Annotated in this window: 110 protein-coding genes, 1 pseudogene and 2 riboswitches (1 of these 113 only partly in view); of the genes and pseudogenes, 48 read left to right on the top strand and 63 right to left on the bottom strand. The window is 54.7% G+C overall.

The window, feature by feature from the left end; all coding sequences use genetic code 11:
• The 4 genes from tagH to ABLV78_RS12330 form a co-directional block, all read right to left on the bottom strand.
• Positions 1-781, bottom strand: partial view of a type VI secretion system-associated FHA domain protein TagH gene (tagH, locus tag ABLV78_RS12345; RefSeq protein ID WP_047048460.1) — the beginning only. 947 nt of this gene lie to the left of the window's left edge; 781 of the gene's 1,728 nt are visible here — the first part of the coding sequence; the start codon lies at positions 779-781; the stop codon falls past the left edge of the window.
• Between the two features lie 80 nt (positions 782-861).
• Positions 862-1,269, bottom strand: a complete 408-nt coding sequence (locus ABLV78_RS12340; protein WP_072058240.1) for a putative T6SS immunity periplasmic lipoprotein — start codon at positions 1,267-1,269, stop codon at positions 862-864.
• Positions 1,260-1,802 carry a hypothetical protein gene (locus tag ABLV78_RS12335; RefSeq protein WP_047048463.1) on the bottom strand — a complete coding sequence of 181 codons (543 nt, stop codon included), beginning with the start codon at positions 1,800-1,802 and terminating at the stop codon, positions 1,260-1,262. Before ABLV78_RS12335 ends, ABLV78_RS12340 begins: the two co-directional genes overlap by 10 nt.
• A gap of 55 nt (positions 1,803-1,857) precedes the next feature.
• A complete protein-coding gene (locus ABLV78_RS12330; RefSeq protein ID WP_015366565.1) occupies positions 1,858-2,340 on the bottom strand; it encodes an Hcp family type VI secretion system effector in 483 nt (160 codons plus the stop codon).
• Positions 2,341-2,613: 273 nt separating this feature from the next.
• Between ABLV78_RS12330 and ABLV78_RS12325 the strand changes: the two genes are divergently transcribed.
• Positions 2,614-2,829 (top strand): hypothetical protein, encoded by a 216-nt coding sequence (locus tag ABLV78_RS12325; protein ID WP_047079156.1) that lies wholly within the window; start codon positions 2,614-2,616, stop codon positions 2,827-2,829.
• A gap of 190 nt (positions 2,830-3,019) precedes the next feature.
• Here the strand turns inward: ABLV78_RS12325 and ABLV78_RS12320 are convergent, their stop codons facing one another.
• From ABLV78_RS12320 to ABLV78_RS12260, 13 genes and pseudogenes are all read right to left on the bottom strand, one after another.
• On the bottom strand, positions 3,020-3,682 hold the full coding sequence (locus tag ABLV78_RS12320) for an Ssp6 family T6SS pore-forming effector (RefSeq protein ID WP_047048468.1): 663 nt from the start codon (positions 3,680-3,682) through the stop codon (positions 3,020-3,022).
• An 86-nt stretch (positions 3,683-3,768) separates the two neighbouring features.
• Positions 3,769-4,185 (bottom strand): annotated as a pseudogene (locus ABLV78_RS12315) (T6SS amidase immunity protein Tai4 family protein).
• Between the two features lie 72 nt (positions 4,186-4,257).
• Positions 4,258-4,674: a Rap1a/Tai family immunity protein gene (locus ABLV78_RS12310; RefSeq protein WP_226473539.1), complete on the bottom strand. Its 417-nt coding sequence runs from the start codon at positions 4,672-4,674 to the stop codon at positions 4,258-4,260.
• Positions 4,675-4,715: 41 nt separating this feature from the next.
• Positions 4,716-6,215: a type VI secretion system contractile sheath large subunit gene (tssC, locus tag ABLV78_RS12305; protein WP_045382220.1), complete on the bottom strand. Its 1,500-nt coding sequence runs from the start codon at positions 6,213-6,215 to the stop codon at positions 4,716-4,718.
• Positions 6,216-6,218: 3 nt separating this feature from the next.
• Positions 6,219-6,743 (bottom strand): type VI secretion system contractile sheath small subunit, encoded by a 525-nt coding sequence (gene tssB, locus ABLV78_RS12300; RefSeq protein ID WP_015366559.1) that lies wholly within the window; start codon positions 6,741-6,743, stop codon positions 6,219-6,221.
• A gap of 75 nt (positions 6,744-6,818) precedes the next feature.
• Positions 6,819-7,829: a type VI secretion system protein TssA gene (gene tssA / locus ABLV78_RS12295; RefSeq protein ID WP_047048471.1), complete on the bottom strand. Its 1,011-nt coding sequence runs from the start codon at positions 7,827-7,829 to the stop codon at positions 6,819-6,821.
• An 11-nt stretch (positions 7,830-7,840) separates the two neighbouring features.
• A complete protein-coding gene (gene tagF, locus ABLV78_RS12290) occupies positions 7,841-8,548 on the bottom strand; it encodes a type VI secretion system-associated protein TagF (RefSeq protein ID WP_047048474.1) in 708 nt (235 codons plus the stop codon).
• Between the two features lie 16 nt (positions 8,549-8,564).
• A complete protein-coding gene (gene tssM, locus ABLV78_RS12285; RefSeq protein WP_348865375.1) occupies positions 8,565-12,176 on the bottom strand; it encodes a type VI secretion system membrane subunit TssM in 3,612 nt (1,203 codons plus the stop codon).
• Positions 12,177-12,178: 2 nt separating this feature from the next.
• Entirely contained in the window at positions 12,179-13,408 is a 1,230-nt protein-coding gene (locus tag ABLV78_RS12280; RefSeq protein WP_047048479.1) for a DotU family type VI secretion system protein, read from the bottom strand.
• 14 nt (positions 13,409-13,422) lie between these two features.
• On the bottom strand, positions 13,423-14,766 hold the full coding sequence (gene tssK, locus ABLV78_RS12275) for a type VI secretion system baseplate subunit TssK (RefSeq protein WP_047048483.1): 1,344 nt from the start codon (positions 14,764-14,766) through the stop codon (positions 13,423-13,425).
• Between the two features lie 24 nt (positions 14,767-14,790).
• Positions 14,791-15,297 carry a type VI secretion system lipoprotein TssJ gene (tssJ, locus tag ABLV78_RS12270; protein ID WP_047048486.1) on the bottom strand — a complete coding sequence of 169 codons (507 nt, stop codon included), beginning with the start codon at positions 15,295-15,297 and terminating at the stop codon, positions 14,791-14,793.
• Positions 15,298-15,321: 24 nt separating this feature from the next.
• Entirely contained in the window at positions 15,322-15,816 is a 495-nt protein-coding gene (locus ABLV78_RS12265) for a hypothetical protein (RefSeq protein WP_015366552.1), read from the bottom strand.
• Between the two features lie 608 nt (positions 15,817-16,424).
• Positions 16,425-16,742 (bottom strand): DUF2502 domain-containing protein, encoded by a 318-nt coding sequence (locus ABLV78_RS12260; protein ID WP_045394282.1) that lies wholly within the window; start codon positions 16,740-16,742, stop codon positions 16,425-16,427.
• A 281-nt stretch (positions 16,743-17,023) separates the two neighbouring features.
• Here ABLV78_RS12260 and ABLV78_RS12255 point away from each other — a divergent pair, with 281 nt between their 5' ends.
• Positions 17,024-18,307, top strand: a complete 1,284-nt coding sequence (locus ABLV78_RS12255; RefSeq protein ID WP_047049005.1) for a glycoside hydrolase family 10-like protein — start codon at positions 17,024-17,026, stop codon at positions 18,305-18,307.
• Between the two features lie 73 nt (positions 18,308-18,380).
• Here ABLV78_RS12255 and ABLV78_RS12250 read toward each other — a convergent pair whose 3' ends face one another.
• Complete coding sequence (locus ABLV78_RS12250) at positions 18,381-19,358, bottom strand: NAD(P)H-dependent flavin oxidoreductase (RefSeq protein ID WP_348865376.1); 978 nt, start codon at positions 19,356-19,358, stop codon at positions 18,381-18,383.
• A gap of 162 nt (positions 19,359-19,520) precedes the next feature.
• Here ABLV78_RS12250 and ABLV78_RS12245 point away from each other — a divergent pair, with 162 nt between their 5' ends.
• A complete protein-coding gene (locus tag ABLV78_RS12245) occupies positions 19,521-20,405 on the top strand; it encodes a LysR family transcriptional regulator (protein ID WP_045394277.1) in 885 nt (294 codons plus the stop codon).
• Between the two features lie 47 nt (positions 20,406-20,452).
• On the opposite strand, the gene ABLV78_RS12240 is transcribed toward ABLV78_RS12245, so the two are convergent.
• The 6 genes from ABLV78_RS12240 to ABLV78_RS12215 form a co-directional block, all read right to left on the bottom strand.
• Positions 20,453-21,001, bottom strand: coding sequence for an RNA polymerase sigma factor (locus ABLV78_RS12240; RefSeq protein WP_047049008.1), 549 nt, complete (start codon positions 20,999-21,001; stop codon positions 20,453-20,455).
• A gap of 17 nt (positions 21,002-21,018) precedes the next feature.
• Positions 21,019-21,441, bottom strand: coding sequence for a hypothetical protein (locus ABLV78_RS12235; protein ID WP_047048491.1), 423 nt, complete (start codon positions 21,439-21,441; stop codon positions 21,019-21,021).
• Between the two features lie 108 nt (positions 21,442-21,549).
• Positions 21,550-22,503 (bottom strand): hypothetical protein, encoded by a 954-nt coding sequence (locus ABLV78_RS12230; protein ID WP_045394271.1) that lies wholly within the window; start codon positions 22,501-22,503, stop codon positions 21,550-21,552.
• Between the two features lie 66 nt (positions 22,504-22,569).
• Positions 22,570-23,676 carry a DUF4056 domain-containing protein gene (locus ABLV78_RS12225; RefSeq protein WP_047048495.1) on the bottom strand — a complete coding sequence of 369 codons (1,107 nt, stop codon included), beginning with the start codon at positions 23,674-23,676 and terminating at the stop codon, positions 22,570-22,572.
• Between the two features lie 66 nt (positions 23,677-23,742).
• Positions 23,743-24,696: a hypothetical protein gene (locus ABLV78_RS12220; protein WP_045394266.1), complete on the bottom strand. Its 954-nt coding sequence runs from the start codon at positions 24,694-24,696 to the stop codon at positions 23,743-23,745.
• Between the two features lie 15 nt (positions 24,697-24,711).
• Entirely contained in the window at positions 24,712-25,836 is a 1,125-nt protein-coding gene (locus ABLV78_RS12215) for a BamA/TamA family outer membrane protein (protein WP_047048497.1), read from the bottom strand.
• Between the two features lie 257 nt (positions 25,837-26,093).
• Positions 26,094-26,197, top strand: a riboswitch (TPP riboswitch).
• Between the two features lie 67 nt (positions 26,198-26,264).
• On the opposite strand from ABLV78_RS12215, the gene tenA reads away from it, so the two are divergent.
• The 6 genes from tenA to ABLV78_RS12185 all read left to right on the top strand — a co-directional run bounded on the left by tenA (position 26,265) and on the right by ABLV78_RS12185 (position 32,560).
• Positions 26,265-26,960, top strand: a complete 696-nt coding sequence (gene tenA / locus ABLV78_RS12210) for a thiaminase II (protein WP_047048500.1) — start codon at positions 26,265-26,267, stop codon at positions 26,958-26,960.
• Positions 26,957-27,682, top strand: a complete 726-nt coding sequence (locus ABLV78_RS12205; protein WP_047048502.1) for an ABC transporter ATP-binding protein — start codon at positions 26,957-26,959, stop codon at positions 27,680-27,682. The genes tenA and ABLV78_RS12205 overlap by 4 nt, the downstream gene beginning before the upstream one ends.
• On the top strand, positions 27,679-28,419 hold the full coding sequence (locus tag ABLV78_RS12200) for an ABC transporter permease (RefSeq protein ID WP_047048505.1): 741 nt from the start codon (positions 27,679-27,681) through the stop codon (positions 28,417-28,419). The genes ABLV78_RS12205 and ABLV78_RS12200 overlap by 4 nt, the downstream gene beginning before the upstream one ends.
• Positions 28,420-28,446: 27 nt before the next feature.
• Complete coding sequence (locus ABLV78_RS12195) at positions 28,447-29,376, top strand: ABC transporter substrate-binding protein (protein WP_047048508.1); 930 nt, start codon at positions 28,447-28,449, stop codon at positions 29,374-29,376.
• Positions 29,377-29,683: 307 nt separating this feature from the next.
• Complete coding sequence (locus tag ABLV78_RS12190; RefSeq protein WP_047048511.1) at positions 29,684-31,069, top strand: diaminobutyrate--2-oxoglutarate transaminase; 1,386 nt, start codon at positions 29,684-29,686, stop codon at positions 31,067-31,069.
• Positions 31,070-31,078: 9 nt separating this feature from the next.
• Positions 31,079-32,560 carry a pyridoxal phosphate-dependent decarboxylase family protein gene (locus ABLV78_RS12185; protein ID WP_163350955.1) on the top strand — a complete coding sequence of 494 codons (1,482 nt, stop codon included), beginning with the start codon at positions 31,079-31,081 and terminating at the stop codon, positions 32,558-32,560.
• Between the two features lie 68 nt (positions 32,561-32,628).
• Here ABLV78_RS12185 and ABLV78_RS12180 read toward each other — a convergent pair whose 3' ends face one another.
• The 4 genes from ABLV78_RS12180 to ABLV78_RS12165 all read right to left on the bottom strand — a co-directional run bounded on the left by ABLV78_RS12180 (position 32,629) and on the right by ABLV78_RS12165 (position 37,076).
• Positions 32,629-33,819, bottom strand: coding sequence for a cytochrome c biogenesis protein/redoxin (locus ABLV78_RS12180; protein WP_047048515.1), 1,191 nt, complete (start codon positions 33,817-33,819; stop codon positions 32,629-32,631).
• Between the two features lie 88 nt (positions 33,820-33,907).
• A complete protein-coding gene (locus ABLV78_RS12175) occupies positions 33,908-35,260 on the bottom strand; it encodes an ATP-binding protein (RefSeq protein ID WP_047048518.1) in 1,353 nt (450 codons plus the stop codon).
• Positions 35,260-35,997 (bottom strand): response regulator, encoded by a 738-nt coding sequence (locus ABLV78_RS12170; protein WP_045394241.1) that lies wholly within the window; start codon positions 35,995-35,997, stop codon positions 35,260-35,262. Before ABLV78_RS12170 ends, ABLV78_RS12175 begins: the two co-directional genes overlap by 1 nt.
• Before the next feature lie 86 nt (positions 35,998-36,083).
• Positions 36,084-37,076 carry an alpha/beta fold hydrolase gene (locus ABLV78_RS12165; RefSeq protein WP_047048521.1) on the bottom strand — a complete coding sequence of 331 codons (993 nt, stop codon included), beginning with the start codon at positions 37,074-37,076 and terminating at the stop codon, positions 36,084-36,086.
• Between the two features lie 247 nt (positions 37,077-37,323).
• Here ABLV78_RS12165 and ABLV78_RS12160 point away from each other — a divergent pair, with 247 nt between their 5' ends.
• The 7 genes from ABLV78_RS12160 (at position 37,324) to pqqF (ending at position 43,990) form a co-directional block, all read left to right on the top strand.
• A complete protein-coding gene (locus tag ABLV78_RS12160) occupies positions 37,324-38,343 on the top strand; it encodes a dipeptidase (RefSeq protein ID WP_047048524.1) in 1,020 nt (339 codons plus the stop codon).
• Positions 38,344-38,481: 138 nt separating this feature from the next.
• Positions 38,482-38,553, top strand: a complete 72-nt coding sequence (gene pqqA / locus ABLV78_RS12155; RefSeq protein WP_002905689.1) for a pyrroloquinoline quinone precursor peptide PqqA — start codon at positions 38,482-38,484, stop codon at positions 38,551-38,553.
• A gap of 54 nt (positions 38,554-38,607) precedes the next feature.
• A complete protein-coding gene (gene pqqB / locus ABLV78_RS12150) occupies positions 38,608-39,525 on the top strand; it encodes a pyrroloquinoline quinone biosynthesis protein PqqB (protein WP_020078734.1) in 918 nt (305 codons plus the stop codon).
• 2 nt (positions 39,526-39,527) lie between these two features.
• Positions 39,528-40,283 carry a pyrroloquinoline-quinone synthase PqqC gene (pqqC, locus tag ABLV78_RS12145; RefSeq protein ID WP_045394234.1) on the top strand — a complete coding sequence of 252 codons (756 nt, stop codon included), beginning with the start codon at positions 39,528-39,530 and terminating at the stop codon, positions 40,281-40,283.
• Positions 40,284-40,285: 2 nt separating this feature from the next.
• Entirely contained in the window at positions 40,286-40,564 is a 279-nt protein-coding gene (gene pqqD, locus ABLV78_RS12140; protein WP_015366526.1) for a pyrroloquinoline quinone biosynthesis peptide chaperone PqqD, read from the top strand.
• Entirely contained in the window at positions 40,551-41,693 is a 1,143-nt protein-coding gene (pqqE, locus tag ABLV78_RS12135) for a pyrroloquinoline quinone biosynthesis protein PqqE (protein ID WP_047048527.1), read from the top strand. Before pqqD ends, pqqE begins: the two co-directional genes overlap by 14 nt.
• Positions 41,693-43,990, top strand: a complete 2,298-nt coding sequence (pqqF, locus tag ABLV78_RS12130; protein ID WP_047048529.1) for a pyrroloquinoline quinone biosynthesis protein PqqF — start codon at positions 41,693-41,695, stop codon at positions 43,988-43,990. The genes pqqE and pqqF overlap by 1 nt, the downstream gene beginning before the upstream one ends.
• A gap of 5 nt (positions 43,991-43,995) precedes the next feature.
• Here the strand turns inward: pqqF and mrdA2 are convergent, their stop codons facing one another.
• The 4 genes from mrdA2 to ABLV78_RS12110 form a co-directional block, all read right to left on the bottom strand.
• Positions 43,996-45,915: a peptidoglycan DD-transpeptidase MrdA2 gene (gene mrdA2 / locus ABLV78_RS12125; protein WP_045394227.1), complete on the bottom strand. Its 1,920-nt coding sequence runs from the start codon at positions 45,913-45,915 to the stop codon at positions 43,996-43,998.
• Positions 45,916-46,101: 186 nt separating this feature from the next.
• Positions 46,102-46,734, bottom strand: coding sequence for a LysE family translocator (locus ABLV78_RS12120; RefSeq protein ID WP_045394225.1), 633 nt, complete (start codon positions 46,732-46,734; stop codon positions 46,102-46,104).
• 17 nt (positions 46,735-46,751) lie between these two features.
• A riboswitch (ZMP/ZTP riboswitch) is annotated at positions 46,752-46,831 on the bottom strand.
• Positions 46,832-46,840: 9 nt separating this feature from the next.
• Positions 46,841-47,344, bottom strand: coding sequence for a DMT family transporter (locus tag ABLV78_RS12115; protein ID WP_047048532.1), 504 nt, complete (start codon positions 47,342-47,344; stop codon positions 46,841-46,843).
• Between the two features lie 9 nt (positions 47,345-47,353).
• The gene (locus tag ABLV78_RS12110; RefSeq protein ID WP_047048535.1) at positions 47,354-47,788 is read right to left on the bottom strand and encodes a DMT family transporter; all 435 of its coding nucleotides are present in this window, start codon (positions 47,786-47,788) and stop codon (positions 47,354-47,356) included.
• Positions 47,789-47,888: 100 nt separating this feature from the next.
• Between ABLV78_RS12110 and ABLV78_RS12105 the strand changes: the two genes are divergently transcribed.
• Positions 47,889-48,821: a LysR family transcriptional regulator gene (locus tag ABLV78_RS12105; RefSeq protein WP_047048537.1), complete on the top strand. Its 933-nt coding sequence runs from the start codon at positions 47,889-47,891 to the stop codon at positions 48,819-48,821.
• A gap of 264 nt (positions 48,822-49,085) precedes the next feature.
• Entirely contained in the window at positions 49,086-51,263 is a 2,178-nt protein-coding gene (gene katG / locus ABLV78_RS12100; RefSeq protein ID WP_047048540.1) for a catalase/peroxidase HPI, read from the top strand.
• Positions 51,264-51,339: 76 nt separating this feature from the next.
• Here the strand turns inward: katG and zapE are convergent, their stop codons facing one another.
• Both zapE and ABLV78_RS12090 read right to left on the bottom strand, forming a co-directional pair.
• On the bottom strand, positions 51,340-52,362 hold the full coding sequence (gene zapE / locus ABLV78_RS12095; RefSeq protein ID WP_047048544.1) for a cell division protein ZapE: 1,023 nt from the start codon (positions 52,360-52,362) through the stop codon (positions 51,340-51,342).
• Positions 52,346-52,954 (bottom strand): TetR/AcrR family transcriptional regulator, encoded by a 609-nt coding sequence (locus ABLV78_RS12090; RefSeq protein WP_045394217.1) that lies wholly within the window; start codon positions 52,952-52,954, stop codon positions 52,346-52,348. The genes zapE and ABLV78_RS12090 overlap by 17 nt, the downstream gene beginning before the upstream one ends.
• 132 nt (positions 52,955-53,086) lie before the next feature.
• Between ABLV78_RS12090 and ABLV78_RS12085 the strand changes: the two genes are divergently transcribed.
• Complete coding sequence (locus ABLV78_RS12085; protein ID WP_047048547.1) at positions 53,087-53,959, top strand: arginase family protein; 873 nt, start codon at positions 53,087-53,089, stop codon at positions 53,957-53,959.
• A gap of 99 nt (positions 53,960-54,058) precedes the next feature.
• Here ABLV78_RS12085 and mgtU read toward each other — a convergent pair whose 3' ends face one another.
• Genes mgtU through mgtA form a run of 3 tightly spaced genes read right to left on the bottom strand, consistent with a single transcriptional unit; the run spans position 54,059 to position 57,002 of the window.
• On the bottom strand, positions 54,059-54,145 hold the full coding sequence (mgtU, locus tag ABLV78_RS12080; RefSeq protein WP_257880777.1) for a magnesium transporter protection protein MgtU: 87 nt from the start codon (positions 54,143-54,145) through the stop codon (positions 54,059-54,061).
• Between the two features lie 10 nt (positions 54,146-54,155).
• A complete protein-coding gene (mgtR, locus tag ABLV78_RS12075) occupies positions 54,156-54,248 on the bottom strand; it encodes a protein MgtR (protein ID WP_020078726.1) in 93 nt (30 codons plus the stop codon).
• Between the two features lie 21 nt (positions 54,249-54,269).
• Entirely contained in the window at positions 54,270-57,002 is a 2,733-nt protein-coding gene (mgtA, locus tag ABLV78_RS12070) for a magnesium-translocating P-type ATPase (protein WP_047048549.1), read from the bottom strand.
• Positions 57,003-57,688: 686 nt separating this feature from the next.
• Between mgtA and ABLV78_RS12065 the strand changes: the two genes are divergently transcribed.
• The gene (locus ABLV78_RS12065; protein WP_047048552.1) at positions 57,689-58,810 is read left to right on the top strand and encodes a polysaccharide pyruvyl transferase family protein; all 1,122 of its coding nucleotides are present in this window, start codon (positions 57,689-57,691) and stop codon (positions 58,808-58,810) included.
• Positions 58,811-58,848: 38 nt separating this feature from the next.
• On the opposite strand, the gene ABLV78_RS12060 is transcribed toward ABLV78_RS12065, so the two are convergent.
• Entirely contained in the window at positions 58,849-59,379 is a 531-nt protein-coding gene (locus ABLV78_RS12060) for an anti-virulence regulator CigR family protein (RefSeq protein ID WP_047048555.1), read from the bottom strand.
• A 272-nt stretch (positions 59,380-59,651) separates the two neighbouring features.
• Between ABLV78_RS12060 and ABLV78_RS12055 the strand changes: the two genes are divergently transcribed.
• Positions 59,652-61,058: an MFS transporter gene (locus ABLV78_RS12055; protein WP_047048558.1), complete on the top strand. Its 1,407-nt coding sequence runs from the start codon at positions 59,652-59,654 to the stop codon at positions 61,056-61,058.
• On the opposite strand, the gene ABLV78_RS12050 is transcribed toward ABLV78_RS12055, so the two are convergent.
• Positions 61,055-62,245 carry an MFS transporter gene (locus ABLV78_RS12050; protein WP_047048559.1) on the bottom strand — a complete coding sequence of 397 codons (1,191 nt, stop codon included), beginning with the start codon at positions 62,243-62,245 and terminating at the stop codon, positions 61,055-61,057. The two genes, ABLV78_RS12055 and ABLV78_RS12050, sit on opposite strands and share 4 nt — an antisense overlap.
• A gap of 104 nt (positions 62,246-62,349) precedes the next feature.
• On the opposite strand from ABLV78_RS12050, the gene ABLV78_RS12045 reads away from it, so the two are divergent.
• Positions 62,350-63,252, top strand: a complete 903-nt coding sequence (locus ABLV78_RS12045; protein ID WP_047048560.1) for a LysR family transcriptional regulator — start codon at positions 62,350-62,352, stop codon at positions 63,250-63,252.
• Here ABLV78_RS12045 and ABLV78_RS12040 read toward each other — a convergent pair.
• Together ABLV78_RS12040 and ABLV78_RS12035 are read right to left on the bottom strand one after the other, a co-directional pair.
• Positions 63,249-64,145 carry a LysR family transcriptional regulator gene (locus ABLV78_RS12040; RefSeq protein WP_047048562.1) on the bottom strand — a complete coding sequence of 299 codons (897 nt, stop codon included), beginning with the start codon at positions 64,143-64,145 and terminating at the stop codon, positions 63,249-63,251. The two genes, ABLV78_RS12045 and ABLV78_RS12040, sit on opposite strands and share 4 nt — an antisense overlap.
• A gap of 161 nt (positions 64,146-64,306) precedes the next feature.
• Positions 64,307-66,607, bottom strand: a complete 2,301-nt coding sequence (locus ABLV78_RS12035) for an FdhF/YdeP family oxidoreductase (RefSeq protein WP_047048565.1) — start codon at positions 66,605-66,607, stop codon at positions 64,307-64,309.
• 453 nt (positions 66,608-67,060) lie between these two features.
• On the opposite strand from ABLV78_RS12035, the gene ABLV78_RS12030 reads away from it, so the two are divergent.
• From ABLV78_RS12030 to ABLV78_RS12020, 3 genes are read left to right on the top strand one after another with little or no spacing between them, the layout of a single operon-like run.
• Complete coding sequence (locus tag ABLV78_RS12030; protein ID WP_015366505.1) at positions 67,061-68,470, top strand: cytochrome ubiquinol oxidase subunit I; 1,410 nt, start codon at positions 67,061-67,063, stop codon at positions 68,468-68,470.
• Position 68,471: 1 nt separating this feature from the next.
• Positions 68,472-69,482, top strand: a complete 1,011-nt coding sequence (gene cydB / locus ABLV78_RS12025; RefSeq protein WP_015705494.1) for a cytochrome d ubiquinol oxidase subunit II — start codon at positions 68,472-68,474, stop codon at positions 69,480-69,482.
• Complete coding sequence (locus tag ABLV78_RS12020; RefSeq protein WP_064568862.1) at positions 69,482-69,643, top strand: DUF2474 domain-containing protein; 162 nt, start codon at positions 69,482-69,484, stop codon at positions 69,641-69,643. Before cydB ends, ABLV78_RS12020 begins: the two co-directional genes overlap by 1 nt.
• A 38-nt stretch (positions 69,644-69,681) precedes the next feature.
• Here ABLV78_RS12020 and ABLV78_RS12015 read toward each other — a convergent pair whose 3' ends face one another.
• The 6 genes from ABLV78_RS12015 to ABLV78_RS11990 form a co-directional block, all read right to left on the bottom strand.
• Complete coding sequence (locus tag ABLV78_RS12015; RefSeq protein WP_047048568.1) at positions 69,682-70,599, bottom strand: bestrophin family protein; 918 nt, start codon at positions 70,597-70,599, stop codon at positions 69,682-69,684.
• 458 nt (positions 70,600-71,057) lie between these two features.
• Positions 71,058-72,002, bottom strand: coding sequence for a Dyp-type peroxidase (locus tag ABLV78_RS12010; protein WP_045394192.1), 945 nt, complete (start codon positions 72,000-72,002; stop codon positions 71,058-71,060).
• 69 nt (positions 72,003-72,071) lie between these two features.
• Positions 72,072-72,998 carry a cation diffusion facilitator family transporter gene (locus ABLV78_RS12005; RefSeq protein ID WP_047048572.1) on the bottom strand — a complete coding sequence of 309 codons (927 nt, stop codon included), beginning with the start codon at positions 72,996-72,998 and terminating at the stop codon, positions 72,072-72,074.
• Between the two features lie 166 nt (positions 72,999-73,164).
• Positions 73,165-74,034: an oxygenase MpaB family protein gene (locus tag ABLV78_RS12000; RefSeq protein WP_047048575.1), complete on the bottom strand. Its 870-nt coding sequence runs from the start codon at positions 74,032-74,034 to the stop codon at positions 73,165-73,167.
• Between the two features lie 117 nt (positions 74,035-74,151).
• Positions 74,152-74,583 (bottom strand): OsmC family protein, encoded by a 432-nt coding sequence (locus ABLV78_RS11995; RefSeq protein WP_015366497.1) that lies wholly within the window; start codon positions 74,581-74,583, stop codon positions 74,152-74,154.
• A gap of 44 nt (positions 74,584-74,627) precedes the next feature.
• The gene (locus ABLV78_RS11990) at positions 74,628-75,512 is read right to left on the bottom strand and encodes a LysR family transcriptional regulator (RefSeq protein ID WP_047048576.1); all 885 of its coding nucleotides are present in this window, start codon (positions 75,510-75,512) and stop codon (positions 74,628-74,630) included.
• A 112-nt stretch (positions 75,513-75,624) separates the two neighbouring features.
• Between ABLV78_RS11990 and ABLV78_RS11985 the strand changes: the two genes are divergently transcribed.
• The 10 genes from ABLV78_RS11985 (at position 75,625) to ABLV78_RS11940 (ending at position 86,335) form a co-directional block, all read left to right on the top strand.
• Complete coding sequence (locus ABLV78_RS11985) at positions 75,625-76,476, top strand: Vmh family MBL fold metallo-hydrolase (RefSeq protein ID WP_047048579.1); 852 nt, start codon at positions 75,625-75,627, stop codon at positions 76,474-76,476.
• Positions 76,477-76,650: 174 nt separating this feature from the next.
• A complete protein-coding gene (gene sra, locus ABLV78_RS11980; protein WP_015366494.1) occupies positions 76,651-76,791 on the top strand; it encodes a stationary-phase-induced ribosome-associated protein in 141 nt (46 codons plus the stop codon).
• Positions 76,792-76,976: 185 nt separating this feature from the next.
• The gene (locus tag ABLV78_RS11975) at positions 76,977-78,674 is read left to right on the top strand and encodes an NAD-dependent malic enzyme (RefSeq protein WP_015366493.1); all 1,698 of its coding nucleotides are present in this window, start codon (positions 76,977-76,979) and stop codon (positions 78,672-78,674) included.
• A gap of 217 nt (positions 78,675-78,891) precedes the next feature.
• Complete coding sequence (locus tag ABLV78_RS11970) at positions 78,892-79,575, top strand: hypothetical protein (RefSeq protein ID WP_047049011.1); 684 nt, start codon at positions 78,892-78,894, stop codon at positions 79,573-79,575.
• Entirely contained in the window at positions 79,565-80,251 is a 687-nt protein-coding gene (locus ABLV78_RS11965; RefSeq protein ID WP_047048581.1) for a hypothetical protein, read from the top strand. Before ABLV78_RS11970 ends, ABLV78_RS11965 begins: the two co-directional genes overlap by 11 nt.
• Before the next feature lie 307 nt (positions 80,252-80,558).
• Entirely contained in the window at positions 80,559-81,605 is a 1,047-nt protein-coding gene (locus ABLV78_RS11960) for a LacI family DNA-binding transcriptional regulator (protein ID WP_045394180.1), read from the top strand.
• A 143-nt stretch (positions 81,606-81,748) separates the two neighbouring features.
• A complete protein-coding gene (locus tag ABLV78_RS11955; RefSeq protein WP_045394178.1) occupies positions 81,749-83,056 on the top strand; it encodes an MFS transporter in 1,308 nt (435 codons plus the stop codon).
• 17 nt (positions 83,057-83,073) lie between these two features.
• The gene (locus ABLV78_RS11950) at positions 83,074-83,838 is read left to right on the top strand and encodes an SDR family NAD(P)-dependent oxidoreductase (RefSeq protein ID WP_047048589.1); all 765 of its coding nucleotides are present in this window, start codon (positions 83,074-83,076) and stop codon (positions 83,836-83,838) included.
• A 45-nt stretch (positions 83,839-83,883) separates the two neighbouring features.
• Positions 83,884-84,297 carry an RbsD/FucU domain-containing protein gene (locus ABLV78_RS11945; protein WP_047048592.1) on the top strand — a complete coding sequence of 138 codons (414 nt, stop codon included), beginning with the start codon at positions 83,884-83,886 and terminating at the stop codon, positions 84,295-84,297.
• 322 nt (positions 84,298-84,619) lie between these two features.
• Positions 84,620-86,335, top strand: coding sequence for an ABC-F family ATP-binding cassette domain-containing protein (locus ABLV78_RS11940; protein WP_047048594.1), 1,716 nt, complete (start codon positions 84,620-84,622; stop codon positions 86,333-86,335).
• A gap of 46 nt (positions 86,336-86,381) precedes the next feature.
• Here the strand turns inward: ABLV78_RS11940 and ABLV78_RS11935 are convergent, their stop codons facing one another.
• Positions 86,382-87,323, bottom strand: coding sequence for a bifunctional helix-turn-helix transcriptional regulator/GNAT family N-acetyltransferase (locus ABLV78_RS11935; protein ID WP_047048599.1), 942 nt, complete (start codon positions 87,321-87,323; stop codon positions 86,382-86,384).
• A gap of 253 nt (positions 87,324-87,576) precedes the next feature.
• Here ABLV78_RS11935 and adhP point away from each other — a divergent pair, with 253 nt between their 5' ends.
• The 7 genes from adhP (at position 87,577) to ABLV78_RS11900 (ending at position 95,855) form a co-directional block, all read left to right on the top strand.
• Positions 87,577-88,587, top strand: coding sequence for an alcohol dehydrogenase AdhP (adhP, locus tag ABLV78_RS11930; RefSeq protein WP_015366486.1), 1,011 nt, complete (start codon positions 87,577-87,579; stop codon positions 88,585-88,587).
• A 158-nt stretch (positions 88,588-88,745) separates the two neighbouring features.
• Complete coding sequence (locus ABLV78_RS11925) at positions 88,746-90,368, top strand: TIGR04028 family ABC transporter substrate-binding protein (protein ID WP_047048604.1); 1,623 nt, start codon at positions 88,746-88,748, stop codon at positions 90,366-90,368.
• Positions 90,369-90,377: 9 nt separating this feature from the next.
• Entirely contained in the window at positions 90,378-91,322 is a 945-nt protein-coding gene (locus ABLV78_RS11920; protein ID WP_047048609.1) for an ABC transporter permease, read from the top strand.
• On the top strand, positions 91,319-92,170 hold the full coding sequence (locus ABLV78_RS11915; protein WP_047048610.1) for an ABC transporter permease: 852 nt from the start codon (positions 91,319-91,321) through the stop codon (positions 92,168-92,170). Before ABLV78_RS11920 ends, ABLV78_RS11915 begins: the two co-directional genes overlap by 4 nt.
• Positions 92,167-93,768, top strand: coding sequence for a dipeptide ABC transporter ATP-binding protein (locus ABLV78_RS11910; RefSeq protein WP_047048613.1), 1,602 nt, complete (start codon positions 92,167-92,169; stop codon positions 93,766-93,768). The genes ABLV78_RS11915 and ABLV78_RS11910 overlap by 4 nt, the downstream gene beginning before the upstream one ends.
• Positions 93,768-94,754, top strand: coding sequence for a putative FMN-dependent luciferase-like monooxygenase (locus ABLV78_RS11905; protein ID WP_165430697.1), 987 nt, complete (start codon positions 93,768-93,770; stop codon positions 94,752-94,754). The genes ABLV78_RS11910 and ABLV78_RS11905 overlap by 1 nt, the downstream gene beginning before the upstream one ends.
• Before the next feature lie 9 nt (positions 94,755-94,763).
• Positions 94,764-95,855, top strand: coding sequence for an alkylhydroperoxidase domain protein (locus tag ABLV78_RS11900; protein WP_047048620.1), 1,092 nt, complete (start codon positions 94,764-94,766; stop codon positions 95,853-95,855).
• Here the strand turns inward: ABLV78_RS11900 and araJ are convergent, their stop codons facing one another.
• The 7 genes from araJ to ABLV78_RS11865 form a co-directional block, all read right to left on the bottom strand.
• Positions 95,856-97,037: an MFS transporter AraJ gene (gene araJ, locus ABLV78_RS11895; protein ID WP_047048623.1), complete on the bottom strand. Its 1,182-nt coding sequence runs from the start codon at positions 97,035-97,037 to the stop codon at positions 95,856-95,858. It lies immediately after the preceding gene.
• A gap of 84 nt (positions 97,038-97,121) precedes the next feature.
• A complete protein-coding gene (locus tag ABLV78_RS11890) occupies positions 97,122-97,838 on the bottom strand; it encodes an ABC transporter ATP-binding protein (protein WP_047048625.1) in 717 nt (238 codons plus the stop codon).
• Positions 97,838-98,710, bottom strand: coding sequence for an ABC transporter ATP-binding protein (locus tag ABLV78_RS11885; protein ID WP_047048628.1), 873 nt, complete (start codon positions 98,708-98,710; stop codon positions 97,838-97,840). The genes ABLV78_RS11890 and ABLV78_RS11885 overlap by 1 nt, the downstream gene beginning before the upstream one ends.
• A complete protein-coding gene (livM, locus tag ABLV78_RS11880) occupies positions 98,707-99,993 on the bottom strand; it encodes a high-affinity branched-chain amino acid ABC transporter permease LivM (RefSeq protein ID WP_047048630.1) in 1,287 nt (428 codons plus the stop codon). The genes ABLV78_RS11885 and livM overlap by 4 nt, the downstream gene beginning before the upstream one ends.
• Before the next feature lie 9 nt (positions 99,994-100,002).
• A complete protein-coding gene (locus ABLV78_RS11875; protein ID WP_032711708.1) occupies positions 100,003-100,917 on the bottom strand; it encodes an ABC transporter permease subunit in 915 nt (304 codons plus the stop codon).
• Between the two features lie 111 nt (positions 100,918-101,028).
• Positions 101,029-102,144 (bottom strand): branched-chain amino acid ABC transporter substrate-binding protein, encoded by a 1,116-nt coding sequence (locus tag ABLV78_RS11870; RefSeq protein ID WP_047048634.1) that lies wholly within the window; start codon positions 102,142-102,144, stop codon positions 101,029-101,031.
• A gap of 153 nt (positions 102,145-102,297) precedes the next feature.
• Complete coding sequence (locus ABLV78_RS11865; protein WP_015366472.1) at positions 102,298-102,429, bottom strand: hypothetical protein; 132 nt, start codon at positions 102,427-102,429, stop codon at positions 102,298-102,300.
• Between the two features lie 276 nt (positions 102,430-102,705).
• Here ABLV78_RS11865 and ABLV78_RS11860 point away from each other — a divergent pair, with 276 nt between their 5' ends.
• Both ABLV78_RS11860 and ABLV78_RS11855 read left to right on the top strand, forming a co-directional pair.
• Positions 102,706-102,984, top strand: a complete 279-nt coding sequence (locus ABLV78_RS11860; RefSeq protein WP_047048636.1) for a hypothetical protein — start codon at positions 102,706-102,708, stop codon at positions 102,982-102,984.
• Positions 102,985-103,037: 53 nt separating this feature from the next.
• Entirely contained in the window at positions 103,038-103,223 is a 186-nt protein-coding gene (locus ABLV78_RS11855; RefSeq protein WP_045382390.1) for a hypothetical protein, read from the top strand.
• Between the two features lie 12 nt (positions 103,224-103,235).
• On the opposite strand, the gene ABLV78_RS11850 is transcribed toward ABLV78_RS11855, so the two are convergent.
• Positions 103,236-103,544 carry a monooxygenase gene (locus ABLV78_RS11850; RefSeq protein WP_047048641.1) on the bottom strand — a complete coding sequence of 103 codons (309 nt, stop codon included), beginning with the start codon at positions 103,542-103,544 and terminating at the stop codon, positions 103,236-103,238.
• A 194-nt stretch (positions 103,545-103,738) separates the two neighbouring features.
• On the opposite strand from ABLV78_RS11850, the gene ppk2 reads away from it, so the two are divergent.
• From ppk2 to ABLV78_RS11835, 3 genes are all read left to right on the top strand, one after another.
• Positions 103,739-104,557, top strand: coding sequence for a polyphosphate kinase 2 (ppk2, locus tag ABLV78_RS11845; RefSeq protein ID WP_047048644.1), 819 nt, complete (start codon positions 103,739-103,741; stop codon positions 104,555-104,557).
• 187 nt (positions 104,558-104,744) lie between these two features.
• Entirely contained in the window at positions 104,745-104,933 is a 189-nt protein-coding gene (locus ABLV78_RS11840; protein WP_047048646.1) for a hypothetical protein, read from the top strand.
• A gap of 5 nt (positions 104,934-104,938) precedes the next feature.
• Complete coding sequence (locus ABLV78_RS11835) at positions 104,939-105,256, top strand: CcdB family protein (RefSeq protein ID WP_072251387.1); 318 nt, start codon at positions 104,939-104,941, stop codon at positions 105,254-105,256.
• Between the two features lie 42 nt (positions 105,257-105,298).
• Here the strand turns inward: ABLV78_RS11835 and fdnI are convergent, their stop codons facing one another.
• The 3 genes from fdnI to fdnG are packed head-to-tail and all read right to left on the bottom strand — an operon-like array spanning position 105,299 to position 109,891.
• Positions 105,299-105,955 carry a formate dehydrogenase-N subunit gamma gene (fdnI, locus tag ABLV78_RS11830; RefSeq protein ID WP_047048649.1) on the bottom strand — a complete coding sequence of 219 codons (657 nt, stop codon included), beginning with the start codon at positions 105,953-105,955 and terminating at the stop codon, positions 105,299-105,301.
• Positions 105,948-106,832 (bottom strand): formate dehydrogenase subunit beta, encoded by an 885-nt coding sequence (gene fdxH, locus ABLV78_RS11825; RefSeq protein WP_047048652.1) that lies wholly within the window; start codon positions 106,830-106,832, stop codon positions 105,948-105,950. The genes fdnI and fdxH overlap by 8 nt, the downstream gene beginning before the upstream one ends.
• An 11-nt stretch (positions 106,833-106,843) precedes the next feature.
• Positions 106,844-109,891, bottom strand: coding sequence for a formate dehydrogenase-N subunit alpha (fdnG, locus tag ABLV78_RS11820; RefSeq protein WP_088389858.1), 3,048 nt, complete (start codon positions 109,889-109,891; stop codon positions 106,844-106,846).
• A 224-nt stretch (positions 109,892-110,115) separates the two neighbouring features.
• Here fdnG and yddG point away from each other — a divergent pair, with 224 nt between their 5' ends.
• Positions 110,116-110,994: an aromatic amino acid DMT transporter YddG gene (gene yddG, locus ABLV78_RS11815; RefSeq protein WP_047048656.1), complete on the top strand. Its 879-nt coding sequence runs from the start codon at positions 110,116-110,118 to the stop codon at positions 110,992-110,994.
• Here the strand turns inward: yddG and ABLV78_RS11810 are convergent.
• The 4 genes from ABLV78_RS11810 to ABLV78_RS11795 are packed head-to-tail and all read right to left on the bottom strand — an operon-like array spanning position 110,991 to position 114,667.
• Complete coding sequence (locus ABLV78_RS11810; protein ID WP_047048657.1) at positions 110,991-111,764, bottom strand: 1,6-dihydroxycyclohexa-2,4-diene-1-carboxylate dehydrogenase; 774 nt, start codon at positions 111,762-111,764, stop codon at positions 110,991-110,993. The genes yddG and ABLV78_RS11810 overlap by 4 nt on opposite strands.
• Before the next feature lie 9 nt (positions 111,765-111,773).
• Complete coding sequence (gene benC, locus ABLV78_RS11805) at positions 111,774-112,790, bottom strand: benzoate 1,2-dioxygenase electron transfer component BenC (RefSeq protein WP_047048660.1); 1,017 nt, start codon at positions 112,788-112,790, stop codon at positions 111,774-111,776.
• Positions 112,791-112,799: 9 nt separating this feature from the next.
• Positions 112,800-113,285: a benzoate 1,2-dioxygenase small subunit gene (gene benB, locus ABLV78_RS11800; RefSeq protein WP_015366457.1), complete on the bottom strand. Its 486-nt coding sequence runs from the start codon at positions 113,283-113,285 to the stop codon at positions 112,800-112,802.
• The gene (locus ABLV78_RS11795) at positions 113,285-114,667 is read right to left on the bottom strand and encodes a Rieske 2Fe-2S domain-containing protein (RefSeq protein ID WP_045394118.1); all 1,383 of its coding nucleotides are present in this window, start codon (positions 114,665-114,667) and stop codon (positions 113,285-113,287) included. Before ABLV78_RS11795 ends, benB begins: the two co-directional genes overlap by 1 nt.
• Positions 114,668-114,700: the final 33 nt, after the last annotated feature.

Raw genomic sequence — 114,700 nt, 5'->3', positions numbered from 1 at the left:
CGCCAAAGAGCGCCAGCGGATCCAATTCTGCCTGCGGCTCATCGGCGACAGGCTGAGCCGGTTTTTCAACTGGCGGCACCAGCGTCGTTGGCGTAACGTCGGCAAAGATACTGTCGCGGTCAAATGGGGTGTCATCGGCAAACAGGTCGTCCGTCGCCACCGGCGGGCGCTCAAACAGCGGTTCGCTATCAGCGAACATCGCCAGCGGATCTTCCGGATTACGTTCGGCAGGCTTCGGCTCGGCAAAGGGATTCGGCGCGTTATCGGCCTGCGGCTTGGCCCGGCTGCTGGAGATGCTGTCGGCAATCGAGAATTCCTGCATCAGGCTATCCCAGATTTCTGACGGCACCGCGGTTGGCGCGGCTTCCGCCACGGCGGGCGCTGCGGCTGAGTTTGGCGTTGTCGGTTTCGCAGTGACAGGCGGCTGACCGCTCGCCGCCATTCGGCTGATCGGTTGGCTATCCTGCAGCAGATCGCTGACTTCGATGCGATAGTCGTCAATGGCGAGGATATCGCCATCCTGGAGTTCAACCTGACGCCCCCGCTCCAGCGGGATCTCGTTGAGTACCACCCGCGTCACGTTGCCGCGATTGGTAATTTTGCACTCGCCGTCTGCCGCCACGTGGACGATGGCCTGCAGGCGAGAAATGGCGCGGTCGTCATCCGGCAGCACCAGGTTATTGTCCGTGCCGCGCCCAATGGTACCGCCCGGCGCGTAAAAGTCACAGCTCCCCTGCGGGGGCTGATGACCGGCTTTGGTCGAAATAATCGTGAATCGCATAGCCTATTCCTGCTGATATGATTGGCGCACAAACGCTGCCGCTCTCGAAATAAGAACGGCGGCGTTTGCGGGGGCACATTTTATTCAGTCTGTGTAAGCTTAAATTGCCCTGAAGCACTTTCTACTAAGGAGAATCGAGCACCATAACGAACGGAATCGTTTTTACCAGACACCTTTAGTGCAACATCATATTCTCCAGCTTGCCATGTAATACCACTCCATTGGTGACACTGCTGGCTATTTAACATCGCGGTAGGGCTGAACGTCGCTGGCGGTGATATTGGTTTCCATTCATTGGCCGTTTTTTTCATAATGGTGGGCGAAGAACTAGTGATAGGCGCTTCCAGCCCTGAGTTAGCGGGGAGAGCAAAACAAGGTTCATTGTTTTTTAGTGTTACTGAAAACGTCTGATATTGTGCCGGGTGAGGTACACAGGCGTTTATCATGATTGTGAACGCCAATATAATAAAAAATTTACTCATAACCATGTCCGCCGATCTTTAGGGTTTTTAATAAACAAAGATAACGCCTGTAAATATTTATCTCTTAGATTTGGCCCAATAATCCCCTCAAAACCTGTGATGTTTACAAAATCGCCCAAGCCGTAATTAATTAGATAATAATAATCTGAAATTATAGAGGCCTGCTGTTCCATACCAAAGTTCGACAATTTCTTGTTTGGAGGTAAAGAGTAATTATAACTCACTGCCCAACTGAATACCCCTCTGGTTCGAACATTCATTCCAATCTGATGCTGCAAAACATGAACCATCTCGTGTATGAACCAGTGCTTATATCGAGGAGGCTCTGTTGAAAAATCATCACGATAATGCGGCTCTCGGAAATACATTTCACCATTAGGTGTCATTGCAACATTATTTGATTGCATGTTAAATGGTAAGTAACTTTTATTATGTACTTTAATTTCAGAATATTTTATTGCGCCGCCAAAAACCAAACGTGCCAATGCTATCTCGCCGATAGTAAGAGAACGAAAACCCCCTTCCTGCAAATTTGCCATGTATCCTTCCTCCTTGATTGAGAATGGCCGGGGAAAATCCCCGGCACGTAGGCAATTATGCTTCTTTATTTTCTTTGATATTCCAGCCGGCGCTGCTTTCTGCCCCTTTACCGCCAGCGGAAGTCTGCTCCCAGTACTGCTGTTTCACTTTCGCCGCCTGGAAGGCATAGGTTACGCCAACGGTGTCGCCGTTATCGGCGCCGGTGTACTGCACGGAAGTCACCAGTACATCTTCGAGGGTGATTCGCGCATATTCAACCTGCTGACCACCGGCTTTGCAGACCGAAAGTTCAACTTTGGTCAGGTGCTTGCCGCTGGAGCAGTGCTTCAGAATCGCGGTGGTGGATTTGTCGATCAGCGCATTTACGTGCAGGTCGTTGAAATTCACTTTACCCGCACCGCCACCGCCGCCCACGCTCATATTACCCGGCTGGGATGCGCCCCAGGAAAAAGAGGTAATATCAGTCCAACCGGTGTGATTAGAATCTTTTGATTCACCGGTTACACCCTCGACCTTCAGAAACATATCAATAGCCATAATATCTACTCTTCGTTAATGAAAATTATTGCTTTCGAAAAAGCACTTATATGGCAAACAGGAAAGCATGGGGCTGAATAAAACCATCCATATTTTACTATTGCCTCAAGCCTGACGAGTTAAACCGTACAGACCACTTCAGAATAGCCGCATTATGACAGCAACTACTCTAAGTTCCCTTCTGTCGCTCAGTATTTCGGACAGGTGCTAGACAACTAATACCTGGTTAATCTAGAATAAATCCAACCAACTACAGCAAAAAAGGATTGATGAATGAAAAAAGCGCTATCGGTAGCATTGATAATTATACTTTCAATTATTGGCATATTTTCTCTTGTCAATATTTTTCAATCATTATGGTATATTATTTCGCTTGAATCATTCAATACAATAAATATTGGACTGCTTGTCGGAAAAATAATTTTCACCGCCCTTGTTTTTATGGGGGTTCGTATTTTAATAAAATTGTGTCGCGCATCACAACTTTGATTTTACCCTCTCTGCGAAATAGTATATGGCGAGAGATGCGATAATAAGCAACATCAAAAGAAACACATTTTTCGCCAGCGCTACAATATCACCACCCCAGTCACATACAAAAATATAATAACCTAGAGTTGTAAAAAATAGAATGAATGAAAAAATCAAAAGAATATAAACACATAAGTATTTAATGATTTTATTTAACACGACCAACCCCTGATAGGAAATGGTTGAATATTTCTTTATCTATAGCGCCATGAGCTTGTTGGTAGTTGATTGCAATGATAAATGGCTTAATATTATCCTCAACCAGAAAATATAATAAATCTAAATCACCAATTCCTCGCAATTGATTATAAATCTCTTTGTTTAAATTGCGTAGCTCATATGATGTATAAATGGACCTCGAAATAGACGCCCCCACACTTAATACTCCAGTCACACCTACGGACACTAAAAAACGAGGAATTATTTTAGAAATAAACAACGAAACCAACTCGTTCACAAATGCCATTTTGAAAGCAATGCCACCAACTTGCGAACCCCCAACTTTTATCAGAAGTTCTCTCGATTGTTCTTCGGAAAGACCACATAAATAACGTTTTATCACCACATTCACTAATCTGCGTACTTCTTCTGAAGTTACACCTTTTTTAATGAGGCTGATAAGCCTGATTTTATCGGTTTCATTGCGCCAGCGATGATCAGAGTCTAGAAAATCTTTAGACAACATCCAAAGATCTTCTGGAATAGACATGAAGCCACTAATCGTGCTGTTAGCAAAAATCTCAATACTGCTTTTTTTGCCAGAGTCAAAAATTTTCAACATACCATCGGCGATTTGTTTCGGCGTACTCATTCCCAAATTCGAATCTCCCTGTCGTTAATTATGTATCTCAACATAATTGTCCATTGAATAGCAGGAATGCAAAGTTGAAATTAATGCTAGTTATCCTGACTCCAGGTTTTATTAGGATCACCGATGATTATCTGCGAAGTTAATTTATCCAGTTCCGTACTATGATAAAGGCGCAAACAATTTAAGGTAACGCCCTGAGTTGCGGGTTGTCTCTCGGAATGAAAGCCATTGGTGGCACTTTTGTATTTAGTAATAATGGCGTTAATTTTGTCATTACCGTTTTCAATATCGAAAGGCACCCACTCCAGCAACGCATTGCTACTGCGCGCAGCATCCACAGAAAACTGACTTTTATCACCGGCTACCTGCGCCAGACAGCGGGATAAAACCACGTCTTTAACAACCTGCTTCTAGGGTAGCTGTTTAACAAACAATACCGGGTCGTCCCAGGCATAAGCCGACGCACTGCTAGCAAGCAGCAGACTGATAATGATTCTGTTCATGGCAACTCCCAAAAATTGGCTTTGGTTGCTACCTCAATTCCCAAAATTCATCATGTTGTCGCCAGGGAAGCCTCATGACGTCGCTCCCTTTTTGCAAGGCAACTCCTTCGCCAACGCTTCGGTAATCAGCATCGCCGCAGGCTGTTTAATTCGCTCGTCGGGCAGCTTTTTGAAATAGCTGTAGACGCTTTCTCGAAGCGATCCCGGCAGTGCCTGCTGATAACCGCACCAGGCTTTACCTTCTGTTGCATCCATCACGCCAAGCAGATACATATTGGCCTTTAACTGCTGCTGGGTATTGTCTTGTGCCAGCCAGGCCTTGAGAAACTTTTCGCCGCTCAACCGCACATCATTACGTGATAGTTGATTGGGATCGCGCAGTAAATTGGCGGAATCTTCAGCCGCCTGGACGACAGTAAATGGCATCAGTACTGTGAGCAGTCCCAGCGTGCAGAGTGGTAATAATTTCATTTCTTTACCTTCTTCCATGGCGTGGTAGCTGCCGGGAGTTCCCTCCCGGCGGCATCATATTACGCTTCCTTGGTTTTCAGCGACGGCAGCTTGGAAACCAGACGCAGCGACACGGTAAGCCCTTCCAGCTGGTAGTGCGGACGCAGGAAGAACTTCGCGGTGTAGTAACCCGGGTTGTCTTCGATCTCCGCTACCTGCACTTCAGCGGCCGCCAGCGGTTTGCGCGCTTTGGTCTCCTGCGACGAGTTAGCCGGATCGCCATCGACATAGTTCATCACCCAGTCGTTCAGCCAGCGTTCCATGTCATCGCGCTCGCGGAAGGAGCCGATTTTGTCGCGCACAATGCACTTCAGGTAGTGAGCAAAACGGCAGCAGGCGAACAAGTACGGCAGACGCGCAGCCAGACGTGCGTTAGCCGTGGCGTCGGCATCATGATATTCCGCCGGTTTCTGCAACGACTGCGCGCCGATAAAGGCGGCAAAGTCGGAGTTTTTGCGATGGATCAACGGCATAAAGCCGTTTTTCGCCAGCTCCGCCTCGCGGCGATCGCTGATGGCGATCTCGGTCGGGCATTTCATGTCCACGCCGCCATCGTCGCTTGGGAAGGTGTGGCAAGGCAGATTTTCCACCGCGCCGCCGGATTCCACGCCGCGAATGGAGGTGCACCAGCCAAACTCTTTGAACGAGCGGTTAATGTTCGCCGCCATCGCATACGCCGAGTTGGCCCACGCGTAATTGTTGTGATCCGCGCCGTCGGTCTGCTCTTCAAAATCAAAACTGTCCACCGGGTTGGTTCGAATCCCATAAGGCAGGCGCGACAGGAAGCGCGGCATCACCAGCCCCAGATAACGCGCGTCTTCCGACTCGCGCAGCGAACGCCAGGCGGCATATTCGGTATTCTGGAAGATTTTGGTGAGGTCGCGCGGGTTCGCCAGCTCCTGCCAGGACTCCATCTGCATCACTTCCGGTGCGGTACCGGTAATAAACGGACAGTGCGCAGCCGATCCGATACGCGCCATTTCGCCCAGTAATTCCACATCCTGCGGACTATGGTCGAAATAGTAATCGCCGACGATGCAGCCGAATGGCTCGCCGCCAAACTGGCCGTACTCCTGTTCATAAATTTTCTTAAAGATCGGGCTCTGGTCCCAGCCCACCCCTTTGTAACGCTTCAGAGTGCGCCCCAGCTCCTGCTTGGAGATGCTCATAAAGCGGATTTTCAGCATTTCGTCGGTTTCGCTGTTGTTGACCAGGTAGCTCAGGCCGCGCCATGCGCTTTCCAGTTTCTGGAACTCGTCATGATGCAGGATCTGGTTCACCTGCCGCGACAGCTGCTCATCGATACCGGCAATCAGGTTCTGGATGGTGCGATAGGTGTCGTTGGAAAACGTGACGGTGTTTTCCAGCGCCTGCTGCGCGAGGGTTTTTACCGCGTTTTCAACGGCGGAACGCGCCTGGTCGGTTTTCGGGCGAAACTCTTTGTTCAGCAGCGCGCTGAATTCATCCTGGCTAAAGGCCTGGCTGGACTGCTGCTCATGTTGTTGAGTCGGGTTGCTCATCGATTACTCCTCGCTACCTTTCGCACTGTCGTCTTGTTTCGGCATCTGGCTCAACGATTTGAGCAGCGTCGGATCCTGCAAAATTTTAGCAATTAGCTCTTCCGCGCCGTTTTTACCGTCCATATAGGTGAGCAGATTCGAAAGCTGGGTACGGGCTTCCAGCAGTTTGTTCAGCGGCTCCACTTTGCGGGCCACGGCATCCGGCAGGAAGTCGTCCATGCTGTCGAAGGTTAAATCGACGTTCAGTTTGCCTTCGTTGGTCAGCGTATTGTCGACCTGGAAAGCGACGCGCGGTTTCAGCGCTTTCATACGTTCGTCGAAGTTATCAATATCGATGTCGAGGAACTTACGTTCATCGACCGCCGGTTGATTGTCGACCGGTTTACCCACCAGATCCGCCATCACCCCCATTACAAACGGAAGCTGGATTTTGCGTTCCGCACCATAAATCTCTACGTCGTACTCGATCTGTACGCGGGGCGCACGGTTGCGTGCGATAAATTTCTGCCCACTTTTACTTATTGCCATGATGTTCTCCATCGAAGATGCGCGGTAAAGGTTGAGCGCCAGACCTTATGCCTGTCGCCATAATGTCCGGACGCGTCAGTCGCGACGTCCAAAAATGTTTTCCAGTTGATGAACGCCGTCCGGCGCTAAATCGCGGATGATGTCCATAAAATCCAGCTCAATCAGCCGCTGTACCCGTTCAATCATCAGCGGCGCGGGGTGACTCGGTTCGTGCTGGGCGAAGTACTGTTTTACTTTTTCCAGCATCTGCTGCGCCTCGGCGCGGCTGCTGATTTGCGCGCTGCGCCAGTCAACGGCAGACGGCGGCGGCGCGTTGGGAATCGCTTGATGTTCACTCACGGCACTCTCCTCGCGGGACGCGTGAAAGGACGAAATATCGGTTATCTGGCAGGCGCCGGCGACGATACCGACGGTCTTCTGCAGTTGTTCCATTTCCGGCACGCCGCTTTCACCCAGACAATCGCTTAATATTTCGCGGATGGTCTGCAAGCGCTGGTGAATGGCGAGGATGGCGTCAATCCCCGGCTGTCCGCCGCGGGCCAGTTCATCAATCAATCGCGAACGGCCGCCGGGATAATCCGCGCATTCGGTTTTACTGCCATCGAGCAGCGCCTGCGCATCGCGCAATAGCAGTTCATCGCCATTACTGCGTAACAACACGGCATTGCGTAACGCGCTGGTCAGCGCTGATTTGTCACTTAGCCCCGCGAGCGCATTGATACGGTAAAACGGATCAGTTTCGCCATACTCTTCCAGCAGCGGATAGATAGGCTGCCAGTAAAGCGACAGCGCCTGTTGCACCAGCAGCAGGCCATCCGCGTAACCACTCAGGCCGCGGCGTTTTGTCCACGCCTGAGTCAGCGCCAGCATGACGCGCAAATCTTTGGTGCGGCTAAGTAGCCCAGCCGCCAGCTTTTCTACCGTCGTCCAGTCAGCGGGTTCCGCCGGGATAATGGTGTCGCCGAACTGCTGCTCGGCTTTACCCTGCATCGCTTGTTCCATTGCCTGGAAATCGGCGTCATATTCGAGGTTTTCACCGCAGGGCTGCTCCGCGCTAACCGGAGCAAGGAATTCATCAATATTCATGGCCTACCTGCTTATTCAAACATCGGCGGATACAGACCGTGACGGCCCGGCCTCGCGCCCCCGGCGGGATCAAACAGCAGCGTGAACAGCTGGCCGGTCAAATTACCGCTATGGACGTGGGTATAGAGCGGATAACCATCGGCGCGGTTGGTCCACCAAAAACTGGTCTGACGCTGCGGATCAAAACAGTCCGCCGCCTGCTGCCAGCCCAGGGAGCTTTGCCCATCTTGCTGATAACCAATCACGTCGAGTATTTCCGAACGCTTTTCCGCCTCTACCAGCTTTGGCGCTGGAATAGCGAGTAGCGCCTGGTCAAGTTGTTCAGCGGAAAAACCATTACGTACCGCATGCAGCAGCGTTCTGCCCACCTGCTGATACCACTCTCCGGCCTGAGTGAGGATCGAAGGCGACCACTCCAGCGGGTTGAAGGCCATTTGCGCGCAGATAGGATACTGGCGACCTACCCGGTCGCGCCCTGGGATCAGACACCCCATCTGCACCATCTGCCCGCTCAACATCGGCGGAACGATAAAGTTCCATACCGGCGCGTTGCTGAACTGGCGTTCGCCGCTGCGCTGTTGCTCCTGTTGCCAGGCCATCAGCCCAACCTGAAACCATTGCGACCACTGGCGAACCAGCATGTCCGGAAATCGACGTTGCAAAAAATCGCCGGTACTGGGGAGTTTCCCGTACCAGCTCATCGCAGGGGCGTGAGTCATTCGGCTTTCCTTGCGGTTATGGACATGAGAAACGGGGAAGCTGGAACGGATTGCGGATACTGTTCGGCGCAAACTCCAGCGTGACCTGGTAACCATCGACACTAAACGTTGCCTGACGGCTCAAACTGCTGCTGCCGGGCGCGGTGCGCGCCTTATCAAAAAAGCGGTTCAGCGCCCATGAGCCGCTGGTCACCAGCGTCGAGGTGGTACCATCGGCCAGACCGAGTTGCATACGCACCTGGTTGGTGCCGCCCGGCCCCGGCCAGCTCATCATTTGCACCGCCTGCGGACCGTGGCTATAGCGCAACTGCTGGCCATCAACATCCAGCGTCAGGTTGAGGATCCGGTTGTCCATGCTGATGGTGCGCACCGTCACTTTAAATGACGGCGTGGTCGCGCCATTGGCAAAGAACGCGTCGCGGATCGATTGCGCCTGCTGGAAAGGCCTTAATAACCCTTCACTACCCGGCAATGTTTTGCCATCGATACCGGGCATAAAACGCCAGCTGGACTGCGTGGTATCGACTTTATTGGTCAGGTTGTCACGGAAGAAGGTATCCATCATGCCGGTGCCCGGCGCGAACATACGCGCCAGATCGTCCGGCGTGACTTCACTACTGGCGCTGCGAACCAGCGGATAGCGCCCGGCGATAGCCTGGCGGCAGAATCCGCCGACTTCAACGTTAATCCGTTTACGTACGTTATCGAGATCGCGGCGCTGGGTATCACTGCTGGCGCCGACCGCCATTTTGCTGAACATGGTTTGCAGTCCGCCAGGTAAGCGCCCGGCGCTGGCCTGTAGACGGCTAATCGCGTCGCCGCCCGGCGGTTGCATACCGCTGTTGGCGGCATCCTGTACCGCGGTCAAGTAGCGATAAAGTTCATCGATCTGTTTGAGGAAATCGTCGAACACAATCGTTTTGCCGCCCTTTTCCAACGGCTGCGCCAGTTCGATCAGCGGCGCGTAGTGTTCCGTTACCAGCTGTTCCGGCGTCTGGCTAAGCGCCGCGCCCTGGGTTGTGCCGCCCTCATCATGGCGGAAAAGCGCTTCCAGCGTTCGGGTAGCGCGGTTGCCCTGCTCGGCTGAGTTTTCGCTTTTAACCGTATCCGGCTCGGCGCGCGCCAGGTTCAGCACCTGACTCAGGTTGATAACCAGACGACGCAGCGGCGAGTTACTGGCGGAAAGCAGGCGCGCGGTGTTGATCCGCGATGACAGATCGGCGCTATTGTTGAGCTGAATATCGGCAAGGAAGCGATCCCAGTTGGCGATAAAATCACGCATATAGAGCTGGCGGACGGCGTTATCGGTTTGCTGTTTATCTTCCGACGCGCTGGCGGCGCCCAGCACCCAGATATCATCTTCATGCAGCGCGCTGGTCACGTTATCGATCTGTTTATTGAACACCTGCCAGTAGCCATCTGGCGTGTACAGGCCGGGAACGCCCTCAGCGATCGGCGTACCGCTTTTACGCGAGAACACCAGTTCGCTCTGCGGCCCGCCGAGCGTCGCCAGCGATACCGCTTTCAGATTGTCATCATGCTCAAGTAGACGTTTCAGACGACCGTACACTCTTGAGGAGAGCGGCTGCTGGTTAATCAACGCTCGCTCACGGGCGATCAGCGCATCATCCCTGGCATACGGCGAGGACTGGATTTGCGGTTCCAGTAGCTGGACAAGATGCCCTTCCAGCTGTCGTAGCTGCGTCTGCGTCACGTTTTGCGGCAGGTTACGCTGCAGGTTAAGCATCACCCAGGAGAGTAGAAACTTGCCGTCATACTGCTTGGGCTGATAGAGCATCTGATAGGCTTTCAACGCCTCATAGCTATATTCGGCGTCACTGCCATTGTCGTTGCGCAACCAGGTAGTGATACGCATGGCGACATCCGGTAGCAGCATTTGCTGCAGCGCTTTTTGATACAGCGTCTGCGAGGCATCGCTGACATCATTTCCGCGGTAGAGTCCCATCCGGCGACTAAGCGGCGGGTCGTTGACGTCAAAATCGGCACTCTTCGGCAATTCCAGCAGGCCGTTGAGTAGCGGCAGCATGGCGAACAGATCGCGCTGCTCGGGGTTTTGCAACGCTTTGCTCTGCTGCTCAACCTGCGGCACCTTCACCGAGACTTCTTCCAGGTAGGCCTTGTTTTTGCCGTAGCTGGTCAGCCACAGTACGCATGAAATGATTAACAGCGCCGCGAGCGCCGCATAGCCTGACCAGATCGCTGCGCGGTTACGCAGTTCCCACCAGCGGTTCTGCCCGGCGATGCCGGCTTCCTGGAAAATCACGTTTTGCAGCAGGTTTTTAATGAAATAACTCTGGCCTTTGGCGCCGGGGATCGGCGCTTCTTTACTCACTGAGTCCCAGTTGTCGTTTTCATTTCCCTGTGGCAAAGACAGCGCGCGATTGAGTTCGCCCATCACGCGGTCGAACGGTAGCCCTTCCTGGGTACCGCTGGCGAAATAAATGCCGCGCGGTGAAAACTCGGTTTCAAAGTTAGAACGGGCAAAGACGGTACTCAGGTAATCGGCTAACAGCGGCCGCAACGCCGCAAACTCTTGCGGGAACAGCCAGGCTTCGGCGCGGGTTTTGGCATCATGCTCTTGCAGCATTGTATCCGGCAGCCCGGCTTCAAGCCGCTGTTGCAGTAGCGCAAACTCCTGGGTAAAGCGGCCCATCAGGTCGAAGTCGGCAAGACTTGCCTGCTCCCACGGGAAAGTGAAGCCCCAGATTTGATCGCGTTTCGCCTTGTCGTAATCGGCAAACCAGGCACGGAAGCCTTTAAGCAGGTCAGCCTTCGTCACCAGTACGTACACCGGGAAACGAATACCCAATTGTTCATGTAGTTCAGAGAGACGCTGGCGCAGATTAACCGCCTGCTGCCGCGAGGCCTCCGTCGATTGCGTTAACAGGTCGGAGATACTTACCGTGACGATAACGCCGTTAATCGGCTGGCGGCGGCGGTATTTACGCAATAATCCCATGAACTTCAGCCACTCGCTGGCGTCCTGCGCCTGCTCGCTCTCCTGGGTGGTATAGCGCCCGGCGGTGTCCAGCAGCACGGCCTCGTTGGTAAACCACCAGTCACAGTTGCGCGTGCCGCCGATGCCGCGTAACGCCGTTTTTCCGAAGCGGTCGGCCAGCGGAAACTGCAGCCCGGAGTTCGCTAAGGCGGTGGTTTTACCGGAACCGGATGCGCCAATAATCACATACCATGGCAGTTGATACAGATAGTGGGTGCTAAACCGCTGGGTCCACTGGCCATTGCCGGTTTTGCTGAAGTGCGCTTTTTTCAACATTTGCGCGGCTTCATCAAAGCGTTCGGCGAGGATCTGGTCTTCACTATTGAGGCGCTGCTGCGGATCGTTACCCTTCGGCGTGTCTTCCTTCAGGTTATCCATCAGCTTGCGGTTGAGCCAGGCGTTGTACAGACGCGGCAGAATGTGGCTTTGCGCCCAGATGAGGTACACCAGCGCAATAGATATAACGCGGTTTTGTTCCGATTCCAGCGGCCGGGTATCGACAATCGACAATAGCGGGCCAATCATCCAGATGACGGCCGCCACCGCCGTAGCGCCGAGAAAACCCCACAGCAGCCGGTTGGTCAGTATGGAAAGCAGAAGTGTCAGCATCCTTAATTTCCTTGGGGTAATCCGTTCAGCTCAGCCCGGGTATTATCGGGCGACACCAGCAGAGTAATTTCCACACGGCGGTTACGGGCACGGTTCTCAGGAGTAGTATTCGGCGCGATGGGGTTCATTTCCCCTCGCCCTTCGGCTTTTACGCGTTCAGGCTGCGTCAGATGATTTTGCAGCTGCTTTTGTACCGATCGCGCGCGTTCCAGCGACAGTTCGTAGTTCGAGGCAAAGCGCGCGCTGCGTATAGGCACATTATCGCTATAGCCGACCACCAGAATGCGGCCGCTGACGTTGTTCATCGCTTGCGCAATGCGATCAATCACAGGATCGTAACGGTCGCGCACCACCGTCGAGGCCGAAGCAAAGAGCCCGTCGCCTTTGAGGATCACCACGCTGCGGTCCGCTTCGTCACGTACCGCAACCAGCCCTTCGGCAATTTCCGGGCGCAGAAAACCTCGCAGGTTAAGTACCGCCGGCAATTTTTCCGCCGGCTGAGCAATCGACGCTTCCGGCAGCGGGGTCTGGTAAATTTTCGCCAACACCGGGTTGGTGGCATCGCCAAGCCGCCAGTTAAGAATGATATAGAACAGGCAGGCGGCGAACCCCGCCAGCGCGACGCAGGCCCATAGCGGCACCACCGGACGCCACAGTTTACGCAGCACCGGGCGATCCTCGCCGTGAACCGATAACGGCGGCGCGTAGCCGCCGCGTACGCCGCAAATCATTTGCCACAGGCGCTGCTTGATGGTTTCCAATTGCGTACGGCCGTTATCCATTACCCGATAACGCCCTTCAAAACCAAGCAATAAGCAGTAGTTGATCAGTTCCAACAGATTGATGTGTTCGCGCGGATTCTGCGACAGGCGCGCAAGCAACTGGAAGAACTTCTCCCCGCCCCAGGTTTCATTGTGAAAGGTCACTAAAAGACCGCTGCCCGACCAGACGCCGCTACTCCCCCATGGCGTCAAGGCCGCAGCCTCGTCCAGCGCGGTACACAGGCAGTAACGAGCGCCGACTATCACTTCGTAGGGTAACCCCGCCTGCTGTGCGCGCACTTCAAAACGGCGGATTTCATCAATCAAACGCTGGCGCAAACCGGCCTGGTCATCGTGAGATACCGAATGACGGATCTGTGGGATCGCATTTAGCAATGGGTTGGCGGCCGTCACCAGGGGATTATTGCCGCTTACGCCATGGCTGGCAGCGGCCTGTTGTTCCTGCATCATCAACGCTCGCTTTCTTATTCCGACGGGCTACGGATAGCCCAAAATTCCATATCCAGGCCGGGGAACTCGCCTGCCAGATGCAGTGCGAAGGCGCCGGATTTCTCCATGTCGTTCCACAGCTCGCCGCCCTTTTCGACTGCAAAGTAGTTGTAACCGGCATGCCACGGAATTTGCGGCGGCGCGGCGGGCATAGCGCGCAGGATCAAACCCGGTAGTTGTAGTTGCACCAGATCGCGAATTTTGCTCACCGGCGCGACTTTCATCTGTGCCGGGAAGTGCGTTTGCAGTACATCACCCGGTACGCTAGCTTTAACCGCCAATACGAATCCGAAATCACGCACCATGCTGCTCTCGGGTACGGTCGCGATGTTTAGCCCATGCGATCGTTCTATCAGCGGGAGTTGGATGGCGTTGTCTTCCATTACTTGTGATAACCCCTGACGCAGCAACAACATCAGTTTGCCGAAGCAGCTAGCGAGATCGTCATGGTCGTAAATTGGCAGGGCGGCATCCGGACCGCGCTGCGCCATCCAGGTCGTCAGCTCGGCGGCGAACGGCAGCCAGCTATTCCACAATGACTCGGGGTGAACTAATGGCAGCGTTTTGAGATGTGAGAGATGGCCGAGATGGCGATTAACCAGCGCAAGTAGAGTGAACTCAATTAATTCGGAAGTATTAAAACGCCCCGGCTGTCGCAGCCGGCTGCCGATCTGCTGGCTGCGTTGCGCCAGCAGACCATGCAAGTCGTTGATCATCGCGTATATCAAAGGATGATTGATGCCGTTGAGCATCGGCGGGATATAGCCATTATCGAGTTTTACGGCGTTATCGTTGCGCTTTTCGGCAATGAACCCCACGCCGATGGCCGTCCACTCGGCGGTCAAATCCTTTTCCAGCATCAGGGTGAGCCGCGGGCGGGCAAACTGCACGGTGGCATCGCCGACCGACAGCGCATTGTCATCTTCCACATCCTGTTCAAACGCGGTAAAGCGCGCCAGCGAGTCTTTTTCCTCGCTGAAGATAACCTCTTCCCGACCGCCGCGACGAACCGGCAAGGCCAATACGACTTTTTCGCCCGTGACGTTATCCGGGATTTGCAACGGCGCCGGGCCCTGACGAGCATCGCGAAACTGGAAGAACGTCCCATCCGGCAGCAGGCCGCTGGCATAGCTCAGAGCAATGCAGCCCTGACGCAGCATCGCCTCATCAAGTTCAATCTCAAGGAAACCCCACAGCCAGGAGCGCTGTAATCCGCCCCATTCGCGAATTTGCGTATGCAGGTAGCTTTCTGCCCGCTGAAAGTGATGCGGACGCAAGAACATACCTTCGGTCCAGACCACCTTTTCTGCTTTATTCATACAAATTTCCTGTTAGGGCTCGCGCTATTGCTGCACGACGCGGATCCCGTTAACGTCAAGATATAAATTGGCTTGCAGCTGATCTGCCGACAGTTTCCAGAACTGCCAAAAAGGAGTTTCGCCAGACGTTGGCAGAGGAAGAGAAATGCGCCACTTTTTACCATCCAGAGATTGGTATTCCGCCATCACTCCGATATAACGCGCCTCCGGCGAGCTCTGCCCGCTGAGTTTTTTTGCCAGTTGACCCGGCATAAGGAAAAATTCATCGCTGTTCAGCAAGTTGCCGGCGAGAACTTTTTGCGCGTTATTTTGTAAGGAGTAGAAATCGGCGGACATGAATTCCGCATCGGATTTCAGCACTAACACTCTGACCTTTAATGGCGCAGAACGGTTAATTTGCGGGTGGGCCTGGAACTGAAGATTGTATCGGGCAGGGTCGCTGTGTGAAGACGAACCACATCCACTAACCAACGTAAAAAGAAGCAAATAAAACGCCAGCATGACCTGGCGTAAAAGAGAGTTATTATTCATACGGTGTCGCTCGTAAAGGCGGGATTAATCCAGAATCCAGGTACCGTTATTGCCGTTTTTGCAGGCTTTGGTATTTCCGTCGACGCTCACGCAGGTCGCTTTCTTACGCGCCTTCGGGCGCTTCGACTGTTCGCGGACCGTTTTATCATACAGCTCACTTTTGACAACGGCATTGGCCGGAGCATAGCCAATTAAATTTTCCTGACCTTCATTGGCTAACGCTATCCAGCCGTCCTGGGCCTGTCCCAATGCAATATAATTAGCACCTGGAACTAATTGCACAATCACTTTGCCGCCATATCCGGCCTGGCTCATTACCGCGGCAGAATACAGCGCGCGATATTCTGCGTTAATTGGGGTAAATTCCGTTGGCGGAACAACAATATGGCGATGGGTCAAATTGACGCCGTTAACCTGCGTGGTTTCAATGGTGTCATCGGTAATTTGCGGCTTCGGCGGCGCTTCGCACCCTGCCAGTGAAACCGCAATCATAGCGGCTAAAAACACTCGCGTTTTCATATGCTTTTCCATTGCAATGCTATTATTTTCTTAAGGGTTATCTCTGCTTGAATAACAAGTCTGAATATCCTTAATCACTGTGCGTAAAAGGGTTCCCGATGTGATATGGGCATAGCTACCGCACGAATCTTCACCGCAGTGGATCCCTATATTACATTTCATTAACTATCACCACACAATTTTACAGATCGATCGAGTCAATTCAACACGCAATTTCGCCCCATTATCAGGAGCAGTTGGCGGAATTAATTTTTTCAGACTAATCTTATAATGATGATATCCCTGAAAAAACCTTCTGACGGCGGAAAAGTGTAATCGCAAAAACCATACAAAAGAAAGTGAAATTTAACTGATTGATTTAATGAATATAATATACGGTTTTATAAATCGGATTTTTCATTCACTGAAAAGATGGAATTATCCTAAATATTTTTACACGCATATTACCCCCACTAATGTTGGTAGGCCATTTGCAATATTATTAGTTCATTCTGAAAAGGGAGATTGATGGGGTAATTTGCTTCTGCGATGAAGACATTATCAGACAATATTGCAGACACAAGGCAGAAGGTAATAGCAGATTGGAGCCATAATGGCTCCAATCTTATTTAGTGATGATGGTGGTTGTGGTGCTTGTTGTACTCTTTTTCGCGCTTCTTATAATCCTTGCGACCATCACGATAACCTTTCTCATAGGCTTTACGCTGCTTTTTCTCCAGCTTTCGCCAGTGCTTATCACGATATTCATAGTGACGATGCCAGTAGTCTTTGTCACGCCAGCGCCCACCATCCCAGTAATGACCATAGGAATCACGGTCGCCAATCTGCAGTTTTATGGCCGGTAAAAGCGTAATCTCCTCGGCCTGGGTGACGATCGGTGCGGATGATGCCAGCAAGACGGCGGCCAGCAATAATATTTTTCGCATCGGATTCTCCTTAGCTGTGCGTTTAGTAATATGTTGTAACACAACCGACCAGCTAATTATCCAGGTTAATTCTGCTTTTTTGTCAGGAAATCACTGGGAGGATACTGTTATGTATGGATGTTAGAGGCGATCCTAATTGGCAACATGGCAGTAATTTTTCTCCGTCCAATTACACACCTTGCCCTCACCTGCGAATCATAAGACAATGTGATTTTTCAAGCGTCTACATGCCTACGGGAGTAATGATTATCGCTTCTCGTCGCCTCCTCTCCGTCACCAGCATGACCCGGCTCGGCGCGGTTGCCGCCGCCGTATTGCTGCTCGTGACTTGCACCAGTAAAGCGCCAAAATCGCTGGTGACCGCCAGCAAACCGCCCGTTGCGCAAAAATCGGCAAAAAATCACCAGCCGGTGCGCGGCGTCTGGCTCACCACGGTTTCCCGTCTCGACTGGCCGCCGGTGGGTTCAATTATCGCCAGTAGCCCGGAAAGCCGTATCAGCCAGCAAAAGCTGGCCCTGATCGCCAAACTCGACAATCTACAACGCCTGGGCATCAATACCGTCTTCTTCCAGGTTAAACCGGATGGCACCGCGCTGTGGGAGTCCCACATCTTGCCGTGGTCAGACATGTTGACCGGCAAAATTGGCGAAAATCCCGGTTACGATCCGCTGCAGTTTATGCTCGATGAAGCGCATAAACGCGGGATGAAAGTTCACGCGTGGTTCAACCCGTATCGGGTTTCGGTCAATACTAAACCCGCCACCATCGCCGAACTTAACCACACCCTGACTCAGGTCCCCGCCAGCGTATTTGTCCTGCACCGCAACTGGATACGTACCGCCAGCGATCGCTTTGTGCTCGACCCAGGAATCCCGGAAGTCCGTGACTGGATCACCAGTATCGTGGCGGAAGTGGTGCAAAACTATCCTATCGATGGCGTGCAGTTTGATGACTATTTCTATACTGAAACGCCGGGATCGATGCTGAACGATAATCAAACCTATCAGCGATATGGTCAGGGTTATGCCTCGAAAGCCGACTGGCGGCGTCATAACACCCAACAGTTGATAGCGCAGGTCTCACAGACCATCAAGAAACTGAATCCGCAGGTTGAGTTTGGCGTCAGCCCGGCGGGGGTATGGCGCAACCGTTCCCACGATCCGGCCGGTTCTGACACCCGCGGCGCGGCGGCCTATGATGAGTCCTATGCCGATACCCGCAGTTGGGTTCAACAAGGGCTGTTGGATTATATCGCGCCGCAGCTGTACTGGCCGTTCGCCCGCGATGCCGCGCGCTATGATGTGCTGGCTAAGTGGTGGGCCGATGTCGTGAAACCCACTCACACCCGGCTCTATATCGGCGTGGCGCTGTATAAAGTCGGTGAACCGTCAAAAAATGAACCAGACTGGATGGTCGGCGGCGGCGTGCCGGAGCTGAAAAAGCAGATCGACCTCAATGAAACCACGCCAGGTATTCAGGGGACGATTCTGTTTCGCGAGAACAACCTTAACCAGCCGCAAACCCAGCAGGCGGTTCAGTATCTGCAGCAGCGCTGGGGGAGCTAATTTGTGCTAATCACCCTCCCCGTTGTGCGAACGGGGAGTTTCTGTTTTCCGCCTGAGAGCGCAGCGGTAGAGATTAAACCGTCAGTTCATCCACTACTTCCGCGACGCTCTTGACCTGCTGAATACTGCCGATGCCGGTTCCCAGTGAAATGTAACCTTCGTCAGTGTTGCCCTCCAGCATGCCAATCCGTAGGCCGCGCAACCCGCCCATTTCCGCGGCTATGGTTTCATTACTGGCGCCGGATTTATCTAACGCCACCAGTCTGGCGGCTAATTTACCCGGCAGCGAACGATAGTAATCCGGCAATGTGCGAAATAGCTGCAAATCCAGGCCGTTAGCCTGCACGATCATCTCTTTCACCGATTGCGGCACGCGGCTCTCGGTGGTGCTGATAAACACGGAGCCGGTAAATACCCCCTGCGCGCCCAGCGCGTGGGCGGCCCTGGCGGTGCGCCGGTCGGTAATTCCCCCAGCCGCCAGCACCGGCACGCGCTTCACCGCATCGACAATCAATGGCACGATAGAAAACGTTCCCAATGCCGTCCCCGGAAGCGTTCCACCTTCGTCGAAGCCGGTGGCGACAATAACATCAGCGCCCATCTCCTCGGCCTCGCGGCTGTTTTCCGGCGTCGGGTTAATATCACGATAGATAATGTTGATCCCGGCCTGCTTAAGAGAAGCAAACAGCGAGGGAATGATAGCCCCTTGACCATAGCCGGTATAAACCACCGCTTTAACCCCCTCTTCTTTTACTACTTCTACAATCGGCGGCGTCCAGATATCGTTTTCAACCGTCGGAATGAGATTGACGGCAAAAGGTTTCTCGGTGAGTAATTTCGTTTTACGGATCTCTTCACGCATCTTTTCTGCCGTTTCCTGCGGCGTCGAGACGGCGGTTTGCGCGGTTAAACCTGCGTTCGGCCCTAATACGCCAAGCCCTCCGGCATTACTGACGGCGGCGACCAATCGGGCGTCGGTCAGCCAGGATAACGGCCCCTGAATGACAGGTTTTTCAATACCGAGAATATGGCTAACAGAACGGTTTTGCATGATGCGACTTCCTTAGTGTGTTTTCTGGCGCTTAACGCTGGGATGACGACACTGTAGGCCGCTTTATTGTTTGTAAAAATAGTAGAAATTATCCATCACTGTTATTAAATAAGTAATAATCAAAGTGAAATACCAAGCCGTCATCAGAGCACATTGATAAAAATGAACTTAAATCTATTTGAATCTATTAAGATTTTTATCGAAATCATCGAGTCTGGCAGCTTTACGCGTGCCGCCGAGAATCTGCAGATCCACCGCCCGGCGGTCACGAAAGCGCTACAGCAGCTGGAGCAGCACTGCGGCGTTAGGCTTCTGCAGCGTACCACCCGACAGATCCACCTCACCCCTGATGGCGAGGCGTTTTATCGTCGTAGTAAACCTCTGCTGGCGCAGGCCGACGAGCTGATGGAATCTTTCGCCCCGCAGCGTCCGCTGCAGGGTCAACTGCGCGTCGATATGCCTATCGCCCTGGCGAAGTTAGTGGTCGTACCGAATCTCCCCGCCTTTTATCATCAGCATCCGGAGCTTGAAATTGTGCTGAGCAGCTCCGACCGACGGCGGGATATGCTTCGTGAGGGCCTCGATTGCGTTCTGCGCATCGGCGAACTTGAAGACGGTGACTATATCGCACGTCATCTCGGTACCGTCGGTATGAAAACCTGCGCCAGCCCGGCCTACCTGGCGAAACACGGCGTTCCCACAATCCTTGACGACCTGCAGCATCATCAGGCGATCAACTGGCTGAATAACAGTAATCATCAGACCATGCGCTGGGTGTTTCAGACTGACGCCGGACCGCAGACTCTTGCGCTGGCCGGCAAACTGGTGGTGGATAATTCAGAGACGTACATTGCCGCCGGTTTGGCTGGGCTCGGCATTATGCAGGGTCTGGATCTTTTCCTGCAACCCTGGTTGAAGAGCGGTGAGTTGGTTGAGGTCCTGCCGAATAATCCGGTTCCCTCCAGAAAATTATCGCTTATCTATCCCCATCGTCATGTATCACGCAAGGTGCGCGTCTTCGCCGAGTGGCTGGCGACGCTGTTATAGAAATAAGGATACAATAAAGCCCGGCGCGATATGCCGCCGGGCATGAGTTAAGGCGAGGTAAGTTCATCGTAGAGCGTTCGCAATCGGCTGCGAAGAAAGAGTACCGCTTTGTGTTTACGCGACAGCCACGCCTGCTCGCTGGCGCCGCTCTCTGCCGCCAACTCCCTGTAGCTATAGCCCTGCAGTTCGGTTTTCTCGAAGGCTTCTCGCTGCAGCGGCGGCAACTCCGCCAGCGCTTCAGTTAATGCCTCCCACAGCAGTTCTTTAAGGTATGCTTCCTCCGGCGTCTGCGCGATGCCAAACAGCGTTTCCGCCAGCTCATCCTCGGCAGAGCCGCCATCGCCATCCTCATCGCTGTCGAATGTTAATGGCAACTCGCGCTTCTTGCGCGACCGATCGGTCATTTCATTACGCGCCGCCCGGAATAACCATGCCGCCACGTTCTCCACCGGTTGCTCGACTTTCATCAGTTGCAGGGTAACTTCCTGCAGGATGTCATCGGCATCGTCACGTACGGCGGTTCTACCGCGAATAAACGCCCTTAAACGCGCACGACAGGCGGCAAGCGCAGACAACAGCCGTGATTCCCCCGCCATCGTGTTGTTTACCTCGTTCACTCGGCATCCGGCGTCTTCGCCGAGGTGTTATCGTCAGTCGGTTGCCCGCCGCGACGTTCATGCCAGCCGCAGCGGCCGTGATGTCCGTGGCGACCAAAACGTTGAGCAAACTCCTCTCGCTGCTCCGGGGTCATGGTCATCCAGCGTTCATGCATGCGTCGACGCGCCTGCGCCATACCAAACATACCGCGATGAAAACCTAAACCGCCAAACAAGATACGGCACAGCGCCAGCAACCCCAAAGCCTGCCAGAAACCGATGCTTTTCACCCCGAAGATAGCCGGCAGCAAGGCGTTCCATAGCGTCATCACGACCAGACTCAGTACCACAACAATCAGCGCGCCGATGATCAGCGGTCGCGCCAGTCTATGGCGACCAAAACCCTGGTGATGATGCCCGTGTCGTTCAAAATCTCTCATCGTCAATTACCTCATTAAAATGTATGTATCGAGGTAGACGAATCAGCGAAGAAAATATTGCCAACAAAAATGAAAAAATAACGCAATCACGAAAACGGGCAATAGCACTCAGAAACTCATTGCTAAACCGAGACCATAACCTTCGGTGTTATTACCGAACATGTAGCGGGCCACCAGTCGGGTGCGGGTGATAAATACCGGATACTGGCTACTGTCAAGTTCCAAACCAATACCAAGCGAACTCAGGCTATCAAAGCCGAGTTCACCGCGCTGGTCGCCGAGATACATGGTATGGGCGCCTTCCAGCACATAGCGCACCGGGCTTTTCAGCAGCGTCCAGTCGGCAATCGGCGCGCGTCGGCGAAGGTAGATACCCAGGTTTTCGGCACTGGCCTGCCCCTGTACCGCTTCAGATGTGCTACCGAAGGTTTGCAAATTCATCGCGGAATAGCGCGCCTCTATATCAATATCCTGCGTTTTGGAAAACAGTTCATAATCGAGCATTAGCGACCCGCCCAACCCATAGGCGTTCAGTCGACCACCATCGAGGAAGCGAATATCGGCATCCGTTTTGCGTTCGAGCGCCCAGCGACCAAGGCGCGCATCACTGGCCATGGTGCCCAGCATCATATTGAAGATAGGCCGTAGTACCAGTTTTCCGCCCCAGCGGTCCTGATACAACGGAAAGTCCCAGCCGACGCCGCCGGTGGCGGTCAGACTGTTCCATTTGGTCGGGATGGTACGACTTTGGTCGCCATCGCTGATTACAAATTGTGGGTCGTAGCGGCTATAACCCATGGTGCCTTCCAGATAGAGAGGAAAGCTGTCGCTCAGCGTTGCGCCGCCGCCGAATTGGGTGATGGTGAGTTCGTTTTTCTCATTGGCGCCGGAACCAATATTCAGGTCGCTGGCGGTTACGTCAGGCACCACGGTATAACTCATTAAGGTGAGCACCGCGTCCGCACGCTGCTTTAGCCGACTGCCGTCGAGGGCATAGCCTGCCTGGCTGACGAATAGCACCGCCAGCAGTAGCCAGGACGCGCGCGGAACGACAAATACCATGGTCTGATGCTACCTCAACGGGGGGATTAGTTTGATTGAGTATAGCCAGCAGCGACCAATCGTTAGTTATTTTTCAATACGCTGCAGTTGAATGGCATCCGCCTGCTGCGCTTTATCAGCAAGCTGCTGGAACTGCTGCGGAGAATAAAAATTATGCGGCGCTGGCAGCGACTGCATATCCTGCCCTGGATGGATTTGCAGTTGACCCAGTTCAGCGAGCGTAAACCCGGCAACTTCCTTTGGCATCGTCAGACGATACGGCGGCGTGCGTTCAAAAGGAACCGGCGTTGGCAGGCGATTTTCGCTGAGATCGTAATTCCGCTTCAGTACCAAAAATTTGTCCGGTACCCTGCGCTTACTGTTCCACCAGTCGCCGTCAATCTCGCGAAACATCCTTTCCGTCTCACTTTGCGGCGCGACCAGCAGTTTGACCAACGCCTGTTTTAACGCCGCTTCCATCGCCCGGTTGTAGGCATCGACCGAACCGGCTTGCCCTTGCAATATGACGTTGATCGCCAGACGTGCGCCCAGCAGATTGGAGTAGAGATCCTCCGGCGAAAAGGCGGAAATCTCTTCCGAAAAGCCCGGAACCGATTGGAAGCCATACCATTGGGCGATCTCATGCCATTGCGCAATTTCAAAGGCCAGATGGCCGGCAAGCCACGCGGCAATCGTATATCGCTGCGGCATTGAAGCCGGCGGCGTAAAGGCATTTAACTGGACGCGACGGACGCCCAGCTCCTCGCTATAAAAGATACGTCCTGGCTGGCCGAGCGTGGGATAAATTCGGCTGAATAAATAGAAGGTGTAATCAGCGGTATCGCGCACATGGGCAATATCAATAAAGCCGCCGCGGCGGGTATAGATAAGGCCATTGTGCTCATCGCTTAAGCCTATCAGATTTTTAACCGCGCCGAGCGCGCTATCGTTGTAATGATGCTCACCTAAGGTATCGAGCGTCAGCACATTGCCAATCTGATAAACCGGGATCGGCACGCCAATGGCGCGCACCCGCAGATCGAACCCGAAGGCGCAGCATGGGCGCAGCGATTCCGGCGGTGACAGTTCACCCACTACCGGGCTGACATGATTAACGGGAATCGTCGGTAATACCGGGTCCTGGGCAAATACCGAAAAAGCGGCTGCCCATAACCACCACAAACTCTTACGCATCAAAAGCGTTCTCCACCACACAAAAACAGCGCGCATCATACTCGCCGATGACTACGCGCCGTTAAGTCAAAAACGGTATTCGCCAGCGACAAAGAAACTATTGCGCTCGTTAAAGCCAAATTCGGTTAGCACATTGAAGTTACGCGTGATTTCGTACTGGGCGCCGATCAGCATATTCCACGGTGAAGTGAGTTTCTGTTTGACATCAAACTTGCCGTCGCCGTCTTTATTGACCGCGGCAATCAATGGTTGCAGCTGTGGCGGCATATGCAAATCAGCAAGGTTGCCTTTGAACTCCTGTTGCACGTCCTGATACATACTGCCAACCCACACGCTGAGATGCGAAGGGCCAGAAATCCCCTGTAGATCAAATCGATAACCCACGCGAGGTGACACTGTCACGGCAGAGATGCTGCCGTCGAGAATATCAAAATCGGTGCGGGTGTAGTTAGTATCGACGAGGGCAAACCAGTTCTCATAGCCGCCAGCCAGCGTGAACCCGCCCCCCCAGGTAGTACCTTTGAAATCAAGGACAAAATCGATGTTTTGCAACTCGCCGCTTTGGTTGAGGTTATGCACCGCGCCGGCGATGATGCGATCCAGACCGCGGTATTGCGTCGGGTCAGCATCGACCGACACATTCGACACCGACGAACCGCGGGTGTGGCCCAAAATTCCGTAGACATTAAGGAATGGAAATACCCACATATCGAGACGCAGGTTCTCAGTTTTGCTCTTCTCCCGCGTGTGTCCGGCGTCAATGGCGAACATATCGCTGGGGATTGGATGGTTACCCAGCTTCAGTCCGGAAAAGGTGATGCTGTCGACCATAATATCCTGGCGCATATTCATATAGCTGAGATTGACGCCAAACGGCAGCGGAATGGAATAACCGCGGGCGCGGGCTTCGTCGCCCCATATGGGAAAGTAGCTATCACTGTCGTCACTTTCCGCCGCACAGGCATTCCACACGGCGCCAGAGGTTAATAGCAGCGTAATGACGGTTGTTTTCCATCTCATTTTTTATATGTACCTTTACAGTCCGGAACCCACATTAAAATAGACCGCCTGTTCGTGTTCGCTGAAGGCGACATCGACGCCGGTAAATAATCCATACTGACGGGCGACCAGATAACGAAAACCGGTGCCCCACGCCACTTCGTTTTGCTGCCACAACGCCCCGGCTTCGTCAGCGGCGCTACCGACGCCGACAAAACCCTGCAGGATCCAGCGCGGCGCAAATTGCCAGGCCAGTTGTGTCTGGGCGACAGCGACATAATCGCCCTGATAGCGAAAACGCGAGATGCCACGCAGTTCGATGTAAGGCCGGGCCATTGGCGTCAAGTGCTTGTCATGATGAGTTAGCGACTGATAATTCGCCGCCAGCGCCAGGGTTAAGGTCGGCGCCAGCGGGATAAAGTATTTACCATCCAGCGACAACTGATTGTAATGATAGTCGCCGCCAAGCAGAGCGCGGTAAAAACGGTACTCGCCCTGTAGCGATAACCCTTTCTTAGGGTAGAAAAAATTATCGGTGGTGTCATATTCCGCCACCACGCCCAACGCCGAAGAGGTGCTTTTCTCCCCCAGCACCCGCTGCCACACCTTGTTAATCACCTGATTGTCCGCGGTCACATCGGTATGTGCATAGAATTGCGAGGCGCCAAGAAAAACCGGCGAGTCCCCCACGCGGAATAACAGCTTTTGTAGACCGCCAAAACCTTTGGTATGGGTTTGCACCGCCACATTTTTGTTAAAACCGGCAATATCGCCCGAATAGATATCGAGATTGACATTGGCGTAGCCCGCGCCAACCAGGTAACGAATCCGGTCGTGATTCCACGTATGGCGATGCGCGGCGCCGATGAACCAGGTGCCATTTTGCGTCCCGCCGCCGCCGAACCCGGTTAGCGCTGGTGGAATAAAACGATCGCCCTCGCGGGAGCCTTTACCATGCAGAAATAAACCAAACAGACCGCCGCCGTAGCCGATAGCCGGCTCGGTGATCATTACCGGCACCGGCAAAAAACCGTACGGGTTATCCTGCAGATACTGGCTCATATCAAGCATGCCATCTTCAGGATCGAACAATTGGGCGGCTCGAGACACGTCAGGCGCGAGGACAAGCATCAGTAAAAGAGTAAGGCCTGCCAGCTTCATGCGGTCTCCAGCACTGACGCATTCATAAGGGGATATTAAGGGAATGTGCTAAAAATATATCGTAAGCCCTTGTTCTTCGCCAACTTACCCTCGCCTTACTTTGCTTATTTTTGGATAAAAAAGCGTGGTTAATCACACAAATTGATAAATGTTATTTATCGATCTGGCGCATAACCACTCAAATGTGACAGTGTCACTACTATCGACGCTTTTTACCTTGTCACCGTTGTAATCAAAAAGTGAATGACGTATAACATGTCGCAACCGAGGGGTGTCCCGTGAGGGCTGAGATGGCGTAAAAACCGAACCCTTTGAACCTGATCTGGGTCATGCCAGCGAAGGGACGGGTCGGCATGTTCGCCAGTTTTCAGTTTTTACCTGTTCACACTTCTGCACGCCCGGATCTCCCCTTATTTTCAGGAGGTCCCATGATGATTCCCGCTTTTACCCAAGGTCTTTACGGTCGACTGCGTGAGCAGGCCGGTGGCGAGTGGCAACGCTACGTATCGCACCCCTTCCTCCAGCAATTAGCCGCGGGCACGCTGCCGCAGGTAGCCTTTCGTCATTATTTAACCCAGGATTATCTTTTCCTGATCCACTTCGCTCGCAGCTACGCCCTGCTGGTCAGCAAACTTCGCACGTTGCCGGAGATGCGCGCCGCCGCCGCCTCGATGAATGCCATCCTTGCTGAGCTACCGCTACATGTGGGCTATTGCGAGCAATGGGGGCTGAATGAAGACGCTATGGCCCTGCAAAGCGAAGCGATGGAAACCGTCAACTACACGCGCTACGTTCTGGATATCGGCCACGCCGGCGACGCGTTGGATCTGCTGGCGGCGCTGCTGCCCTGCGTTGCGGGTTACGCGGAAATCGGGCTCGGTCTGCTGCACAACCCACAAACCAACTTGCACGATAATCCCTATGCTTCATGGATCCGCAACTACGGGGACGAGAGCTATCTTCAGGGCGTCAACGCGGCGATCGGCCTTCTGGAAACCCTCTGGCAACAGCGCGGCGCGGAATCACGGTTCGCCGGACTGAGCGACATATTTACTACCGCTACCCGGCTGGAAGGCAATTTCTGGCAGATGGGTCTGAATGCCGCCGGGCAGGTCCAGGCGTGATGGCGCCAGGCATTCACGTTCGCGATTTATGCCTGCGCTTTGGCACACGGACTATCTTTCGCGATCTCGCCTTTGATATTGCCGCCGGGCAATGGGTGTCGCTCCTTGGCGCCAGCGGCGCGGGCAAAACCAGCCTGTTGCGTATTATCGCCGGGCTGGCGGCGCCAACCCGCGGAACCGTTGTCGCCAGCGATGGCCTTCCCGTCACTACGCGACTGGCGTGGATGGGTCAAAAAGATCTGCTCTATCCGTGGCTTAACGTGCGGGAAAATGTCGCCCTCGGCGCCAGGCTGCGCGGTGAGAAGGTCGACAACGCCCGCGTCAACGAGCTTCTTGAGCAGGTAGGACTGGCCTCCTGTGCTGATGAATGCCCTGCCGCGCTGTCCGGCGGGATGCGCCAGCGCGCGGCGTTGGCGCGCACCCTCTATGAAGATCGCCCCATTGTGCTGATGGATGAACCGTTTTCCGCCCTCGATACCCTCACCCGCACACGCATTCAGAGCCTGGCCGCGCGCTTACTGACCGGACGAACCGTAGTGCTCATTACCCACGACCCGATGGAAGCCTGCCGCCTCAGCCATCGGCTGCTGGTGCTCTCGCCTGATGGTGAAATTGATGATAGCCATCATTTAAGTGGCGTTCCGCCCCGCGATCCGGATGATGGCGCGCTGTTGGCAAGTCAGGCGCAGCTGCTGCAGCAATTGATGAGGGCGAACGGATGAGGGGCAAGTTACTGCGCGGGTGCAGCGTATTTTGTGGCCTACTGTTGCTCTGGCAACTGGCGAGCTACAGCGGCATGCCCGCCTTTTTGTTGCCTTCTCCGGCGGCGGTCGCTGAAGCGCTGTGGAATAACCGTAGTTATCTGGCCAGCCACACCCTGGTCACCCTGAGCGAAATTCTCAGCGGAATGGCGCTCGGCGTCGCGCTCGGTATGGTGCTGGCGCTTTGTATGACCATGTCGCCGCGATTACAGCGGTGGGTAATGCCGCTGGTACTGACCAGCCAGGCCATTCCGGTCTTCGCCCTCGCGCCGCTACTGGTGCTGTGGTTTGGTTTTGGTATGAGCGCCAAGGTCATGATGGCGGTGCTGGTTATTTTCTTCCCCGTTACCTCGGCTTTCTTTGATGGTCTGCAACGGGTCAATCGCGACTATCTCGATCTGGCCCGCACCATGGGCGCCTCCTTTGGCGCTCAATTGCGCCATGTCCGACTCATGGCGGCGCTACCCGCGCTAGGTTCCGGCCTGCGGATGGCCGCCGCCGTCGCCCCCATCGGCGCGATTATCGGCGAATGGGTCGGCTCCGCCGAGGGGCTTGGCTACGTAATGCTGAATGCCAATGCCCGCCTGCAAACCGATATCTGCTTCGCCGCCTTGTTCATTTTAGTACTGCTGACCATCGCGCTGTGGTTGGCGGTCGACGCCTTTTTGCACCGGCTGATCGACTGGTCGCCGGAATAACTTATCAACAGATAATAAGGAAGAGATATGCGTATACCTCTGTTGGCCGGCCTCACTCTGCTGGTTTGCGGCCAGGCATCGGCAAATGAAAAGCTGACCCTGGTACTGGACTGGTACATCAACCCGGATCATGCGCCCATTATGGTGGCGGAACAGATTGGCGCCTTTCGGGATGCCGGGCTGGATGTCAACATCATTCCCCCTTCCGACCCGGCGCTCCCTCCGCGCCTGGTTGCCGCTCGCCAGGCGGATTTAGCGATAACCTATCAACCGCAGGTTCACTTCTTCGCCGATGAAGGACTGCCGTTGGTTCGCGTCGGTACGCTGATCCACTCGCCGCTGAACACCGTGATTGCGCTGGATCCGCGCATCAAATCTCCGGCCGATCTACAAGGTAAAAAAGTGGGATATTCGGTGAGCGGTATTGAACAGGCGACCCTGGCCACCATGGCGCAGCACGCCAACATCGACCCTGACAGCATCAAATTGATCAACGTTAATTTCCAGCTCACCAGCGCTCTGCTGGCCGGCCAGGTTGATGCCGTTATCGGCGGTTATCGCAATATCGAAGCGCTGGAACTCAAACTGCAGGGCAAAAAACCGGTGGTCATGAACGTGGAAGACTATGGCGTGCCCGCTTACGACGAACTGGTGATCGTGGCAAACAAGGCCGAGGTCAACGCCCCTAAAATCAAAAAGTTTCTCGACGCATTACAGCAGGGCGTGAGCTATTTGCGCGCCCATCCGCAGCAAACCTGGCAGCGGTTTGCCAAAGAGCATCCGGAACTCAATACCGAACTGAACCAGCAGGCGTGGTTGCAGAGCGTGCCGCTGTTCGCCACCGATCCGGCAGCGTTAGATAAGCCGCGTTATGACGCGTATGAACAATTTTTATATAACAACAAGTTGGTGAAAAAAGTAACACCTTTAGCAAATTATGCGGTTGAACTGCGTTAAGTAACCATAAAACTGACGGAAGTATTTCCGTCAGTCATTCAGCGAAGCGGTAATAAAAATATATAGACTTTCTCACTAATAATTACACTTTCCATGGTTTTAAAAACAATCGAAATTTATCTTTTAAATCAGCTAATTATATTGACACCCCTGTATGTAATAATGACGTCAAAATAGCGCCATAAATTAAAGATTGAATGCGGATTTAAAAAGCCATATATTGTGCGCGCTTTATGAATGCCGATTCAATTTTCTAAACCTTTTTATTCAACCAGAGTTCAAACGTAACGCTGGTTGTGGGAGTGATATGATGACGGATAAAGTCCGTATTGATACTTTAAGTGCAGATTTATTGGACGCGAACAACGAAACCTTTTTGGCCCGTCAGGCTGAATTCGAATCGAATGTCAGGAGTTACCCTCGCAAGTTGCCGCTCGCCATCACCAAAGCCGAAGGCGTTTGGCTGACCGATGCGGATAACAAACAGTACCTGGACTGCCTCGCCGGCGCCGGGACCCTCGCTCTGGGCCATAACCATCCTGAAGTACTGCAGAGCATCCAAAGTGTCATTACCAGCGGCTTGCCGTTACATACCCTCGATCTGACAACACCGTTAAAAGATCGCTTCTCTGAATACCTGCTCTCCTGCCTGCCGGGCGAAGGGAAAGAGTATTGCCTGCAGTTCACCGGTCCTTCCGGCGCTGACGCCGTTGAAGCCGCGCTGAAGCTGGCGAAAAAATACACCGGCCGTACGGCGGTGATCAGCTTCTCCGGCGGTTATCACGGGATGACCCACGGCGCGCTGTCCGTGACCGGCAATCTGTCGCCAAAAGCGGCGGTCAACGGCATGATGCCGGAAGTCCAGTTTATGCCTTATCCGCACCAGTATCGTTGCCCTCTTGGTATCGGCGGCGAAGCGGGCGTGAAAGCGCTGACCTACTACTTCGAAAACCTGATCAACGACGTGGAAAGCGGCGTTCGCAAACCTGCTGCGGTCATCCTTGAAGCCGTACAGGGCGAAGGCGGCGTGAACCCGGCGCCGGTTGAGTGGCTGCAGCGCATCCGCAAAGTCACCAAAGAGCACGGCATTCTGCTGATCATCGATGAAGTTCAGGCAGGTTTCGCCCGTACCGGTAAATTCTTCGCCTTCGAACACGCCGGCATTGAGCCGGACATCATCGTGATGTCTAAAGCCGTCGGCGGTGGTCTGCCAATGGCGGTTCTGGGCATTAAGAAAGAGTTCGATGCCTGGGAACCTGGCCACCATACCGGCACCTTCCGCGGCAACCAGCTGGCGATGGCCACCGGCCTGACCACCCTGCGCCACCTGCGTGATAACAAGATTGCCGACAAAGTCGCCGCCCAGGGCGAGTGGCTGAAAGGCAAACTGGCGGAAATGCAGAAACGCTATCCGGTTATCGGTCACGTTCGCGGTCTCGGTCTGATGATCGGTATCGAAATCGTGAAGCCGAACGAGGCGCAGGATCATATGGGTTGCTACCCGGCTGACGGCGAACTCTCCGCGCTGCTGCAGAAGAAATGCTTCGAAGCGGGCCTGATCCTGGAACGCGGCGGCCGTCACGGTTGCGTACTGCGTCTGCTGCCATCTCTGCTGATTAGCGACGCGGAGCTGGAAGTATTCCTCGATAAGTTTGAACAGGCCCTGCTGGCCGCCGGCGTAAAACCGGTCTGAGTGGAGTAAGTGACCGCAATGTCCAAATTGAATCCGATTCTGGCTGGGTCCGCGGCAAGCATTGACGCTTACCAGCAGGTCATTTCCCAGACCAGCCAGGCGGTTGCGCAGTGGCTGCAACAACCTGAAATGTATCAGGGGAAAAGCGTTGATGAACTCCGTGAGCGCATCACCCTTGATTTTAACGAACAGGGTCTGGGCAACCAGGCGGCGATTGAACGTGCGATCGAGTACTTCCTGAAAGACAGCCTGTCGGTGCATCATCCGCAGTGCGTGGCGCACCTGCACTGCCCGAGCCTGGTTATCAGCCAGGCGGCGGAAGTGCTGATCAACGCCACCAACCAGAGCATGGACTCCTGGGATCAGAGTCCGTCGGCGACCATCATCGAGATGAAGCTGATCGAGTGGTTGCGCGCGCAGGTCGGTTATCCGGCTGGCGATGCCGGCGTCTTCACCAGCGGCGGCACCCAGAGCAATCTGATGGGCCTGATGCTGGCGCGCGACGCCTTCTTCGCTCGTCAGGGGCATTCCATCCAGCAGGATGGTATTCCGGGCGACATTCGGCAGTACAAAGTGCTGTGCTCGGAAAACGCCCACTTCTCGGTGCAGAAGAACATGGCGCTGATGGGGCTTGGCTACCGCTCGGTCACGTTGGTGAAAACCGATGAATTCGCCCGTATGGACGTCACCGACCTGAAGGCCAAGATTGCGCAAGCGCAGGCCAACGGCGAGCAGATCATGGCCATCGTCGCCACCGCCGGTACCACCGACGCGGGCGCGATTGACCCGCTGCGTGATATCGCCGGTATCGCGGCGGAGCACCAGATCTGGCTGCACGTTGATGCCGCATGGGGCGGCGCGCTGCTGCTGTCCGAGCAGTATCGCGATTACCTCGACGGCCTGGAGTTAGTGGATTCCGTAACCCTGGACTTCCACAAGCAGTTCTTCCAGACCATCAGCTGCGGCGCCTTCCTGCTGAAAGAGGCGCGTCATTACGAGCTGATGCGGTATCAGGCGGCCTATCTGAACTCCGAGTTTGATGAAGAACACGGCGTTCCGAACCTGGTCTCCAAATCGCTGCAGACCACCCGCCGCTTCGACGCGCTGAAGCTGTGGATGGGGCTTGAGGCACTGGGCAAGAAACAGTACGCTTCAATCATCGATCATGGCGTGACGATGGCGAAAAACGTCGCGGAGTTCATTCAGACTCAGCCAACGCTGGAGCTGGTCATGCAGCCGCAGCTGGCAAGCGTGCTGTTTCGCTCACGTCCGGCGCAAATGGCTGGTAGCGATACCGCCGCGATCGCCCTGCTTAACCAGCGCGTGGGCGACGCCCTGCTGGAGTCCGGCCGCGCCAACGTCGGCGTGACCGAGCATAACGGCGTAACCTGCCTGAAGCTGACGCTGCTCAACCCGGTGGTGACGCTGGAGGATGTGAAGGTCCTGCTGAGCCTCGTTGAACGCACCGCCCAGGAGCTGCTGGCGAAATAAGACGCTGCCGATTAGCGAGTGTCCTGCAAAGCCGATAACTGCTGTTATCGGCTTTTTTTATTTCCGCATCACGTCCGCGCTTCGCGCAGCAGTTGTTGGATCACCTGCTCCTGACGGGCATAACCGCCTTCGCCAAAGGCGGTATAGCGCAGTTGTCCCCGCGCGTCGAAGAAATAATGCGCCGGCCAGTACTGATTACCAAACGCATTCCAGATGGCGTAGTTGTTATCCGCGACAACCGGATAGTTTAGCTGCCGCTGGCTGACCGCTTCACGAAGCTGCGGCAACGATCGTTCCCACGGATATTCCGGCGTATGTACGCCAATCACCACCAGCCCCGCATCGCGATACTTATTGGCCCACGCCCGTACATAAGGCAGCGTATGCTGACAGTTGATGCAATCGCGGGTCCAAAAATCAATCAGCACCACCTTGCCCTTTAACGCCGCCTTGGTAAGCGGTGGGCTATTAATCCATGCGGTGCCGCCGTGCAAATCCGGCATAGCGCTGGTTGGCCGCGGCACGACGATCGGCTCCAGCCGAACCCGTTGCGGATCCTGCGGCATAAACGCGCTGAGCCGCTGCTCCAGACGATGGGTTAAACCGCTGGCGCCCTGCAGATAACGATCGCTGCCGCTGGCGATTAACGCCACCGCGGCCAGCATCGCCACGCCAGCCAGTTGGCGCAACCGCCCACTTATCACCTGACCACCGCGCAGACGGGAAATCAGCCGCGCGCCGAACCACCCCAATAGCAGCAACATCAGCGCGCATCCGCTGGCATAGGAAAGCAGCAAGATGCCGGTCGTCACTGAATTTCCTTGCAACAACGCCAGGCTAAATATCGCCCCCAGCACCGGTCCCGCGCACGGCGCCCAAAGTAGTCCAATCGCCAGTCCGGCGAGCACTGAAGCGAGCCCACTGCCATAACGATAGCTCTGTTGGTTAAGTTGATTACCCAGCGCCACCGCTGGCGATCCGAGCCAGCCTGCAACGCGTGATGACAGCAAACTGATGGCCACAACGACCAAAAAGCCCAGCGCCAGCCAACGCCCAACGATAGTCAGATTGACTAACCACCCTGCTGCCGCCGTGGCCAGCAGCGACACAGCGGTAAACATCAACCCCATACCGAACAACAACAGGATTAGTTGTCCCCTACGCCCGCTAACGCTGGCAAACACCAGCGGGATCACCGGTAAGGTACAGGGGCTGAGCAGCGTCAACATACCGGCCAAAAATGCAATCATAACAGCCATGATCATTCTCCTTCGCAACGTTGCCGAAGTGGCAACGTCAGCATTACAACAGGCGATTGTATGGCGGATATGTCCGTGAAACGGCGGTTTAGTATAGGGATTTATCTGCAGTTGACGTGGATACAGAAGGATACAAAGCGGCGGTCTTGAGACGTACCCGCGCCTCAAGACCGCCCTGTTGAAGATTATGCAGGGTCAAACTTCCCTGCATCTGTCCGGCGAGCTGGGCGGCGATTGCCAGCCCCAAACCGGTTCCGCCGGTATCGCGATTACGTGACTGCTCGAGGCGATAGAACGGCTGCAGTACGGCGGTGAGTTCTTCTTCCGGGATGCCGGGGCCATCATCAGCAACGTGAATGATAACATCGCCATTCGGCGAATAACTCAGGCTGATTTCTACCTTTTCGGCGTATTTCAGCCCATTATCGATTAAATTACTCATGATTCGCCGCAGCGCCTGCGGCTGAAGCGCCATGACGTCCGCCCCTTTAGCGGCACGAAAACTGACCGCTTTACCGATGTCGGCATAATCACAGGCGATGCTATCCAGTAATGCATTGAGACTCATCCGCTGCGGCGCTTCTGCCAGCGGTTCGGCCGATCGTGCCAGCGCGATGCCTTCACGGACCAGCCGGGTCATGCTATCGAGATCCTGTAACAGCTTATCGCGGAGTGCCGGTTGCTCGGCCATCTCGACCCTTAGCTTCATACGGGTAATCGGCGTCTGCAAATCGTGGGAGATCGCCGCCAGGATCCGCGCGCGCTCCTGCAAATGGTCCTGTATTCGCTTTTGCATCGCGTTGAAGGCGCGCGCCGCGCGCTGCACCTCCTGCGGCCCCTTCTCGGCCAGCGGCCCTGCCGCCGGAGTAGCCGGTTGCAGCGTATCAATGGCGCGGGTAAAACGGGCCATCGGCGCAACCACCTGGCGGACGGCGTACCAGGCGCAAAATAGCAGTAACAGAAACTGCGCAACCAGCACCAGCGGCAGCCATCGCGCGATGGCCGGCAGCTTTGGCCACAGGTCAATGCTCAGCGGCGCGCCGTCGCGCAGGGTCACGTGGGCCTGAATATGTTCGCGCGGTCCAGGGACGGCGACAATACTCACAGGATAGCGACCGCTCAGGGCTTCCTGTAACGAGCGTACCGCATCGCGGGTACGCCAGCTGGTGGGATAGTCGCCAGTTTGTCCGGCAGAAAGCTGATAGCGATAGTTACCGCGCGCCAGACGCGGCAACCAATGCGGGCGTTCTTGCGCCGGAAGACGATCAAGGATAGCCACGCTGGTGGCGACATCATATTCAAGGTTGCCCAGCATGACGCTACGGGCGCTGCTCATGCGTTCATAGAGCAGAAGCGATAGCGTCAGGGCATTCGCAAGCAGCAGAGCGAGAAAAATCATCAACATTAAGCGCGACTGCAGTGACGCCGGCCACACTTTCATTATCGCGCCTCGCGGATCGACACCGGCACTGACAGCACATAACCCTCGCTGCGCACGGTTTTGATATAGGCGGGTTCACGCGCGTCCTCCCGCAGGCGCTGACGCAGGCGACTCACTAACAGATCGATAGACCGTTCAAACAGTTCGGCATCACGCCCCTGTGTAAGATTCAACAACTGATCGCGGTTGAGCACCCGTTGAGGATGATCAAGAAACACCCGCAGCAGGCGATATTCCGCCCCGCTTAGCGCCACAATTATGCCACTCTTGTCCAGTAGATGCCGCGCTGAGGTATCGAGCTGCCAGTCGCCAAAGGCGATAAGCCTGCCGGCTTCGCTGATTTGTAAATTGGGGGGAAGCGCGCGGGCGCGGCGTAAAATGGCTTTAATCCGCGCCAGTAGCTCCCGCGCCACGAAGGGTTTCACCAGATAATCGTCGGCCCCCATCTCGAGACCAAGTATACGGTCGCTATCTTCGCTACGCGCGGTCAACATCAGCACCGGGATATCCTGTTGGCCATCATTGCGCAACTGGCGACAAAGGGTTAAACCATCATCGCCGGGCAGCATGATATCGAGGACAATCAAATCGATTTGATGGTTTTTAAGTACGGACCACATCGCTTTGCCATTAGCTGCGCCGCTGGCGCGATAGCCCGATTTCTCCAGATAACCCACGATCAGTTCGCGGATATCGCGATCGTCATCGACAACCAGGATGTGGTCAATACGTTCCAAAGGCGTCTCCTGCGGAAAAATAAGCTCATGAAAAGCATATGCGGCTTCTCCGCAAGCGCAACTCTGCGTTTGCGCCGCGGTGAGGCTTATAAACGATCGGCGTCAATAACCGCCTGAACAAATTCCGCTGGCGCCTCCTGCGGCGGGTTATGTCCCACTGCGCCTTTGAAATCCCGATGTTCATATTTACCGGTGAATTTCGCCCGATAGGTATCCGGCGCCGGATGCGGCGCGCCATTGTTTTCCCCCTCGATGGTAATTGTGGGTACGCTAATCGCCGGCAGTTTCGCGAGTCGCTGTTCGTAAGCCGCATATTTCGCTTCGCCCTGCTCCAACCCCAGGCGCCAGCGGTAGTTGCTGATGGTAACGGCAACGTGATCCGGGTTATCCAGCGCTTTCGCGCTATTGGCGAACGTGGCCTCCGTGAATGTCCACCGCGGCGAAGCCTGATGCCAGATAAATTTGGCAAAGTCATGGGTATTTTGCCGGTAGCCTGCTTCGCCGCGCGGGGTGGCAAAGTAGAATTGATACCACCACGACAGTTCCGCTTGCGGCGGTAACGGCTTCTCGCCAATTTGCTGGCTGCTAATCAGATACCCGCTCACCGATACCAGCGACTTAACCCGCTGCGGCCAGAGCGCCGCGACGATATCCGCTGTACGCGCCCCCCAGTCAAAGCCGGCGAAATCCGCTTGCTTAATTTTTAGCGCATCCATCAGATGCACAATATCAGCCGCCATCGCCGATGGCTGACCGTTACGCGGCGTTTTAGCCGACAGGAAACGGGTGGAGCCGTAGCCGCGCAGATACGGCACGATGACCCGGTACCCCTTCTGCGCCAACGCCGGGGCCACCTGCGCGTAGCTTTGAATATCATACGGCCAGCCGTGCAGCAAAATTACCGCCTGGCCATCGCGTGACCCCATATCGACATAACCGATATTCAGGTCCCCGGCGTTGATTTGTTGCACCTTGTCGAAAGCGCCTGCGTCTTCAGCAGCGCACACGCTGGCGGACCACAGCGCGGAGAGACACAGCGCCGCCGCGCTGACATGACGGATTGCGGATAATCTGTTCATCCTCATTTCACCTTTTATCTGGAAGCGTTAAGCGAGTACGTGAACAGTTAATCAGGCCTGTGTATCCCGCATGTGTGGGATTTATCGTGTTTTTGCATCGCCATGTATGAGGATTGTCGATTGATACAGTGTGATACAAACGCCAGATTTGGCGATTGTTGCTAAGTTGTGAATTTCCACTTGCCGCAGCGAACAAATCAGTTACCGTGTCAGGCATTTCCAGTACAACCAGCAGAGGGAGCGCGCTATGGCGATTTTTGATGGTCACAATGACCTGCTGCTCAATTTATGGCTTCACCATCGCGAAGATCCTGCAACCGCTTTCTTTGCCGGGATTGAGAACGGTCATCTCGACTATCCGCGCATGCAGCAAGGCGGATTTGCCGGCGGGCTATTCGCGCTATTCGTGCCGCCGCAGGAGTATATTGCCCGTATGGCGCCGCAATACGCCAGCCAGCGATGGGAGCCGATCGCTATCCTCTGGCAGCAGCTGGCCATCCTGAAGCAACTTGTCGCGCAGTCCGCTGGACGCTTGAGATTGTGTCTGAGCGCGGCGGATATCGAACGCTGCCGCCAGGATAAGGTACTGGCAATGGTGGCGCATATTGAGGGCGCCGGGGGTTTTGATGGCGAGGGCCACGACCTGCAGGCCTTCTATGCCGCCGGGGTACGCAGCATTGGACCGTTCTGGAATATTGCTAACCGCTTCGGCAGCGGCGTTAATGGTTCGTTTCCCGGTAGCCCGGATACTGGGCCTGGACTGACAGCGGCAGGTATCCATCTTATTAAGCAGGCCAATGCCCTGAAGATGCAGATTGATGTGTCTCATATGAATGAAAAAGCATTCTGGGATACCGCCCATCACTCGACGTCGCCGCTGGTAGCCACCCACTCCAATGCCCATGCGCTATGCCCGCAGCCGCGTAATCTCACCGATGAACAACTGCGGGCAATTCGCGACAGCGGCGGCGTGGTCGGCGTCAATTTCGGCAACGCTTTCCTGCGCGCCGACGGCAAACGCGATAGCGATACCCCATTGCGTACCATCGTTCACCATATCGACTATCTTATTAACATCATGGGCGACGATCACGTGGCGCTGGGGTCCGATTTTGACGGCATCACGCTACCGGACGAATTGGGCGATGTGAGCGGTTTACCACGGCTAATCAACGCATTGCGCCATAGTGGTTATGAACAATTGGTGCTGGATAAACTGCTGTGGGGCAACTGGCAAAAGGTATTAAAAAATGTTTGGCAACAATAGGTTATATTGTAAACGCAAGGTTAAATACTTACATGTTGCCGGTTGACCTTTATCCCCCTGAGGGGCAATATTTGATTGCCATCACAAAACCGACACAACCGACGTTGTTGATGTCGCATTTTTATAGAGGAAAAAACGATGTGGAAGAAACCTGCTTTTATTGATTTACGTCTGGGTCTGGAAGTGACGCTGTACATTTCCAACCGCTAATCGCTCCGCCCGCCGTCCGTGCGGGCATTTTGTTTTTTTATCTGGTCCGTCTTCATGTTTATAAAAGTCCTCGGTTCCGCCGCTGGCGGAGGCTTTCCGCAGTGGAATTGTAACTGCGCCAACTGTCAGGGTCTGCGCAATGGCACGATTCAGGCCACTGCTCGTACTCAGTCTTCCATTATCGTGAGCGATAACGGTAAAGAGTGGGTGCTGTGTAACGCCTCTCCCGATATCAGCCAGCAAATTGCCCATACGCCAGAGTTAAATAAACAAGGCGTTCTGCGCGGCACGCATATTGGCGGCATTATTCTTACCGATAGCCAGATTGACCATACGACCGGGCTGCTGAGCCTGCGCGAAGGCTGCCCCCATCAGGTATGGTGCACGCCGGAGGTACATGAGGATCTCAGCACGGGTTTTCCCATTTTTACCATGTTACGGCACTGGAACGGCGGCCTGATTCACCATCCTGTCACTCCGCTGAATAGTTTTACCGTTGACGCCTGTCCCGACCTGCAGTTTACCGCCGTCCCCATCGCCAGCAATGCGCCGCCCTACTCGCCGTTTCGCGATAGGCCGCTGCCGGGCCATAACGTAGCGCTGTTTATCGAAAACCGCCGCAACGGCCAGACGCTATTCTATGCGCCGGGGCTTGGCGAACCGGACGAAGCGCTCTTGCCGTGGCTGAAAAAAGCGGACTGTCTGCTGATTGACGGCACCGTATGGCAGGATAATGAACTGCAGGCTGCCGGCGTCGGGCGCAATACCGGTCGTGATATGGGCCATCTGGCGCTTGGCGATGAACACGGCATGATGGCGCTGCTGGCCTCGCTCCCGGCGAAGCGCAAAATTCTGATTCATATCAACAATACTAATCCAATCCTTAACGAGCAGTCGCCGCAGCGTAACGCCCTGACGCAACAGGGAATTGAAGTGAGCTGGGACGGAATGCCTATCACGCTTCAGGACTAACTATGCAGATTCGCGAAACCCTATCGCCACAGGCGTTTGAACAAGCGCTACGGGAAAAAGGCGCCTACTACCATATCCATCATCCGTACCATATTGCGATGCATAACGGCGAAGCCAGCCGCGAGCAAATCCAGGGCTGGGTGGCGAACCGTTTTTACTACCAGACCAATATCCCGCTAAAAGACGCCGCCATTATGGCGAACTGCCCCGATCCGCACACCCGACGCAAGTGGGTACAGCGGATCCTCGACCACGATGGCAGTCACGGCCAGGAAGGCGGTATTGAAGCCTGGCTGCAGTTGGGTGAAGCCGTAGGGCTAAGTCGTGATGAGTTACTCAGCGAGCGCCACGTGCTGCCCGGCGTGCGTTTTGCCGTCGACGCCTACGTCAATTTTGCCCGCCGGGCCAACTGGCAGGAGGCGGCGTGCAGTTCGCTAACCGAACTGTTTGCCCCGCAAATCCATCAGTCGCGCCTCGACAGCTGGCCGCAGCACTATCCATGGATTAAAGAAGAAGGCTATTTCTACTTTCGCAGCCGCTTAAGCCAGGCCAATCGCGACGTCGAACATGGGCTGGAACTGGCGAAGATCTACTGCGATAGCGCGGAAAAACAGAACCGGATGCTGGAGATCCTGCAGTTTAAGCTCGACATTCTGTGGTCGATGCTGGATGCCATGACCATGGCCTACGCACTGCAGCGCCCACCCTATCATACGGTCACCGACAAGGCGGCCTGGCACACGACCCGACTGGTATAACTATGCAAAAGAGCGCAATCATCGCCTTTCGTCGCGGCTACCGCCTGCAGTGGGAAGCTGCTCAGGATAGCCACGTGATCCTCTATCCGGAAGGAATGGCGAAACTGAATGAAACCGCCGCCGCGATCCTCGAACTGGTCGATGGTCAACGCGACGCGGCAAAAATAATCGCCGAACTCAACGCCCGTTTCCCGGAAGCGGGCGGCGTCGATGACGACGTCATCGAATTCCTGCAGATAGCTTACCAACAGAAGTGGATTATCTTCCGTGAGCCAGAATAAAACCGCCGTTAATCCGCCGCTGTGGCTTCTGGCGGAACTGACCTATCGCTGTCCGCTGCAGTGCCCCTACTGCTCTAACCCGCTGGACTTTGCTCAGCAGGAGAAAGAACTCACCACCGAACAGTGGATTGAGGTCTTTCGCCAGGCGCGGGCCATGGGTAGCGTGCAAATGGGTTTCTCAGGCGGCGAACCGCTGACGCGCAAAGATCTGCCGGAGCTGATTCGCGCCGCGCGCGATCTCGGTTTTTATACCAACCTGATTACGTCGGGCATTGGGCTCACCGAGAGCAAACTCGACGCCTTCAGCGAGGCCGGGCTGGATCATATCCAGATTAGTTTCCAGGCCAGCGATGAAGTGCTGAACGCGGCGCTGGCGGGCAACAAAAAAGCGTTCCAGCAGAAGTTGGCGATGGCGAAAGCGGTAAAAGCGCGCGACTACCCGATGGTGCTGAACTTTGTCCTGCATCGCCACAACATCGACCAGATCGATAAAATCATCGAGCTGTGTATCGAGCTGGAAGCGGATGATGTTGAGCTCGCCACCTGCCAGTTTTACGGCTGGGCGTTCCTCAATCGTCAGGGATTACTGCCGACCCGCGAACAGATCGCCCGTGCTGAACAGGTCGTTGCTGATTACCGACACAAAATGGCGGCTAACGGTAATCTGACCAATCTGCTTTTTGTCACCCCGGACTACTACGAAGAGCGTCCCAAAGGCTGTATGGGCGGCTGGGGCTCGATATTCCTCAGCGTGACCCCGGAAGGCACCGCGCTGCCGTGTCACAGCGCGCGCCAGCTGCCGGTCGAGTTCCCGTCGGTGCTGGAGCAGAGCCTGGAATCGATCTGGTATGACTCATTTGGCTTCAACCGCTACCGCGGCTTTGACTGGATGCCGGAGCCCTGTCGTTCCTGTGATGAAAAAGAGAAAGATTTCGGCGGCTGCCGCTGCCAGGCCTTTATGCTGACCGGCAATGCCGATAACGCTGACCCGGTGTGCAGCAAATCGCCGCACCACCATAAAATCCTCGAAGCGCGGCGCGAAGCGGCCTGCAGCGATATAAAAATCAGCCAGCTGCAGTTCCGCAACCGCACCCGTTCACAGCTGATTTATAAAACCCGGGAATTGTGATGACCACCGCCACCCGCATCGTGGAACTGGCAGGCGGTATGCGCGCAACGCTGGTTCATCATCCGCAGGCGACGCGTGCGGCGGCGTTGGTTAAGGTGGGTGCCGGAAGCCATCATGAAACCGATGCCCTGCCGGGGCTGGCTCATTTGCTGGAACATTTACTGTTTCGCGGCAGCCAGCGTTATCACGATGATGAGCGATTGATGGCGTGGATCCAACGCCAGGGCGGCAGCGTCAACGCCACCACCCTTGCCCGCCACAGCGCCTATTTCTTCGAGGTTGCCGCCAACAGTCTGGCCGAGGGCATCACCCGTCTACGGGATACGCTCCGGGCGCCGCTGCTGTCGCCTGAAGATATCCGTCAGGAACTGGTGGTCATCGATGCGGAAAACCGGCTTATCCAGCAGCACGATCCCTCCCGCCGTGAAGCAGCGGCCCGTCACGCGATGGCGGCGCCCGCGGCTTTTCGCCGTTTTCAGGTCGGCAGCATGGATTCGCTGGGCGGAAACTTGCCTGCGTTGCAGAGTGCGCTCGGCGAGTTTCACCAGCGCTATTATGTCGCCAGCCATCTGCAGCTATGGCTTCAGGGGCCGCAGTCGCTTGATGAATTAGCCGAATTGGCCCATTTTTTTGCCGCGGGGTTCCCTGGCGGCCTGCCGCCGGAAAGCCCGCCGTCTGCATATTTTAGCAACAATGTGGATCTTCAACTGGCCGTTGAAGACAAACCGGCGGTATGGCGTTGTACGCTCATCGAAAAAAGTGACAACGTCACCACTTTTCGTGAATTCTTACTGGATGAAGCGCCTGGCAGCCTGCTGGCCGGGCTGCGTGAATGCGGGCTCGCGGACGATGTCGCGCTGAACTGGCTTTACCAGGATGAACGCGTCGGCTGGCTGGCGCTGGTATTCAGCAGCGACCATCCCGACGCCATCAAGCAGCATGTCGAGCGATGGCTGCAGGCATTGCGGCACACCTCGCCTGAACAGCAGATGCACTATTACAAGCTGGCGCAGCGGCGTTTTGACGCACTGACCCCGCTCGAACAGCTCCGCCAGCGGGCATTGGGTTTTGCGCCCGATTCCCCGCCCGTCGATTTTGCTGGCTTCTGCGCCAGCTTGCTGTCGGCGCCGGCCTCTTCGCTGGTTTGCCGCAAAATAGCGGCTGGCGATGGCGTGGCAACCCAGGGCTTTACCTTGCCGCTCGGCCGCTGGCAGCCACGGACGATAGTGACGGATCCGCTGGCATTTAGCTTTTATCCGCAGGCGGCGACCGCTGAGGCACCTGAACTGACGCTAACGACCAGCCCAATGCTGCATATCATTGCAGATAATCAAACGCCGACGCTGATCGTTCGCAAGCCTTTCTATAGCGTGCTCAGCCAGGCGCAGGGTATGGCGATAAGCCAGCAGATCCGTCCCTTGCTCGCGCAACTTCGCCATGCTGGCGGCAGCGGCGAGTGGCAAACAGTGGACGGCAACTGGCAGCTTACTCTACAGCTACCTGAATCCGGCGGCGTAGCGGAGCGCGTCGTCACCGCGCTCATGCGCCGATTATCTCAACCCGCGCCGGGGACGGTGGTCGTACCTGAAACCATCGCCATTCGCCAGCTACTGCAACAATTACCTGAACAATTGGCTATCGCTCCGCCGCAGGAGGGTTGGCTGGCGGCGATGGTAGGCGGCAGCAGCAATCTGGCGCAGCAGGTTGCCCGTCTGTTGAGCTTGCTCAACGCCCCGGTCAACGCCGAGCTTCGCTCTTCGGCAGGCTGTCGCCGCGGTATTAAGCGTCTTCCTCACGCCAGCTCTGATAGCGCGCTTCTGGTTTTTATTCCATTGCCTGAGGGGGCCTCGCTGGCCGCGCTGCAACTGCTGGCGCTACTTTGCGAGCCGCAATTCTTCCAGCGTCTGCGGGTCGAACAGCAGATTGGCTACGTGGTGAGCTGCCGTTATCAGCGGATCGCCGATCGCGATGGCCTGCTGCTGGCGCTGCAATCGCCCGACCGTTCCGCCGGTAATCTACTACGCTGCTGTAAAACCTTTCTTCGCCAGTTAACGCTGTGTGGGCAAGCCGAGTTCAGCCAGTTACAACACCAGTTGGCTGAGCAGAACGGTCAGGCGCGGGACGCCAGCGCAACCGCGCTCGCCGCCCTGCGCCAGCGCTATCATCTACCGGTAGCCAAGCCGCAGGACGTTAACGAGCTGCAGCTGGACGAGATCATCGCGCTATGGCGTGAGATAACTCGCCGTCGCCGCAGTTGGCAAATCTTATATAGCGCGCTAACGGCGTCCACCACTTAAGGTCGTCACTGCGCATCGGCGCTTTCGACCTGCGGAACGTTACTTTGCGCGCTATCCGCAGCTGGCGCATTCGCCGGGTCGAAGATATGGTCGAGAATCGCGCGCGCCGTCGGGCCGGCGACAACGCCATCGCCGCCGCCATTTTCGAGAATGAGCGCCATCGCCACCTTCGGATGCTGATACGGCGCAAACAGGGTATAAAAAATGTGGTCGCGCAGACGTACCGGGATCATTTTGGCATTGTAGGTCTGGTTCTCCTTCAGGCTAAACACCTGCGAGGTCCCGGACTTCGCCGCAATCTGATACGGCGCGGTATGGAACAACTTATATCCCGTCCCGTTCGGCAGGTTCGCCATGCCATACATACCGTTACGGACAATCCCCCAGTATGGCGATTTCGGGTCGCCAACCTGCGGTAAATTGGCCGGCTGCTGGTAGCGTTCGACCTTATTCCCTTGCTTCATTGAGTACAAAAGATGCGGGTTTTGTACTTTGCCGTTGTTGATTAGGGTGGTCAGCGCTTTCACCATTTGAATAGGAGTGGCGATCCAGTAGCCCTGGCCGATACCGACGGAAATAGTATCACCCTGGTACCACGGTTTTTTATGGACCCGCTGTTTCCACTCTCGGCTCGGCAACACGCCAGAATACTCCTCATTCAGGTCAATCCCTGTCGGCTGTCCATAACCAAACTTACTCAGCCACTGATGAATACGGTCAATGCCCATTTCAAAAGCGACCTGGTAGAAGAACGTATCCGCCGACTCTTCAATCGCTTTGGTCACATTCAACATACCGTGTCCGGTTTTTAACCAGTCGCGATAGCGGCGCTGAGTACCGGGTAGCGTCCAGGTTGGCGCGCCGAAGAAGGTGGTATTTGGCGTAATCACCCCGGCGGAAAGGGCTGAGAGCGCCATATACGGCTTGACCGTGGAAGCCGGGGGATACAAGCCCTGAGTGACGCGGTTAATCAGCGGGCGATCCTGGTTATCGAGCAGCGATTTGTAAGCCTGGTAGCCAATCCCCTTAACGAAGGGATTCGGGTCATAGCTGGGGCTCGACACCATCGCCAGTACGCCGCCGTCGCGCGGATCGACGGCCACGACCGCGGCGCGCTGGCCCTTCAGGACCGACTCAATATACTGCTGCAAATGCAGGTCGAGCGTCAGATAGATATTTTTGCCGGCGACCGGCGGGACTTCTTTCAGTAGGCGAACGACGCGGCCGTGGTTATCTACTTCGACTTCCTGATAACCGGTGGTGCCGTGTAATTCTTTCTCGTAATAGCCTTCAATTCCCTGTTTGCCGATATTGCGATCGGCCGCGTAGTTTTCTGCTTCGCCGTTTTTCGCCAGCCGTTGTAAATCGTTATCGTTAATTTTGGAAACGTAACCGACAACGTGCGCCAGTTCCGCGCCATAGGGATAACTTCGCTGCTGGTAGCTCTCGACGGTGACGCCGGGAAAACGGAATTCGTTGACCGCGAAGCGCGCCACTTCCACATCGGTAAGATCGGATTTCAGCGTCACTTCTTTATAGCGGCTATTGTGGTGCATATCGTCGCGGAAACTGGCGATATCATCCGCCGTCAGGTCGACAATCGGGCTTAACGCCTGGAGCAGCGCCGACATATCGGCAATTTTGCTGGGGATCACCTGCAGGCGATACAGGGTGATATTTTGCACCAGCGGAATACCGTTGCGGTCGAAAATCAGCCCCCGGCTTGGCGCGATCGGCAGCATTTTAATGTCGTTCTGGTTGGAACGGGTCTGATAAAAATCGTGCTGCTCTACCTGGAGATGGTAGAGATTGAAAATCAACACGCCAAAGCAGACCACCACCAACAGGAAAGCAATGACGGCGCGGCGGATGAATAGCATCTCTTCTGCCGAGTGGTCGCGGATCTCATCTCTCAATAGGGGCATTGGCGGCAATTTACCTGAGTCACTTGAAAGCACAAAAAATAAAGGCGGGGAAGAATAGCTTTATTGACGCATTAGCCCTACAGAAAGGTTGCTAATGAACTGGCAGAAATGTATCAGTATGTTAGAACGTGAGATGCCTTTCTTAACCGGAGAAAGGCATCAGCATGCGGGGTTCGCCAGTAACGGTTATTTTCTGGCCTCAAAGGCAATTTTTACGGCCATTCCGGCAAGTACCGTCGCCATCAGCCAACGTTGAAATTGTTGCCAGCCCGGCCGCCGCCCAAGAAACAGCGCCACCTGCCCGGCCAGCATAATAATAAGTCCGTTTACCGCCACGCTTATTAGCGCCTGGGTGCAGCCTAATATTAGCGACTGACTCAGCACGCTGCCGAGCCCGGGGGTGATGAACTGCGGCAGCAAAGACAAATACATGATAGCCACTTTAGGATTCGCCAGGCTGGTAAGAAGGCCCATCAGAAACAGCTTACGCCCGCTATCCGCCGGTAAGTCGCGAACTGCGAAAATCGGCCGCCCACCGGGTTTAATCGCCTGCCACGCTAAATAGAGTAAATAAGCCACTCCGCAAATTCGCAACGCGTCGTAGGCATAGGGTACGGCGAAAACCAGCGCGGTTATGCCAAAAGCCGCGCACAGCATATAACAGAAAAATCCCAGCGCAACGCCAGCAAGAGAAATAAAGCCGGCGCGTTTTCCCTGGCAAATCGACCGTGAAGTGAGGTACATCATGTTGGGGCCAGGAGTTAATACCAAACCCAACGCCACCGCGGCAAAAGCCGATAATGAAGCTAATTCAGGCATAACTTATCTCCAGATAGGGGTAATGCCCAGGCGCGCGGCGTACTTGACCATGCTCCCCAACAGTATTCTGTCTTTAGCGCCAGTCACATGGTGTCTAAGTATTAGCTTATTCCCGTTCGGTCGACAACCATTTCGCCTTTCCCGACCGTTTTGTCGGCTCAACTGCCCCTGATACGCCAGACGCGTATATAAAGTACAGCGCTAGCGCCAAACACAGAACCGCCGCCAGGCGTTGTGGCGAAAAGGCAATAGCGCTATTCCCCAACCACCCAAAATTGTCAATCAGCAAGCTCATCGCGAGTTGACCAAATATTACCGCCACCGTCGGCGTTGCCGTGCCGATTCGCTGTACTGCCAGCACCATGATGACAATATAGGGTACCCCGCAGAACGCCCCAAGCAGTTGCCACTTTGGCACATCCAGCAGCGTCATCGACTGCTGCGGAGCAAAGAAAACGATCAATAAACCGGTCACCAACGCACCAATGGAAAAGGTCAAAAAGGCGCTACGCAATATTCCGACATGTGCGCCAAGACGGCCATTCACCGCAGCCTGTACGCTTAGCAATGCGCCGCCAATCAGCGACAAAATAATCATCAACATATTCATATCAGCACCTCAATCAACGGCAATCAGCATTAATGCCGCCACAATGAACAACAGTGCAATAACCCGGCGGCGATCTATTTTTCGCCGCGGACTACCAAACCAGCCAAAATGATCGATTAACAGGCTTTTACATACCTGACCGGCGAGAACGCCGGTAATTGTCATTGCGATGCCGATCGCCGGAGTCACAATCGTTAATATCACCACATAACCGGGCCCCAACAGACCACCGGTTAATTGCCAGCCGGGGAGCGAAAAAAAAGAGGGACTCTGTCGCGGGCTAAAAAAAAGCATCAGTAAAAATGTTAATGCCGCGCCAATAGAGAAAATACTCATTGTTGCCCATAAATCACCGACCTGACCCGCCAGCGGCCCCAACAGACCTGCCTCTACGGACAGCCCCATTCCGCCGGCAATCACTAAAAAAATCAGCACACGCTGCATGTTGAATACTCTTCAGTTGTTAAGAGCGGAAGAGAATAGAACGGCGCGCTAATGCAAAAAATAGTATAGTGTTGCAAACACCTTTGCAGGATCTGCATCAATGGCTGACGTAGGTAACATCAATCTCCGCGCCCTCCAGCTATTTATCGCCGTGTATGACAGCCATAGTTTTTCCGTTGTCGCGCGCCGTGAAGGCGTATCCCCTTCTCTTATCTCACGGGTCATCCAGCAACTCGAGGATGCGCTAGGCCAGCAGCTGTTCTATCGCAATACGCGTGCGGTCGTTCCAACGGAGGCCGGAAACCTGTTTGCTGACTATGCCCGCGGGATGACCGAGCAATTCGCTCACGCGCAACGCGAATTACAGGATCGCACCCAACAACCTGGCGGACTTGTGCGCATCAACGCCCCGGTCTACTTCGGCCAACGGCATATCGCGCCATGGTTAGCCGGACTGGCCGATCGTTATCCCGCGTTGGAGTTCGAATTAATTCTGACCGATGACTTTGTCGATCCTCATCGCCAGGCGACTGATATCATTTTTCGCATCAGCGCCCTGCCTGACGCCAGCTATCACGCAAAGGTTTTTGGCGCCCAGCGCTATTACCTCGCCGCAGCGCCTGGTTACCTTTCCCGTTTCGGCGCGCCGCAATCGCCTTCTGAGCTCAATCAACATCACACGCTGGTGTATCGCGGTTCACAGGGAGCTAACCGTTGGCTTTTTCGCCAGGGGGAAGAAGAGTGGACCCATTACCCGCAAACACCGCGGCTAATCTCAAACAACGCCGATGCCCTTCTCACTTCAGCGATTGGCGGAATGGGTATTGTTCTGTTTCCAGACTGGATGGTGGGCGATGCGCTGGCGCAGGGAACATTAGTTTCGCTGATGAATGACTACAGCGTTGGCATCAACCATTTGCCCTCTTACATTGCCGCGATTTATCCGCATGCTCGTCATCCGTCGCTCAATGTACGCACCGTTATTGATTATTTTACCGACGTTTTCGGCACACCGCTTTACTGGCAACGCTAATCCATTCATCGCAGTAAAATTGTCATATCTCAAACAATTAGCGATCCGTAGCGGTTAACGCATCATAACGTTTCCTTTACCGCTGCGTTACGACTATGTTTAAAGGTGTGGTTTTGAATTTCGCCGAGTAATCACACTAAAACACTGGTTTTAATTATGTTTGTTGAACGGTAAAAGCTATTAAATCCGTAGACTCATTCAAATATCGCTTATTGGTAGCAGTGTATATCGTAATGGCATTCACAAAAGCAAACGGAGCCTGATATGAGCACGTCAAATGATCCCACTAACAACCCATCCGCTGGGAAATGCCCTTTCCACGCCGAGACGCCGAAGCAAAGCGCCGGTAGCGGTACCGCCAACCGTGACTGGTGGCCCAACCAACTTCGTGTTGACCTGCTGAATCAGCACTCCAACCGTTCTAACCCGCTGGGCGAAAACTTCAACTATCGGGAAGAGTTCAAAAAGCTCGACTACTCCGCATTGAAAGCCGACCTTCGCGCGGTGCTGACCGACTCCCAGGAGTGGTGGCCCGCCGATTGGGGCAGCTATATTGGCCTGTTTATTCGCATGGCGTGGCACGGCGCGGGGACCTACCGTACCGTTGATGGCCGCGGCGGCGCGGGTCGCGGTCAGCAGCGTTTCGCCCCGCTTAACTCCTGGCCTGATAACGTCAGCCTTGATAAAGCCCGTCGCCTGCTGTGGCCGGTGAAACAAAAGTATGGTCAGAAAATCTCCTGGGCCGACCTGTATATGCTGGCGGGTAACGTGGCATTAGAAAACGCCGGCTTCCGGACCTTCGGTTTCGGCGCAGGGCGTGAAGACGTGTGGGAACCGGACCTCGACGTGGACTGGGGCGATGAGAAAGAGTGGCTGAAACACCGCCACCCGGAAAGCCTGGAAAAACAAGCGCTGGGCGCCACCGAAATGGGTCTGATCTATGTCAACCCGGAAGGCCCTAACGCCAGCGGCGATCCGCTTTCCGCCGCGGCAGCCATTCGCGCGACCTTCGGCAATATGGCGATGGACGATGAAGAAATCGTGGCGCTGATTGCCGGCGGCCATACGCTGGGTAAAACGCACGGCGCCGCGCCGGCAAGCCATGTGGGTCCGGAACCAGAAGCCGCTCCGCTGGAATCTCAGGGTCTTGGCTGGAGCAGTACTTACGGCAGCGGTGTAGGCGCGGACGCCATTACCTCGGGTCTGGAAGTGGTATGGACGCAAACACCGACCCAATGGAGCAACTACTTCTTCGAGAACCTGTTCAAATACGAATGGGTACAAACGCGCAGCCCGGCGGGCGCTATTCAGTTTGAAGCGAAAGATGCGCCAGAGATTATTCCCGATCCGTTTGATCCAAATAAAAAACGCAAGCCGACGATGCTGGTAACGGACCTGACGCTGCGCTTCGACCCGGAATTCGGCAAAATCTCGCGCCGTTTCCTGAACGATCCGCAGGCCTTCAACGAAGCCTTCGCACGCGCCTGGTTTAAGCTGATTCACCGCGATATGGGGCCAAAATCCCGTTATCTCGGGCCGGAAGTGCCAAAAGAAGATCTGATTTGGCAAGATCCGTTACCGGCACCGACGCATAACCCAACCGCCTCCGACATCGCCACGCTGAAAACGGCCATTGCGGATTCAGGCCTGTCGGTTAGCGAACTGGTCTCCGTTGCCTGGGCTTCCGCCTCAACCTTCCGCGGCGGTGATAAACGCGGCGGCGCTAACGGCGCGCGTCTGGCCCTGCTGCCGCAAAGAGAGTGGCCGGTAAACGCCATCGCCAGCAAAGTGCTGCCAACTCTGCAGGCCATCCAGAAAGCGTCGGGTAAAGCTTCTCTGGCGGATATCATCGTTCTGGCTGGGGTCGTGGGCGTTGAGCAGGCTGCCGCCGCTGCCGGCGTTCGCGTAAACGTGCCGTTTGCGCCGGGTCGCGTTGATGCGCGCCAGGATCAGACCGACGTTGAAGCAATGGATCTGCTGCAGCCGCTGGCCGACGGTTTCCGTAATTACCGTCGCATCGAAGGCGGCGTGTCGACGGAGACTCTGCTTATCGATAAAGCGCAGCAGCTAACCCTGACGGCGCCGGAAATGACGGCGCTGGTCGGCGGCCTGCGCGTGCTGGGCGCTAACTTCGACGGCAGCCAACATGGCGTCTTCACCGATCGCGTCGGCGTCCTCAGCACTGACTTCTTCGTCAACCTGCTGGATATGGGCACCGTATGGAAAGCCGCCGATGAACAGGCTGAGCTGTTTACCGGTCGCGACCGTAAGAGCGGCGAAGAGAAATATACCGCCACGCGCGTTGATCTGGTGTTCGGTTCTAACTCGGTCCTGCGCGCGCTGGCCGAAGTCTATGCCTGCGCCGATGCGCAACAGAAATTCGTTACTGATTTCGTTGCCGCATGGACGAAAGTGATGAATCTGGACCGCTTCGATCTGTAATTCCCCTGCTCGCCGGTGAATAATCGGCGGCAGGTTACTCTGTTAAAGCGCCGCTCAATATCGAGAGGCGCTTTTTTTATGCTTCCCGCGCGAGCTGCTGTAACCGGCTGTAGGTGCGCTGAATATCATCCAGCTCCACATCCGCCACCAGTGTTTCCAGCCCGCAATCGGTAATTAATATTAAGCGGCACTGTTTTTCATACAAAATATCCACCACGTTGATAAAACGCTGCTGTGCCGCCGGGCTAACTCGCGCCAACGGCGGAACATTCTCGACGAGCCAGTTCTGGTGCTGCTCACATAGCGTCAGGTAATCCATGACCGAAGTGGGCGCAAGGCAGAGCTGCTCGAAAGTGAAATGCAGATAGGTCCCTTGCGGCGATGCCGTGTGCAGGGTTCGATAACCTACCTGCAGAGCCTGCGCCTGCGGGGCAATAGCCGGCAAACCGAGCGCCGCGCGGCTGCTGAGAGTGGGCTGCACCAACAATTTTCCCTGGCAGAAATCATTCTCTAGCGAGGTATGTCGCTCGCGATAATCCTGTTCGCCGTTGAGCGCCGTTACCGTCATATGCCGTTTAATGAGGTTAATGGAAGGCAAAAAACGTTCGTGATAAAGCGGATTCGCCAGCAAACGGTCGGGCGGATAATTGGAGGTCGCTAATAAGACGATATTTCGCGCGAATAAATGTTCCAGTAGCACCTTCATCAACATCGCGTCAGCCGGGTCATGAAGGTGAAACTCATCAAAACAGAGCAGACGACAGTTGTCGGTCATTTGCGCGACGACCTGCGGCAATCGCGGCGCCGAAGGGGCGTTCAGCCGCTGATGGAACTCGCGGAAAAAGTGATGAAAATGTACCCGCCGCTTTTCACGCAGCGGCAAACTGGCAAAGAAACTATCGAGAATAAAGCTTTTCCCGCGCCCGGTTCGCCCCCAGACGTACAAGCCTTGTATTGCCGTTTGCTGCCGGAATAACTGCTGACTCAGCGTTTGCAAATCGGCGACTAACGCGAGCTGGTCGGCATCAAGGGTGAGATTTTCTTTTGCCGCCCGTTGGGCCATCACGGCGCTAAAACAGAAATCAGCGTACTGTTGCATGGGATTCACTAACGCTATTTTTATCGAGAATGGTCGCCATGACATGGTCAAAGTGCGGCAGATCCTTAGCCACGCTAAATGCGGGATTCATCGCTTTACGGCCAATCAAACCATCGATTAACGCAAAGATGGTAAGCGTTGCTTCTTCGACATTAACGTGTGGGCTGAGCTCACCCGCGGCAATTCCGCGAGTAATAATCTGTGCCATTCCGTCGCGCATGATCCTGTCGCTATTGACGAAAATCTGCCGCAGCGCCGGCTTTCTTGCCGACTCAGCAATAATTTCCACCCACAGCTGGTGAGATGAGGGATACCCCACTTCTTCAATACAGGAAACGGCTAAGGCGCAAATCTGCGCAAAATGGGAACCTTCAAAGCGCTCCTGATGCTTAGCTAATGCCGATTTTTGCTCTTCAAGGATAATCGCCTCAATGAGTTCATCTTTGCCCTTGAAGTAGGTGTACATCGCGCCGAGGCTAATACCTGCGCGCAGTGCAATTTCGCGCACGCTGGTTCCATTAAATCCTTTTTCGGCAAAGCACGCCGCCGCGGCGACAATCAGCTTATGGTACGTTTCTGAATTATTTAACATTTCAACTACCTCCGGCGATGGGCAATTCTACCTGCTTCTGCCGTTTTTTGCTTGCCATCGTGCATCGCGCGTTTCATTATAAATGAATGAACGTTCGTTCATTTAATTGCACATGCCTGAGGCGAGGATGATATGGCTCAAAATACTTACCACACACTGCGTTTACTTTTCCCGCAGTGGCAAGGCGGTAACAATCCGCCCTACTTTTTCGGTTCGCAGCTGCTGGCGTGGCTGGCGCCGCCGGCCCAGGGCGCCGTTGAGGAGGTCAGCGTCCCCGCCCCGACCAAGGCGCCGCTGGTTAATGAAGAGGGTATTGTCGGCCGCCGTGCGGTAGTTGAACAGCTGCTTGATGCGCAAGACAAAATCACCAGAACTCAGCCAGAGTCCATCGTCACCTTAGGGGGCGATTGCCTGGTCTCTCTGGCCCCCTTTGCCTGGCTTGCGGAAAAATATGGCGATAAATTGGGGGTGTTATGGATTGATTCTCACCCGGACATTATGACGCCAGAGCAGTTCCCACATGCCCATGCCCACGTTCTTGGGGCGTTGATGGGCAATGGCGACGTGGAACTAACCCAGGTGGTCAGAAAGCCATTATCGCCTGGCAAAGCGCTTATTGCTGGGATCCATAGCCCCCTCGATGTCGAAAAACAGTTTATTACTGAACGCGGTATCGCCACCTTAAGCCCTTCAGAGCTGCGTCAGAATCCGCAGGCGATCGACGAGTGGATAGCGCGCGAAAGTGTTGAGTACCTGGCCATCCATCTCGATCTTGATGTCCTCGACCCGGCCCTGTTTCGAGCGGTGCTGTTTGCTCGTCCGGGGCGCGGCGTACACGACTTCGGCGATGTCGCCGAAGGGAAACTGACGATTGCCGAAGTGGTTAATTTTATCAATCAAGCTGCCGCTCAGGCCAAACCGGTGGGACTCACCGTCGCCGAACACTTGCCGTGGGATGCCCTAAACCTGAAGAATATGCTCGAAGCTCTGCCATTATTGAGCTAATCGACGCGTTCCCCGTGGTGGAAAGCGCCAATTGCCATGTTGCAGGAATACCGCAGGACTTTACCTCAGGCCCGGAGCAATAATGCCCCGGGCCTTAAACTACCTAATCCAGACGGTGAGTAAGACTATCACCACCATCATCAACACAGCCTGGATAAAGATTGGGTCTAATGATGTTTTGCGCATAGTCCCCCCGCTATTCAAAGATTTGTCGTATCGCCAGCGCCAGTACCAGCAAACCGGCCAGTAAAAACATCCAGGCGATGAGATCTTCCGGTGAACGATTCATCGTCATCCCTCCTTTTTGTCATCAGAACCACTGGCCAAAGCGCTTGATATAGAAACGTTTCATACCCTGCGCCACCAGGCAGTAGCTCAGCAGCGTGGCAACCAACCACGGGAAATAACTCAGCGGCAGCGGCTCAAGCCCTACCATGGCGCCAAGCGGCGAGAATGGGATATAAATGCCGATGGCCATAATGGCGGCGGTGGTGAGCAGTACCGGCAGCGTCGCGCGGCTCTGGATGAACGGTATTTTCTGCGTTCTCAACATATGCACCACCAGCGTCTGCGACAGCAGCCCTTCGATAAACCAGCCGGACTGGAACAACGCCTGCGCCTCCACATGATTGGCGGCGAAGACGTACCACATCAGAGCAAAGGTGGTGATATCGAATATCGACGACGTGGGGCCAATCCACAGCATAAAGCGGCCAATGTTCTTGGCATCCCACTTGCGCGGTTTACGCAAAAACTCCTTATCCATTTTGTCCCACGGCAGCGACAGCTGTGAGATGTCGTACATCAGATTCTGGATCAACAGATGAATAGCCAGCATCGGCAGGAACGGGATAAAGGCGCTGGCGACCAGCACCGAAAACACGTTGCCGAAGTTGGAGCTGGCGGTCATGTTCAGGTATTTGATAATGTTGCCAAAGGTCTCGCGTCCTTTAATAACGCCCTCTTCCAGCACCATCAGGTCTTTTTCCAGCAGAATAATATCCGAGGACTCCTTCGCGATATCCGCCGCGCTATCGACAGAAATACCGACATCGGCATCGCGCAGCGCCGGCGCGTCGTTAATGCCATCGCCAAGAAAACCAACGGTATGGCCATTTTTCTGTAGCATCTGCAGAATGCGCGACTTCTGCAGCGGCGTCAGTTTGGCAAACACCGCGCGTTTCTCGACCTCCTGCTGAAGCTGGCGGTCAGTCATTGACTCAACCTGTTGGCCGGTGAGAATGTCGTGCGAATCAATCCCCACTTCAAGACAAATCCGCGCCGTTACGACCGGGTTATCACCGGTAAGCACCTTAACCGCGACACCGTTATCACGCAGCGCGGTAATGGCTTTGCCCGCGCTTTCCTTCGGCGGATCGAGAAAGGTCAACATGCCCTCAACGGTGAGCCCCTGTTCATCGGCGGCGGTGAGCGGCACGTTTAGCGCGGTGTCGTCCAGCTTGCGGGTAGCGACCAGCAATACCCGGAAGCCCTGAGCGTTATAATCTTCGGTTTTCGTCAGCAGCAGTTCCCGGCGCAGCGCATCCAGTTCAACGATCTTGTCGCCCTCACGGATATGGGTCGCGGCTTCGAGCATCTCTTCAACCGCCCCTTTGCAAATCAGACTTTTATCGCCATAGCGGCTGTCTTCCACCGAGACCGATACGCGGCGACGTACAAAATCGAATGGCAATTCATCAAGCTTAACGAAACGCTCTTTTTCCGTCGGCGCCAGCCGGCCTTCCCCATAACGGAGCACGGCCCTGTCCATCAGATTACGCGCTCCGCTTTGGCTGCTGCTATTCAGCCACGCCAGCATTAATACCCGATTACTTTCCGCGCCGCCGACGTCGAGATGATGCTCAAGAATGATATTGTCCTGGGTCAGGGTGCCGGTTTTATCCGTACACAGCACATCCATTGCGCCAAAGTTTTGGATGGCATTAAGACGTTTAACGATCACCTTGCGTCGCGACATGGCAATCGCGCCCTTCGCCAGGTTCGAACTGACGATCATGGGTAACATCTCAGGCGTTAAACCGACCGCCACCGCCAGGGCGAATAGCGAGGCTTCAACCCAATCGCCCTTGCTGAAACCGTTAATCAACAACACGATCGGTACCATAATCAACATGAAGCGGATTAACAGCCAGCTGACGCTATTCACCCCACGATCGAAGGCGGTCTGCGTGCGGGTGCCGACAATCGATTTTGCCAGCGAGCCAAACCAGGTCCGGTCGCCGGTCGCCACCACCACCGCCTGCGCCCTGCCGCTGGTGACGTTCGTCCCCATCAGACAGATATTGCCCATCTCTAACAGGCTTTTATTTTTATCCGGCGTCGGTAAACGATCGCTGCATTTACCTGAAACGCTGGCCATGAGGTCATATTTTTCCACCGGCAGCGATTCACCGCTTAGAATGGACTGACTGACGAAGAGGTCCCGTGATTCCAGCAGACGAACATCTGCCGGCACCAGATCGCCCGCGGCAAGAAAAATAATATCGCCCGGCACCAGCTCTTCAATGGGTATTTCCTCCTGACTGGGGCCAATATTTCCCGGCCCGCGGCGCAGTACCGTTGCGGTGGTACGGACCATGGATTTTAGCGCCTGCGCGGCTTTATTGGTCCTGAACTCCTGCCAGAAGCGTAATAGACCACTCAGGCTCACCATCGTCAGGATAATAATAACGCCGGTGAGGTCGGTCTCTTCACCATTACGCAGCGGTAGCCAGTAATCGGTAATAAAACTGACTGCCGCCAGCGCCATCAGCACGTAAATAAACGGGTTATTAAATGCCTGCAGTAATTGAATAAAAAACGGCGGCGCGGTTTCTCGTGCCACTTCGTTGCGGCCATAATCTTCCAGCCGCTCCAGCGCATCGGCGGTCGTTAGCCCCTGCCGACTGCTATTTAAACGCGACAGCGTGTGATCCGGGCTATTAAAGGCCTCCGTTTCAATCGCAAAGCTCTTTTTATGCTGCTTATCATTTTCTGACGCAGACCGGTTGGTATTCCGGTTTTCTAATTTCATGTCAGTCATGATTCATCCCCAAATTTAGATGTGGTAGTCCCTGCATAAATAAATTATGCATAGTTAGATGTTATTTTTTCACACTCATAATTGCGCGTATTAAATATCCCTGCGAGGTTTGCCAAACCGCAGTGAGAGAGCCTTAATGGCTAATATGAGCGTGTATTACCGCGGCAAAGGCGGAGGGAACAGTGCGTAAAAAAACAATAGCATGATGAATTACCTCGCAAAAAAGCGAATTCCAGTTCTCAGGAGGCAATCGGGTTTGGGAAAGGATTGCTGCCTGCCGGTTGGCAAACAGCGCAGAATAGATAGCGTCAGTTTGCCTTGATGTTTAAATAAGGGTGACTGTCCAACATATCTCTCCTGTGTGAAGTTGTGCTTAGTATAGACGTGACTTGCCGGGAGTAAAGCTCCGTAAGCCCGTCAGTGAGGTTTGGTTTAGATTTGCTCTCGTTTAACCTCTCTCGTCAGAGGAGTCACAGCGCACAATCGTGTCGGCTGCCAATGCTTCAGACCGCCATCATACAGCTCTTATCGTGAACATTGTGCCACCCCCATCACCAAATCAGACAACATACCTATACGATAAACGTTATTTATATTAACATCTTAAATATTCGCATTATTTATTTATCTGTACAAAATACCATCATAATTTAAGCAAATTTACACAACCACGTAAAGGAAACGGTATGAGCAAAAGAGTTTATTTGGTTTCATGTTCCGGAAGACCAAATTATGGCGATGAATTAATCACCGCCACCTGGCTATCTTTCCTTTATAAAAATTATCCAAAGTATGAAGTCTGGTTAGATACCCCTGAACCAGGTAACGTGCAATCGTTGTTTATGAAGTATCATCCCAACTTCAAAGCCATTAATACCTTGTGGAAAATCTGCTGGCGTTCCGTAGATATTCTAAATGATATAAATAATAAAACTGCCAGTCTTATTAAGGATTATGGTTCTCCTGATATTGACCTGAATATCGATATTTTACGCTCTGCTGATATTGTACATATTCTCGGGGGCGGCTATATCAATGCCAACTGGAAAGAAAACTATGCCATCCTGTTCGCTTGCCAGGCGCTAAAACAGGTCTCGCAAGCTAAAACGATTGCCACCGGCATCAGCATTTACCCGCACGAAGAGTTCCTTGCCGCTGAAATTTTTAACGATGCGATAACCTCATTTGATTATTTTTCCGTTCGCGATCCCGCAACGGCCAGTCGATTTGCGGTTGAAAATACTCAGGACGATGTGTTCCTGGGTTATGACCTGGATGTGGTATCCAAAAACAATAGCCCCGATCTGCCGGATATTTTATGCTGTATTCAGAATGAACTTTCTGAAGACGATATATTTCAAAAGCTTGTTTCCCTGGTTGCCGATTACCTTCAGCAACAGCATCAATGCGGCAAGAAAATAGGTTATATAGAAGCTATTCCAGGCGCCGACAACACGGCATTTGTCGAACTGCAGAAGGCCATCCCTGATATTCAGTTTTATCCTTTCTCGCATGTCTGGCATGGAGGTATCCCGGTTCAGGCTGATGGGGAGATTATTAGTACCCGTTTTCATCACCATCTGGTAGGCGCTTGCCTTGGAATTAAAGGCACCGCACTTAATATTGATAGTGAATATTATAAGAACAAGCACGAATCGTTGAGCCTGCTGGGTACCGGCTGGAATGTGCAATCGGCAGACACCCTTGCCGGTAATTTACACTCAACAATCAATGACGATTTTCATGCGCAACTCAGTAATATCGCCTCCGCCAAGTTAAACAAGGCTTTGGCGCTGTATCAGGAATAACGACACTCCAGTCCCCCGGCAACGCCGGGGGCTTCAGTTTAATCAAATACGCTATTAATAATCGCGGTGACCACAGCGGTACTGAGCGCAATCAGAACCAGATCGTCACCGACGACCCGCCACTCATAGCCGGGATAATAAGGTAATTGGTTGAGCATCGAGGCAGGCACCGCTTTTTTGGCAATACCCGGAGGTAATGGTTTTCCACGCGCGAGATTTTTCGCAATCCCCGGAGGCAGCGCCTGATAGCCGGTTAAGCCATAGTTCACCGCTAGCGCGCGAGCGGTGGTATAGCTGATATCACTGTTGACGTGATCCGGTTTGCCGTAGTTCTTACGCTGTCCCTTGCCAGCGCCGTTATCGCTTTGGCTGACGCTATGGCCATTGTTGCCTTTGTCTCCATGGTTGCCGTTATTACCACTATTGCCATGGTTGCCGCTATTACCATGACCACCGTTGCCATTACCGTTACCATTACCGTTTCCGGGATTAGCAAGCGCCGGTGCCGCGGCCATTGTTAGCGACAGCACTATAGCCAACGCTGCTTTTACTACCTGACGCTTTAACATGATCTTTTCCTTTAAATGCACAGAGTACACGCTGCAAATGTAGGTGATATTCGCCAACGATACCATTTCACTTATTCTGATTTCCATCACCGGTCGTTTACTTCAATTCCGCCGCCACGCCAGGCAAAAAACCAGCATATTTGCCATCTATAAACGCATTAAGCATGATTTCTGACTGTTAAATCGTGATGCCGCTAACAATTAAAAATTTAAAACCATTAACAACCAATTAACATTAGCAGGCAAACATTTCTCCTGAGGAAAATAATAATATGTCTACCACCCAGGTTCTCGGCGACGCCTCCTTTAGCCCGCCAGGACAACATCCCGACAGCTTAACCGCGCGTATCGACGCTCTGCCCTCCTCGCCCGGTCTGTGGTCATTTATCACACTGCTGGCATTAGGCGGCTTTTTCGAACTCTACGACCTGTTCCAGACCGGTTATATCAGTACCGGCCTGCTCGCCGAGAATATTTTCCATACCGGGAAAGACGGGGTATTCGGTATCGCGGATCAGGCGGCCTTCGCCTCTTCGACCTTTATGGGCTTGTTTATCGGTGCCAGCCTGCTCGCGCCGCTGGCGGACAGGCTCGGACGCCGTCTGACCTTTATGTTCGCGCTGGCGTGGTATGGCATCTTTTCGCTGATTATGGCGCTGCAAAATAGCGCTGAAGGGGTCATTTTCTTTCGTTTCCTGGTCGGGATCGGCCTGGGAATTGAACTGGTGACTATTGATACTTATCTCAGCGAGTGGATGCCGACGCATTTACGCAATAAAGCCTTCGCGTATGCTTTCTTCATTCAGTTTCTCTCGGTACCGACAGTGGCGCTGATGTCCTGGCTACTGGTGCCAATGACCATCCTCGGCCTGAGCGGCTGGCGCTGGGTGATTATTCTTGGCGCACTGTGCTCATTGGTCATTTGGGTCATCCGCAAAAAGCTGCCGGAATCCGCCCGCTGGCTGGAAAGCAAAGGCCGCCACGATGACGCGCACCGGGTCATGGGTGAAATGGAGCAGCGCTGCGGTTTATCGCCTTCCCGGCGCCATGCCAGCCCGCCGGTATCGGCGCCGCAACGCGGTAATTTTAAAGAAATTTGGGCACCTCAGTACCGGCAACGCACCCTCATGTTAATGGTGATGAACTTCTTCCAGGCCATCGGCTTCTTTGGTTTCGGTAACTGGCTGCCCGCGCTGCTTTCCGGCCAGGGCGCCAGTATTACCCATAGCCTGCTGTACGCCTTCTTCATCACCCTGGCCTACCCGCTTGGCTGCCTGTTCTGCACTCGTTTTGTCCATCGTTTTGAAAACAAATGGCAAATTGTCCTGTCAGCGCTGATGACGGTCATCTTCGGCACACTGTTCGCTTTACAAAATAACCCGATACTGCTGGTTATCTGCGGCTTTATGATCACCTGGTCTAATGCCTGGCTCACCATCAGCTATCACGCCTACCAGGCCGAAGTTTTCCCGACCCACATTCGCGCCCGGGCGGTAGGTTTTTGTTACTCCTTTAGCCGTCTGTCTACCGCGGTCACCAGTATTATGATTGGTGTGATCCTGCAATATGCCGGAACGCCAGGGGTGATTAGTTTTATCGTCGCCAGTATGCTGATGGTCATGCTGTCGGTCGGCATATTTGGGCCAAGAACCCGGGGAATTCGCCTGGAAAATATTTAAAGCTCACCAACGCCGCCGGTTACCCGTTCGGCGGCGTTGCGTACGAGTATTTTTTCTTGATAGCGCAGTAAAAATGGCAGCAGCAAGGCGCTAGCTCCGCTAAATGCAATCAACCCCGTAGACGCCTGCTGACTCATCTCGCCGTCGGCCAGCCACACTGAACAGAGCATAAAAGCAATCGCCGTACTGAAGGACATGAAACCTCCTTGCAGAGTGGTAAATCCCGCTCGCCAGGTATCGTCCGGGAACCGAATCGCCACCGCCGAGGAGGCAACCAGCCGGCTATAAGATGCTCCCAGGAAGGCAATCATGAACAACCAGCTCGCGCCGTCCAGCCAAAGCACCATCAGCAAACTGATGATAAAAACTACGGTTGCCGCCAGGCTTAGCCGATAGCCGCCAAAGCGTTGACACAGACTGCCGCTCAACTTTGTCGCCGCGAATCCCGCTATACCGCCGAGAAAGAACAACCACGGTAGCGCTTCGCTGCTTGCCCGCATATTGCCCATCAGCAAAGGCACCAGGATCGGCAGTAATAGCATCGGGCTAAACTGGGTTAACGCATTGCCGCTGGCGAATAACAGCATCGTTGGCGTGATGCGTATCTTTGTACCAGAGCCAGCGCCGCCGCAAGTCTTCGGCAGGCCAACATAGATCATGATAAGCGCCAGCAGGCAGAGAACGCCAATCAATGCCGGCGCCGTCTGCCAGCCGAAACGTGCGCAGAGAAACAACATGGCGGGCATGCCGATAATACTGACCAGCGAAAAGGCCGAAATGACCGTTGCCAACAAGCGCGCGCGTTGTTGCTGGTCCGCCGCGTTAATCAATAAACTGCTGGCCACCCCCATCGTCATTCCGCCAAGGATCCCGGCAAAAAAGCGCAGCACCAACAGTAATATGAAATGCTGGGTGGCCAGCACCATCAGCGTTAACGCTCCCAGTAACGCCATATTAACCAGCAGAAACGTTCGCGGATTAAGCCTCCCCACCCAGCGCCACGCGCCAATGCCGGAAATGACCGATGCGAACGTGTATATGCCGCTGACATAACCTGCCCAGCTCGCCGGTACCTGGAAAGTTGGCGCCATGTAGACAAATAGCGGATTGAAAATCATATATTCCAGCGCGTTGGTAAATTGGATAAAAGCGATAATCGCACCCATTCGTCGTAGATTTATGGTCATTACACGTCCTCTCATCAGGGGGAGCATCAGTTTATCGGCTAGTAAAAAAGCGCATAAGTCGGTAAAAATGGGCGGGTTAATTATCAAAAATGGGATAATCGGCGGTGAGTAAACTGGATTTGAATGCACTACGGGTGTTTGTGAATGTCGTGGAAAACGGCAGCTTCAGCGGGGCGGCGCGGGCGTTACGTATGCCTTCGTCAAATGTCAGTCGCCAGATTTCTCAACTGGAAGAAAAACTGCAATTGCGGCTTATCCAGCGCAGCACCAGACACATGCATCTCACCGATGCCGGACAGGCTTTTTTTAACAGCATGCGTCCCCTGCTCGATGAGCTCGCGGCAACCGAAGCGGCCTTGACTCAACAGCAGGCCGATCCTGAGGGGCTGTTGCGCTTATGTCTGCCTAACGAAATTGGACCGACGCTTTTTGGCCCCCTGCTGGCGCAGTTCGCCACGCGTTATCCTAAAATCGAAGTAAGCTGCGTGGTCAGCCTTGCCGGTGCCGATGCGCTCAAAGATGATATTGATATTGCCGTCGCCATCGTCCGTGGAAAAATGGAGGATGCCAGCTATATCGCCAGGCCGTTGGCGACGTTTCCCTGTTGTGTTGTCGCAGCGCCTTCGCTGCTGGAAAAATGCGGACAGCCAGTACGTTGCGAGCAGCTTGCCTCGCTTCCCTGCATCACCACCGTCAGCGCGCTGAAGGGGCAAGCCTGGCAATTCATCACCGCACAGAACGCGTTTAAAAAAGTGAACGTACAGGCCCATTTTCGGGTGAATAGCGGAGAGATCGCTCTTCATGCCGCCGTCGCCGGCGTGGGTTTCGCCATCCTTGCTGAACAGGCTTGCCGCCCGTTTATCGCCTCAGGTCAGTTAAAGGTGATTGAACTGGAACTACCGGCGGCACCGCTACATCTCATGGCGCTGTATCGCGAACGCCACTTTTTACCCGCTCGTTCTCGCGTCTGGCTCGATTTCATGCAACAGCATTTTGCCGCCGATTAAGTTTCTGACGTTTCGCCGAAAATCGCCTGCGCATCGGCGAAGCACTTCTCCGCCAGCGACGATACTGGCTCCTGGTTACGCATGATGAGCGCAAGCGTGGAGTCAACCTCGGTTTCCGCGATGGGAATAATCGCCAGGTTGTCGCTCAACGCCTCCAGGCCGTTATTGAGCGGCATGATGGCACAACAGATCCCGGCCTGGACCGCCTGGATTATCTGAAATGTCGAATCGCTTTCAAAAACATATTTCGGCGTTAACCCTTTGGCTTTGAAGCTCATTTCAATCGATTCACGATAATACATCCCCTTGGTAAGGAAACCCAGCGGCAGTCCCGCTAATGTCTCCCACTCGGGGATACCGGCGTCAAACCGGAAATGGCGACTGTCGTGCAGCAGGCCCATTCGCGTTTTCGGCAGCCAGGTGACGTTAAATAATTCGCTATCGACGTGGTGCAGATAGCAGATGCCAAGATCGAGCTGATTACGGCTGACGCCGTCGATAATTTGCTCAGAGGTCATCGACAGCAGACTGAACTGCAGTTCAGGGTATTTTTCCGCCAGCGGTTTGATAAGCTGCATAGGGTTCAGGCTGGCTAACGGCACCATGCCTACGCGTAACTGGCCCACCATCTGGCCGCGACAAATCGCCGCTTCTGCCGCCAGGCCGTCGTGCGCCGCCAGCAGCGCCCGCGCCCAGGCCAGAATGCGCTCCCCCTCCGGGGTAAAACCTTCGAAGCGTTGGCCGCGCTGAATCAGCGTAAGATTAAGTTCGTCTTCCAGGTTGCGAATACGCATCGAAAGCGTCGGTTGGGTGATATGGCAGGCCGCCGCGGCCTGACCGAAATGGCGCGTCTGATCGAGCGCGATCAGATATTTCAGCTGTTTAATGTCCATCTTAACTTCCAGAATAGTGACGTCCGCTGGTCAGTGGTGGACGCGATGCAGAACACAGCTGCGATAAGATATGTTATTTAAATGTTACTTGCGGTTGGGGCTTATTTCAAGATGCCATTTGCCAGTGGCCCGGTCTTAGGCCACTGGCAACATTCAGCAAATTAACGCAGACCGGGGACGGCGCGCACCTCTTTCGAACGCAGCGTCAGGCGGATAGGAACTGACTTGTACGACGGCGTTCCGCTCTCTTCATCGATGTAATCCAGCGGCACCAACACGTTGGCTTCCGGATAATAAGCGCCCACGGTGCCCGGCGCGATGCTATAAGCAACCACGGTGATATCCTCAAGGCGCAGGTCGCTATTCGGGAGCGCGGTGAAAATGTCGACGCGGTCGCCATGCTCCAGCCCCTGCTCGGCCATATCCTGCTCATTCATAAACAGCACATCGCGGCGGCCAAACACCCCGCGATAGCGATCGTCCATCGCGTAAATCGTGGTGTTGTACTGATCGTGACTGCGCAGCGTAACCAGGCGCATCACGTCGTCGCCATCAACGCGGGTGTTCTCATGGACGCCTTTGAACACCGAGAACATCGCTTTGCCGGTCGGCGTCGGCCAGATCCGCTCGGTTGGCGGCAGCGGCATTCGGAAACCGCCCGGATGACGAATACGTTCGTTATAATCCTCGAATCCGGGGATAGTGTGCTCGATGAGATCGCGGATGCGGTCGTAATCCGCCACCAACGATAACCAGTCGATCTTACTGTTCGGCAGCGTCGCCGTCGCCATCCCGGCGACGATAGCCGGTTCCGAGCGCAGTCGGTCAGAGGCCGGTTTCAGTTTGCCGGATGAAGCGTGGACCATCGACATCGAGTCTTCCACGGTAATCGACTGACGTCCGCTCTCCTGCATATCAAGTTCGGTGCGGCCCAGACAAGGCAGAATAAAGGTCTCTTTCGCCACCAGCAGATGCGAACGGTTCAGTTTGGTGCCAATGTGCACGCTAAGATCGAGCCCGCGCATTGCCGGGAACGCCTGCTCATGATCCGGCATCGCCACCGCGAAATTACCGCCAAGACAGATAAGCGCTTTCGCTTCGCCGGCAACCATTGCCTGCAGCGCTTTCACCGCATCGTGACCATGTCCACGTGGAGCGGCAAAGCCAAACACGCTTTCAAGATTATTCAGAAACTCCGCACTCGGTTTTTCGGTAATGCCGACGGTACGGTTGCCCTGCACGTTAGAGTGACCGCGCAGCGGGCAGATCCCGGCCCCCGGTTTGCCGATATTACCGCGCATCAGCAGAAGGTCGGCAATCAACCGGACGTTAGAGGTGCCTTTGTTATGCTGGGTGATCCCCATGCCATAGGTCACGATAGTGGCGTTGGATTTGGCGTAGGCAACGGCAACGCGCTGCAGATCGTCGCGGGTTAATCCGGACTCACGCTCAATTTCCGGCCAACTAGTCTGACGTAAATCTTCGGCAAAAGCATCGAAGCCGAGGGTGTGCTCGTTAATAAACGCCTGGTCCAGCACCTGGCCCTGGTCCGCTTCGATCTCCAGTAATGCCTTAGCGATCCCTTTCAGCGCCGCGGCATCGCCGCCCGCTCTCACCTGAAAATAGGTTGAGGCGATATTAGTTGAGCTGTAGGTCGCCATTTCAATAACGTTCTGCGGGTCGGCAAAACGCTCTAGCGCCCTTTCACGCAGCGGGTTAAAGACGATAATCGGCACACCGCGGCGGGACAGTTCATGCAACGTCCCCATCATGCGCGGATGGTTGGTTCCGGGGTTGTGACCGATGGAAATAACCAGTTCGGTTTTATCAAAGTCATCCAAAGACACCGTGCCTTTGCCGATGCCGATCGATTGCGGCAGACCGACGCTGGTCGCCTCGTGGCACATATTAGAGCAGTCCGGGAAGTTATTGGTGCCGAACTCGCGGGCGTAAAGCTGGAACAGATATGCCGCTTCGTTAGAGGCGCGCCCGGAGGTATAGAACTCAACTTCATCGGGCTGCATGCCCTGTAATACTTCGCCAATGCGGGAAAACGCGCTTTCCCAGGAGACCGGGCGCAGCGTGTCGCTTTCGCGATCGTAAGACAAGGGATGGGTAATACGTCCGTACCCTTCCAGTTCAAAGTCGCTTTTCGCCAGCAGCGAGGTCACGGTATTGGCAGCGAGGAACTCCGGCGTCACGCGTTTGCTGGTGGCTTCCCAGGTGACCGCCTTCGCGCCGTTCTCACAAAACTGGAAGGTTGATTTATGTTCTTTATCCGGCCATGCGCAGCCGGGGCAGTCAAAACCGTCAGGCTGGTTGGTACGCAGCAGCGTGACCGGGGCGTCAAGCGCGTCCATTTGCGTACGCACGGCGATGGCGGTCGCTTTTAACGCCCCCCATCCACCCGCTGGGCCATCATAGGGATGAACACCGGGGACAACGCGTTTTTTCTTATTCATATGAACTCCTGAATACTCTCTTCAGCTAGCGGATGTTATTAACAACATTGGTCACGTTTTTTTGCGGTGATGTTAAATAACCACATTAATTAAGCGGGAAATACCGCATTTCATTTTCCAATGAATAGCAAATGACAGGGTTAACTCGTTGTTTTTAATCTTTAACTAAATGTCTGGTTAAAATGAAATGAGCGACTTTAATCGTTAACTAAATAATAACATCTCATTTCGTGTTGTATAATAGATGTTATCTATCGGGTGTTAAATTTAACCTATTTGATAATTAAAGAATTATTTTTAAACTTTATTATCAAGGGCATTAACATATTTCAATGCCCGTCAACGCCGTAATTTAATTGTCATCAACAGGAGGCTTTGCGCAGGTAAAGCCGTATCCGCTATGCAGAAAATATTCCATAAATACAATGAAGTAATGTCGTACAGGGGTGAGCCATGTTCGGATTAGATGCCTTTTATTTAGCCAGGATACAGTTTGCATTTACTGTATCTTTCCACATCATTTTCCCCGCTATTACCATTGGTCTCGCCAGCTACCTTGCGGTACTGGAAGGGCTGTGGTTAAAAACAAAAGAGGATACCTACCGCCAGCTCTACCATTTCTGGTCAAAAATATTTGCCGTTAATTTTGGTATGGGCGTCGTTTCCGGACTGGTGATGGCCTATCAGTTCGGCACTAACTGGAGCGGGTTCTCGCAGTTCGCCGGTAGTATTACCGGGCCGCTATTGACCTATGAAGTCCTGACCGCCTTCTTCCTCGAAGCCGGCTTTCTTGGCGTCATGCTGTTCGGCTGGCATCGCGTCGGCCGCGGACTGCACTTCTTCGCGACCTGTATGGTGGCGCTGGGCACGCTGTTTTCCACTTTCTGGATCCTCGCGTCCAATAGCTGGATGCATACACCCCAGGGCTACATTATCGAGAATGGCATCGTGGTGCCGGTAGACTGGCTGAAGGTCGTTTTTAACCCTTCATTCCCGTATCGCCTGCTGCACATGTCCACCGCCGCCTTCCTTGCCAGCGCCTTTTTCGTCGGCGCTTCGGCGGCCTGGCATCTGCTGAAAGGCAATGACACGCCGGCAATCCGCAAGATGTTCTCGATGGCGCTGTGGATGGCGCTGATCGTCGCCCCCATTCAGGCGATGATTGGCGATGCGCACGGCCTGAATACGCTCGAACATCAACCGGCAAAAATCGCCGCGATTGAAGGGCACTGGGAGAATAAACCGGGTGAGGCCACGCCATTAGTGCTGTTTGGTCTGCCGGATATGGATGAGGAGCGCACCAAATATAAAATTGAGGTTCCCTATCTTGGCAGCATCATCCTGACCCATAGCCTAGATAAACAGGTTCCGGCCTTAAAAAGTTTCCCGAAAGAAGATCGCCCAAATTCCACCATTATCTTCTGGTCGTTCAGGGTGATGGCCGGGCTCGGTATGTTAATGGTACTGCTCGGCGTGGTCAGCGCCTGGCTGCGTTGGCGTGGCCGGCTTTACACGTCAAAACCGTTCCTGCGTTTTGCCCTGTTGATGGGTCCTTCCGGGCTGGTCGCGCTACTGGCAGGCTGGTTTACCACTGAAATTGGCCGCCAGCCGTGGGTAGTCTATGGCGTTCAGCGCACCCGGGATGCGGTCTCCGCCCATGGCGATCTGCATATGTCCCTCAGCCTGCTGGCCTTTATCGTGGTTTACGCCTCGGTGTTTGGCGTCGGCTACGTGTATCTGATTCGCCTGATAAAAAAGGGGCCGGAAAGTGCGCACACGCCGGAGGACCCGACTCAGAACCAAACCCCTGCCCGCCCGCTGTCAGCGGTACGCGAACCTATGAATACTTCGGGGAGAAAATAATATGGGTATCGACCTGTCAATTATCTGGTTCACGATCATCGTTTTTGCCACTCTGATGTATATCGTGATGGACGGTTTCGATCTCGGGATCGGCATTCTGTTCCCGTTTAATAAAAATGAAACCGACCGCGACATGATGATGAATAGCGTGGCGCCGGTGTGGGACGGCAACGAAACCTGGATGGTGCTGGGCGGCGCGGCGCTGTATGGCGCGTTTCCACTGGCCTACGCGGTGATTATCGATGCGCTCAGCATCCCGTTAACCGCCATGTTACTGGGGCTGATTTTCCGCGGCGTAGCGTTTGAGTTTCGCTTTAAGGCGACGCCGGAACATCGTCCGTTGTGGGATAAGGCGTTTATCGGCGGTTCGCTATTGGCGACGTTTAGTCAGGGGATCGCCGTAGGCACCCTGCTCAACGGCCTCAGCGTCACGGGTCGCGAATTTAGCGGCTCAACCCTCGACTGGCTGGCGCCCTTCCCGCTGTTTTGCGGCGTCGGACTGGTGATTGCCTACGCATTACTGGGCTGCACCTGGCTGATAATGAAAACTGAAGGCGCTCTGCATCGCAAAATGTCCGAGCTGGCGATCCCGCTGACGCTGGCGTTGTTAGCAGTGGTCGCTATTATCAGCATCTGGACGCCGCTGACTCACCCGGAAATCGCTCACCGCTGGTTTACCTTCCCCAATATCATCTGGTTTATGCCGGTGCCGTTGCTGGTGCTGGTTTGCTGCTGGGGGATTGTCCGGAGCGCCTATAATCGTCAGGCCAGCTATGGGCCGTTTTTACTCACCCTGGCGCTGGTGTTCCTCGGGTTCAGCGGCCTTGGGATCAGCATCTGGCCAAATATTATTCCACCGGCTATCTCTATCTGGCAGGCCGCTTCGCCGCCGCAGAGCCAGGGCTTTATGCTGGTCGGCGGGCTGCTGATCATTCCGGTTATTTTGATGTACACCTGCTGGAGCTACTACGTGTTCCGCGGCAAAATCAAACCCGATGAGGGGTATCATTGATGGCGACTCAATCTGATAAAACGTTAACGACGCATCATCGTCCGTTCTGGCACAAACTGATGTGGCTGGTGATTATCTGGGGGGCCAGCGTGCTGGCGCTCGGCGTGGTCGCCACCTTCTTTAAGCTATTGATGACGGCGGCAGGAATGCGCACTCACTAATACTAAATGCCGGACGGGCTGACCCGCCCGGCGTTTTTTTATGTGAGGTTGTAAAAACGATCAGGCTGCATTTTTTCCGGTAACGGATGTTGCCCGGTCATATCCATCAAATTACGTTCAATGGTATTGCACATTGCATTCAGCGGCAGGTCGTTGGCCGAGGTGCCAAACGGATCTTCCAGCTCTTCCGCCAGGGAATCCCATGACAGGAAGGTGTAGGAGATAAACACCGAAACAAACGGCGTCATGTAATGCAAATCCCCCACCAGCGCGAACGGCAGCAACGTACAAAAAAGATACACCGTGCGCTGTAAAATCAAGGTGTAGGCAAACGGCACCGGCGTACTCGCCAGACGCTCGCAGCCGCCCAGGACATGGGCTAACTCATCGAGTTTATTATCCATCAAGCCGTAGGTAATATCGCTGAGCTTACCCTGCTCGCGCAGCTTACCTAGCTCATTACCAATCAATAATAATATTCGGTTAGTCGGCATTGAGCTGGCGAGAATTTCCGCCACTTTTTCTTTCGGCAACAGGCGATAGAGGTCGACCGCCGGGTCGGTTTTACGCAACTGATGCTTAAGGCTCCAGCTGAACGCCACCAGATAACTGACTAACGTTTTATGCGTTTCATGCTCGCCGGGAAGGATATTTTTCAGCTGCCGCACCAGCGTTCGTTCGGCAATCAGCACGGTTCCCCATAAATTACGCGCCTCAACGAAGCGGCTGTAGCTCGCGCTATTACGAAAGCCGAGAAAAATCGCAATCGCGATCCCCAACAGGCTAAATGGCGCAACGGTTAAATGAATGCCAAGTTGTTCATACCATTGATAGCTGATGATGGCGATGACCGACATCAGGACGTTCAATAGCAGGCGGAAAACAATTTTTGACAGCACGGAACCGTGCCAGTCAAACAGACGAAAAAACCAGTGTTGTTCTGGCCGGATGATCATTGTATTACTTCCTGAAGACCCAATGATGCTCAGTACATACCCTAATGAAAAATGATGGGTATATACCCGTCATACTTCAAGTTGCATGTGCGTTGGCAATAACTCGGCCCATCCCTGGGCCTCGCCCTTACGGGCGCAGTGAACTGCGTTCAAATTCGTTCCTGACGAATTTGTCCTCGCTCACCCCAGTCACTTACTGGAGTAAGCTCCTGGGGATTCCCTGCGTCGCCGCCTTCCTGCAACTCAAATTATTTAGGGTATAGATATTATCTATTAAGCCATTGGTTAATTTTATTGTACACAAACACGACATCGCGTTGATAACCGCCATTAATTAGCGATGAATTAATGGTGTTTTAATTATGGGCTGTTTTTATTTTCCACGCAATATACGGCCTGCAAAGCAGGCCGGAGAAATAAACCATCTGTAGCGGCGTAATGGCCGATATTATGCAGGGTTATTCAGCCTGACGGCTGGATAATTCTTCAAGTAACGTCGCGGAAGGTACAAAGAACAGACTGCCGGTAACCGGGCGGCTGTAATCGAGCAGTCGATCGTAATTACCGGCCGGGCGACCGACGAACATGTTTTCCAGCATCTGTTCGATGGGCGCCGGGCTGCGCGCATAACCGATAAAATAGGTACCAAACTCGCCCATCCCGGGTTTGCCGAACGGCATGTTGTCGCGCAGGATTTTAATCTCCTCGCCGTTCTCTTCAAGCGTGGTCAGCGAACTGTGCGAACAGCTTGGTTTGACGTCGGCATCCAGTTCGATGTTGGTCATTTTTTTACGCCCGATAATACGCTCCTGCTGTTCGACGGTTAGCGCATTCCAGCCCGCCATATCGTGCAGATATTTCTGCACGATCACGTAGCTACCCCCGGCGAAATCCGGGTCTTCTTCGCCGATAATGGTGAAATCCGCCGCCGCGCGCCCCTGCGGGTTTTCACTGCCGTCAACGAAGCCAATCATCGCCCGACGGTCGAAATAGCGGAAGCCGTGAACTTCATCGACAACCGTCACCGCGTCACCCAGTTTATCCATCAACTGCGTCGCCAGCTCGAAGCTAAGCCCCATATCATCGGAACGGATATGCAGCAGCAGATCGCCCGGCGTAGAGACCGCCACGCGCTCTCCGCTGCCCACGCGGCGGAAAGGATGCAGCTGCTGCGGGGTGGGCTGACCAAACAACTGCGGCCAGATCTCAGCGCCAAATCCGCAGATGCAGGAAATCCCCGCCTCCGGCATGCGGGTACCAACGGAACGCACCACCGCGGCAAAATCATCGCACCAGTCGCGCACGCGGCTCAGGCTCTCAGCGCTGCGCGCTACGGTCGCGACGATGAATATCGCCGTTCGCGGCAGCGGTAAAGTAATCGCCTGAGGTTCGTTAATTTTCATATCATCCTCTGTTATTGCCAATTAACGGCAAGGTAGCGTTGGCTCCTGCAGGCAGGAGTCGAAAGTTGTTTACGCGTGAGCCAGTTCGCCGCCGGGCGCTTCGTATGGATCAATGTGAATCATCACCTGTAGCACCTCATGGCGCGCGAGCACATTTTCCCGCACCGCCAGCGCGATAGCATGGCCTGCACGAACCGACAGCTCGCCCGGAACTTCAATATGGACATCGACGAGGATCAGGTCGCCCGCCTTACGAGTTTTTAGATCGTGCAAACCCACTACGCCGCCGGTTGCGGCGATGGTGTCGCGTATCGCATTCTGGGTTTGCGCGTCGACCGAGCGATCCATTAAATCATGCAAAGCATCGCCGGCAAAAGTGTAACCCATTCGTGTAATCAATACCCCTACTAACAATGCCGCCACGGGATCCAACCAGGCAATACCGGCGAGGTTACCCACGATCCCCACCGCCACCACTACCGACGATGCCGCATCCGAGCGCGCATGCCAGGCGTTCGCAATTAATAATGACGATTGAATGCGCTTTGCTACCGCCAGCATGTAACGGAACAGCGTCTCTTTTGCGATCAGCGCCGTCAGGGCCACCCAAAGTGCCGTAATATGCACGGATTGAATGGTTTCCGGATGGAGTAGTTTATCCACCGCCGACCACAACATACCGACGCCGACAACCATTAAAATCGCGCCCAATATCAGCGACGCGCCATTTTCGTAGCGCCAGTGGCCATAATGATGATCGCTGTCGGAAGGTTTACGGCTTTTCTTATTGGCAATCAGAACCACAAAATCAGCAACTAAATCGGAAAGAGAGTGAATGCCATCGGCAATAAGCCCTTGCGATCCTGAAAAAAGGCCAGCGATAATTTGCCCGGTCGATAAAAACAGATTAACCACGACGCTGACCAGGGTGCTTTTTCGCGCGGCCTGTGAACGTTGATGATATTTATTATCATTCTGTTGATTTTTATTTTCCATCATCCCTCCCGAATAAAGTATGGATGATAGCCTGATATGAATCAGCGATATTCAATATTAATGGCTTGTTGATAATAAATTTAAAATAAATAGCCTGAGTTATAATATATAAATGCGAATGATTGCGCTTTAAAAATAGCCGACATTGAGCGGCTATTTTTTTATTTTATGACGTTGCCATTCGACGCATAGCGCAATGATAAGCCCCATTTCGCACCGAGGCGCGGAGCACCCGCGCTACGCCATTGACCGCCACTCTCGCGGTTCGCCGCTGCAGCGGATTGATGGGGATCGCCAGCATCTGCTGCGCCCAATCGGGGAGCAGATCGATTCCGGCGACCATCATCCAGCGCCCTACCGGCTGGCTTAGACGGCCCGGCAGACGGGTGTTGAGCAGCACCTGCGCCACTTCTTGCGTTCGCTCATCACAACGTAACTGTGGGCGCATATCCTGCAAATACTCCGCCACCTGACGTGGCGTTTCGGGGATGTCTTCGGCGCCAAGCCGCCGGGCGACCTCCGCCGCTTCGCGGTAGTATTGCTCCTGACGCGCGGCAGTAACGATGGTGCGCTTATAACGCAGATGAGAGGCCATAAAGCTGCTGCACTCGGCCACGTGAACCCAGGTTAAGAGCGCCGGATCGCTGGCGCGATAGGGTGTGCCGTCCGGCGCAACGCCGCTGATGCGCTGATGGATCCCCTGCACTTTGGCGATTAATCTTTCGGCATCTGCGGTAGCGCCAAACGTGGTGGCTGAGATAAATTGACTGGTGCGGCGCAGACGGCCAAAGATATCCTCGCGAAAACGCGAATGATCCCACACACCGGCCAGCGCCAGCGGATGCAGCATCTGCAATAATAGCGCGCTAATGCCGCCGCAGAGCATTGAGGTAAAGTCGCCGTGCACCTGCCAGATAGCCGAATGCGGGCCAAATAAGCCCGGCTCGCCCTTCGGGTTTTCAAAATCAATCTCTTTTAACGCCATCCCGGTTAAACCCAGGACCTGTGATTCAATCATGCCGCGTATGCTGGTCATTGCGTTGCCCGTCGCTATCCGTAACGCCACCAACATAACACCATTCGCGGCGGCAGGCATTTGCCGACGGTGACTTTAAACGCCAACGCGCCCGCGTCCCCGCGGGCACGCCACGGATCAAGCGTTGAGCTGATAATCGAGGGAAATGTCGGCTTTCAGTACCTGCGAAACCGGGCAGCCGGCTTTGGCTTTCTGGATAATCGGATCAAAGGCCGCTTTGTCGATACCCGGCAGGACAATATTGCTCTGCAGCGCAATCTTGGTGATGGCGAAGCCGCCGCCGCTCTTATCCAGCGTGACCACCGCAACGGTATCGATAGAGGTCGCCGTATAGCCCTCCTCGCTGAGCATTAATGACAGCGCCATTGAGAAGCAGGCGGCATGGGCCGCGCCGATAAGCTCTTCCGGGTTAGTCCCTTTAACACCTTCAAAGCGGGTATTAAAACCATAAGGTTGTTGGTTCAACGCGCCGCTTTCCGTCGAGACGGTGCCTTTACCGCTTTTCAGATCCCCTTCCCAATGCGCCTGACCTTTCTTATGAATTGCCATCGTTTCACTCCTTTTTGACGTTAAAAGAGTAAGTATAGACAGCTCTAGCTGACCTGAGCCAACTGTTGCTGAATGGCCTCCAGAAACAACGGCAGCGCGCTGGGCTGATAATCCCGTGACAGATAGATGCCATAGACGGCCAGGGATTTTGGCGTATATCCAGGCAGCACCTGCTTTAGCGCGCCGCTGTTTAGCGCGCGCCGGGCTTCCAGTTCCGGCAGCATAGCGATGCCGCATCCGGCAACCGCCGCTTCCATCAGCAGAGAGGAGATCCCGGCGCTCAGATTGCCGGAGACGGCCACCGACACGGGTTCGCCCTGCGGATCGGTAAACTGCCATGTCGGGGTGGCGAAATGGCTATAGTGCAGACAGTTATGTTGACTAAGCTCCTCCGGAGAATTTATCTGGCCATGCTGCTGTAGCCACCTCGGCGAGGCGCAGAGTACCGAGCGGCAGATGCCAAGCCGCCGCGCTATCGCCCCCGGCTCCGGATTATCGGTGATCCGGATGGCGACATCGATACGCTCGCCAATCAGGCTTACCGGATGGTTATTGATATCCAGTTCGAGACGCAGTTGCGGGTAGCGGGCCAAAAACTCCGGTAGCAGCGGTGAAAGCAACTGCATGGCGGTAAAGTGCGCGCAGGCGACCCGCAGCGTGCCGCTCGGCACCGCGCGTTCCGTCTGCCCCGCGATCTCATCCGCCAATTGCGTGAGGCTACGCGTTTTCTGCAAAACCTTTTCGCCAGCGCTGGTTAAGGTCAGTTTGCGCGTCGAACGATGAATGAGCCGGGTTCCGGCCCAGTGCTCCATCTGCTCCAGATAGCGACTCACCATCGGCCGCGACATACCAAGCGCCCTGGCCGCCGCGCTCAAACTGCCCAGCTCGCATATCCGCATATATACCTGGGCGGCGATAACTCGATCCATATCCGTATCCATCTGCACGTTTTATGAAACTCAGCATCTCTTTTTTCAGGAATTTTCGCAAATCAAGAATGACGTAAAATAAACCTATTCACCTGAAAGAGAGAAAACCAACATGAAAGTATCTGCCCTGGCCATCGCCACCGCCCTGTTCAGCACCACCACTTTTGCCGCGCCGTTGACCCTGCAAACCTACAACCCGCAGGAGAACGCGATCTTCGCGGTGAACTCCACGCTGGCCTCCGGCCCGCACGAGGCGGTGCTTTTTGACGCCCAGTTCAGCGTTAAGGATGGTGAAAAGCTGGTTGAGATGATCAACAAAAGCGGTAAGAAGCTCACGCACATTGTGATCACCTCCGGCGATCCGGATTTCTATTTTGGCCTCGAGCCGCTGGTGAAAGCCTTCCCGCAGGCCAAAGTGGTGGCGACCCCTCAAGTGGTTAAGCATATTGAAGAGACCAAAGCGGCGAAGCTGGCTTACTGGGGCCCGCAGATGAAAGACGGCGCGCCGAAGCAGGTCTATGTTCCACAGGTATTAGCCGCAGATAGCTTCACCATCGACGGCGAGAAAGTGGAAATTCGTCAGCCGCAGAACTACGGCGCATTCGTCTGGATCCCGGCGAATAAAGCGATTCTTGGCGGCACCGGCGTCGCCTGGGGCATGCACGTCTGGACCGCCGATACCCAAAGCGCGGCGAGCCGTCAGCAGTGGCGCCAGACCCTTAACGATATGGCCGCGCTGCATCCGCAACAGGTGATCCCGGGCCACTACCTCGGCACGCCGCCGGCGGGCGACAAGGCTATCGTCTTTACCCGCGACTATCTGGAGAAATTCGAGCAGGCGCTGAAAGCGCATAAAGATTCCGCCAGCGTCATCAAAGCCATGCAGGCGCAATATCCGGGTCTCGCTGAAGAAAGTTCGCTGGAACTGAGCGCGAAAGTGAACACCGGCGAAATGAAGTGGTAATCGCCCGCGCCTGAATCGAGAACGCTCTTAATCTGCCGACGCAAGGTTGCTATTCGCAAAAAAATGGACCACGATAATCCCGTCGCGTTAAAAAGCGCGGCGTACTTAGGGTTACGTTTCGTCCGGCTTGCGTCGGGCTTGTCCTTGAAACCAGAACAGGATTAAGGAGTAAGAATGAAATCGAACCATCAGGCACGTCATCTTCTCGGTCTGAACTACAAGCTTTCCCGCCAGAAAAAAGTGGTGCTGGAAGGCGACGAAGAAACTACCGTTAACCATATCCATGCTACGGGCCGCAAACGCCGCGGTGGTTAATTTTCCAGCTGAGTGATGATAAAAACACCATCCGCTAAACAGGATGGTGTTTTTTTAAGACAATCCCACGCTTCGCATCCTTCTTTTGTTACCATCTGCTCTATACTCTGCCCGCTGCATTTCCTGCCAGCCCGATCGCTTATCGCCGCGCCCGGGTCTGAAGTGAACATCAAGGAGTTAGTGCGATGCAATTCATCTATAAAAAAAACCGCTCTCTTTATATCCCGTACGCTGGCCCGGTTCTGCTTGAGTTTCCGTTACTCAACAAAGGAAGCGCCTTCAGCATGGAAGAGCGTAGCAGCTTCAACCTGCTGGGCCTGCTGCCGGAAGTGGTCGAAACCATCGAAGAACAAGCTGAACGCGCGTGGATCCAGTATCAGGGATTTAAAACCGAGATCGATAAGCACATTTATCTGCGCAACATCCAGGACACCAACGAAACCCTGTTTTATCGCCTGATTGGTAATCATCTCGATGAGATGATGCCGGTTATCTATACCCCCACCGTCGGCGCCGCCTGTGAGCGTTTCTCGGAAATCTACCGTCGCGCGCGCGGCGTGTTCATCTCCTACCAGAATCGGCACAACCTCGACGATATCCTGCAAAACGTACCGAACCATAACGTCAAAGTGATCGTGGTGACCGACGGCGAGCGTATCCTCGGTCTCGGCGACCAGGGTATCGGCGGGATGGGCATCCCTATCGGTAAGCTGTCGCTCTATACCACCTGCGGCGGTATCAGCCCGGCCTACACCCTGCCTATCGTGCTGGATGTCGGCACCAACAACCAACAACTGCTCGACGACCCGCTGTATATGGGCTGGCGTCACCCGCGCGTGACCGACGATGAGTATTATCAATTCGTTGATGACGTTATCCAGGCCATCAAAAATCGTTGGCCGGACGTGCTGCTGCAGTTTGAAGATTTCGCGCAGAAAAACGCCATGCCGCTGCTTAACCGCTATCGTAACGAGATTTGCTCGTTTAACGATGATATTCAGGGCACCGCGGCGGTCACCGTCGGCACATTGATCGCCGCCAGCCGTGGCGCGGGCAGCCAGCTCAGCGAGCAAAAAATTGTCTTCCTCGGCGCGGGCTCCGCCGGTTGCGGTATTGCTGAACAGATCATCGCGCAAATCATGCGCGAAGGGTTAAGCGAAGAGGAAGCCCGCCAGCGCGTATTTATGGTGGACCGCTTTGGCCTGTTGACCGACGGCATGCCGAATCTGCTGTCGTTCCAGAGCAAGCTGGTGCAGAAGCGCGAAAACCTGCAAGGTTGGGATACGACCAACGAAGCGCTCTCGCTGCTTGACGTGGTGCGTAACGTGAAGCCGAATATTCTGATCGGCGTTTCCGGCCAGCCGGGGCTGTTTACGGAAGAAATTATTCGTGAAATGCACAAGCATTGTCCGCGCCCGATCGTCATGCCGCTGTCGAACCCGACCTCCCGCGTTGAAGCCACGCCGCAGAACATCCTGACCTGGACCGACGGCGAAGCGCTGGTGGCCACCGGCAGTCCGTTCACCCCGGTGACGGTTAAGGGCAAACAGTACGCCATCGCGCAGTGTAATAACTCCTATATCTTCCCCGGCATCGGCCTTGGCGTTATCGCCGCGGGGGCATCGCGCGTCACCGACGAGATGCTGATGGCGGCAAGCGAAACCTTAGCCAACCACTCGCCGCTGGTGAATAACGGCGAAGGCCCGGTACTGCCGGAACTGAAAGATATTCAGGCCGTGTCGCGCGCTATTGCGTTCGCTGTCGGTAAAGTGGCTCAGGAACAGGGCGTGGCGGTGAAAACATCGGCCGAGGCGCTGCTGCAGGCCATTAGCGATAATTTCTGGCAGCCGGAATATCGCAACTATCGCCGAACCTCAATTTAATACGTAATCTCTAACCGGGCCAAATATCGGCCCGGTTTTTTTGTCTAATTCGCCTACCGCTTATTTATATTTTTCGTTCTGATATTTCTTACACCAATATATAAATAAAAATACTTGCTACTTTTCCTTACCCATGCAACATTTTCCGCCCCCACATCAAACAAAGGAATGCAAAGTGGAAAATGTGACTTTCAAAGAAAACAAAAACACACAGACAATGATCCGCGTCATATTAATCCTGATAGGTCTTACTGCTATCTTCGCGGGTCTCTCTCTCTTTAGTGGCGATATGTGGCGCATCATACCCGATGCCGACCCGGAAAAAACCGCAACCGGTACTCTCGTTGGTCTTATTATATATTCACCCAGTAAATTCTTTTTTGCGTTGCTTTATATTTTTATCGCCCCTCTAATATGGCTTTTGCTTGTTCGAAAAATCAATTTTCATCTTCTGCACCACCCTATCATCCCTGCAGTTTTGTTTCTCTGCGCAGGCATCTTTGTTTTTCTACATCCAGAAGTGACACCGGGCGAAGACTTGAGTATTCAGTACAGTCGCCACAATAGTTATCATACTTCTATATTCTGGCGAGAAAGAATAACCCGTATTTATCTTAATAACACAATTAAATACGAAACATTTGTCGAGACTAAAGACTCCAGTTGGGATTTTAGCAAATATAATATTAAAAGCGCCTGGCGCTGCAAAGTCGAACAATATTCAAGTTTTTCAACTCTGGGCTTCTATGAAAGCTGGTACCCGGACGATGATCCGCAGGTAATGGCCGCGAACTGTAGACAAATTACGGATATTGAAGGACTCTCTAAAGAAACACTCTACAGTGCCCAGCGCATTGCCACTCAAAATGATCAGGCGGGCGTACAGAAAAATGAACAATAAAAAAATAATACTCAAACCTGCATTAAGAGTTTGGCTCGCGCTGTTTGGGGTTATAGTTTTGGCAAGCGTTTTGAGTGCTATTAATGGGAAACACTTGTATTTGGGTAACAGAGTCGATTTTTTGTTGGCAAAAACAGGAGAGGTTATTATTAATGAACTATATATCCCTGCTAAGGTTTTTTTTGCTCTTATCGCTTCCTTTATCCCGCCGATTCTGTGGCTACTGTTCGTGAACAATAAGCCGCAACGCCCATTTTTTTCCATAATCCTCCCGCTGTTACTATTTTTATCAGGGCTATTATTTTTCTTTCTTAAACCTCAAATCATTCCCGGCGAAGAAACAACCACCTACCGCTACGGCCTCTCCGACCTAAATTATCAGACTATCCGTTGGCAGAAAATGGTTCCCGGAAAATTTATTGATACACATTCAAAATTTCAAGTTTTTCTCGAGTATCTGAACCTTATGGAAGGGGAAACCTCCGACAATATAAAAAATGCTTATATCTGTGAAACTGAACGGGAGACTCAGTTTTATACTTTAACTATCAACCAACGATGGTTGCCGGATAAATACCCTCACATTCTGGATGCCCATTGCAGCCAAATAAAAGAAATCAATTCACTGACGGAATCTACCCTTTCACAGGCGCATTGGTTCCTGACAAGAGATTAATACGTTAACCAGACTGGCAGGATAGCTTCCAGACTACTCCTGCCATTTTTGCGGCGATAGTAACCAACCGCCGTCCCACAATACTCTCCGGATTACCATCGCCGAAAAAAAACAGCACTGCCGCGCTTCATTTTCATACCCTCTGTTTACTAAACACCCGTCCATCCTTACGAGTGGGTTCACATATGCTTTATTAACTCGCTCATCCGCGAGTAAAGGTCTTGCCCACTTACCCGGTCGCCGATAAATTAGCAATCAGATAACGCGGTGCTGAAATAAGCGCGCAGCAAAAACAGAAGGTTTAGGTATGGCGAATATTCGTGATGTCGCCCGTCGGGCCGGGGTGTCAATTAGTAGCGTGTCCAACGTACTTAATAATCGCACACAGCAGATGCGCGAAGAGACCCGACAGCGGATAGTCAAAACGATGGCTGAGTTAAATTACCGCCCGCCGCGTTGCGCCCCGCCGGTCGCCGATTCAGCAACCAAAATGCTCGGCCTGATGGTACCGTCTATCGTCAATCCGAGCTTTTCAGCGCTGGCACATGAACTGGATACTGCCGCGCGCGCTTTTCGCCATCGCCTGTTATTAGGCATTTGCTGCCGTGATGCCGCCGAGGAGTCGGCATTTATCGCGGATATGTTTTTGCATGGCGTACGCGGATTGATCGTCGCCGCCAGCGACGTACGCAAAACCCACTTTGTACGTGCAGCCGAACAAGGCATGACCATTATTAGCTATGACAATCGGCTGGCCGAAAGCGTCCCGCCTCGGGCGCGCTACTTCGATAGTGTCTCAATGGACAACGTTGAAGCGGGACGTCTGGCGGCGCAACATCTGCTGGACAACGGTTGCCGCAATATCGTCTTTGCCACCGAAAGCGGGTTAACGCTAGGGCGCAGCCATAAAATCCTCGGCTTTCAGTCCGCGCTTGCCCAAAGCGGAACAGCGGCAAGAGGCGTGGTGATAGAAGGCAGAGGCAATCGGGAATTCGGCGACGCCGAGATGTTCGAACTGGGCGTAAGTCTGGCGCAAAAAATTAGTGCCCGCACGCCGCGAGTGGATGGCGTGGTGGCGATTAACGATGCGTTAGCCATCGGCATGATGGTTGGGCTCCGCGCGCAGGGCCTGAGAATTGCGGAAGATATTTCGGTCATTGGCATCGATAACATCGCCCTCTCAGCGCTCTCATCGCCCGGCCTTACCTCGGTAATGGCCCCGCTTTCGACAATGGCGTCGATGATGGTAGAGCGGCTCGTCCAGAGAATTGCTGAGCCGGGATTACAAACCGACGAATTTATCTTCGCTCCGGAAGTGATTCAGCGCCAGTCGGTAAGAATAAAGCAACCATAGTTGTTTTATAAATAAATAACACGATGCAGATAATATTTATTATCAGCAGGGAGGCTTACACCCTTTTAGACTCAATACGCATATTAATGTCGGGATTCCCATCCCATTCTTTTGTACTTTAACGAGTATAACCGGAAATAATGATGAACCTACAATCTGCGCAAAATATAGAAAAGAGCGCCATTAAGAAATTGACATGGCACATTGTTCCATTAATGATATTGCTTTATTTTCTGGCTTTTCTTGATCGTAATAATATGGCCTACGCCGCAATGGCGTTAGAGGATAGCCTTGGTCTGACGGCCACCGCCTTTGGCTTTGCTTCGGGAATATTTTTCATCGGTTATTTTATGTTTGAAATCCCCAGCAACGCCGGCACGATTAAGTTCGGTCCGCGGCTGTGGTTCGCGCGTATTCTGATAACCTGGGGAATATTTGCCACCTTGATGGGCTTCGTCAGAACGCCGACCGAACTCTATATCTGTCGTTTTATGCTCGGCGTGTGCGAAGCCGGTTTCTTTCCTTCGGTGGTGTACTACTTCACGATCTTTTTTCCGCCCGCCTGGCGGACCAAAATTCTCGGCATGTTCATTATTGTTCAGCCGCTATCCAACGCCGTCGGTTCACCGATTTCAGGTTTAATTCTGCATATCGATAACGGCTGGTTTGGCCTTGAATCCTGGCAGTGGTTATTTATCCTCGAAGGTATTCCGCCGATCGTTATTGGCCTGTTCATCCCTTTTATTATCAAGAATTCACCACAGGAAGTCGGCTATCTCAACGCTGAAGAAAAAGCGTGGTTAATGAGTAGTACGAACCGTTCAAAATCAGGTAGTAAAGTCTCGCTGGCTGAGTTCGCCAGCGGTATTAAAAATCCCAAATATTTGCTTTATGCACTGCTGAACTTCGGGATGGTTTGCGGGATTTACGGCTTCGGAATGTGGCTACCGTCGATTATTACCGCCATTTCCGGCGATGACATTCTGCGCGTTAGTATGATTGCCCTCATCCCCTACGGCCTGGCGGCGCTACTGGTTTATCCATGGAGCATGCTGGCGAGTAAAACGCGAAAAATCGCCGTTTTTGCCGGTATCAGCATGGTCGTCGCCGCATTAGGACTCGCCGGCGCGGTGGTGTTCTTCAAGTACAACGTCGCGGTTTCACTCTCATTCCTGACCATTGCCGCCATTGGTATCTATACCGCGGTACCGTGTTTCTTATCGATGCCTGCCAACGTCTCGGCGGGCGCGGCGACGGCCGCGGGGCTCGCCGTAGTGAGCTGTATCGGCAACCTGGGCGGCTTCGTCGCCCCCTACGTGGTCGGCCTCCTTAACGACTTCAGCCACAGCAGCACGCCGGGTCTGATATTCCTCGCCATGTGCCTGCTAATCACCGGCCTGATTTGCATTTTCTACTGCGCCAGACAGCGCGAAGGCGTCATTCAATCCTGAAAATTTAAGGAAACATCATGGGAACTCTTATTGGTAAAAAAGCATTTATCACCGGCTCTGAACAAGGTATCGGCTGGGCTACGGCGGAAAAACTGATTCTGGCGGGATGCGATGTCTTTTTACACTATCACAGCGGTGAAGAAGGCCCGCAAGCGCTGGCGGCTATCGCCAGCGCGCGAGGGCAAAAAGCGGCCTGGCGCTATGCGGACTTGATTGACACTGAGGACGCGACCGCCTGCGTGCAGGCCGCCGCGGAATTCCTCGGCGGCATTGACATCCTGGTGAATAACGTCGGCGGCATCGTCGGGCGTAAGTGGCTTGGCGAAATTGACCGTCAGTTCTGGCAAACGGTGTTAGACGTCAATATGACCACCATGCTTAACGTCACCCAGGCGGCGCTTCCCTGGCTCAAATCGGCAACGGATGGCGCCAGCATCATTAACCTCGCCTCGCTGGCTGGGCGCTCCGGCGGGCATGCCGGATCTCTTGCCTATTCAACCACAAAAGGGGCCATCCTGACCTGGACACGCTCTCTGGCGGCTGAACTGGGCGAGCATGGCGTACGCGTCAATGCGGTTGCGCCGGGGCTTATTCTCGGCACCCGTTTTCATAACCGCCACACCACACAGGCATCGGCTGATGAAACCATCCGACAAATTCCGCTAAAGCGCGCGGGAACGCCAGATGACGTCGCCCGCGCCATTGCTTTCCTTGCCGGCGAGTATGACGGATTTATCTCCGGCGCCACTATCGATATTAACGGCGGAATTTATCGCATGTAATGCAAACCGGGCGGCCAGAGATTGCCGCCCGCCAGGGAGTTCCTGATGATCAAATTCGAAATTATCCATCCACAACTGCTGGCTGCTCTGGCGAGCTGCGGCCATAAATCACAAATTCTCATCGCGGATAGCAATTATGCCTGTCGCGTTAATGCCAATGCCGATGCCACGTTGATTCATCTCAACCTCGCGCCAGGCATGGTACCGGCAACTTATATCGTCGAAAAACTGCTTACCTGCGTTAATGTCGAACACGCGACGCTGATGGCATCGCCCCCGGAATTCACTAACACCATCGCCAGTGAATATCGGGAGCTTCTACCGACAAACTGCCCGCTTGAATTTGTCGAACGCCAGGCGTTCTACGCTAAGTCCCGGCTGCCGTTGACCCAACTGGTCATTGCTTCCGGCGAACAGCGTCGTTTTGCCAACCTACTTCTCACCGTGGCCCCGGCCTAATCGTCGTACCCGCCGCCGATAAGTCCGGCGGCGCGATCCTCAATGCTGGTATCTGGTCAAAAGACAATTTAGGCACTACACTCCCTGCATCCATCAACCTACTGAAAAAATAAGGAGGACCCCTATGCTGTACTGTGAACTGTTTAATGTTTCACATACATTTGGCGATCGCGCCAGCTCAAGCGTTATCGGTATCGTGCTGCGATAACTTTAGCTTGAGCGAAGAAGCCAACGACTAAATCCCTTCCTCGGGCTTACCGGGTTATCGTCAGCGATGTTTGACGAGGCATTCTCATGCCTGTAACTCTTGAGTAAGTTCACAATGAGCACACTTTTAAGCGCACAATCTCTCCACGTTGATACGGCCTTTGGCCCACTTTTCAACGACCTCTCCTTTACCCTGAAAAAAGGCGATCGCATTGGCCTGATTGGCTATAACGGTTGCGGCAAAAGCACGCTATTGCAGGTGCTCGACGGCACTCTCACGCCGAATTCTGGCAGCGTATCGCGGGCTAATCACTGCCTGCTGGCGCGAGTAGAACAACATCTTCCTGATGCCCTACTCAGCCAACCGTTATTACAGGTGGTACTGGAAAAACTGGCGCCTGGCGAACGGGATTCGCTGCGCTGGCAAGCGGAGCGGCTGCTCGCTGAAATGGGTTTTACCGTTCAACAGACCCAACAGCAAGCCGCCACCCTGAGCGGCGGACAGCATACCCGTCTGTTGCTTGCCCGCGCCTTGATCCAACAACCCGATTTGCTGTTGCTGGATGAGCCAGGCAACCATCTCGATCTGCCGACCCTGCTGTGGCTGGAAAGCTTTTTACAAACCTGGCAGGGGAGCTTCGTGGTGGTGTCGCACGATAACCTCTTACTGGATGCTGTAACTAATACCAGTTGGATTTTACGCGATAAAACGCTGCACGCTTTCTCACTCCCCTGCAGCGCCGCCCGTCGGGCGCTGGAAGAGCAAGATGCAAGCGATGCTCTGCGCCACAAAGCGGAACAAAAGGAGATCGACCGCGTCGCTGCCAGCGCCAAACGGCTGGCCATCTGGGGCCGGGTTTACGATAACGAAGATCTGGCGCGTAAAGCCAAGCAGATGGAAAGGCAGGTTTCACGCCTGAAGGATAGCCAGACGGAACTCACCGCCGGCACGCCGTGGCGTCTTGAGGTGCATGGCGACGCCGTTCGCGCCGATCGCCTGCTGGAGATGGAAAATCTCCCCGTTCCGCCGGCGCCGGGTCTTCCCGCCCTGTTCACCACCGGTGTGGCGCGGCTGCAAAGCGGCGACCGGGTAGCGATAATGGGTCGCAACGGCGGCGGGAAATCGTCGCTGCTGCGCCTGTTATGGCGGCAAATGCAGCAACCGGCTAGCGAAGCCGGCCTGCGTTTACATCCGCGGCTCCATGCGGGTTATTACGATCAAACCCTGCATCAACTGGCGGATGAGGCCAGCCTGCTGGAGGCGCTGGAGCCCTTTGAGCCTTCACCGGAAACGCGCAAGCGGGCGCTGATTTCCGCCGGCTTCGGCTGGGCGCGACACGGGCAGAAGGTCAGCACTCTCAGCGGCGGCGAACGTTCGCGACTGCTGTTTGTCGGCCTGTCGCTGGCAAGCTATAGCCTTCTGCTGCTCGATGAACCCACCAACCATCTGGATATGGAGGGTAAAGAGGCGCTGGCGGCGACGTTGCGGGAATATCCCGGCGGCCTGCTGCTGGTGAGCCACGATCGACAGCTCATCAGCCAGAGCTGTAACCGCTTCTGGTTAATTGATGAAGACGGGTTAAGCGAGTGGCACGACGTCGACGAGGTGTACACCCGTCTGCGCGGCAACGAGCGCCTTCAGAGCCCGGCGACCCAAACGCCGCCGCAGGCGACGACCGTCGACGACCTGCAAGAGGATCTGCTGGAACGTCTGGTGATGCTGGAGCAGTTATTGGCGGACGATCTGCAGCGTAAGCCGAAGCATCAGAAACCGCAGCTACAGGCGCAGTGGCGTCAGGAGATTGAGGAAATTAATATACAGTTGAGTTAACACGCTTATGCCACCGGAGCTTTAGCGCCCCGGTGGCATGACGGCTTTAGCGGCGGGTAAACTGTTGCTCAAGCATGGTCTTCCCCCATTGATCGCCCCGCCACTCTTTACTCAGCGTAAACCCAAAGGATTCATATAATTTACGCGCCGCCTGCAAGCCGCTAAATGTCCATAGCTGAACCGCATCGAAGCGCTGATTATCACAAAAGTTGATGGCTTCAGTCAGCAAGCGCCGCCCCACGCCGCTGCCACGACAGCCATCGCCGAGAATAAACCAGCGCAGATGCGCTTCATTATTACCGAGGTCTTCGCCATCAATGGCGACAGAGCCGACGACGACGCCATTTTTGACCGCCAGCCAAATCTGGTTACGTTGATTGTTCAGGCGGCCTGAAAACTCAGCCAGACCGCTGGCGACTTTACCTTCAAAAAAATGGCCAAAGCCGTAATGCCGGGCGTAATACTCACCGTGCATTTGCGCAATGCGGCCAATCATTCCCGGCTGATAGCCGGTGACTATCGTGATGTCGTTTGGTCTGCTCGTGACCGGCTGCTGACGACAGCGCTCAAGCGCCCACGAATAGGCCGTCAACCCCTCGGCAACGATCTGCTGCTGTGCGCTATCCAAATGCGCCAGCGCCTCAATCACCCGCATGGCGCCGTACTCATGAATGCGGGCGACCGTCGCCTGCCCTTTGGTTGTCAATGAGAGTTGTTTAAAACGCCCGTCATCAACACAACCATTTTCCTCTATCTCGTTAGCGGTCTGCAGGCGCGATAGCATGCGGCTGACGCTCGATTTATCCAGCCCCAATACCTGCACCAGTTGCGCGGCGGTCATCGCGCCATGATTAGAAATCTCCAGCAGCGCATGCACCGCTGAAGGTGAATAGTCGGTGGCCGCCAGCGTGCTGTTCATAAAGCCGAGCTCGCGCACCATCAATCGTGATGCGCAACGAATTTGATCGATAAGTAAAGTGTCAGACATGGTGACATCCATGAATCAAGATAGTTGCATCATACAACCACCATTCGCTCACCCTGTCAATCACCCTGACGCACGTAGCGCAATGCCGATTAAGCCCCCTAAAATTAGTATAAACGGATGAATATTGTGCCAAATATGCGGCAAATCCCCCCATTCCCAACCATACCGCTTGTAATTAGCGACGTAAGATCTAATCCTTAATGAGTATTATTTTCGCTGTTAGCACCTTCGTATCATTAACAAGGAGAAACGCATGAAAGCTGCTGTAGTCACCCACGACCACCAGATTGATGTAACCGACAAAAAGTTACGCCCGCTGGAGCATGGCGAAGCGCTGCTGAAAATGGAATGCTGCGGGGTCTGCCACACTGACCTGCACGTGAAAAACGGCGATTTCGGCGATAAAACCGGCGTCATTCTTGGCCATGAGGGCATCGGCATCGTGGAAAAAGTCGGCCCTGGCGTGACGTCGCTGAAGCCGGGCGATCGCGCGAGCGTGGCCTGGTTCTTCGAAGGCTGCGGCCACTGCGAATACTGTAATAGCGGCAACGAAACCCTGTGCCGCTCGGTGAAAAATGCCGGCTATACCGTCGATGGCGGAATGGCCGAAGAGTGCATCGTCACCGCTGATTACGCGGTAAAAGTGCCGGATGGACTGGATTCGGCCGCCGCCAGCAGCATCACCTGCGCCGGCGTCACCACCTATAAAGCGGTGAAGGTCTCACACATCAAACCCGGCCAGTGGATTGCCATTTATGGCCTCGGCGGCCTGGGTAACCTGGCGCTGCAATATGCCAAAAACGTCTTTAATGCCAAAGTGATCGCCGTTGACGTCAACGACGGACAGCTGGAGCTTGCCGCCTCGATGGGCGCCGACCTGACGGTTAATTCCCGCAACGAAGACGCCGCCAAAATCATTCAGGAGAAAACCGGCGGCGCCCACGCGGCCGTGGTTACCGCCGTTGCTAAAGCGGCATTTAACTCCGCCGTAGATGCGGTTCGCGCCGGCGGCCGCGTCGTCGCCGTTGGCCTACCGCCGGAAGCGATGAGCCTGGATATCCCTCGCCTGGTGCTGGACGGTATTGAAGTAGTGGGTTCGCTGGTCGGTACCCGTCAGGATCTGATTGAAGCCTTCCAGTTTGCCGCCGAAGGCAAAGTGGTGCCGAAAGTCACTCTGCGCCCGCTTGGCGATATCAACGCCATCTTTAAGGAGATGGAACAGGGCCAAATCCGCGGCCGCATGGTTATCGATTTCCGCCGTTAATTCTGTCTGACTCTGCCAGACGAAAAAGTCTAACCTGCTGACTATTCCCGCATGTTGGGAATAGTCAGAATTCGCAAATGCTTAGCGCAAATCGTTGGTTCCTTTGTATTCCGTCGCGCCCGATGATGGCAAGACAATAGATAACAAAGGAATTCACCATGCAAAATCGCTTTCGCCTGGCTACGCTTGCCGCCCTTTTTATCGCAGGCGCATTTTCAGTTTCGGCCGCGCAAACGCCGATCAAAGGCGGCACCTTAATTTATCTGGAACAACAGCCGCACACCAATCTCTATCCGCCGGCCGGCGGTTTTTACCCTAACGGCGGGATCCTCAATCAGATAACCGACAAGCTGACCTGGCAGAACCCGGAAACGCTAGCTATCGAGCCGTGGATCGCCGAAAGCTGGACTAGCAACGACGATAAGACCGAATATACCTTTAAGCTGCGACCTGGCGTCACTTTCTCTGACGGCACCCCACTCGATGCCAACGCGGTCGCAAAGAATTTTGATACCTACGGTTTGGGCAATAAAGCCCTACGTCTGCCGGTTTCCGAAGTGATCAACAATTACGATCGTAGCGAAGTCATCGATCCATTGACCGTCAAATTCTACTTCAAAAAACCCTCACCGGGATTCCTGCAAGGTACCGCGACGATTGGCTCCGGGCTGGTTTCCCTCAGCACCCTGGCGCGAAGTTTTGAGGCGCTGGGCGATGCCCGCCATATCATTGGTTCCGGCCCCTTTACGGTAAAAGATGAAAAACCCGGACGCGAACTAACCCTGGTGGCGCGGAAAGATTATCAGTGGGGGCCGAAAAATCTTGCTCAGCAAGGCCCGGCGAACCTCGACGGTATTACCTATATCGTCACGCCGGAAGATAGCGTACGTATTGGCGCGCTGCTGGCGGGACAGGCCGGGTTTATTCGCCAGGTGCAGGCCTATGATGAAAAACAGGCGACCGACCAGGGCTTTAATATTTATGCCGCACCGACGCGTGGCGTTAACGATAGCCTGAGCTTCCGCCCTGATAATCCGCTGGTTGCCGACCTGCGGGTACGCCAGGCGCTACTGCATGCGACCAACGCCAAACAGGTTGTCGAAACCCTTTTCTCACCTAACTGTCCGCAGGCAAGTTCCGTCATCGCCCGCACCGCCGCGGGATACGTCGACTTAAGCGACAAACTGGCCTTCGATCAGCAGAAAGCCAAACAGCTGCTGGATGAGGCGGGCTGGATCCCGGGCGCGGATGGTATCCGACAAAAAGCGGGGCAACGGCTGGCGCTCACCGTCTATGAATCCCTGCCCCAGCCGCAGAACAAAGAGGTGCTACAGCTGGTCGCGCAGCAGTGGCGTCAGGTTGGCGTGGCCTTAAGCGTGAAAGCCGGCGACGCCGGCAGCCGGGTACTGGATAATCTCGACCCGCTAAAAACGCCATTAACCGTTTCTGAAGTTGGTCGCGCCGACCCGGACGTGGTGAAGAGTATGTTCTTCCCGGCTAATCGCGATGCCTTGCTGCAACAGGGCGGTTCGAGCGACAAAGTAAAATCCTTCCGTGACGATAAGCTCAACGCCCTGTTAACCGCAATCTCTGCCGAAGTGGATGGGCAAAAGCGTCTGCAGCTAACTGGCGATGCACAGCGTTACCTGCTGGATAACGCCTACGTCATTCCCATCTTTGAAGAACCGCAGGTCTTTGCCGGCGCGTCATGGGTAAAAGGCGTACGTTTTGAAGCCGTAGGCCGTCCGTCGTTTTACGGCGTATGGCTGGATAAACACTAAGGGGGCGCCATGAGCCACTATCTTTGGCGACGGTTGGGACAAGGCGTGCTGGTGCTGTGGGCGGCCTTCACCCTGACCTTTTTTCTGCTGCAGGTACTTCCCGGCGACGCGATTTTGATTAAGTTTCAGAACCCCGATCTGGGGCTGAGCCCGCAACAGATCGCTGAAATGCGTGTGGCCTATGGTGCAGACAGCCCGCTGTGGCGGCAATATTTGCACACGTTGCAGGCCATGCTGCAGGGGGATTTCGGCTATTCACTCCAGGCGGGACTGCCTGTCAGTTCCCTGATTGCCAGCAATTTACCCGACACGCTGGCGCTGGCGTTGCCGGCCTTTGCGCTGGCGGTTCTGCTGGCCTTTGCGATCGCTATCGCTTCGCGTTTGCCGGGGCTACGCGGTATCAGCAATTTGCTACAGTCGTTGCCGGTGCTGTTTATTTCACTGCCGACCTTTTGGCTCGGCATCGCCTTAATCCAAATCTTTTCATTCCAATTGCACTGGGTCCCGGTTATCAATCCCGGACCTCTGCAAGGCCTGGTGCTACCCGTTATCGCGGTGGCGATACCGATTTCCGCGCCGCTGGCGCAAATTCTGTTACGCACCATGGATCACATCGCCGCACAACCCTTCGTTGCCGTTGCTCGCGCCAAGGGAATGAGCGAAACGTGGGTGTTATGGCGGCATGTCACCGGCAATGCTCTGTTGCCGACATTAAACATTGCCGGCCTGCTGCTGGGAGAACTGATCGCCGGGGCCTTAATTACCGAAACCGTTTTTGGCCGCAGCGGTCTCGGCCAACTGACGCAGCAGGCGGTGAATAATCAGGACATTGCCATTCTTCAGGCCGTGGTGATGATTTCAGCGCTGGGCTTTGTCGCGATCAATCTGCTGGTCGATCTGCTGATGCCGATGCTCGACCCGCGCTTAAAACCCTTGCGCGGAGGTGCGCTATGAGTCTGGTCGATTACGCCTCGGCGGCGCGACGCCGTCCGGTGAACTGGCGCCGTTTTTCCTTCCAGCCTGGACTGTGGCTGGCATGGTCGGTGATGACGGTTGCGGTACTAATGGCTTTCGCGCCGCAATGGTTCACCGCGTTTAATCCGCTCGACGGCATCGCTGGCGCCCAGCGTCTGGCGCCGCAGGCGGGACACTGGTTAGGTACCGACCAGCTCGGTCGCGATGTGTGGAGCCGAATCGTCTACGGCGCAGGGCATTCGCTGTCCGCGGCCCTGGCCGCCGTCGCTATGGGACTGGTTGTCGGCAGGGCGTTGGGCACCGTTGCCGGCGCGCTGGGCGGGCGGGTCGAAGCGGTCGTCATGCGGATTGTCGATATTCTGCTGGCTATTCCCTCGCTCCTGCTATCACTAACGGTAATCATACTGCTCGGTTTTGGCACCCTGAACGCCGCCATGGCGGTTGGCGTTGCCGCTATCGCCAGTTTCGTCCGACTGTCGCGCGCCGAAGTCGTGCGCATTCGTCACAGCGACTATGTCGAAGCAGCCTACGGAAGCGGAGGCACTTTTTTGTCCGTATTCTGGCGGCATATTCTGCCTAACTCGCTTTCGCCGGTGCTGGCTTTCGCCACCCTCCAATTCGGCCAGGCTATTCTTGCCCTCTCAACCCTGAGTTTTCTCGGCTATGGCACTCCGCCGCCGGTGCCGGAATGGGGATTACTTATCGCCGAGGGGCGTAACTATCTTTCCACCGCCTGGTGGCTCACCACCTTCCCCGGAATCGCGGTCATTGCCGTGGTACTGGCAGCCAATCGTATCAGCCAACAACTCAACAGGGAGCGCCGATGAACGTGCTTAGCGTAGAAAACCTCACCATCAGCTACCGCTCTGGCGGGTTGTGGCGCGAAGTGGTTCACCGGGTTAGTTTTACGGTTAAACGCGGCGAGATGCTGGCGTTCGTCGGCGAATCCGGTTCGGGCAAAACCACAACCGCCCAGGCGATTATCGGCCTGCTGGCGGAAAACGCCCGCCTCGATGCCGGGACGGTTCGTCTCAACGGTGAAGAGATTAGCCGCTGGTCAGGCAAGCGGCTGGATAGCCTGCGCGGGGCCAGAATCAGCCTGGTGCCGCAGGATCCCGGCAACTCGCTGAATCCGGTGCAAACCATCGGCGCGCAGGTCGGCGAAATACTCCGCCTGCATCAAAAAAACAGTAAAACCGAGCGTCGAGAGCAGGTTATCGCCCTGCTGGAAAAAGTCGGCTTAAGCCATCCGGAGCAGCGCGTAGACCAGTATCCGCACCAGCTCTCCGGCGGTATGAAGCAGCGGGTGCTGATCGCGATTGCCATCGCCCTGAAGCCGGATTTGATTATTGCCGATGAGCCGACCAGCGCGCTCGACGTGACGGTACAAAAAAGAATCCTCGATCTGCTCGATCATTTGCGTCGTGAATCCGGCACCGCGGTGCTATTTGTCACCCATGACCTCGCGCTGGCGGCGCAGCGTGCCAACCGGCTGGTAGTTTTTCGTCACGGTGAAATTCAGGAACAGGGCAACACGGGAGATGTTATCCGCACCCCACAGCACGGCTATACCCGCCAGTTGCTGTGCGATCTACAGGGGCAAAACCTGCACTTAACCACCGCCATTCGCCCGTTTGTTACGCCGGCAATACGGGTTGAAGGCGTGAGCAAACGCTTTGCGTTAGGGGGCAGCCATCTGCAGGCGCTGAATAACGTAAGCTTTATTTTACCGCGTGGCAGTACCCATGCGCTGGTCGGCGAATCGGGCTCAGGAAAAACCACCCTCGCCCGTATCTTACTGGGTTTTGAGCAGGCCGATAGCGGACAGGTGTCCATTGACGGTATTGCCAGCGGACAATTGAGCCGCGAGGCCCAGCGCCAGCTGCGGCGCAAAATTCAGTTTGTTTATCAAAACCCTTTCGCCTCACTCGATCCTCGCCAGACCTTGTTCGACATTATCGAAGAGCCGCTGAAGAATTTTCAGCGCCTGACCAAAGATGCGCGGCGCCAGCGGGTCGAGTCCGCCGCCGCCCGCGTCGCGCTGGCGCCGGAGCTACTCAACCGAACCGCTCGCGAGCTATCCGGCGGCCAGCGTCAGCGGGTCGCTATCGCCAGGGCTCTGATCCTCGAGCCCACGATTCTGGTGCTCGATGAGGCCACCTCAGCGCTGGATGTCACTGTGCAGGCGCAAATTCTCGCCCTGTTGCTGCAATTACAGCAACAGCTTGGGTTGAGTTATCTGTTTATCACCCACGATCTGGCGACTGTGCGTCGCATCGCCCATAGCGTGACGGTGCTGCGCGCCGGGCAAGTCATCGAACAGGGCGAGGTAAAGCAGTTGTTCGCCGCGCCGCAGCACGACTATACCCGCGAGCTGCTCGCCGCCATTCCTCATTATCACGCACCCAGCATGGAGATTGCATGATGCCTAAACGTCTCGGATTTTTCACCCGCCTACTTGATCGCGCCGCGCCGCAAGAGCGCTATCGCCTGGCGACGGAGCAGATCCGCCACGCGGAACGGCTGGGCTTTGATAGCGCCTGGGTGGCGCAACACCATTTTCATGAAAATGAAGGCGGATTACCGTCGCCACTGGTGTTTCTTGCCCATGCGGCGGCGCATACGCAACGGATCCGTCTCGGTACCGCCATCATTACGCTGCCGATGGAAAACCCGCTGCGCGTCGCGGAAGATGCGGCAGTGCTGGATTTACTCGCTGAGGGTCGCCTGGAAGTGGGTTTTGGCTCCGGCGGGACGCCAACCTCTTTTCTCCCCTTTGGCCTGGCCTGCGAACAACGCGGCGCGATCTTCGCCGATCATCTGCATTTGATTGAAAGCGCCTGGCGCGGCGATACGTTGGCTCATCCGGACAACCATCTTTATCCGCCTGCGCCGCAGCTGGCAAAACGGATTTGGATCGCCACCTTTTCGATTGAAGGCGCTATTCGGGCCGCTAAATCCGGCCATGGGTTGATGCTATCGCGCACGCAGCCGCGCCCGCCAGGTCAAAGCGAGCTGCCGCTGGATGCGATTCAGAACCCGATTATCGACGCCTACCTCGCCGCGCTGCCTGCCGGCGTGTCGCCGCGAATTCTGGCCTCCCGTACCGCGTTTATTGCCGACAGCCAGGGGTACGCGCTACAGGCCGCAGAGCCGGGATTAAGTAAACAGGCGGCAGCCCATCGCGCCGCCGGCCATGAAATTATTGGTGACAATGTCACGGATTACGCTCGCCAGTTGGATGCCCACATTGGCGATGCGCCACATGTGCTTGCATCGCTGGCTAAAGACAGTGTGCTAACCCGGGTGACTGACATTTCGTTTCAGGTCCATTCGGTGGAGCCATCGCATCAGGACACGTTGCGTTCTATCGAACTCATCGCTAAACACATTGCCCCGCAATTCAGATAAGGAGTCGCTATGAGCTTAAGTCAGGATATTTTGGCTGAACTGGCGGAGATCGCCGCCGATTCACCGCTGGGCAAGGCCCGCGCTTTGCGCGACGCTGCGACCCGCCACGCCCAGGGAAGTTACGAGGTGCTATTTAGCCAACAGGATGAGGATTTTCCGCTCGAGGAACGTTTCGCCATCGCCGCAAAAGTGGCCAGACTTCATCAGGCAGATGCGCTGGCGGCGCATTACGCCGGTTTCGGCCTTGCCGACCCGACAACCCCACGGCTTGCCGCCGCGCTGGGGTTTGCCCGCCTGCTGACCTTTACTCCGGTGGAAGCGACGCCCGCGGCGTTACAAACGCTTAGCGACGCGGGCTGGAGCCTGCGCGGTATCGTAACGCTGGCGCAGCTTATTGCGTTTGTCAGTTTTCAAAGCCGATTGCTGAGCGGCTTGCGTTTGTTAAATGACAAACCAACCTCCGCGGCCGAGACCCCGGTGGTCGCCGGCTACTGGCACACACATCCCAGGACTGCCCGCGGTAAACCTGCGCCGGTGGCCTTTACGCGCGATGAATTACACTGGGAACCGTGGATTGCCGATAAGCCGCTGGCTGAATTTAATCCCGCCGAGCAGGCGCTGCTGGCGCAGTTCGGCCACAGTGACTCCCCCTACTTCCGCCTGCTGGCGCGCAACCAACCGGTGCTTGAACAGCGCACGCTAACCGATAAAGGGATCTTCTATACGCCGGGGGGCCTGCCGCGCGCCGAACGTGAACTGGCGGCAACGGTGGCCAGTAAAATCAACGGCTGCATCTACTGCGCGTCGGTACACGCGCGTAAGGCGGCGCAGTTGGCAAAAGATGAGCGAGCGGTGGAGACCCTGCTGGCGGTGACGCCTGGGGAGAATCTCAGCGATGGTCAAGGGCCGCGCTGGCAGGCGGAGATTGACGCCGCCGCCGCGCTTTCCGTTACCCCGCCTGCGATAACCTCAGCGCATCTCAGCGCGCTGGAGCAACAGGGTCTGGATATCGTCGAACAGTTGGATCTGCTGCAATCGGCGGCATTCTTCGCCTGGGCTAACCGCCTGATGCTAACCCTTGGCGAACCGTGGCGGGATTAATCAGACCTGCTCTGCCTGGGTAACGCGATGACGCGTTACCCGCCGCTGATATCGCGCATACAGCAGCAACGAGCTCATCGCCAGGAACGACAGCGCTGCCGCCGGCAGCGCCACCGAACGCCAACCTGCGCCAAAGGTAATCATCATTCCGCCGCAGTAGGCGCCTATCGCGCTGCCGAGGTTAAACGCTATTTGCCCGCCCGCCGCCCCGAGCATTTCTCCGCCTCTGGCATTTTGTAGCAGTAATATTTGCAGCGGCGCGGCGAGTGCGAAGAGCCCGGCGCAGCAGATAAACGCCAGCGCCAGCGAAGCCAGCGGCTGTATGCCGAAGGCAAAGATGAGCAGTAACGCCGCGACAATGACGCCGTTAGTCATCGCCGCAATACGCAGCGGACTGTAGCGTCCAGAGATCCTGCCGCTAAAGAGATTACCTAAAACCATCCCCAATCCGACCAGCATCATAATTAACATCATCGCCGACTCGCTAAAGCCGGAGACATTCATCATGAAGGGCTTGATATAGCTAAACCAGGCAAAAACGCCGGCATTGCCGAACATCGTGGCGGCGAAAATAAACCACGGCGCCGGGGTTTTAAGGAAATGGAATTGTTCGCTGAGCCGGGAGGCGGATTTGTCATATAGCGTCGGCACCCAGCGCAGTATCGCCAATAGCACCAGCACATCAAATAGCGCGATGGCCGTGAAGGTATAACGCCAGCTGAACTGATGGCCAAGCCAGGTGCCAGCCGGTACGCCAAGCAGGTTCGCCACCGTCATACCCGCGATCATCCCGGCGACCGCCGCGGTAACCCTGCCCGGCGAGGCGATTTTCGACAAGATAATCGCCCCGACGCCAAAATAAGCACCGTGAGGAAAACCTGAAATAAAGCGACCGAGCGCCAGCATGGGATAACTTGAGGAGAAGGTAAATAACGCGTTGCCTGCCACACATAGCGCCACCAGGAACAGCATCACCGATTTCAGCGAAAAACGGCTGGAAAACAACGCCATGACAGGCGCGCCAAACACCACGCCAAAGGCGTACCAGGAGATCATGTTGCCGGCCGCGGGGATGGTAATGCCGACATCATGGGCGATTTCAGGCAATACCCCCATGATGCCAAACTCCGCCATTCCGAGGCCAAAGGTTCCCAGCGCTAAGGAAAAAATCGTTTTCTTCATCTAGTCGGTCACTTTAATGTGCATTCACGACGCTAGTGTAACCGATTTCACACCCTGTTTTCTCCCCTTACGACCGACGAAAACTTAACCCATCCCCAGATAAGCATTTCTGACTTCCGGGTTATCCAGCAACTCTGCGCCGCTACCGCTCAGACGTATTTCGCCGTTGACCAGTACATACGCGCGGTTAGCCAGTTTTAGCGCGTGGTACGCATTTTGCTCCACCAGCAGCAGCGTCATACCCTGAGCGGTCAACTCGCGCAAGATGCTGAAAATCTGCTTCACCACCAGCGGCGCCAGACCCAGGCTCGGTTCATCTAATAGTAATAGCTTTGGCCGACTCATCAGCGCGCGGGCGATCGCCAGCATTTGCTGCTCGCCGCCGGAGAGCGTCATCGCCCGCTGCGCGCGACGCTCTTCCAGCCGTGGAAACAGCTGATACATCCGCGCTTTATCTTCATTCTGATAACGATTACCAATGGGAATAGTGCCCATCAGCAGATTCTCTTCCACCGTCATGTCGGCAAAAATACGTCGTCCTTCCGGCGCCTGGGCAATACCGTTGGTGGCGATATAGTGCGTCGACTGGCGGCTAATATCATGTCCGCGATAGATAATACTGCCAGCGGAAATACGCGGCTGGCCGAAAATGGACATCAGCAGCGTGGATTTTCCGGCGCCGTTAGCGCCGATTAACGCCACCGTTTCGCCTTCATTGACCGTTAGCGATACCGACTTCAGCGCCTGGATTTGCCCGTAAAAAACATTAACCTCGCGAAATTCCAGCAACGGTTGGCTCATCAGGCAATCTCCTGTTCATCGGTACCAAGGTATGCGGCGATCACGCTCAGGTTGGCCTGGATCTCAGCCGGGGTGCCATGAGCAATTACATCGCCGTGGTCGAGCACAATCACGCGATCGGAGATTTCCATCACCAGGCTCATATCATGTTCGATCAGCAGTATGGTGACGCCATGATGTTCTCGCAGAAAACGAATAATCCGGCTCAGGGCACGCGTTTCCGCCGGATTGAGTCCGGCTGCGGGTTCGTCAAGACACAGTATTTCCGGCCCGGTACACATCGCGCGGGCGATCTCCAGTCGCCGCTGCTGGCCATAAGAGAGCGTTCCCGCCAGCCGATTGGCGCAGTCAACCATTTCCACCACTTCCAGCCAGTAAAAGGCCCGCTCTAATGCGCGGTTCTCCGCCTGCCGATAGCCGCGGGTGTTCAGGATCCCGGCGATCAAGTGGCGGTTGACCTGCATATGCTGGGCCACCATCAGATTTTCAATCACCGTCATTTCGCGAAACAGGCGGATGTTCTGGAAGGTACGCGCCAGCCCGGCGCGGTTGACCAGATGCGCGCCACCGAACATTTTGTAGTACATCCGCCGTCCCAGGCGCGCAGGATGGAAAAAATCATCGGCATGCAGTTTCTGCCCGAGAACCTGAATCACATCGGTCATTCGTTGCCGGGCATTAAGACGAATGGCGCCGCCGCTGGCGCGGTAGAATCCGGTCAGGCAATTAAACACCGTGGTCTTCCCCGCGCCGTTCGGGCCAATCAGGGCGGTAATCGATCCGCGTTCAACCTCAAGGTTGACATCATTCAGCGCTTTAATCCCGCCAAAATGCATCATCAGATGCTCGACCTGCAATATTGCATCGCTCATGGCGCGACTCCTTTGCGGATTTCCACCCCGGTACGCCCGGTGCGCACCAGCCCGCGCGGGCGCCAGATCATCATCAGCACCATCAGCACGCCAAAGAGCAGAACCCGGTATTCGTCAAAGCCGCGCAGCAGCTCCGGCGTGACCGTCAGGACGAAAGCCGCCAGCACCACTCCCAATGTCGAGCCCATGCCGCCTAATACCACGATGGCGAGGATCAGCGCCGATTCGAAAAAGGTGAACGACGTCGGGTTGACGAACCCCTGATAAGTCGCGAAAAAGACGCCGGCGATGCCGGCCGTCGACGCGCCAAGCATAAACGCGGACAGCTTAACCAGCACGTGATTCAGCCCCATCGCCCGGCAGGCGATTTCATCTTCCCGCAGCGCCTCCCAGGCCCGGCCAATCGGCATCCGGGTCAGGCGGTGTTTTATCAGCAACACCATTAACACCACGATAAACAACACGGCATAAATAAAGATAAATTTAAGGTTGGGGTTGTAGGCAATATGCAGAAACTCATGAATCGGAGTGCCGCCCTCTTTGGCTCGCCGGGCAAACTCGAGGCCGAAGAGCGTTGGCGATGGCACCGAAACGCCGTTGGGGCCGCCGGTAAAGCTCACCCAGTTGTTGAGCACCAGGCGGATGATTTCGCCGAATCCCAGCGTCACAATAGCCAGGTAGTCGCCATGCATTCGTAATACCGGAAAACCCAATAATGCTCCTGCCAGCGCTGCCATCACCGCCCCCAGCGGCAGCATTGCCCAGAAACCTAAGCCAAGGTATTGATAGCCAAGCGCCAGGCCATAGGCGCCAATGGCGTAGAAGGCGACGTACCCCAAATCAAGTAACCCCGCGAGACCCACCACGATGTTTAATCCCAGCCCCAGCAGGACGTAGATAAGCCCGAGGATCGCCACGGTAAGCAGATACTTGCTGGCCATTAACGGGAAAACGATAGCCACGATCGCCAGCAGCGGCAGGACAAAACGCAGCCGACTACGATAGCCGGGGGCACGGACAAATACCCCCTGATCGTTGCCTTCAAAACGTCCGACAAACCGCTTCCCCCCGCGGGTTTGCAAAAGCAGACTGAGCAACAGCCGCCCCACCATCACCACCGCCACCAGCACGATGACGCGCTGTGGAGAAAGCGTAAAGCTGTACCCCTTCAGCACGATGCCGACGATCGGGCCAAAGACTATCAGCGCGCATAAACCGGCCAGCACGCTATCAATAACGCTGCGTTTGACGTCGATGCCGTCTAAACGGGAAATATCGGTCATATGTCCCCCTTAGACCTTGGCCACCACAGGACGGCCCAGAAGCCCCTGCGGACGAAAAATCAGAATCGCCACCAGCAATGCGAACGAGAAGACATCCTTATAATCCGAGTTCACTAACCCGGCGAACTGCGCCTCGGCGACGCCCAGCAGCAGGCCGCCAAGCATCGCCCCCGGTAGCGAACCGATCCCGCCCAGTACCGCCGCGGTGAAGGCCTTAATGCCGATAATGAAGCCGATATAAAAATCAAACGTGCCGTAATTCATGGTCACCAGCACCCCGGCGAGGCCCGCCATGGCGGCGCCAATCATAAACACCAGCGAGATCACCCGATCGGTGTTAATGCCGAGAATGGCCGCCATCCGCCGATCCTGCTGGGTCGCGCGGCAAACCCGACCTAACTGCGTGTGGTTGATTATCCAGCTCAGTACCACCATGCCGACGAAGGCGGCGAGCAGGATGAAGATTTTGGTCCAGGTGATTTGCACCACGCCATCACCTACCGTAATCCGCAATACGCCGTGCATCAACGTCGGGATCCCCTGTTGATTGGGGCCCTGACTCAGTTGCACGTAGTTTTGTAAAATCAGCGACATACCGATTGCCGAGATCAGCGGCGCCAGACGCGTTGAGTTACGTAGCGGCCGATAAGCAATGCGTTCGATGGCCCAGCCGTACACCCCGGTGACGATAATCGTAAACACCAGCGTGCCGAAAATAAGCAGCGGGAAGGAGTGAATACCAAAGTAGGCCAACAGCGCCAGCCCGATAGCACACAGATAGGCTGAGACCATATATACCTCGCCGTGGGCGAAGTTAATCATACCGATGATGCCATAAACCATGGTGTAGCCAATGGCGATAAGCCCATATACCGCGCCAAGCGTTAAGCCATTGATCAGTTGTTGCAGAAAGAATGCCGCCATATGAACCATCCTGCCAGTCAAGATGCAGCAGACGCAGAGGCCTTAACGTCTGCTGCTTATGGTGGTACGACGCCCCTCTGATGAGGACGTTATGCGCACTACAATCCCGGGTTACAGCTGATGATATTTGCCTTTATCATCCCATTGATAAACCACGTAATCCGATACTTTCAGGTCGCCTTTGCCATCCCAGGCTTTTTTACCCATCACGGTATCGACGCTATGGTTTTTTAACCATTCGCTGGCTTTGGCATTATCGGTACCGGCGGCGTTATAGGCGGCGGCGATAGCCTGAATCGAAGCATAGGCGTAAAGGGTATAGCCCTCCGGTTCAAAACCGCTGGCGCGGAATTTGTCGATCACCGCTTTACCTTCAGGAATGGTGCGCGGATCCTTACCGAAGGTCATTAACACGCCATTGGTAAACTGCGGCCCGCCCGCGGCGGTAACTAACTCTTCGGTCACCACGCAGTCGCCGGAGAAGAACTTAGCCTGGACGCCCTGCTCGCGCATCTGGCGCACCAGCGGGCCGGCTTCCGGGTGGCAGCCGCCGAAATAAACCACATCTGGTTTCAGGGCGCCGATTTTGGTTACCAGGGCATTAAAGTCTTTTTCCCCGCGGGATAAGCCTTCATACAACACTTCTTTCGTCCCGCGTTTAGCCAGCGCCGCGCGCGTCGCATCGGCTAATCCCTGACCGTAGGTATCTTTATCGTGAATGACGGCGATCTTCTTCGCCTCCAGCACATCCAGCATGTAGTTGGCGGCAATCACCCCTTGCTGGTCATCGCGCCCGCACATGCGGAACATATCTTTCATTCCGCGTTCGGTGATTTGCGGATTGGTGGAACCCGGCGTGATGGTCAGGATGCCGGCTTCGTCATAGACCTCGGAGGCGGGCATCGTCGAGGAAGAGCAGAAATGACCCACCACCGCCGAGACGCCGGAGTCGTCGACCAGGCGGTTAGCCACTGCCACCGCCTGCTTGGGTTCACAGGCATCATCGCCCTGCACCAGCACAATTTTTTCGCCTTTAATTCCCCCGGCGGCATTAATATCAGCCGCCGCCTGCGATGCCCCTTTCCAGTATTGGGCGCCATAGGTCGCATTCGGCCCGGTAAATGGGCCGGCCACGCCAATCTTCACATCCGCCTGTGCATAAAATGCCGCGCTCAAACAACCTGCTATTGCAAAATGCAGAGTCAACTTTTTAAGTTTTAAAGACATTCGGATAGTCCTCAGCGATATCGAACAGACGCCACAAACTGGCGCAGTAAAAACCACTTACAGCGTAACGTGCCAATGCTGGAATAAGCCGTAGCGGCTTCGGTAGATAAAGCAAAAAACCCGCCAGGAAGAGAGGTATCGCCAGATCGATTACTAATAGTCGCGTAGCGTGACCGCAATCGGTACCACCCCGGCAATGCGCCAGTCTTTACAGGTCAGGAGGTCTGTTGCCGTCACGTGGCCTGCCGGGAACGCTGGTGTCCATACCGACAGTGAGCTAAACATAGAACGACTTTAGCAACCTTGCGCACCGGGCTGGTGCAAAAGTGCGGTGATGATCAAAACTAGTGAAAATTTTGCTGCATTAATGTGAAATTAATAACGAGAGCATGGGGAATGCTCGGCAATACAGGTCGCTACCATAAAGAATTGCCGATGAATAGCAACTTTATGCTGCCAGACGGCGTTTACGCTTTGAAACATTAACTTCTTTTACGTATTATCCTAAGCCTTGCTCTTTTACCTGCCGCCGTGGCGGGTTTCGCCTCATGGATGAAAATCATGACTTTAAAAAAATTAATTATTATCGCCATCAGCGCGCTTTCTATTAACGCCTGCGCCTTCGCGGCGGGTAATCTCGCCGACCAGTTACATTATACGCCGCCGGAACCGGCAGACCTTGCCGTTAATCCACCAGCAGAATCGCCTGAATCGAAAACGGAACAACCAAAATTAACGATGACGCCCGACGTTAATGCCTACACCTATTACAACGAAAAGGTGAACCCCGTTACCAATGATATTGACCGTATTGAACAAGGCGGCGTCGTCGAATTCTGATTTATACCGGCGCATTGTTCGCGCCGATAAACGTTGACCATGGAGTATTCGCCATGATGAAGGATTATCTGATCATCGCCTGGATTACTATTGTCGCCTGCTGGCCCATTACGTTACCGGTGTTAGCCGTGGTCGCGGGAATACTTTTCTATTCCCGCCATCGCGTGGCGGGTATTGTTGTATCCGGGCTGTTTATCCTCGAAGCCGTGGCGGCATGGCAGTTTGAGCGCTATATGTAACCACGGTTTGTTTTAATTGAGCGGCCCGTGGTTAATCTGGCTGAGTGGTAAATTGACGTCGAAAATCTTGTAGAACATCTCCTGCACGCCAAATTGCCGCAGGCGTGTGGCGTGTTTTTTCGCATAAGCCTGCGCGCTCTGTTCATCTTCGAACAGATATATGCCGCCGGCTTCCTGCGTGGCGCTATTCTCCGTCCAGATCTTCCAGATAAAACCGGGCTCCTGGTTAATAGATTGCGCGAGTTCGGCTAATTGCGTCGACATTTCATCGCCAAACGGTCCGCTAAAAGCAAAGTGCACCTGCAAAAGTTTTTTCGACATACTCTCTCCCTGAATGATTTTAGCTAATTGACGAGACTATCCTACCCGATTCCTGATTAATCAGCAGTGAGATGATGCGCTTAATGGCTATCTTTCTCTCTCCGCTGAATGAGAAGTTTTTCGCCGCTTTGCCTGGGTCTGATTACACTTTAAACAGCGACCTGCCTTTCAGGCCACCACGCATGAGGACAGCCATGGGAAACAAAAAGAACACTGTTGCGCCCGTCATACCCGCCAAAACGGAGCCGTTAAGCGAGAAAGAGTATCAGCAGGCGTTGCGTAAACTGCACGTCGAGTTGGTCAAGCTACAGCGGTGGGTAGTGCATAAAGGGCTTAAGGTATGCATCGTCTTCGAGGGTCGCGATGGCGCTGGCAAAGGCGGCACCATCAAAGCGATAACCGAACGCGTCAGCCCGCGGGTTTTCCGCGTCGTCGCCCTGCCCGCGCCAACCGAGCGCGAACGCAGCCAGCTCTATTTTCAGCGTTATATCAAACATCTGCCCGCCGCCGGCGAGATAGTGATTTTCGATCGCAGCTGGTACAACCGGGCCGGCGTTGAGCGGGTGATGGGATTTTGTACCGAGGAGGAGGTGCAAAAATTCCTCGACGGCGCGCCGATGGTCGAGCGAGGGATGGTCGATTCCGGCATTATTTTACTGAAATACTGGCTGGAGGTAACGCCGCAGGAGCAAGAACGGCGCCTGCGCGACCGTATTGATGACGGACGCAAAATCTGGAAGCTATCGCCGATGGATATTAAATCCTTCAACCGCTGGGATGACTACACCGTAGCGCGCGATGCGATGTTTGCCGCCACCGATACCGCCTGGGCGCCGTGGTTTGTCGCCCGCTCGGAAGATAAAAAACGCGTACGCCTGAATATTATTACCCATCTGCTTTCGCAGATCCCTTACGAGGCTCTACCAACGGAACACATTACCTTACCGAAACGTAAAATTGGCAAAGTGAAACCGACCCATTTTCCTTTCCGGTTTATTCCTGAGAAGTTTTGAAAGAATAGCTTTATCACCTTTGCGCAGTATTACCCCTGCGCAAAGGATTATCACAATAAACGTTAATATTTCATCTGTTGCGTTGCTCTGGAACCCGGCTCGCAAAATATAAAAAAGCGTTGTTAACGACATTTATTTTCCGGTTTAATGCAGAGATAATCAGACTGTTAATCACAGGGAGCAGAAAATGAATAGCAATGCGATGAATAAAAAACAGCGAAACGAGTCTGATGCGGCGATTAAACAGACCTTCGATCGGCAAACCATTAGTGATGCGGAAAGACTACAGCAACACCAGGAATTCATAAATGCCATGAATGAATTTACCGCGCGCGCCGGTTTACTGTCGGAAGACCCATTCTTCGAAGGGATTTAGTTATCATGCAATTTGATGTTTATCGTAATCCATCACCGAGGACAAATGAACTCCAACCTTATCTTATGGTGATTAAACATGATTATTATGATGATTTATCATCAAGGTTAGTTTTGCCACTGAGTTATCATATACATATGGCGAGTCATTATCACCCTGCAGCTCCACTAGTAAATATTGGCTTTCAAAAGCTATTCCTCAACACCCCGGGAATAACCAGCGTAGCAAAGCAGCGCCTGAATAATAAATATTTCGTCTGTAATTTACATAAAGAAAGAACGGCTGTTATTTCCGCCATCGATGCGCTTATAACAAATACGTAAACCCGCCCCGATATCACCGGGGCGGGTTTACCCCGTAAAGGCTTACTTCATTCCCTCACGGCTCTCTTTTTGCGCTTCCAGGCGTTCGACATCGCGATACCAGCGCGGGTGATGTTTCTTCGCCCAACGGCGGCTGACCTTACCCTCAATCATGCCTTTAATCGACCCTTTCACCCAGAATGCCATATACATATGAATGAGGATCGCGTGGATCAGGATAATCGCCGAAGTAGCGTGTATCAGCAGGCTGTAACGGATAACCGGAATCGGGAAATAGTCCGCAAAATACGGGCGCCAGATAATCACCCCGGTCACCAGCAGCACAAAAATCATGCTCATAATGGTCCAGAACATCATCTTCTGCCCGGCGTTATATTTACCGACGCTCGCGACCTTATGTTCATTGCCTTTCAGAACCTCCACAATGCCTTTCAGCCAGGGGATATCCTGTTTATCAGGGATATTGTGGTGGACAAAACGCACAAACATAAACATCAGCGCGACAAAAATCAGCACCCCGAAAAACGGGTGCAGGATACGCCCCATCTGCGGGGTGCCGAAGGTTTCCGTCAACCACTGTAGCGTCGGGAAGAAAAACGAAATCCCCGACAGCGCCACCAGGAAGAAACAGATAACCACCGTCCAGTGACAGGCGCGGTCGATAAATTTGGTGCGCACTATCATTTTCGATTTATTCATCATGTTCCTCCTCATCGTCATCAACTTCCTTGTTCGGCCCGATACCGATGTAGTGGTAAATCAGCCCGGCAAAGGTGGCAATAAAGCCCGCCGCCGACAGCGGTTTCAGCGCCCCCTTCCACAGATTGATACTGGTATCGATCTGCGGCGCTTTCGGCAGCTTGTGATACAACTCCGGCTGGTCGGCATGATGCAGCACGTACATCACGTGGGTGCCGCCTACGCCCTGCGGGTTGTAGATCCCGGCGTTGGCATAACCGCGTTTTTTAAGCTTATCCACCCGCTCCTGCGCCACTTCCAGCATCTCTTTTTTCGTACCGAAGTGGATAGCGCCGGTAGGACAGGTTTTCACGCAGGCCGGTTCCTGACCGACGCTGACCCGATCCACACACAGCGTGCATTTATAGACCCGGTTATCCTCTTTATTGAGACGCGGAATATTAAACGGACACCCGGCAATGCAGTAGCCGCAGCCGATGCAGTTTTCCTGCTGGAAATCGACGATGCCGTTGGCGTACTGAATGATCGCCCCGGCGGACGGGCAGGCTTTCAGGCAACCCGGCTCTTCGCAGTGCATACAGCCATCTTTGCGGATAAGCCACTCCAGCTTGCCGTTCTGTTCGGTCTCGCTAAAACGCATTACCGTCCAGGATTTAGCGCTGAGATCCGCCGGGTTGTCGTACACGCCGACGCAGTGCCCCACTTCATCGCGAATGTCATTCCACTCGGAACAGGCCACCTGGCAGGCTTTACATCCTACGCAGGAGGAGACATCGATAAGCTTGGCGACTTCGGCCTTATAGTCCCGCGCGCGTGGCGCGGGGGTCATCTGGTTGGTCGCGGAGCGTTTAATAATGTCTTGTGTTTCCATCGCCATTTAATCGCTCCTTACGCTTTCTCGATGTTGACCAGAAACGCCTTATACTCCGGCGTTTGCGAGTTGGAATCGCCGACGTTAGGCGTCAGGGTGTTGGCGATGTAACCTTTACGGGCCACGCCTTCAAAACCCCAGTGCAGCGGGATACCGACGGTTTCTACCTGCTGGCCGTTGACGTTCAGCGTGCGCAGTCGGCGGGTCACCACGGCAACCGCGCGAATAAAGCCGCGCTTGCTGCTGACTTTCACCCAGTCGCCGTTGACGATACCTTTGCTTTTCGCCAGCCCTTCGCTGATTTCGACAAACTGTTCCGGCTGCGCAATCGCATTAAGCAGCGCATGCTTGGTCCAGGTATGGAAGTGTTCGGTCAGGCGATAGGTAGTACCGACATACGGGAACTTATCCTTCTTACCTAAGCGAATAGCGTCATCTTCGTATAAACGCACTACCGGGCTGGAGACCACATTCGGGTGCAGCGGGTTGGTGCCAAGCGGCGTTTCCATCGGCTCGTAGTGTTCAGGGAACGGCCCTTCCGCCAGTTTATCGAGCGCAAACAGGCGCCCAAGCCCCTCTTGCTGCATAATAAACGGCCCGGTGTTGCTCCCCGGCGGCGCGGTATTGAAGTCCGGAATATCATTACCGACCCACTTACTGCCGTTCCACTGGATCAGCATTCGCTTCGCATCCCAAGGTTTACCGTTAATATCGGCCGATGCGCGGTTATACAGCACGCGGCGGTTGAGCGGCCAGGCCCAGGCCCAGCCCAGCGTATTGCCAAGCCCGGAAGGATCGGCGTTATCGCGATTCGCCATCTGGTTACCCTGCTCGGTCCAGCAGCCGGTGTAGATCCAGCAAGATGACGCGGTGCTGCCGTCATCGCGCAACAGTGCGAAGCTATTCAGCAACTGTCCTTTTTTCGCCAGCAGCGCCCCATTGCCATCGTAGAGATCCGCCAGCGCGTAGCCGTTGTTCTCTTTTGCAACCTCCTCCGATTCCGGATGATCTGGCTGCTTATAACTCCAGCTCATTTTCAGCAGCGGTTCCGCGCCCTTACCGCCTTCGCGACGGTACAGCTCACGCAAACGGTGATAGATCCCGGCAAGAATTTCGCCATCGTTGCGTGCTTCGCCCGGCGCGTCCTGGCCTTTCCAGTGCCACTGCAGCCAGCGACCGGAGTTGGCGATCGAACCGTCTTCTTCGGCAAAGCAGGTCGATGGCAGACGGAAGACTTCGGTCTGAATCGTAGCCGGGTCGACATCATTAGACTCGCCGTGGTTCTGCCAGAAAGTCGAGGTCTCGGTCACCAACGGATCGATAACCACCATATATTTCAGCTTACTGAGGCTACGCACCACTTTGTTTTTGTCCGGGAAGGACGCAACCGGGTTGAAGCCCTGGCAGATATAGCCGGTGACGTTGCCGTTATCCATCATATTGAAGTACTTGATGACGTCGTAGGCCTGATCCCATTTCGGCAACCAGTTGAAGCCCCAGTCATTCTCTTTCTGCGCCGCATCGCCGTAGAACGATTTCATCAGGCTGACGAAGAATTTCGGGTAGTTGCTCCAGTAGTTCACCTGGTCGGCCAGCGTCGCTTTCGGCGTGTTGGCGCTAAGATAACTTTGCAGATCGCTCTGTTTATCGGACGGCAGCGTCAAATAACCCGGCAGACTGGTCGACAACAGACCCAAATCGGTCAGCCCCTGAATATTGGAGTGTCCGCGCAGCGCGTTGACGCCGCCGCCAGCCATGCCCATGTTGCCGAGCAGCAGTTGGATCATCGCCATGGTGCGGATGTTCTGCGCGCCGACGGTGTGCTGCGTCCAGCCCAGCGCATACAGGAAGGTGGTGGTGCGATCCGCGACGCTGGTTGAAGCCAGCACCTCGCAGACTTTGAGGAAGTCTTCTTTCGGCGTACCGCAGATGTTTTCAACCACTTCCGGCGTGTAGCGGGAAACGTGCTGCTTGAGCAGATTCCAGACGCAGCGCGGATGGCTGAGCGTTTCATCGCGTTTCGCGTAGCCATTTTCATCGAACTGGTAGTTCCAGGACGATTTATCATACTGGCGCTTTTCCGCATCGTAGCCGCTGAACAGGCCATCTTCGAAGGTAAAATCATCCCGTACCAGCAGGCTGGCATTGGTGTAATGCTTTACGTACTCGGCATTAATCTTATTATTTTCGATAAGGTACAACAGCACGCCCGACAGGAACGTAATGTCGGTACCAGAACGAATCGGCGCATAGATATCGGCCACCGACGCGGTACGCGTAAAGCGTGGGTCGACGACGATAAGCGTAGCATCGTTATTGTTCTTCGCTTCCATCGCCCAGCGGAATCCCACCGGATGCGCTTCCGCGGCGTTGCCGCCCATCACCATTACGACGTTTGCGTTTTTGATATCAACCCAGTGGTTGGTCATCGCACCGCGACCAAATGTTGGAGCAAGACTTGCTACCGTTGGTCCGTGTCAGACGCGCGCCTGGTTGTCTACCGCCAGCATGCCGAGCGAGCGCACAAATTTTTGCGTCAGCATGCCGGTCTCATTACTCGCCGCCGAGGCGCACAGCATTCCGGTGGAAAGCCAGCGGTTAACCGTCACGCCCTGTTCGTTCTTTTCAATAAAGTTGGCATCGCGGTCGGCTTTCATCAATTTGGCGATTCGGTTAAAAGCTTCATCCCAGGAGATGCGCTGCCATTTATCCGAACCCGGAGCGCGGTATTGCGGATATCGCAGGCGATTTTCACTGTGGACGTAGTCCAGCAGACCGGCGCCTTTCGGGCACAGCGCGCCGCGGCTTACCGGATGATCCGGATCCCCTTCGATATGATAAATCGCTTCTTTGGCGTTTTTCGCGCCGTCGCCCAGGCTATACATTAATAGCCCGCAGCCCACGGAGCAGTAAGTGCAGGTGTTGCGGATCTCTTTTGCGCGCAGCAATTTGAAATTGCGTGCCTGAGCCAGCGCCATTTTCGGGGCGAAGCCCAGTGCGGCAGCTGTTGTTCCGGCCATACCGCCTGCGCAGATTTTAAAAAACTTTCTGCGGCTGACGTCCATTGATTCCTCCATGCAGGATGTTTGTTCATCGCGCGGAGGAAACTAACAGCAATGTCCCTTTTTTTATTGCGTCAAATCAAGGTCGCCCACGCTAGCCCTCTAAAGAGTCATCGGCGACGAGTTTGACTAACCCCAAAGAGTTATGTGCTACGGAAAAGATCGACCGCCGGGCGCAAAAAGATGTTATAAATTCTGGCTGCGTTTGAGTCACTATCAGGTTAAACATGGAAAAAAAGAGAGCGACGTCAATAGGCTTCGCCGCCATTATATTATGGAGCACGATGGTCGGCTTGATTCGCGGCGTTAGCGAAGGGCTAGGTCCTGTCGGCGGCGCGGCGATGATTTATAGTCTCAGCGGCCTGCTGCTCATTTTTACCGTCGGCTTTCCCAACCTGCGCCAGATCCCGCGCCGCTATCTGTTGGCCGGCAGCGTGCTGTTTGTTAGCTATGAGATCTGCCTCGCCCTGTCGCTGGGCTTCGCCGCCACCCGCCAGCAGGCCATTGAAGTGGGAATGGTCAATTACCTGTGGCCCAGCCTGACCATTTTATTCGCCATTCTTTTTAACGGTCAGAAAAGCAGCTGGCTGGTGATCCCCGGCTTATTGCTGGCGCTGTTCGGCGTGAGCTGGGTGCTTGGCGGCGAACACGGACTTAACCTCGATGAAATTATCAATAATGTCATTTCCAGCCCGCTGAGCTATTTTCTGGCATTTATCGGCGCGTTTATCTGGGCGGCGTACTGCACGGTTACCGCGAAGTATGCCAAAGGCAAAAATGGCATTACCCTCTTCGTCTTATTAACGGCGCTGACCCTGTGGCTGAAGTTTTTGGCCAGCGCGCAGCCGCCGATGCAGTTTAGCTGGCCGGTAGTCATTAAGCTGATTACGGTCTCCGTGGCGCTGGGGCTGGCCTACGCGGCGTGGAACGTTGGCATCCTGCACGGCAACGTCAGCCTGCTGGCGGCGGCGTCGTACTTTACGCCGGTGCTCTCTTCCGCGCTGGCGGCGGTGCTGCTCAGCGCCGCGCTCTCATGGTCATTCTGGCAGGGGGCCGGGATGGTATGTCTCGGCTCCCTGCTCTGCTGGTATGCCACCCGCCGTTAGCCGAGGTCTCCGCCCGCCACCGGTAGCGTCACGCCGGTGATATAGCTGGCCTCATCGCTGGCGAGAAACAGGATCGCATTCGCCTGTTCCGCCAGCGTGCCGTAACGGCGCATCAGGCTGCTCGCCACCGTCTGATCGACAACCTGCTGATACCACGCCTTTTCCTGCTCGCTCGGCTGCTCTTCATTGCGCGGCGTCAGGCGCGGCGGCGCCTCCGTACCGCCCGGCGCGACGGCGTTAATCCGAATGCCGCTGCCGCTATACTCCATAGCGATCGACCGGGTCAGCGCGTTAACGCCGCCTTTCGCCGCCGAGTAAGGCACCCGGTTCACCCCTGCCGTCGCCACCGACGAGATATTGACGATGCTGCCTTTCCCCTGCTTCAGCATCCAGGGGAGCGCCGCGCGGCAGCCCCACAAGGTGGGGAACAGCGAGCGGCGGATCTCTTTCTCAATTTGTTCTGGCTGATACTCGGCGAAAGGTCGCGCCCAGATGGTGCCGCCGACGTTGTTGATGAGTACGTCGAGGCGGCCAAAATGCGCGACCCCGGCGGCAAACGCCTGTTCAGTACTCTGCCACTGCTCAAGGTCAGCCTCCAGCGCCAGTACCTGATTTCCGGCCCGGGCTAAAACGGCAGCCAGTTCGTGTACGTAAGGCGAGCGGTCAATCAGCAACAGGACGGCGCCTTCAGTTGCCGCCTGTTCCGCGGTCTGGCGACCAATGCCCTGCGCCGCGCCGGTGATAGCGACGACTTTATTGGTAAAACGCATCATGTCTCCTTACGCCGCCGCGCTCTGGCTGGCGATAAATTTCTCATACCAAAACCCTGCCGGGGAAATTCCTCGTTCGCGCAGCGCCATGGCGACCGCATTCACCATCGGCGGCGGTCCGCAAAGATAGATGTCAACGTCGCCATTATTCAGCATCGCGTCATCGAGATGTTCAGTCACGAAGCCGCGCTGCGGGCAGGAACTGCTTTCATCCGCCACCACCGGCAGCCAGCGATATCCCGTCAGTTGCTGTTTAAACGCATCCAGCGCGTCGGTTTTCACCAGATCGTCGTCACGGGTCACCCCGTACAGTAACGTCACCGAACGCGGGCTACCCTGTGTCTGCAGGGTGTGTAACATGGACAGTAGCGGCGCCAGCCCGGTGCCACCCGCCAGCATGAGCAGCGGGCGTTCGCCGCTGCGCAAATAGAAGCTGCCCATCGGGCCGCTGAGGGTCAGGCGGTCGCCGGGCCGCGCCTGCTGGGTTAACCACTGGCTCATCATGCCGCCAGGCACGTTACGGATCAGAAAGCGCCCTTCGAGAGAACCCGGCAACGAGCTAAATGAGTAGGCGCGCACATGAGGCGTGCCCGGTACCTGAATGTTGATATATTGCCCCGGCAGAAAAGCCAGCGGCTCATCCAGCGCGACCACCAGTTCGATGGCGGTATCGGACAGTAAATTCACCTGTCGTACCTGCGCCCCGGTGTTCGTCAGCGCGGTTTTACACTGCGCGGCAGCGACCGGCACGTCGATCACACAGTCGCTGGTCGGGACCATCTGGCAGGTCAGCACCTGGCGAGCCTGCGCTTCGTCGTCGCTTAACGCCTCGTCGAGATAATCCTCCCCCAGGTCGTATTCACCGCTGGCGCAGTGGCATTTGCAGGTGCCGCAAACGCCGTCAGAACAGTCCATCGGCAGGTTTACCTTCTGGCGATAGGCCGCATCCAGCACCTTCTCTCCGGCATTGCATTGAATAAATCGCGTAATGCCGTCCTCAAAATTAAGAGCAATATTAAAAGTCATAAGCGCCTCTTAAATGTGGTAAACGTCGATGACCTGACGGATATAGTCGTTATTCAGGCGTACCGTTTTACGAACGATCTGCGGCCTGCCGTCCTGCTCAATTAGCGTGCAGCAGGTAGAGCCGAAATAGGCATCCGTGTGTTGATAGCGATGGCTCCAGGTGACCCAGTTGTAGCGCACCGCAAGCCCCTCATCGCTCTCGCCCATCAGCTCGACATTGCTGATAATGTGCGTGGTACGCGGCTCCGGCGTGCTGGCGCCGGAACGTTCGGTTTTAATGCGATAGACACGATCCTCCAGTCCTTCACGGTTGGGGTAGTAGATAAGTGAAATCTCTTTTTGCGGGTCGCGCGTCAGCTGGTCATCGTCGCCCCATGCCGGCATCCAGTAGACCACCTGCGGGCTGTAACAACTCAGCCACTCATCCCACTGACGGTCATCCAACAGGCGGGCTTCGTAATAGAGAAACTGACGAACTTGTTCGAGATTCAGCATCAGGCCACCTCCACGCGCTGGGTAATGGACTGGTTGTAGCGCTGCTGTTCCTGTTCCAGCGCCGCCAGCATGACCGTTTGCCAGTGGTGATGATGGGCGATATACAGCGCCTCATCTTCCGATTTCACCCCGCTTAGCCGCGGCGTAAAACCCGCGTGCCTGGCGTGTTCATCCGGGCCGTCGACCCAACGTAGCGCGCCGCGGCTGAGGTCGCTCCATGCCAGATTTTCGCCAAGATAGCCGCGCTGGCAGGCGCTGAACTCTTCCAGATCGTCCGGCGTCCCCATTCCGCTGACGTTAAAGAAATCTTCGTACTGGCGGATGCGTAACGCCCGGGCCTGGTCTGATTCCCCTTTCGGCGCAAAACACCAGATGGTGACTTCGGTTTTATCGACCGCAATCGGGCGAATTACGCGGATCTGGGTAGAAAACTGATCCATCAGGTAGACGTTGGGATACAGGCACAGGTTGCGGGTTTCATTGACCATCTGGTCGGCGCGCAGTTCACCGAACTCCGCCTGCAGACGGTCGCGGTGGGCATAGACCGGGCGCACTTCCGGGTTCAACGCGCGGGTCCACAGCAACATATGGCCGTTGTCAAATCCGTAGCCGCCGCCGACGCTCTTTGACCAGCCGTTGGCGTCAACCGCATGCGTCCCTTCCGCTTCATAGTTGCGGCGTGACATGGTTGAGGCGTAATTCCAGTGCACCACGCTGACGTGATAACCATCGGCGCCGTTCTCCGCGCCCAGCTTCCAGTTGCCTTCGTAAACGTAGCTCGACGAGCCCTTCAGCACTTCCAGTCCTTCCGGCGCCTGATCGACGATCAGATCGATGATTTTGCGGGTTTCGCCGAGATACTCCTCCAGCGGCTGCACGTCCGCATTGAGGCTACCGAATAAGAAACCGCGGTAAGACTGAAAACGCGGCAATTTTTGCAGATCGTGAGACCCTTCATGTTTGAAGGTGTCAGGATAAGCGCCGGTGCTCTCATCTTTGGCTTTTAATAATTTGCCGTTATTGCTGAAGGTCCAGCCGTGGAACGGACAGGTAAACGAATTTTTATTCCCGGTTTTGCGTCGACATAACATGGCGCCGCGGTGGGCGCAGCTATTAATTAATGCATGCAATTCATTCTTTTTATCGCGAGTAATAATAACCGGCTGCCGTCCCAGCGTCAGGGTATAATAATCTCCCGGCTCGGCAATCTGGCTTTCATGGGCGAGAAACACCCAATTACCTTCGAAGATATGTTTCATTTCAAAATCAAATAACTGCTGATCGGTAAATATAGAGCGGTGGCAACGGTAAATATGATTTTCACGGTCGACAATTAACGCGTTGTTAATTTTGTCTTTAAGCGCTGATAGCGTTTTTTGCATGAGTTAACTCCTCCTGCAGGATTCAGGATTAAA

This window comes from Klebsiella sp. CN_Kp075 (assembly GCF_040065055.2).
In the GTDB taxonomy this organism is placed as follows: Bacteria; Pseudomonadota; Gammaproteobacteria; order Enterobacterales; family Enterobacteriaceae; genus Klebsiella; species Klebsiella aerogenes.
The sequence above is the reverse complement of the archived record's forward strand: the minus strand, read 5'-3'. Positions and strand labels throughout refer to the sequence as shown.

Bases quoted from the DNA above. Each gene is read 5' to 3' on its own strand.
- ABLV78_RS12340 (WP_072058240.1), bottom strand. From the start codon at position 1,269: ATGGTTATGAGTAAATTTTTTATTATATTGGCGTTCACAATCATGATA.
- ABLV78_RS12335 (WP_047048463.1), bottom strand. From the start codon at position 1,802: ATGGCAAATTTGCAGGAAGGGGGTTTTCGTTCTCTTACTATCGGCGAG.
- ABLV78_RS12330 (WP_015366565.1), bottom strand. From the start codon at position 2,340: ATGGCTATTGATATGTTTCTGAAGGTCGAGGGTGTAACCGGTGAATCA.
- ABLV78_RS12325 (WP_047079156.1), top strand. From the start codon at position 2,614: ATGAAAAAAGCGCTATCGGTAGCATTGATAATTATACTTTCAATTATT.
- ABLV78_RS12320 (WP_047048468.1), bottom strand. From the start codon at position 3,682: ATGAGTACGCCGAAACAAATCGCCGATGGTATGTTGAAAATTTTTGAC.
- ABLV78_RS12310 (WP_226473539.1), bottom strand. From the start codon at position 4,674: ATGGAAGAAGGTAAAGAAATGAAATTATTACCACTCTGCACGCTGGGA.
- tssC (WP_045382220.1), bottom strand. From the start codon at position 6,215: ATGAGCAACCCGACTCAACAACATGAGCAGCAGTCCAGCCAGGCCTTT.
- tssB (WP_015366559.1), bottom strand. From the start codon at position 6,743: ATGGCAATAAGTAAAAGTGGGCAGAAATTTATCGCACGCAACCGTGCG.
- tssA (WP_047048471.1), bottom strand. From the start codon at position 7,829: ATGAATATTGATGAATTCCTTGCTCCGGTTAGCGCGGAGCAGCCCTGC.
- tagF (WP_047048474.1), bottom strand. From the start codon at position 8,548: ATGACTCACGCCCCTGCGATGAGCTGGTACGGGAAACTCCCCAGTACC.
- tssM (WP_348865375.1), bottom strand. From the start codon at position 12,176: ATGCTGACACTTCTGCTTTCCATACTGACCAACCGGCTGCTGTGGGGT.
- ABLV78_RS12280 (WP_047048479.1), bottom strand. From the start codon at position 13,408: ATGATGCAGGAACAACAGGCCGCTGCCAGCCATGGCGTAAGCGGCAAT.
- tssK (WP_047048483.1), bottom strand. From the start codon at position 14,766: ATGAATAAAGCAGAAAAGGTGGTCTGGACCGAAGGTATGTTCTTGCGT.
- tssJ (WP_047048486.1), bottom strand. From the start codon at position 15,297: ATGAATAATAACTCTCTTTTACGCCAGGTCATGCTGGCGTTTTATTTG.
- ABLV78_RS12265 (WP_015366552.1), bottom strand. From the start codon at position 15,816: ATGAAAACGCGAGTGTTTTTAGCCGCTATGATTGCGGTTTCACTGGCA.
- ABLV78_RS12260 (WP_045394282.1), bottom strand. From the start codon at position 16,742: ATGCGAAAAATATTATTGCTGGCCGCCGTCTTGCTGGCATCATCCGCA.
- ABLV78_RS12255 (WP_047049005.1), top strand. From the start codon at position 17,024: ATGACCCGGCTCGGCGCGGTTGCCGCCGCCGTATTGCTGCTCGTGACT.
- ABLV78_RS12250 (WP_348865376.1), bottom strand. From the start codon at position 19,358: ATGCAAAACCGTTCTGTTAGCCATATTCTCGGTATTGAAAAACCTGTC.
- ABLV78_RS12245 (WP_045394277.1), top strand. From the start codon at position 19,521: ATGAACTTAAATCTATTTGAATCTATTAAGATTTTTATCGAAATCATC.
- ABLV78_RS12240 (WP_047049008.1), bottom strand. From the start codon at position 21,001: ATGGCGGGGGAATCACGGCTGTTGTCTGCGCTTGCCGCCTGTCGTGCG.
- ABLV78_RS12235 (WP_047048491.1), bottom strand. From the start codon at position 21,441: ATGAGAGATTTTGAACGACACGGGCATCATCACCAGGGTTTTGGTCGC.
- ABLV78_RS12230 (WP_045394271.1), bottom strand. From the start codon at position 22,503: ATGGTATTTGTCGTTCCGCGCGCGTCCTGGCTACTGCTGGCGGTGCTA.
- ABLV78_RS12225 (WP_047048495.1), bottom strand. From the start codon at position 23,676: ATGCGTAAGAGTTTGTGGTGGTTATGGGCAGCCGCTTTTTCGGTATTT.
- ABLV78_RS12220 (WP_045394266.1), bottom strand. From the start codon at position 24,696: ATGAGATGGAAAACAACCGTCATTACGCTGCTATTAACCTCTGGCGCC.
- ABLV78_RS12215 (WP_047048497.1), bottom strand. From the start codon at position 25,836: ATGAAGCTGGCAGGCCTTACTCTTTTACTGATGCTTGTCCTCGCGCCT.
- tenA (WP_047048500.1), top strand. From the start codon at position 26,265: ATGATGATTCCCGCTTTTACCCAAGGTCTTTACGGTCGACTGCGTGAG.
- ABLV78_RS12200 (WP_047048505.1), top strand. From the start codon at position 27,679: ATGAGGGGCAAGTTACTGCGCGGGTGCAGCGTATTTTGTGGCCTACTG.
- ABLV78_RS12195 (WP_047048508.1), top strand. From the start codon at position 28,447: ATGCGTATACCTCTGTTGGCCGGCCTCACTCTGCTGGTTTGCGGCCAG.
- ABLV78_RS12190 (WP_047048511.1), top strand. From the start codon at position 29,684: ATGATGACGGATAAAGTCCGTATTGATACTTTAAGTGCAGATTTATTG.
- ABLV78_RS12180 (WP_047048515.1), bottom strand. From the start codon at position 33,819: ATGGCTGTTATGATTGCATTTTTGGCCGGTATGTTGACGCTGCTCAGC.
- ABLV78_RS12175 (WP_047048518.1), bottom strand. From the start codon at position 35,260: ATGAAAGTGTGGCCGGCGTCACTGCAGTCGCGCTTAATGTTGATGATT.
- ABLV78_RS12165 (WP_047048521.1), bottom strand. From the start codon at position 37,076: ATGAACAGATTATCCGCAATCCGTCATGTCAGCGCGGCGGCGCTGTGT.
- ABLV78_RS12160 (WP_047048524.1), top strand. From the start codon at position 37,324: ATGGCGATTTTTGATGGTCACAATGACCTGCTGCTCAATTTATGGCTT.
- pqqB (WP_020078734.1), top strand. From the start codon at position 38,608: ATGTTTATAAAAGTCCTCGGTTCCGCCGCTGGCGGAGGCTTTCCGCAG.
- pqqC (WP_045394234.1), top strand. From the start codon at position 39,528: ATGCAGATTCGCGAAACCCTATCGCCACAGGCGTTTGAACAAGCGCTA.
- pqqD (WP_015366526.1), top strand. From the start codon at position 40,286: ATGCAAAAGAGCGCAATCATCGCCTTTCGTCGCGGCTACCGCCTGCAG.
- pqqF (WP_047048529.1), top strand. From the start codon at position 41,693: ATGACCACCGCCACCCGCATCGTGGAACTGGCAGGCGGTATGCGCGCA.
- mrdA2 (WP_045394227.1), bottom strand. From the start codon at position 45,915: ATGCCCCTATTGAGAGATGAGATCCGCGACCACTCGGCAGAAGAGATG.
- ABLV78_RS12120 (WP_045394225.1), bottom strand. From the start codon at position 46,734: ATGCCTGAATTAGCTTCATTATCGGCTTTTGCCGCGGTGGCGTTGGGT.
- ABLV78_RS12115 (WP_047048532.1), bottom strand. From the start codon at position 47,344: ATGAATATGTTGATGATTATTTTGTCGCTGATTGGCGGCGCATTGCTA.
- ABLV78_RS12110 (WP_047048535.1), bottom strand. From the start codon at position 47,788: ATGCAGCGTGTGCTGATTTTTTTAGTGATTGCCGGCGGAATGGGGCTG.
- ABLV78_RS12105 (WP_047048537.1), top strand. From the start codon at position 47,889: ATGGCTGACGTAGGTAACATCAATCTCCGCGCCCTCCAGCTATTTATC.
- katG (WP_047048540.1), top strand. From the start codon at position 49,086: ATGAGCACGTCAAATGATCCCACTAACAACCCATCCGCTGGGAAATGC.
- zapE (WP_047048544.1), bottom strand. From the start codon at position 52,362: ATGCAACAGTACGCTGATTTCTGTTTTAGCGCCGTGATGGCCCAACGG.
- ABLV78_RS12090 (WP_045394217.1), bottom strand. From the start codon at position 52,954: ATGTTAAATAATTCAGAAACGTACCATAAGCTGATTGTCGCCGCGGCG.
- ABLV78_RS12085 (WP_047048547.1), top strand. From the start codon at position 53,087: ATGGCTCAAAATACTTACCACACACTGCGTTTACTTTTCCCGCAGTGG.
- mgtU (WP_257880777.1), bottom strand. From the start codon at position 54,145: ATGCGCAAAACATCATTAGACCCAATCTTTATCCAGGCTGTGTTGATG.
- mgtR (WP_020078726.1), bottom strand. From the start codon at position 54,248: ATGAATCGTTCACCGGAAGATCTCATCGCCTGGATGTTTTTACTGGCC.
- mgtA (WP_047048549.1), bottom strand. From the start codon at position 57,002: ATGACTGACATGAAATTAGAAAACCGGAATACCAACCGGTCTGCGTCA.
- ABLV78_RS12065 (WP_047048552.1), top strand. From the start codon at position 57,689: ATGAGCAAAAGAGTTTATTTGGTTTCATGTTCCGGAAGACCAAATTAT.
- ABLV78_RS12060 (WP_047048555.1), bottom strand. From the start codon at position 59,379: ATGTTAAAGCGTCAGGTAGTAAAAGCAGCGTTGGCTATAGTGCTGTCG.
- ABLV78_RS12055 (WP_047048558.1), top strand. From the start codon at position 59,652: ATGTCTACCACCCAGGTTCTCGGCGACGCCTCCTTTAGCCCGCCAGGA.
- ABLV78_RS12050 (WP_047048559.1), bottom strand. From the start codon at position 62,245: ATGACCATAAATCTACGACGAATGGGTGCGATTATCGCTTTTATCCAA.
- ABLV78_RS12040 (WP_047048562.1), bottom strand. From the start codon at position 64,145: ATGGACATTAAACAGCTGAAATATCTGATCGCGCTCGATCAGACGCGC.
- ABLV78_RS12035 (WP_047048565.1), bottom strand. From the start codon at position 66,607: ATGAATAAGAAAAAACGCGTTGTCCCCGGTGTTCATCCCTATGATGGC.
- ABLV78_RS12030 (WP_015366505.1), top strand. From the start codon at position 67,061: ATGTTCGGATTAGATGCCTTTTATTTAGCCAGGATACAGTTTGCATTT.
- cydB (WP_015705494.1), top strand. From the start codon at position 68,472: ATGGGTATCGACCTGTCAATTATCTGGTTCACGATCATCGTTTTTGCC.
- ABLV78_RS12020 (WP_064568862.1), top strand. From the start codon at position 69,482: ATGGCGACTCAATCTGATAAAACGTTAACGACGCATCATCGTCCGTTC.
- ABLV78_RS12015 (WP_047048568.1), bottom strand. From the start codon at position 70,599: ATGATCATCCGGCCAGAACAACACTGGTTTTTTCGTCTGTTTGACTGG.
- ABLV78_RS12010 (WP_045394192.1), bottom strand. From the start codon at position 72,002: ATGAAAATTAACGAACCTCAGGCGATTACTTTACCGCTGCCGCGAACG.
- ABLV78_RS12005 (WP_047048572.1), bottom strand. From the start codon at position 72,998: ATGGAAAATAAAAATCAACAGAATGATAATAAATATCATCAACGTTCA.
- ABLV78_RS12000 (WP_047048575.1), bottom strand. From the start codon at position 74,034: ATGACCAGCATACGCGGCATGATTGAATCACAGGTCCTGGGTTTAACC.
- ABLV78_RS11995 (WP_015366497.1), bottom strand. From the start codon at position 74,583: ATGGCAATTCATAAGAAAGGTCAGGCGCATTGGGAAGGGGATCTGAAA.
- ABLV78_RS11990 (WP_047048576.1), bottom strand. From the start codon at position 75,512: ATGGATCGAGTTATCGCCGCCCAGGTATATATGCGGATATGCGAGCTG.
- ABLV78_RS11985 (WP_047048579.1), top strand. From the start codon at position 75,625: ATGAAAGTATCTGCCCTGGCCATCGCCACCGCCCTGTTCAGCACCACC.
- sra (WP_015366494.1), top strand. From the start codon at position 76,651: ATGAAATCGAACCATCAGGCACGTCATCTTCTCGGTCTGAACTACAAG.
- ABLV78_RS11975 (WP_015366493.1), top strand. From the start codon at position 76,977: ATGCAATTCATCTATAAAAAAAACCGCTCTCTTTATATCCCGTACGCT.
- ABLV78_RS11970 (WP_047049011.1), top strand. From the start codon at position 78,892: ATGATCCGCGTCATATTAATCCTGATAGGTCTTACTGCTATCTTCGCG.
- ABLV78_RS11965 (WP_047048581.1), top strand. From the start codon at position 79,565: ATGAACAATAAAAAAATAATACTCAAACCTGCATTAAGAGTTTGGCTC.
- ABLV78_RS11960 (WP_045394180.1), top strand. From the start codon at position 80,559: ATGGCGAATATTCGTGATGTCGCCCGTCGGGCCGGGGTGTCAATTAGT.
- ABLV78_RS11955 (WP_045394178.1), top strand. From the start codon at position 81,749: ATGAACCTACAATCTGCGCAAAATATAGAAAAGAGCGCCATTAAGAAA.
- ABLV78_RS11950 (WP_047048589.1), top strand. From the start codon at position 83,074: ATGGGAACTCTTATTGGTAAAAAAGCATTTATCACCGGCTCTGAACAA.
- ABLV78_RS11945 (WP_047048592.1), top strand. From the start codon at position 83,884: ATGATCAAATTCGAAATTATCCATCCACAACTGCTGGCTGCTCTGGCG.
- ABLV78_RS11940 (WP_047048594.1), top strand. From the start codon at position 84,620: ATGAGCACACTTTTAAGCGCACAATCTCTCCACGTTGATACGGCCTTT.
- ABLV78_RS11935 (WP_047048599.1), bottom strand. From the start codon at position 87,323: ATGTCTGACACTTTACTTATCGATCAAATTCGTTGCGCATCACGATTG.
- adhP (WP_015366486.1), top strand. From the start codon at position 87,577: ATGAAAGCTGCTGTAGTCACCCACGACCACCAGATTGATGTAACCGAC.
- ABLV78_RS11925 (WP_047048604.1), top strand. From the start codon at position 88,746: ATGCAAAATCGCTTTCGCCTGGCTACGCTTGCCGCCCTTTTTATCGCA.
- ABLV78_RS11920 (WP_047048609.1), top strand. From the start codon at position 90,378: ATGAGCCACTATCTTTGGCGACGGTTGGGACAAGGCGTGCTGGTGCTG.
- ABLV78_RS11915 (WP_047048610.1), top strand. From the start codon at position 91,319: ATGAGTCTGGTCGATTACGCCTCGGCGGCGCGACGCCGTCCGGTGAAC.
- ABLV78_RS11910 (WP_047048613.1), top strand. From the start codon at position 92,167: ATGAACGTGCTTAGCGTAGAAAACCTCACCATCAGCTACCGCTCTGGC.
- ABLV78_RS11905 (WP_165430697.1), top strand. From the start codon at position 93,768: ATGCCTAAACGTCTCGGATTTTTCACCCGCCTACTTGATCGCGCCGCG.
- ABLV78_RS11900 (WP_047048620.1), top strand. From the start codon at position 94,764: ATGAGCTTAAGTCAGGATATTTTGGCTGAACTGGCGGAGATCGCCGCC.
- araJ (WP_047048623.1), bottom strand. From the start codon at position 97,037: ATGAAGAAAACGATTTTTTCCTTAGCGCTGGGAACCTTTGGCCTCGGA.
- ABLV78_RS11890 (WP_047048625.1), bottom strand. From the start codon at position 97,838: ATGAGCCAACCGTTGCTGGAATTTCGCGAGGTTAATGTTTTTTACGGG.
- ABLV78_RS11885 (WP_047048628.1), bottom strand. From the start codon at position 98,710: ATGAGCGATGCAATATTGCAGGTCGAGCATCTGATGATGCATTTTGGC.
- livM (WP_047048630.1), bottom strand. From the start codon at position 99,993: ATGACCGATATTTCCCGTTTAGACGGCATCGACGTCAAACGCAGCGTT.
- ABLV78_RS11875 (WP_032711708.1), bottom strand. From the start codon at position 100,917: ATGGCGGCATTCTTTCTGCAACAACTGATCAATGGCTTAACGCTTGGC.
- ABLV78_RS11870 (WP_047048634.1), bottom strand. From the start codon at position 102,144: ATGTCTTTAAAACTTAAAAAGTTGACTCTGCATTTTGCAATAGCAGGT.
- ABLV78_RS11865 (WP_015366472.1), bottom strand. From the start codon at position 102,429: ATGTTTAGCTCACTGTCGGTATGGACACCAGCGTTCCCGGCAGGCCAC.
- ABLV78_RS11860 (WP_047048636.1), top strand. From the start codon at position 102,706: ATGACTTTAAAAAAATTAATTATTATCGCCATCAGCGCGCTTTCTATT.
- ABLV78_RS11855 (WP_045382390.1), top strand. From the start codon at position 103,038: ATGATGAAGGATTATCTGATCATCGCCTGGATTACTATTGTCGCCTGC.
- ABLV78_RS11850 (WP_047048641.1), bottom strand. From the start codon at position 103,544: ATGTCGAAAAAACTTTTGCAGGTGCACTTTGCTTTTAGCGGACCGTTT.
- ppk2 (WP_047048644.1), top strand. From the start codon at position 103,739: ATGGGAAACAAAAAGAACACTGTTGCGCCCGTCATACCCGCCAAAACG.
- ABLV78_RS11840 (WP_047048646.1), top strand. From the start codon at position 104,745: ATGAATAGCAATGCGATGAATAAAAAACAGCGAAACGAGTCTGATGCG.
- ABLV78_RS11835 (WP_072251387.1), top strand. From the start codon at position 104,939: ATGCAATTTGATGTTTATCGTAATCCATCACCGAGGACAAATGAACTC.
- fdnI (WP_047048649.1), bottom strand. From the start codon at position 105,955: ATGAATAAATCGAAAATGATAGTGCGCACCAAATTTATCGACCGCGCC.
- fdxH (WP_047048652.1), bottom strand. From the start codon at position 106,832: ATGGCGATGGAAACACAAGACATTATTAAACGCTCCGCGACCAACCAG.
- yddG (WP_047048656.1), top strand. From the start codon at position 110,116: ATGGAAAAAAAGAGAGCGACGTCAATAGGCTTCGCCGCCATTATATTA.
- ABLV78_RS11810 (WP_047048657.1), bottom strand. From the start codon at position 111,764: ATGCGTTTTACCAATAAAGTCGTCGCTATCACCGGCGCGGCGCAGGGC.
- benC (WP_047048660.1), bottom strand. From the start codon at position 112,790: ATGACTTTTAATATTGCTCTTAATTTTGAGGACGGCATTACGCGATTT.
- benB (WP_015366457.1), bottom strand. From the start codon at position 113,285: ATGCTGAATCTCGAACAAGTTCGTCAGTTTCTCTATTACGAAGCCCGC.
- ABLV78_RS11795 (WP_045394118.1), bottom strand. From the start codon at position 114,667: ATGCAAAAAACGCTATCAGCGCTTAAAGACAAAATTAACAACGCGTTA.